At 62.8% G+C, this 87,515-nt stretch carries 71 protein-coding genes (1 of these 71 only partly in view); 15 read left to right on the top strand and 56 right to left on the bottom strand.

Translation table 11 applies throughout. The features are described 5' to 3' along the window. On the top strand, positions 1–752 hold a 752-nt coding region (locus F7D09_RS01410), incomplete at its 5' end, for a hypothetical protein (RefSeq protein ID WP_226835827.1). A gap of 30 nt (positions 753–782) precedes the next feature. On the opposite strand, the gene F7D09_RS01405 is transcribed toward F7D09_RS01410, so the two are convergent. The 10 genes from F7D09_RS01405 to F7D09_RS01355 all read right to left on the bottom strand — a co-directional run bounded on the left by F7D09_RS01405 (position 783) and on the right by F7D09_RS01355 (position 17,298). Continuing rightward, positions 783–1,340, bottom strand: coding sequence for a SixA phosphatase family protein (locus tag F7D09_RS01405; protein WP_152233656.1), 558 nt, complete (start codon positions 1,338–1,340; stop codon positions 783–785). A 178-nt stretch (positions 1,341–1,518) separates the two neighbouring features. Then, positions 1,519–2,592: a tRNA (adenine-N1)-methyltransferase gene (locus F7D09_RS01400; RefSeq protein WP_152233655.1), complete on the bottom strand. Its 1,074-nt coding sequence runs from the start codon at positions 2,590–2,592 to the stop codon at positions 1,519–1,521. 85 nt (positions 2,593–2,677) lie between these two features. Next, the gene (gene brxL / locus F7D09_RS01395; protein ID WP_226835825.1) at positions 2,678–4,975 is read right to left on the bottom strand and encodes a BREX system Lon protease-like protein BrxL; all 2,298 of its coding nucleotides are present in this window, start codon (positions 4,973–4,975) and stop codon (positions 2,678–2,680) included. 62 nt (positions 4,976–5,037) lie between these two features. After that, on the bottom strand, positions 5,038–7,674 hold the full coding sequence (gene pglZ, locus F7D09_RS01390; protein WP_152233654.1) for a BREX-1 system phosphatase PglZ type A: 2,637 nt from the start codon (positions 7,672–7,674) through the stop codon (positions 5,038–5,040). Positions 7,675–7,808: 134 nt separating this feature from the next. Beyond that, a complete protein-coding gene (locus tag F7D09_RS01385; RefSeq protein WP_152233653.1) occupies positions 7,809–9,317 on the bottom strand; it encodes an ATP-binding protein in 1,509 nt (502 codons plus the stop codon). After that, the gene (locus tag F7D09_RS01380) at positions 9,310–10,125 is read right to left on the bottom strand and encodes an RES family NAD+ phosphorylase (RefSeq protein ID WP_193312261.1); all 816 of its coding nucleotides are present in this window, start codon (positions 10,123–10,125) and stop codon (positions 9,310–9,312) included. Before F7D09_RS01380 ends, F7D09_RS01385 begins: the two co-directional genes overlap by 8 nt. Positions 10,126–10,406: 281 nt before the next feature. Next, positions 10,407–11,399: a sce7725 family protein gene (locus F7D09_RS01375; protein WP_193312260.1), complete on the bottom strand. Its 993-nt coding sequence runs from the start codon at positions 11,397–11,399 to the stop codon at positions 10,407–10,409. Then, positions 11,362–12,108, bottom strand: coding sequence for a sce7726 family protein (locus F7D09_RS01370; RefSeq protein ID WP_152233650.1), 747 nt, complete (start codon positions 12,106–12,108; stop codon positions 11,362–11,364). Before F7D09_RS01370 ends, F7D09_RS01375 begins: the two co-directional genes overlap by 38 nt. 1 nt (position 12,109) lies before the next feature. Continuing rightward, complete coding sequence (gene pglX, locus F7D09_RS01365) at positions 12,110–16,072, bottom strand: BREX-1 system adenine-specific DNA-methyltransferase PglX (protein WP_376863341.1); 3,963 nt, start codon at positions 16,070–16,072, stop codon at positions 12,110–12,112. A gap of 2 nt (positions 16,073–16,074) precedes the next feature. Continuing rightward, positions 16,075–17,298 carry an ATP-binding protein gene (locus F7D09_RS01355; RefSeq protein ID WP_152233648.1) on the bottom strand — a complete coding sequence of 408 codons (1,224 nt, stop codon included), beginning with the start codon at positions 17,296–17,298 and terminating at the stop codon, positions 16,075–16,077. A 604-nt stretch (positions 17,299–17,902) separates the two neighbouring features. Here F7D09_RS01355 and F7D09_RS01350 point away from each other — a divergent pair. Further along, positions 17,903–18,304, top strand: coding sequence for a hypothetical protein (locus F7D09_RS01350; RefSeq protein WP_152233647.1), 402 nt, complete (start codon positions 17,903–17,905; stop codon positions 18,302–18,304). Positions 18,305–18,357: 53 nt separating this feature from the next. On the opposite strand, the gene brxC is transcribed toward F7D09_RS01350, so the two are convergent. From brxC to F7D09_RS01335, 3 genes are all read right to left on the bottom strand, one after another. Further along, a complete protein-coding gene (gene brxC / locus F7D09_RS01345) occupies positions 18,358–22,065 on the bottom strand; it encodes a BREX system P-loop protein BrxC (protein WP_152233646.1) in 3,708 nt (1,235 codons plus the stop codon). Further along, a complete protein-coding gene (locus F7D09_RS01340) occupies positions 22,062–22,811 on the bottom strand; it encodes a DUF1788 domain-containing protein (RefSeq protein ID WP_152233645.1) in 750 nt (249 codons plus the stop codon). Before F7D09_RS01340 ends, brxC begins: the two co-directional genes overlap by 4 nt. Before the next feature lie 73 nt (positions 22,812–22,884). Beyond that, positions 22,885–23,529 carry a DUF1819 family protein gene (locus tag F7D09_RS01335; RefSeq protein WP_226835823.1) on the bottom strand — a complete coding sequence of 215 codons (645 nt, stop codon included), beginning with the start codon at positions 23,527–23,529 and terminating at the stop codon, positions 22,885–22,887. Positions 23,530–23,733: 204 nt separating this feature from the next. Between F7D09_RS01335 and F7D09_RS01330 the strand changes: the two genes are divergently transcribed. Continuing rightward, positions 23,734–24,585, top strand: coding sequence for an SDR family NAD(P)-dependent oxidoreductase (locus F7D09_RS01330; RefSeq protein ID WP_226835821.1), 852 nt, complete (start codon positions 23,734–23,736; stop codon positions 24,583–24,585). A gap of 331 nt (positions 24,586–24,916) precedes the next feature. On the opposite strand, the gene F7D09_RS01325 is transcribed toward F7D09_RS01330, so the two are convergent. The 18 genes from F7D09_RS01325 to F7D09_RS01240 all read right to left on the bottom strand — a co-directional run bounded on the left by F7D09_RS01325 (position 24,917) and on the right by F7D09_RS01240 (position 47,693). Continuing rightward, a complete protein-coding gene (locus tag F7D09_RS01325) occupies positions 24,917–25,120 on the bottom strand; it encodes a hypothetical protein (protein WP_152233642.1) in 204 nt (67 codons plus the stop codon). A 67-nt stretch (positions 25,121–25,187) separates the two neighbouring features. After that, positions 25,188–26,114 (bottom strand): isoaspartyl peptidase/L-asparaginase family protein, encoded by a 927-nt coding sequence (locus F7D09_RS01320; RefSeq protein WP_152233641.1) that lies wholly within the window; start codon positions 26,112–26,114, stop codon positions 25,188–25,190. Between the two features lie 96 nt (positions 26,115–26,210). Then, a complete protein-coding gene (locus F7D09_RS01315; RefSeq protein WP_152233640.1) occupies positions 26,211–27,029 on the bottom strand; it encodes a nitrilase-related carbon-nitrogen hydrolase in 819 nt (272 codons plus the stop codon). A gap of 55 nt (positions 27,030–27,084) precedes the next feature. Beyond that, a complete protein-coding gene (locus F7D09_RS01310) occupies positions 27,085–28,080 on the bottom strand; it encodes a hypothetical protein (RefSeq protein WP_152233639.1) in 996 nt (331 codons plus the stop codon). 31 nt (positions 28,081–28,111) lie between these two features. Beyond that, positions 28,112–29,014 carry a tellurite resistance TerB family protein gene (locus F7D09_RS01305; protein ID WP_152233638.1) on the bottom strand — a complete coding sequence of 301 codons (903 nt, stop codon included), beginning with the start codon at positions 29,012–29,014 and terminating at the stop codon, positions 28,112–28,114. A gap of 18 nt (positions 29,015–29,032) precedes the next feature. Continuing rightward, positions 29,033–30,613, bottom strand: a complete 1,581-nt coding sequence (locus tag F7D09_RS01300) for a hypothetical protein (RefSeq protein ID WP_152233637.1) — start codon at positions 30,611–30,613, stop codon at positions 29,033–29,035. Positions 30,614–30,655: 42 nt separating this feature from the next. Continuing rightward, positions 30,656–31,501 carry an ABC transporter ATP-binding protein gene (locus tag F7D09_RS01295; RefSeq protein WP_152233636.1) on the bottom strand — a complete coding sequence of 282 codons (846 nt, stop codon included), beginning with the start codon at positions 31,499–31,501 and terminating at the stop codon, positions 30,656–30,658. Positions 31,502–31,625: 124 nt separating this feature from the next. Further along, positions 31,626–32,873 carry a glycogen synthase gene (gene glgA / locus F7D09_RS01290; RefSeq protein ID WP_152233635.1) on the bottom strand — a complete coding sequence of 416 codons (1,248 nt, stop codon included), beginning with the start codon at positions 32,871–32,873 and terminating at the stop codon, positions 31,626–31,628. Positions 32,874–33,140: 267 nt separating this feature from the next. Next, positions 33,141–33,611, bottom strand: a complete 471-nt coding sequence (locus F7D09_RS01285; RefSeq protein ID WP_152233634.1) for a triose-phosphate transporter family protein — start codon at positions 33,609–33,611, stop codon at positions 33,141–33,143. A gap of 133 nt (positions 33,612–33,744) precedes the next feature. Continuing rightward, positions 33,745–34,401: a response regulator transcription factor gene (locus F7D09_RS01280; RefSeq protein ID WP_152233633.1), complete on the bottom strand. Its 657-nt coding sequence runs from the start codon at positions 34,399–34,401 to the stop codon at positions 33,745–33,747. Beyond that, positions 34,398–35,762 carry a sensor histidine kinase gene (locus tag F7D09_RS01275; protein WP_152233632.1) on the bottom strand — a complete coding sequence of 455 codons (1,365 nt, stop codon included), beginning with the start codon at positions 35,760–35,762 and terminating at the stop codon, positions 34,398–34,400. The genes F7D09_RS01280 and F7D09_RS01275 overlap by 4 nt, the downstream gene beginning before the upstream one ends. A gap of 112 nt (positions 35,763–35,874) precedes the next feature. Beyond that, positions 35,875–36,450: a hypothetical protein gene (locus F7D09_RS01270; RefSeq protein ID WP_152233631.1), complete on the bottom strand. Its 576-nt coding sequence runs from the start codon at positions 36,448–36,450 to the stop codon at positions 35,875–35,877. A gap of 200 nt (positions 36,451–36,650) precedes the next feature. Further along, positions 36,651–37,112 carry a hypothetical protein gene (locus tag F7D09_RS01265; RefSeq protein ID WP_152233630.1) on the bottom strand — a complete coding sequence of 154 codons (462 nt, stop codon included), beginning with the start codon at positions 37,110–37,112 and terminating at the stop codon, positions 36,651–36,653. Between the two features lie 6 nt (positions 37,113–37,118). Beyond that, the gene (locus tag F7D09_RS01260; RefSeq protein WP_152233629.1) at positions 37,119–37,364 is read right to left on the bottom strand and encodes a hypothetical protein; all 246 of its coding nucleotides are present in this window, start codon (positions 37,362–37,364) and stop codon (positions 37,119–37,121) included. A gap of 216 nt (positions 37,365–37,580) precedes the next feature. Then, complete coding sequence (locus F7D09_RS01255) at positions 37,581–39,113, bottom strand: glutamate synthase subunit beta (RefSeq protein ID WP_152233628.1); 1,533 nt, start codon at positions 39,111–39,113, stop codon at positions 37,581–37,583. A gap of 1 nt (position 39,114) precedes the next feature. After that, a complete protein-coding gene (gene gltB / locus F7D09_RS01250) occupies positions 39,115–43,686 on the bottom strand; it encodes a glutamate synthase large subunit (RefSeq protein ID WP_152233627.1) in 4,572 nt (1,523 codons plus the stop codon). 179 nt (positions 43,687–43,865) lie between these two features. Then, positions 43,866–45,944 carry an elongation factor G gene (locus F7D09_RS01245; protein WP_152233626.1) on the bottom strand — a complete coding sequence of 693 codons (2,079 nt, stop codon included), beginning with the start codon at positions 45,942–45,944 and terminating at the stop codon, positions 43,866–43,868. A gap of 90 nt (positions 45,945–46,034) precedes the next feature. Beyond that, positions 46,035–47,693, bottom strand: coding sequence for an aminotransferase class I/II-fold pyridoxal phosphate-dependent enzyme (locus F7D09_RS01240; RefSeq protein ID WP_152233625.1), 1,659 nt, complete (start codon positions 47,691–47,693; stop codon positions 46,035–46,037). Positions 47,694–47,912: 219 nt separating this feature from the next. On the opposite strand from F7D09_RS01240, the gene F7D09_RS01235 reads away from it, so the two are divergent. The 3 genes from F7D09_RS01235 to F7D09_RS01225 are packed head-to-tail and all read left to right on the top strand — an operon-like array spanning position 47,913 to position 49,813. Continuing rightward, positions 47,913–48,302: an aldo/keto reductase gene (locus F7D09_RS01235; RefSeq protein ID WP_226835820.1), complete on the top strand. Its 390-nt coding sequence runs from the start codon at positions 47,913–47,915 to the stop codon at positions 48,300–48,302. Positions 48,303–48,362: 60 nt separating this feature from the next. Beyond that, positions 48,363–48,668 (top strand): helix-turn-helix domain-containing protein, encoded by a 306-nt coding sequence (locus F7D09_RS01230; RefSeq protein WP_226835818.1) that lies wholly within the window; start codon positions 48,363–48,365, stop codon positions 48,666–48,668. Further along, complete coding sequence (locus F7D09_RS01225) at positions 48,665–49,813, top strand: type II toxin-antitoxin system HipA family toxin (RefSeq protein WP_152233624.1); 1,149 nt, start codon at positions 48,665–48,667, stop codon at positions 49,811–49,813. The genes F7D09_RS01230 and F7D09_RS01225 overlap by 4 nt, the downstream gene beginning before the upstream one ends. Before the next feature lie 6 nt (positions 49,814–49,819). Here the strand turns inward: F7D09_RS01225 and F7D09_RS01220 are convergent, their stop codons facing one another. Beyond that, complete coding sequence (locus tag F7D09_RS01220; protein WP_152233623.1) at positions 49,820–50,299, bottom strand: flavodoxin; 480 nt, start codon at positions 50,297–50,299, stop codon at positions 49,820–49,822. A 166-nt stretch (positions 50,300–50,465) separates the two neighbouring features. Between F7D09_RS01220 and F7D09_RS01215 the strand changes: the two genes are divergently transcribed. The 3 genes from F7D09_RS01215 (at position 50,466) to F7D09_RS01205 (ending at position 52,166) form a co-directional block, all read left to right on the top strand. Then, on the top strand, positions 50,466–51,122 hold the full coding sequence (locus F7D09_RS01215; protein WP_226835816.1) for a sugar O-acetyltransferase: 657 nt from the start codon (positions 50,466–50,468) through the stop codon (positions 51,120–51,122). A gap of 102 nt (positions 51,123–51,224) precedes the next feature. Further along, positions 51,225–51,446 (top strand): hypothetical protein, encoded by a 222-nt coding sequence (locus F7D09_RS01210; RefSeq protein ID WP_152233622.1) that lies wholly within the window; start codon positions 51,225–51,227, stop codon positions 51,444–51,446. 195 nt (positions 51,447–51,641) lie between these two features. Continuing rightward, positions 51,642–52,166, top strand: coding sequence for an NAD(P)H-dependent oxidoreductase (locus F7D09_RS01205; RefSeq protein ID WP_152233621.1), 525 nt, complete (start codon positions 51,642–51,644; stop codon positions 52,164–52,166). Positions 52,167–52,237: 71 nt separating this feature from the next. On the opposite strand, the gene F7D09_RS01200 is transcribed toward F7D09_RS01205, so the two are convergent. The 9 genes from F7D09_RS01200 to F7D09_RS01160 all read right to left on the bottom strand — a co-directional run bounded on the left by F7D09_RS01200 (position 52,238) and on the right by F7D09_RS01160 (position 63,103). Next, entirely contained in the window at positions 52,238–53,023 is a 786-nt protein-coding gene (locus F7D09_RS01200) for a methyltransferase domain-containing protein (RefSeq protein ID WP_152233620.1), read from the bottom strand. Positions 53,024–53,079: 56 nt separating this feature from the next. Then, positions 53,080–53,859 carry an SDR family NAD(P)-dependent oxidoreductase gene (locus F7D09_RS01195; RefSeq protein WP_152233619.1) on the bottom strand — a complete coding sequence of 260 codons (780 nt, stop codon included), beginning with the start codon at positions 53,857–53,859 and terminating at the stop codon, positions 53,080–53,082. A 57-nt stretch (positions 53,860–53,916) separates the two neighbouring features. After that, positions 53,917–55,212: an NADH:flavin oxidoreductase/NADH oxidase family protein gene (locus F7D09_RS01190; RefSeq protein WP_152233618.1), complete on the bottom strand. Its 1,296-nt coding sequence runs from the start codon at positions 55,210–55,212 to the stop codon at positions 53,917–53,919. A 150-nt stretch (positions 55,213–55,362) separates the two neighbouring features. Beyond that, positions 55,363–56,025: an NUDIX hydrolase N-terminal domain-containing protein gene (locus tag F7D09_RS01185; RefSeq protein ID WP_152233617.1), complete on the bottom strand. Its 663-nt coding sequence runs from the start codon at positions 56,023–56,025 to the stop codon at positions 55,363–55,365. A gap of 49 nt (positions 56,026–56,074) precedes the next feature. Beyond that, entirely contained in the window at positions 56,075–56,929 is an 855-nt protein-coding gene (locus F7D09_RS01180; protein WP_226835814.1) for a class I SAM-dependent methyltransferase, read from the bottom strand. Between the two features lie 36 nt (positions 56,930–56,965). Beyond that, entirely contained in the window at positions 56,966–58,378 is a 1,413-nt protein-coding gene (locus F7D09_RS01175) for a DHA2 family efflux MFS transporter permease subunit (protein WP_226835812.1), read from the bottom strand. 56 nt (positions 58,379–58,434) lie between these two features. Further along, a complete protein-coding gene (locus tag F7D09_RS01170) occupies positions 58,435–58,872 on the bottom strand; it encodes a MarR family winged helix-turn-helix transcriptional regulator (protein ID WP_152233616.1) in 438 nt (145 codons plus the stop codon). A 113-nt stretch (positions 58,873–58,985) separates the two neighbouring features. Continuing rightward, positions 58,986–62,399, bottom strand: coding sequence for an FtsX-like permease family protein (locus tag F7D09_RS01165; protein WP_226835810.1), 3,414 nt, complete (start codon positions 62,397–62,399; stop codon positions 58,986–58,988). A 2-nt stretch (positions 62,400–62,401) separates the two neighbouring features. Then, entirely contained in the window at positions 62,402–63,103 is a 702-nt protein-coding gene (locus F7D09_RS01160) for an ABC transporter ATP-binding protein (RefSeq protein WP_152233615.1), read from the bottom strand. 234 nt (positions 63,104–63,337) lie between these two features. On the opposite strand from F7D09_RS01160, the gene F7D09_RS01155 reads away from it, so the two are divergent. Together F7D09_RS01155 and F7D09_RS01150 are read left to right on the top strand one after the other, a co-directional pair. Next, complete coding sequence (locus F7D09_RS01155) at positions 63,338–64,006, top strand: TetR/AcrR family transcriptional regulator (RefSeq protein WP_152233614.1); 669 nt, start codon at positions 63,338–63,340, stop codon at positions 64,004–64,006. A gap of 34 nt (positions 64,007–64,040) precedes the next feature. After that, positions 64,041–64,703, top strand: a complete 663-nt coding sequence (locus F7D09_RS01150; protein WP_193312259.1) for a response regulator transcription factor — start codon at positions 64,041–64,043, stop codon at positions 64,701–64,703. Positions 64,704–64,832: 129 nt separating this feature from the next. Here the strand turns inward: F7D09_RS01150 and F7D09_RS01145 are convergent, their stop codons facing one another. The 4 genes from F7D09_RS01145 to lepA all read right to left on the bottom strand — a co-directional run bounded on the left by F7D09_RS01145 (position 64,833) and on the right by lepA (position 70,390). Further along, on the bottom strand, positions 64,833–66,251 hold the full coding sequence (locus F7D09_RS01145; protein ID WP_152233612.1) for a sensor histidine kinase: 1,419 nt from the start codon (positions 66,249–66,251) through the stop codon (positions 64,833–64,835). A gap of 1 nt (position 66,252) precedes the next feature. After that, complete coding sequence (locus F7D09_RS01140) at positions 66,253–66,873, bottom strand: DUF805 domain-containing protein (RefSeq protein WP_193312258.1); 621 nt, start codon at positions 66,871–66,873, stop codon at positions 66,253–66,255. Positions 66,874–67,019: 146 nt separating this feature from the next. Continuing rightward, the gene (gene hemW, locus F7D09_RS01135; protein ID WP_152233610.1) at positions 67,020–68,330 is read right to left on the bottom strand and encodes a radical SAM family heme chaperone HemW; all 1,311 of its coding nucleotides are present in this window, start codon (positions 68,328–68,330) and stop codon (positions 67,020–67,022) included. A gap of 179 nt (positions 68,331–68,509) precedes the next feature. Continuing rightward, entirely contained in the window at positions 68,510–70,390 is a 1,881-nt protein-coding gene (lepA, locus tag F7D09_RS01130) for a translation elongation factor 4 (protein WP_152233609.1), read from the bottom strand. Between the two features lie 201 nt (positions 70,391–70,591). On the opposite strand from lepA, the gene rpsT reads away from it, so the two are divergent. After that, positions 70,592–70,852, top strand: a complete 261-nt coding sequence (rpsT, locus tag F7D09_RS01125; protein ID WP_152233608.1) for a 30S ribosomal protein S20 — start codon at positions 70,592–70,594, stop codon at positions 70,850–70,852. Positions 70,853–70,940: 88 nt separating this feature from the next. Here rpsT and F7D09_RS01120 read toward each other — a convergent pair whose 3' ends face one another. The 6 genes from F7D09_RS01120 to F7D09_RS01095 all read right to left on the bottom strand — a co-directional run bounded on the left by F7D09_RS01120 (position 70,941) and on the right by F7D09_RS01095 (position 77,034). Further along, entirely contained in the window at positions 70,941–71,714 is a 774-nt protein-coding gene (locus F7D09_RS01120) for a trimeric intracellular cation channel family protein (RefSeq protein WP_193312257.1), read from the bottom strand. A 121-nt stretch (positions 71,715–71,835) separates the two neighbouring features. Then, positions 71,836–72,483, bottom strand: a complete 648-nt coding sequence (locus tag F7D09_RS01115; RefSeq protein ID WP_152233607.1) for a hypothetical protein — start codon at positions 72,481–72,483, stop codon at positions 71,836–71,838. Between the two features lie 81 nt (positions 72,484–72,564). Then, positions 72,565–73,269, bottom strand: coding sequence for a hypothetical protein (locus F7D09_RS01110; RefSeq protein ID WP_152233606.1), 705 nt, complete (start codon positions 73,267–73,269; stop codon positions 72,565–72,567). A 95-nt stretch (positions 73,270–73,364) separates the two neighbouring features. Then, positions 73,365–74,840 carry a DivIVA domain-containing protein gene (locus tag F7D09_RS01105; protein WP_193312256.1) on the bottom strand — a complete coding sequence of 492 codons (1,476 nt, stop codon included), beginning with the start codon at positions 74,838–74,840 and terminating at the stop codon, positions 73,365–73,367. Positions 74,841–75,048: 208 nt separating this feature from the next. Beyond that, positions 75,049–76,176, bottom strand: coding sequence for a branched-chain amino acid aminotransferase (locus F7D09_RS01100; RefSeq protein ID WP_152233604.1), 1,128 nt, complete (start codon positions 76,174–76,176; stop codon positions 75,049–75,051). 225 nt (positions 76,177–76,401) lie between these two features. Further along, entirely contained in the window at positions 76,402–77,034 is a 633-nt protein-coding gene (locus F7D09_RS01095; protein WP_152233603.1) for a 50S ribosomal protein L25/general stress protein Ctc, read from the bottom strand. A gap of 745 nt (positions 77,035–77,779) precedes the next feature. On the opposite strand from F7D09_RS01095, the gene F7D09_RS11285 reads away from it, so the two are divergent. Together F7D09_RS11285 and F7D09_RS01085 are read left to right on the top strand one after the other, a co-directional pair. Beyond that, entirely contained in the window at positions 77,780–78,628 is an 849-nt protein-coding gene (locus tag F7D09_RS11285; protein ID WP_226835809.1) for an integrase catalytic domain-containing protein, read from the top strand. 180 nt (positions 78,629–78,808) lie between these two features. After that, positions 78,809–79,798, top strand: a complete 990-nt coding sequence (locus F7D09_RS01085) for an alpha/beta hydrolase (RefSeq protein ID WP_152233602.1) — start codon at positions 78,809–78,811, stop codon at positions 79,796–79,798. 248 nt (positions 79,799–80,046) lie between these two features. On the opposite strand, the gene F7D09_RS01080 is transcribed toward F7D09_RS01085, so the two are convergent. From F7D09_RS01080 to F7D09_RS01070, 3 genes are read right to left on the bottom strand one after another with little or no spacing between them, the layout of a single operon-like run. After that, a complete protein-coding gene (locus tag F7D09_RS01080) occupies positions 80,047–81,492 on the bottom strand; it encodes an NAD(P)(+) transhydrogenase (Re/Si-specific) subunit beta (protein WP_152233601.1) in 1,446 nt (481 codons plus the stop codon). Then, positions 81,493–81,816, bottom strand: coding sequence for an NAD(P) transhydrogenase subunit alpha (locus tag F7D09_RS01075; RefSeq protein ID WP_152233600.1), 324 nt, complete (start codon positions 81,814–81,816; stop codon positions 81,493–81,495). A 14-nt stretch (positions 81,817–81,830) separates the two neighbouring features. After that, complete coding sequence (locus tag F7D09_RS01070) at positions 81,831–82,979, bottom strand: NAD(P) transhydrogenase subunit alpha (protein ID WP_152233599.1); 1,149 nt, start codon at positions 82,977–82,979, stop codon at positions 81,831–81,833. A gap of 264 nt (positions 82,980–83,243) precedes the next feature. Between F7D09_RS01070 and F7D09_RS01065 the strand changes: the two genes are divergently transcribed. Then, positions 83,244–85,286, top strand: coding sequence for an AMP-dependent synthetase/ligase (locus F7D09_RS01065; protein WP_152233598.1), 2,043 nt, complete (start codon positions 83,244–83,246; stop codon positions 85,284–85,286). Positions 85,287–85,750: 464 nt separating this feature from the next. Here the strand turns inward: F7D09_RS01065 and era are convergent, their stop codons facing one another. Together era and F7D09_RS01055 are read right to left on the bottom strand one after the other, a co-directional pair. Beyond that, positions 85,751–86,773, bottom strand: a complete 1,023-nt coding sequence (era, locus tag F7D09_RS01060) for a GTPase Era (protein WP_152233597.1) — start codon at positions 86,771–86,773, stop codon at positions 85,751–85,753. 61 nt (positions 86,774–86,834) lie between these two features. Next, a protein-coding gene (locus F7D09_RS01055; protein WP_152233596.1) for a hemolysin family protein crosses the window boundary here: on the bottom strand, positions 86,835–87,515 show its 3' end. Its footprint extends 771 nt past the window's final position; the window shows 681 of its 1,452 coding nt (coding positions 772–1,452); the start codon falls outside the window, past its right edge — the gene reads right to left on this strand; it ends in the stop codon at positions 86,835–86,837.

Genomic DNA, 87,515 nt, shown 5'->3' with positions numbered 1-87,515 from the left:
CCCCGGCAAAAGGCCGGACCGGGGGACGGGTGAGACGCAGGCACATGACGCATGTGTCAACCATGCCCCAGGACATACCGTCAACCATGCCCCGACACATGCGTCATTCATGCCCCGAGACATTACAATCCGGCCGCAAGACCGGCGAATCGAAATCCACGGCGGAAACGCAATCGCAGTCCTCGTCTGATGATGACAAGCCAAGCGAAACTCAATCAGGTCGCGGCTCGGATGAGAGATCATCTTCCACGCCGATGGCGACTGCGGCCGATGTTCGCGTGCGAGCCTCGCAACTGTCGCATAGTATGTCGGCGATCACCGGCACCTCCGTGGCCGGCATCGATGGCAGTGTCTATGACCTATTGACGAACGGTGGCGAATCTGATTCTCCGACATATGCGAATGCAGAAGCTTCACTGACCGATCTGCTCAAGCAGGATGTGCAATATCCGGATGGTGCTTCCTCTCAGCAGTGTGCGCAGGAACTCAATGCATTGAATATCGCGTACACGAACTGGGAGGCTGCCTTCTGGAAGGCGGCCAACGATGCGTTCAATACGACCGCAGATGCCGCCTACCAGGCTGCATTACAACTGACGACAAATCAGTCCCAGTATTGTTCTGAGCTTACCACCGTTGTCAGTCGGCGACCACAGAAGGGCAGTAGCAGACAATCGTTCGAGCAACAGACGTCATGGTATGACCGACTGATGAATCAGTGGCAGGACTGTGAGGCTCGGGCGGCACGGTAACGCCCGGTGGGAATCACCCTAGACTCACCCTCAGTCGAAGTCCTTCGCGTTGATGACGGCGAGGACCTGCGCGTTGTGCACCTGCCATTGCGAGAACGGCTTGTCGGAGCCGAGCACGACCACGGACGCGGTGGACAGGCCCAGGTTGAGCAGGTCGAGCTTCGTGGTGTCCGAATCCGAGGAGGCGAGCCACTGGCAGCTGATCGACACGGTCGGTTCGTGGCCGAGGACCATGAGCGTGCCGACCTTGTCCTTGGTGGTGGCGAGCTCGTCGAACACGGCCTGCATACCGCCGTCGTACAGGCTCTGCCGGTAGTCGACCTTCGGGTCGTCGCCGAACACCTTGAGCATCCGGTCGAGCGTCTGGCAGGCGCGTACCGCGGACGAGCAGACGATGCGGTCGGGCACGAGCTTGAGCGCGGCGAGACCCTTGGCGACGGCCTTCGCCTGCTTGGCGCCCTTGTCGGTGATCTCGCGCTTCTGGTCGCCGCCGTCGGCGAACGGCTCGGCCTTCGCATGCCGCATGACCAGCAGCACATGCTTGTAGCTCTTCGCCTTCTTGGCTACCTTGTTGAGATTGATGCCCATGGTCAACGGCCCTTTCATGCGGTTGTTTGCGCTCACGGCTTGCGGGCGCACCGACGCCCGCGTATCACCACCTATTGTGGCAGACGCAAGCGCCCGGACCGCCCGTCATCACAGAATCATCGCGCACCGTTAAGATTCGACGCGGCGAAACGCCGGTCCGGGCATGATCGCTGTATGGTCAGCGCGCGTCCGCCTCGCCTAGGTTCGCGGTCTGCCGGTCGAGGTCGCGCAGCACCTTGCGCAGCTTGTGGTCGGAGATGTCGCGCAGCTCCAGCTCGCCGAACTGCGCCTCGCGCTCCTCTGGTGTGAGCGAGTCGACGTCGGTGGTCGTGTCCTTCGTGGCGCGGTCGCGTTTCTTCAGTGCGGCGAACCCTTCGGCCATCGCGCGCGAGACCACCAGGAAACCGGTGTGGCCAATCATCGTGTGGTCGGGGCGCACGGCCAGCCCCTGCGCCTTCCACGTGCGTTCGAGCGTCTCCTGGATGTCCGGCTCGGTCCAACGGCCGGACTCGCGCAGTGCCTCGACGAGCCGTGACATCTGCGTGGTGGTGGTGATGTAGCAGATGAGCACGCCGCCGGGGGCGATCACCCGGTACGCCTGCTCGAGCCGGTTCCATGGGTCGAGCATGTCGAGCATGATGCGGTCGTACGCGTGCTCGGGCAGCGTGGCCGCAACAGAGTCGAAGTCGCCGGTCTTCAGATCCCACCATGCCGGCTTCTCGCCGTAGTACAGGGTCGCGTTCGCCTCGGCCACGCGCGCGAAGTCGGGCCGCAGCTCGATGGTGGTCAGATGGCCGCCCTCCCCCACGGCGTCCAGCAGGTTGACGCTCATCGCGCCCGAGCCGGCGCCGGATTCGAGCACGGTGAGGCCCTTGCGGATGTCGCCGAGCTGGATGACCTGTGCGATGTCCTTCGGATACATGATCTGCGCGCCGCGCGGCATCGAGAGCACGTAGTCGGCGAGCCGCGGCCGCATCACCGCGTACTGCCAGCCGCCGATTGCGCGCGCCGCCTTCCATGGCTTGTTCGCGTCGCGTTCGGGGTGCACCTGGTTGACCTGTGCCTCGCGTTTCGCGGTCACCGTGGTCACGACGATGCCTTCCGTGCGGCCGATCACGTCGTCATGCAGGATCAGGCCGTGTTCGGTCTGCGTGGAGCCGCCGGCGACGAGCTGGTCGGTGATCCTCTTGCCCTTGCGGTCGGTGAACTGCACCTTCTCCCCCGCGCGAATCGGTCCGCGTCGCTCCTGCATGGCTTGTCTCCTTCACTGTCGGCCGTGGCAAAACGGATACCAGTGTATCGGGCCGTCGGGATTGCCGCGGGCGGCCCGACGCCTGTCACTCGTCCTGATCTTTCCTCATGTAGTGCACTGTGAACTGCTTGACCCGGCGCAGCGACTGCTGACGTAGCTGCGGATTGAGCCAGCTTTCGTCGTATCGCTGGAAGATGTCCAATCCTCTGCCGAGCGAGATCTCCCAGCCGGTGTCGGTCACGATGGACCGGTCGTGGGCGGTCGCGCTGAATTCGTAGGTGAGGATGATCCCCATTCGTCCGTAGGCGTCTTGCAGCTGCTGGAGGTTGTCGAGCTGCAGGGCGGCCAGCGTGTCATCGGCTTGTCCGGTGATCAGATGCACCTGCACTTCGTCGGCTCGCTCGGTGAGGGCGTACACGGTCTCGAGGAATTCGGCGAGGTTGCGCGCCTGATAGGTCTGGCGGATGTACGGGTCTTGGATGATGATCCGCTTCGCGCCTGCCACGTATGGCCCGAACAGCTTGTTGTAGCTGATACCGATGCGGCCTTCGGCGAACTTGAGATACTTCACCTGAGCGGTGGCGGCGATCCGCTCGATGCGTGTCATGGCCGGTTTCGCTGGTGTCGTCGGTTTCGCTTCGTTGGCGGCGTCCGAAGACGCTGCACTACCGGCTACCGCCGTTGGTGCGGCGATGGCAGTGCCGTCGGTTGCCGCGGCGGACGCTGCTGCGTTGGCGACTTTGCCGCCGTCACTGTTGCCGCCGTTGCCATCGCTGGCCACGTTGCCGGCGTCTGCGCCGCCGACTTCCATGACATCGCCGACTTCGTCCGCATCCACGGCGACCGCCTTGCCCCGCCAGTACAGTTCCGGGTAATCGTCCTCTTCGAGCGTATGCACGGCGACAGGCTCAGGGGAGCCGACGCGCGTGTAGCTGAAGTCGACCTCGGCCATGGTCGGGTCGATGCGGCACAGCTGGTCCTTGACGCGCTTGCGCCCCTCGATGGCGCAGCGCAGCAGTGGTTCCATCTCGTCCGGCGTGGCCTCGCCGGACGGGTAGACGAGCTTCATCAGCCCGGAGAAGGTCTTGCGTACGCCGTCCTTGTCTCGGGTGGACAGCGTCGGCGAGAGTGTGAAGTACCGTTCGTACGCCGAACCGTAGTCCACGTTGCGCAGGTTGTGCAGGATCTCGGCCAGATAGTCGACCACGAACCCGTAGCCGCCGGTGAACATCTCCGCGCGGATCTGCTCGAACTCCCATCCGGGCACGTAGCAGTGGACGCGGTCGAGGAATGCGGGGTCATGGTACTGCGGCGGCAGCTCCTCGAACAGGTCGGTGTTCTTGAGCATGTACGGCACGTTGTGCGACGTGTTGCCCACGAACACCATGGACGCTTCCGCCTGCATGGTGTTGCGGCCGCGTGAGAACGACTTGTTCGCCATGTAGTTCTTCATGATGTCGACGAGCGCGCGGTCGGCCTTCTTCGTCTTGCCGGCGAACTCGTCGAACGCGACCGTGTCCCAATAGCCGACCAGGCCGATCTGCCCGGTGGTGTTGTTGACGAACAGTTTCGCCGCGGTCACCTCGCCGCCCGAGATGAGCATGCCGTGCGGCGAGAATTCGGAGTAGATGTGCGACTTTCCGGTGCCTTTCGGCCCGAGCTCGATCAGGTTGTAGTTGCGCTCCACGAACGGGACCATGCGCACCAGGTGCAGGAGCTTGGCGCGGCTAGAGAACATGTCCGGGTTGAACCCGACCGACTGCATGAGCAGGTCGACCCATTCGTCTGCCGTGAACCGCGCGCGCATCTCGAGGTAATGCTCCCGGTCGTCATGCGACATCTGTACGGGCCTGAGCCGCATGAGACGCCATGGCACGTCCTTGGGATCGCCCGTGTAGGCGTAGGCCAGCGTGCACATGCACCAGATGCCGGTGACCAGCAGCTTCGGATTGTCCTTGATGGTCTGCGAGCCGACGACGACCCGGCCGATGCCGAGGTTCTCGAACGTGGCCTCGTACCGGTCCTCCTTGTCGTTGAGCGCCACCTGCACCTTGTCGATGACGTTGTACTGCCCTTTTTCGCGGATCTTCGACTGGATGAGGTTGGCTTCCTCACGGTGCACGTAGTTGTCCGCGAGGATGGCGCGCACGCGCTCCACCCCGGACTGGACGCTGTCCTCGTCGGTGGTGGTCGCGTACTTGCCGAGCAGGTACTCCAGCACGTACGAGGGGACGAGCGCATTGCCCTTGACCTTGCCTACCAGATCCTTGCGTACCGTGTAGCCGGAGAACTCGGTGGTCACCTTGCGGTCCAGCTCGCTCATGGCCGGGGCGTCGGCCTGCCCCGCCGTCGCGGCGTCCGTCGCGTGTGTCTCGTCTGTCATGCCTCTCACCTTACCTGTCTGTCGCCTGCTTGTCTGCCGCCTTGCCTGCGCTGTCGGCCCGTTCAGAAGTCGAAGCCGTCGTCGATCATGAGCCCACGCTGGAGCCGATATTCGGCTTTCACGTCGACCTGTCGCATCTGGCCGGAGCCGGGGATGCGTTCGCTGATGCGCAGCTCGATGACGGTGTTGTTGAACCGGTCAGCGTCCGTGGTCAGCAGGAACGTGGCCGGCACGTGGCGTTCGGCCGGGTCCTTGGACGTGGACGCGAAGGCGAGCGGCACCTCGTTGGAGATCAGCGTGGCCTGCCTGTCATGACCGACTCCCCAGAGTCCTGCGAGCACGGTGCGTTCGGCGACCTTGCCGCCGACCGGCTCGGTCTGCAGAAAGTCGACGGTGATCTGCCCGGTGGTGATGCGGTCCGTGTTCTGCAGGATGCGGAATTCGACGGGGCGTGCGTCACCGGTCGCGGAACGGCCTTTGTTGATGTGCACGACCGGCACCACGATTTCGGGCAGTGAGGCGCCGCCGTGCACGTAGCGCGAACCGTCGCCTTGGATGCGCAGCCGGTGGTTGCCGTTGGGGATCTGGATGGTCACGTGCTCGTCGTTCGGGTCGTCCAGCCCGACCTGGTCGGCGGTGAACGTGGTGAACGCCGGCTTGGGCGTGAGCCGTGCGCCGATCACGAACCGGCGTTTTTTCTGCCAGATCGCGTCGCCGGAGGGTTGTTCGCTCAGCCGTTCGGCATCCGTCACGGTATGATCCTGATACAGGAAGCCGTGGTCGGCGGTGACGATCATGTTGGTCATGTTCGCATTGGCCAGCCGTTTGACGATGGCGTCCAGTTCGTTCAGCGTCTGTTCGCAGGCTCCGAACACGTTCGATTCGTTTGCGGCCTTGTCGCCGGTGGCGTCGATGACGTTGTGGTAGACGTAGAGCACGCTGCAGGATTTCACCAGTTCACGGTATTCGTCGCGTTTCATGGTCATCAGTGTTTCCGCGTCCACGGCGGCACCGTCCACCGCGGCGAGGATGCCGGCGCGCGCTTCCGATCCCGTGGCGGACTTGCCGTCCACGAGTACGCCGTAATGGTCGGCGGGGTTCAATGCGAGCGTCGTGTGCGGCAGCAGTGCGGCCATGCCGAGCTGCGTGTATGAGGGCAGCACGCCCAACTGCGCTTCGATGGTGGCGTTCCATCGGCTTTGCGTGGTCATCCGTTCGCTGAATTCCGCGGCCGTCTCGTAGCGTAGTGCGTCTGAGATGATGACGGCGATCTTCTTGTTGGCGTCGGTCACCTTCTTCACGTTGCGCGCGTAGAAGTCGGCTTGTGCGGGGATGTCGTCGATCGCCCAGTCGGTCATCGCGTTGACCTGCATCTGCCATCGGGCGGCGAGCTCGGTCTGGTACCGGTCGTATTCGCGTTCGAGGCTTTCGACGACCATATTGCCGCTGAACTGGCGGGAGCTTGCCTTCCATGCGGCCATGAACCGACGGTAGCAGCCGTCTACCCGGTAGAGTTCGCCGGCATAGCGGCGGAACCCGTCGCTTGCGGACGTGATGGACTCCATGACGGGCCGTGCCTTGCGCAGTTGCGCCCGCAACGCGCTTGCGGCGGCGATGACGGCGTAGTCTTTGGCGTAGTCGTCACGCCACAGCGTGTATTGGCGTGCGGCCACGATACGCTGCACATCATCATCCGTGATGGTCTCGCCGGCGAGTCCCTCGTACAGCAGCGCGACGAGCTGCTCGTCGACTTCGCGGAACACGTCATGACCGGCCAGCTCGTCAGGCGGCATGGCCGTGATGTCGTCCGCAAGCGAGAGGTCGGGGAACGTCTCTTCGGCCAGGGACCGCATAGTCGGCGCGAACCGCGGGTCGTTGCGCCACATGTCGAAGTCGCGGCGGATGTTCGCGTAATGGTCCGCGCCATGCTCGCCGTCGCCGAACCCGTTCCATGCCAGACGGAACAGCCACAGCACGAAGTCCTTCACCGTGGGGTGCGCCAGCGTGCGGGCGGTGTCGAACCGGTAGATGCCGCGGGTGCCGGTCCAATGGTAGTCAAGCAGCCCCATCATGCCGATGCGCTCGATGCCGTCCTCGTCGCCTTGCGCGTACTGTTCGAGCAGCCTGCGCCAGATCATCTGCAGGCTGTGCTCTCCTACGGGTAGTTTGAGTAGCACGGCGATCATCTTCGCCTGGAAGTCGCGTTCGTCGTCGCCGGCGTGCAGGCGTTCGGCCAGGGCTTCGACCAGGCTGTCGTCGTCGAAGAACGGCTTGGTGCGCTGCATGATGGCGAGCCAGGCCGCGCGGGTTTGCGCTGACGCGTCGCGCGGGAACTGTTCGTTGACGATCATCGACAGACGGTCGGCGGTGAACCACGGGCCGTACGCCAGCTCGAGGTCCAATAGCCAGTTGTCCTCGTCCGCGGGCAGTTTGCCGGTGACGTACACCAGGAACCGTGTGGTCGGCTGTTCGAGCAGCATACGGTATTTCAATGCGAACGGATTGCGTTCCAGACGTACGACCTCCACGTCGCGCAGCGTCTCGTCGTGCGCGTCCGGGCCTGCGATGTCGCCGAGCATGTCCGCGAACTCGCCGTGCTCGTCATGCCAGAACACGATGCGCCCGGCGCTGTACCGGGTGCCGTCGAACTGTGCGAACCGTGCCGCCAGCGTGCGTGCGATCTGCGTGCTGCTGCTCATGCGAGGCCCCTTTCTCCGTCGATGGGTGTCGAGTATGAACGACACTGTATGGTCTTTTACCCTAAAGTGTCGAGTATAGACGACACTGTGCTGTGTTTCACCGGTATGTGTCGACCATACTCGACACATACCGGTCAGTTTTCGTCGTCTCCCGCAGCCGCGTTGGCAAGGATGTACCGGGTGGACCGCGCTGAGCCTACGCGGCGCAACAATCCATGATTCACCAGTCTGGTGAGAATCTTCTGGGCTTGGCGCTCTTGAAGGTCGAGTAACTGCTTCACAGTGGCGGAAACGATTTCACCGTGTTCTTGAGCGTATTGAAAAACGCTGAGTTCATTCTCGGACAAATATTCAGTATCCCGCACTTTTTGGGTAGTATCCCGCACTCCATCAGTAGTATCCCGCACTTTTTGGGTAGTATCCCGCACTCCATCAGTAGTATCCCGCACTTTTTGGGTAGTATCCCGCACTGCCTGATCGCTTCCACGATAGATGTTGATGCGCAGGTCAGTGTCGCCGCCGAGGAATTCCGGTTCGCGCAGTCCCGCTTCGCGGACCTCCTCGATGATGCGCGGGATACCACTACCCCAGTGTTCGATAAGTCCCATGTAGGAGAACGCCGTGGCCAGTGCCTCGTTGCGGATCTTCGAATAGCCTTCCTTCATGCGTTCGATGGTCTGTCCCATTGGCAGCCGTCCGGGTGACGTGATTTCGAGACGGTTGTCGTAGATGGCTACTTGGATGCTGGAGTGGTCGATGTAGCTGCGGTGCACGACGGCGTTGACGATGAGCTCGCGGATTGCGTCCGGCGGAATCTCGTACACGTCCTGACGGTATACGCCCTCGAACCGGGCGCCCATGTGGATGTTGCGCAGCACGTACCGGTATGCCTGTTCGACGAGTTCCCATGGTGCGCCGGTGAATTCTCGACGGTCCACGAACACGGCTTTGGTGGAGCCTTTGAATACGCCGCATTGGATGACGGAACGCACCGGGCCGTTGGTTCCGGTCAGGATCGCATACGCGTTCGTCGGTTTGAGTTCGCCGTCACGTTCGGTCAGTACGCCCCATGAGAGCAGCTGCTTGGCGGTCACAGGTTTGACGCTGTCGACATCATGCTTCGCGTTGGATTTGGCTACCGCCGTCATCGCGTCGCACAGCTTGGCGATGTCATCATTAGTCGCTTCCAGTCCGAGGCATATGGTCTGGTCGAAGCTGCGGTTGCTGCCCTCGAACAGCAGCTCCTTGATGGTCGCCGCGTCCGCCTGCCGAGTGGTGCCGGCGACGCGCACGAACGTGCCCTGTTCGCGGCCCATCGACCTGATGAAATACGGGCGTTGCGCACCGGGAAGGATTTCGGCGACGATGACGGTCTTGCCGTCGATGTCGCGCATGGAGATGTCCGGGATGATGAGCGGCTCGCAACTGTCGGCGATGGCGTTGGAGATGGCGTCCATGATGGTGAACACCTGATCGTCCGGCACACCGACCACGTTCAGCGTCTGGTCCTCGATGCCGAACACGATGCGCCCGCCCTCGCCATTGGCGAACGCCACCGCCGTCTTCACATACTTGATGCTCCGATCCGGCAGTGCGACCTTGTACTCGACGTTCTTGGATTCGCCAGACCATAAGTCACCCATGAACGTGTTTTCCCCCTTCTTGGTTCACTGTGGAATACGTCACTTCGCTCACCCGTTTGGTGTATGTCTTGTGACATTCATACGCAGTGGGGTCGAACAGGCACAAGTTCATACCCCCGTTTCTCAATGTACTGGCATACTTGACCCCGTCGTATTTAAGGCTTTTAATGAATTCGGCAATGTACTGCGAAGGAACATATTCCAGGGAATCATCTCCCCTACGCATAGGCTTGGAGATTTCACGGGACATACCATTAAGTATTTCCAGATTCGCGGCCAGCAGGGGAAGATCGTCTTCATCTATGTCGAATGGGCTGATTTCCTCGAGTCTCGACAGGTCAGCAATGGTGATTGTTCGATTCAGGATGAACTTTCCGAACGTCACATAATCGTGCATGCCTGCCCGAATCTCATGCAAAGCCGTATCATCCGCTTCAGCATCATCTCCCAGAGTCGTATAGAGTTCGCTGATACCTGCCGGGTTGATACGACCGTTGCCAGCCAATCCCTGGGGAGGAGCCCCCATGTCCTTTCCCGGAGCGAATCCTTCCGCATCTTTAGCAATTCTCGCTCTCGTCAGAACCGTGCCCTGCTTGCAGATGGTTCTCGTATAGGTAATCAGTTCCCCCAAAGCCTCAAGATCGATAAACGAAACAAAGAAGCGGTTATGATACTTCAAGTGATTGGCGAACTTCTCCCAATCATGCTCCTCGCTGTCTTTTCGCATCCGTTTCAGCTGGACATAGCCGCCAAGAAACTTCTTCATCTTATACCCGTCGAAGATTCCGCCCTTTGTCTCCTCGTACATGGAACTCATCAAATGTCTTGCCTGGTCCTTCGAAAGATTCAGCAAATGCCACCTATTCGTAAGTTCATATGTCAAGGAATGCGCATGGTTCCCTGTTTTGGAGCTTGCGGTGTCATATAACCCTATGATGGGCAGCAACATATTCTGCAAATCGGCATGGTTGCGGAAGTCATAGACGAAGGCATCTCTGCTATTGCAGCAATCACAGTCTCCTCGAACACCGAGGCTTTCTATCAGATCACGAAGTACATGATCTTGGAAACAGTTCACACAACAGTTCGTCATCGGTCCGGCCTTTCCGAAAGGAACCAACCCATGAGTTCGAGATGGTGCATGATGGACAGTTTCTTGATGGTCGGCAGACCGGGGTAAGTGCCAGTCTTCGCGTGATTGATGAGTGTCTGCATGCCCAACGTCATATGTTCGTACGGCGAGTCCTCACGTGACCTATGCCAGGCTTCTAATTGATTGACCGTCTCGATGAATTTCATCGGGGTCTCATGGGCGTCATCGCTGACTTCGGAAACGAAATGGTGAATATGCAGAGTCCATTCATCGTCAAAGTAAACAATATGCAGTGCAACGGCCTTGGGCATTCCACCCCGTTCGGTGTAGTTGTCTCCGACAATGGAGTAATCGCCAAACCCTGCATATCCTTCTTCTTCGTACCACATGTAGTCATTGGAGAAGAATTCATCCGCATAGTCATCCTGAGCATATGCGGCATTGTTCTCGCGTTTGATGAATGGATCGGAGAATAGAATCCTTTCCGTATGGATGCCGTTCCGCTTCAGGTCACGCTTTAGCCGTTCGCCATCGGATAGTGCCAGAGCATGGAACTTGAATTTCTTCAAATCGCCGATTCGACCTCGATCGCTTTCGGAGACAAACACAATGCCGTCATCCTGGAGCAGAGACTCGTCAGTGCTTTGGACCCGTTCTGCGACTTCCACGGCATCCTTGTTCAGCAGAATCACGGGAAACACTGTTCCTGCCATACCTATCAACGGCTCTGACTCGCTGCGTCCGTATATGTCAAGCTTTGTATCAAGGTCGATGCCCGACGTCAAATCTCCCACGTTCGGGTTCAGCACCACTCCCAGTGCACTCCCCTCATGCTCGCGAAAGAGCCTCATGACCTGATGCAATTGCGGCATATCCCTGACCGGCTCGAGAATCGGCACCACATCGCGATACAGCAAACCCCCTGTAAGCAGCTCGCGGAGGGCAAGCAACTCATACTGTCGCGCCCTGAGATATGGATAATACGTCATCACGTATCCCCCTTGTCGCGTCATCCTCAGCCGGAAGGCCTTCCTTCCACGGCACCTGTTGCATATTATCGTAGCCGAAGTAGAGGGACATACGCTGATTTTCCGGGAAGCGTTCCAAATCCTCACGGGTCCATGAGTTTCGCTGTTTGATTGCGGCCATGACCAATGCCTGCGCCTTCAGCACCGGAATATCGAGGAACATCTCTCGGCAAGCTTGGTAGAACATTGCCGGAGGAACATCAGGCAGCATGCCGAACTCAGAACGAAGAATCATGGAATATTCGGGTTTGCGTAGCATTTTCAGCAACTCCAAACCGCTGAGATCATTGTTGTATTCATCCGGTTCCTGTACCTTCTTGAGCGCGTTACGTCGTGTCAGCACATAGACGCCTACATGTCTGCCGAATTCAGACATGGTGGCAAGTCGTTCGCGTAAACACGTGAGTTTTTCCTCGGGAATCACAACATTCACATAGGAGAACGCCCTGAAATAATCTTTCAGCTGACCTTCGAGACGTTCAAAGGTATCAAGGTCGGACTTAATCTCATATACGGTCCCATGCCCATTGATAATCACCGTGTCCGCTATGGACCTGGCAACTCTCAGCTGCCGAAACGCTTTCGAAGTCCGCAGGCTATGCGAATGCAGCAACAACCGATACGCCACCACATCCTGATAGTACGATTCATTCCTCTCCTTCGTCCGCATTCTAGACCTCCAACGGGTTGGTGGGCCAGGTCCAGGTTTGGACGGTGGTGCGTTTGGCTTCGATGGGCTTGATGGTGCGGACGGCTTTGCCCATGCGCAGGTAGTTCACGAGCACGCCGTCATCGAGGTCGATGGGCAGGTTGCGGGTGGCGAGCGGGTAGAGGACGTCGCGCTCGTAGTCGGCGCATTCCTTGATGACCGTGCGCAGCTTCTCGCCCTTGCGTACTTCGGACGGCTTGGCGGATGACATTAGCGCTTCGGACTGGGCGTTGAGCTTGCCGGCGAACTCGCGCAGGTACTTGAGCACATTGTTCGTTGTCGCCGGCGTGTACCGGTGCAGGTAGACGAGCGCCTTGAACGCTCCCTTGTTGTCGGTGCGGCTGGAGTACATCCAGTAGATCGGCCGGTTCTTGTACATCCTCACATGGTCGTCATAGAAATCATTGGCGAAGTACTTGCGCAGCGGCTTGCCGAGCACCTGCTCGATGTACGCGATGTTCGCGTTGAGATACTCCTCACCGCAGGCGACGGCGAGGAACCGACGGAAACGGGTCACGATATCGTCCTCGAACCATTCGTCGTCGGTGATGGGGATGACGTTGTCCGCGTCCGGCTCGAACGAGGGGTTCGGCACCTGCGTGTGATAGTCGTCGAGCGTTTCGCCTTGGGAGGCGAGGATGAGACCCGGCTTGTCGAGCGAATACCGCCCGAACATGCAACCGACCGCGTAGGAGATGATTTCTTTGACGATGTCCCGAGTCATCAGTTCGTCGCGTTCGGCGGGCGTGTTCTTCGGGTATGCGAACGCCGGATTGCGCTTCAACGAGACGCGTTCGATAGGCACATCGCACGGCACCTCGTCGCGCACGCCATACGCGTCCGCCACCAGCTCGTTGTTCCGAATCTCACGTTGGCGCTGCTCCTCGGCGATGCGCTTGCACCTCTCGATGTATGCCGGAACTCTCTCGGAGAGCGGGACATTTTGGCCCCCGCTGGCGGGGGCTGTCAGCGAAGCTGACTGGGGGTGGTCAGTACCGGCCCCCAGCACTTCCAACCCCGCAAAATCCCACGAGGTCTCATATGAATCCCAGTCAACCTTAGAAACTGAAACTAAATAGCGAACAACATCCTCATCCATAGTTCCAATTTGCAAGAACGGCAGACGAGCGATTTGCCCAACTTCAAAATGCAGTGTCGGAGCTATCGCATGAAGCATAGCCATGGCTGTAGAAGAGTTGCACAGAGCAATCATGTTCTGGAGTTTTTTTTCTACCGCAAAAATAGATGGTGCTGTGTCGGAGAAAAGAAACCCCTTTGGAGCCATTCTGAAGGCCGCCTGGCCAGAACTGATACGCGACCAAAAGAAAGAAGGATGAAAATAATACTGTGGATTGCGAATAACAGAGCGAGGTCTGAGATCATACAACTCTTGTCCATCATTCTCCCAATTGATAATGAGTTCCTGATTCCCATACCACTTGCGGAAATCACCACCATTGAGATGAGGAAACCAACGTCTGCCATTCGTAGCAGCTTCCTCATGTGATGCGCAATCAAACGAACTGCGCGACTGGGCGACCTCCCACCATTCGCGGATGAAGCGCTCATTACTGCCGGTTTGCAATCCCACTCGCGGCTTTGCTACTTCCTCCAACGGCTTACCCATCGTGAACGTCTTGCGCATGGCATCGGATAGCCAATACACAATCGGCGAGCCGGGAATCTGGGCGAAATCCTGCTGGTCGACGGTGAACGTCAGCTCTTTGGCTCCCGCTGGCGGGAGCTGTCGAGCGTCAGCGAGACTGAGGGTGGTCGTGTCTCCTGATTGACCACCCTCAGTCTCGCCAAGGCCGGACAGCTCCCGCCAGCGGGAGCGAAGAAGCGTGGCACACATATGGGCTTGATTATCATCGCCTTGCACATCCACCAGACGTAGATACGTGCCCTTGCCGTTGCTCCGCCCGTTGCGGATGGTGAACGCGGTGGTGGAGACGACTTCGCCGCCGATACTGTCGAAAGCGCCAGCGCCAAGATGTGCCATCGTCTCGATACTGTCCTTCGTGAGCAGGCTCTTGCGTAGGTTCTCGAACGAGGAGAGGAACATCCAGCTTTGCATCGTGATCATGCCGAGCAGGGCGTTCGGCCGGATAAGTTGCAGGTTACGCAGGATGAACGCAGCGAACAGGTCCGATTTGCCGTCCTTGTAGTGATCGGTCACGTACTTCTTGAGGTCGGCACCCATGTTCGAGGAGCCCATGTACGGCGGGTTGGCGACGACCGCGGCGTACTTGCGGGCGAGGTAGCGGGTTTGGGTGAGGACGGTGTGGGAGCGTTCCTCAAGGTCCGGGGCGAGCAGCATGGGTTGACCACCCTCAGACTCGCTGTGCTCGTCAGCTTCCGCCAGTGGGAGCAACGACGTCAATTCTTTCGGCGGCTGGATCAGGGAGCCGTAGACGTTGGCGTGCTCGTAGGTGTTCCAGGTGTCGGCGTCGAGGTTCACATGGTAGAGCTCATTGAGATTATCAATGTCGGTATCGCTGAATTGCTCCGGCGTGATGCGCTGGATGTTGGGCTGGACCTGACGTCCCTTGCGGAAGAAGCGACGGTAGCGGCCGCGCGCCTTCATCGTCAGGGCGAAGGCGGCAAGATTCGCCGCACGCTCGTCGATCTCCAAGCCGAAGAGGTTGTGCTGCAGAATCAATCCCGGAATCTCGTTGGCGGAGTAGCCGGCCTCGTCGTAGATGTCGTACAGCAGGTCGAACGCATAAGTGAGCATGTGGCCGGAGCCGCAGGCGGGATCGCAGACGGTGAGCTCTTCGGGGGTGGTGATGTTCAGCGTTCCTTCTGGCTGATCGTTGTGGCCACCCCCAGTCACACTGCGCGTGACAGCCCCCGCCAGCGGGGGCGTGACGCTCCCCCACCCGGCTTCGCCGGGAGCCCCCTCCACCGAGGGAGCCGAGGTCGTGCCGGCCGAAGGGGCGGGATTCCGCTCCGCTGAGGCCGTGTTGGCCGTTTTGACAGGATTCCCTTCCGCTGAGGCCGTGCCGGCCGAGGTGGCGGGATTCCCTTCCGCTGAGGCCGTGCCGGCCGAGGTGGCGGGAATGTAGTAGGCCCAGTTCTTCCAGAGCTGGGATTCGGGGTGGCTTTGCGTCCACAGGCGGCCCACCGTGTTCTGCACCAGGTACTGCACGATCCAGTCGGGGGTGAACAGCTGCGTGGCGGCGGGGATTTCGGCGGCGCCGGCCTTCTTCGACTTCTTGAAGCCGGCCATGACCTCGTCCTTGCGTTCGGCGATGTAGAACTGGTAGAGCCAGCCGATGATCTCCACATTGCCCCGGCCCTCGTCGCCCACGCAGTCGGCCACGGTCATCACCTCGACCGCCTTGCGCAGCATCGAATCGGAGGCGAGCAGGTCTGCGGGCATGAGGATCTCATCAGCCGCGCCGGCGTCATCGAACATGAACGGCAGATACCGGTGCCAGTAGTCGCAGTACGCACGCAGCAGCAGGCCGTACGCCTCGCCCTGCGGATCGTTGCTCTGCCTCGTGCCGTCCAACAGCGCGACGATGGTCGGCAGCACCTTTTTGGCGGCGCCGACTCCGGAGAACACGTCCTCGTCGAACTCGCCGCGCCTGGCCGCCGAGAGCACGGCCGGCAGCGCATTCGCGTTGTCCGCATCGTCGCCCGACACCACATGCAGGCTCGTGAAGTCGTTCGCATCCATGTACCGCAAGGCGACGATCCTGTTGAACCACCGGTAGGCGTGACGTTCCGCCGTCTTCGCGCGGCCCTGCTCGCCGCCGCCGTTCTTGTTGATTTCTTCCTCAAGCTTCTTGAACGCCGTCGGATTGTCCACGCGCGCCGCCGACTCCGGCTCCATCGCCGCATCCAGCCGCGCCCGCACCGCCTTCATCAGCTCCACGCGCGCCTGCGCCGCAAACGACTGCAACTTGTTCGTGTTCATGCTCACCGATCCTCTCCATCGTCAAGCAGCCAATCCAACGCATACACCTGCTTGATGCCCGCGTGGGAAACCGGACGTTCATCGTCCAGTGTAATCAGCGTCTTCGGATAATTATCGCGCACCGCGTTCAGCGACGACAACTCGCGCTCCAACGTCCACGGATCATGCACTGACTCGCTCACCTGATAGTAGCGCGGTCCGTCAGCGCCATTAGTGATGAAATCAATCTCGCCGCCCGCACCCTGGCCGATGAACACATCACCTTCCCTGCGCATCAGCTCAAGGAACACCACGTTCTCCAACAACCGACCGGTATCCCGCACCTTGTTGGAACACAACATACGCCGCAAGCCCAGATCCACTGCGTAGTATTTGCGCTCCTGCCGCAGGGCACGCTTGCCTTTGATATCAAACCGTTGCACCGGGTAGAAGATGAATGCCGCAGCCAAGCCCTCGAGATAGCTGGACACGGTGGGCGGCGATATTTTGGAGCCCATGGAGGTCATGCCATCCGCAATGGATTTAGGGTTCACGAGATTGGCAACATTGTCGAAGAGATAACGGGTCACCGTCTCCAACGCGGCGATGTTGGAGACTCCCAGCCGCGCGGCGACATCCTTAAACAACACGGTGTTGAGGATGCCCTCGAGATAATCATGCAGCATCGTCTCATCACCGGAGAACCCCACTGTTGCCGGGAGCGCTCCGTCGTGCAGATACTCCGACCACGCACGCTGCATGGTCAACCCTTCGCCGGATCGCGCACCCCAGTATTCGGCGAACGACAACGGCGTCATGGAAATCTCCACATACCTGCCGGATATCAGCGTCGCCAACGTGCCTGACAGCAGCATGGCGTTCGACCCGGTGATGTACAAGTCGACGTCTCCCCTAGCCTGCAGGTTGTCGAGCGTCTTCTGGAAGTCCGGCACGTTCTGTATCTCGTCGATCAGCACATAGCGTCGCCCTGGCGCAGTGCCACAGCGTCGGAGAATCTCCTCATGCAGGCGGTGGTATTCGAGGAACGGTTCGTTCTCCAGCAGCTCGAGGTTGATATGCACAATGGATTCAGGCGCGACCCCGTAGCGTTCGACCAGTCGACGCTTCCACAGCAGCATCAGTGTGGACTTGCCACAACGTCGTACGCCGGTGATGACCTTGACCACGTCATGGTCTTTCCACGCATCAAGTTTGCGCAGGTATTGCGGCCGGTCAATCATCAGCATCACCCCTTAATGAAAACGTGTTTTACATACTATCAGTTTTCGTGTGGATTTAAAATGCATTTTAAATCCACACGAAAACTGGCTTAAAGTAAAATGCGTTTCCCTTCCTTGAAGGCGGCGATGAGCTTGTGCCGGTACTCGCCGAGGAACTCGTCCACATCGCCCTCCGTGCGCAGCAGCGGCTTGGTGTTCATCTTCACTGCTGATCTTCGCCCTCATTTTCGATAACGTTTGTGTTGCCAACGGGACTGTCTCGGTAAGTGTGTAGCAACTGGCGTCTTCGCGTCACTCTGCTCGGGCGTGCACGGTGACGCGGATGCGAAACCCCAGTGTTTGCAAGGGGTTTCAGCGGTGCATCACTGTGCTCGGGCGAGCAGAGTGACGCGAAGACCATTTACACACTTTCCGGGACAGGTCCTATTGTCCAGGCAGGTGAACACGTCAGTGGACTGAGACGGAATCGAGGAATCCGTGATGGTGTTACCATGTGGGGCACGTGGAAAGGCGTACGTGTCGGCGTGAAAAAGACCCATGGACAAGTCGCCACCATCTTCCCCGACATTAATCAACCGAGACAAATACGACGTAAGAAAAGGAGCAAGTGATGTTCGACGCCGACAAGGTGCGGAAAATCATCGCCGAGCGGAATGAGACCGACAACGAATGGGATGACCGTCTCGAACAATGCTGGGACGACTTGGCCAATGTGCTGGCTGAGGATATCCCTGGCACCATCCATTTCTTGCTGCATGATTGCACAGATAATGAACTGTCAGTGATCAGTGAGGTCATGGATCAACTGATTGCGGCGACTCAAAGCGTTCCACTCATCAAGGCATACCGGACGGCTATTGTTCTTCACCCGAAGGAAGCCGAGCGTTTTTATCTTGACCGTAATCTCGATTCAGATATCGACATGCTGGCTGACGAATCGGAGGCCCGGCGTCTGATCCTATGGCGACCGACCGCGGAAGAAATCGAACGGCTTCGCCATCTTCAGGAGTAATGTCAGTTTTCGTGTGGATTTAAAATGCGTTTTAAATCCACACGAAAACTGGCTTAAAGTAAAATGCGTTTTCCTTCCTTGATGGCGGCGATGAGCTTGTGCCGGTACTCGCCGAGGAACTCGTCCACATCGCCCTCCGTGCGCAGCAGCGGCTTGGTGCGCGGCGGTGTGACGCGGATGGTACGTTCCACAGGCTTCGGCTGCGTCTGCTTCGCCTCTGCCTGCTCGGACTCGGTTTGCATCACGACATCGGATGCCGTTCGCTCCGCGGACGGGCTCTGCGAGTCCCGCGGCTCCGGCGACTGCTTCGATTCGTCGTGCACGCCATCCGGCGCCTGAGGTTCCGGCTGTTCTCTGGCCGCATCCAACTGGTTGAGCAAATCCGGCAGGTTGTCGCTCACGTCGTCCGCGGTCTGGCGGATGTCGGCGATGTATTTCGCGGTCGTGATCTTCGCTGCCGCATCATCCAGCGTGTGCAGGGCATGACGGCGGGCGTCCTCGCGGGCGTCGCGGTATGAGTCGAAACCGGTGAGCGATTCGCGCACGCCGTCGACGGTCGACGTCGCCCGTGCGCGTTCGGCGTCCACCAGTTCGCCGAGATGCTGCCGGAGTTCGGCCAGACGTGTTTTGAACAGGTTGACCTTGCTGTTCTGATACAGTTGCGGATCGTCAGCGATGGCGAGCACTTCGTCTCGTTCATGCTGCAGTCCGGCCGAGGCGAGCGTGAAATTCGAATCGTTGGCCTTGACCCATTCCAGACCGTCGGCCAACACGGTGCGCTGGACGCCGTTGAGCACCTTGCGGATCGGGTCGATCACCAGCTCCTTGTCGTCCAGCAGATCATCCGCATTGTCATCCGCGTCGTCGGAGGGGAACTCGTCCAGAATCCACGATGCCGATCGCGCAGCCACGGCACGCAGCCTCTCGAGCGGCCGGTCAAGCTGGCCGACGAACACGAACCGGCTGTTGGCGGCCTGAAGATTCTCGACCGCCCGGACCTCGGCGAGCAGCCCCTCCTTGATGGCCCGCGCCATGTCCTCGGCGTCGGCCGGCAGTCTGCCGCCGGCCAGTCCAAGATAGTCGTTCGCGAACTCGCGCAGCTTCCTGATCTTGACGGCGTTGTAGCGCTTCGGAATCTCCACACGCATGCCGTCGATCTTCTTCTGATTGGTCAGATACCGGACCACATCGGTGCGCGGGATCCGGTTGCCGTCGATGGTCAGACGAATACGCTCGGCGCCGTACAGGTAGCACAGGCAGGCGAGCGTGTCCGCCAGAGGCCAGCCGTACGGTTCGCTGTCGTAATGCGCGATGACGTCCTTCACCGTCGGCACGAGGTTGCGCCGGCTCTGCCCGGCAGCATAGTCGTACACGTCCTGAGCGGGAAGCTCAAGCAGGTTCCTCACGGACTCCGTGCCCTTAAGTGCGCCTTCCGGTGCGGCCGCGTCGGCGAGCACGCCGGGAAGGTCCTTTTCGGTGTACGTCAGGTCCTCCACCAGCCGGAAGTTGGTGTACAGGCGGCCGATGAGCGTCTGCATCGCCTCGGCGATGATCGCCGGCACGCTCTCGCGCGCCTTCATGTTCAACGTGGAGCCGTTGTAGACGATGGCCGCCTCGCACATCGCCTTGGCGACCGTGACCTTCAACTCGTGGTCCATGACCTCCAGGTCCCTGCGCTTCGAGTCGAGGATGTGTCGGCGCGAACCCTGATCGTTGATGTGCAGCTGCAGATACTTTTTGGTACGTTCGGCCATCGCCAGGTCACGCATGAACGTGGAGCTGTCGTTGTCGAGGATCACGCGCAGCACGCTGCGTTCGCCGGCCGAACGCAGGATCTTGTCCTCCAACGGCGCCCCGTCCATCGGGGTGACGATGTGCAGCGTCAGCGGATAGGACTTGCCCTGAGCCAGGTTGTCGATGGTCAGCCCGTACCGGAACTTCGCCTTCTGGCGTCCCCGGCCGTACTCCACGATCGGCTGGTCGAGGATGTCGCCGCTGACGATTTTGCCCAGCCGGTCGCGGATCTGCCGGTCCTCGATGTCGACGTTCTTGATCTCGTTCTCGACGATCTGCTCGTCGTTCGTCAGATATTCGTACACGTCGCCGGTGCGGTGCACGTAATCCTGCCGCTCCAGCACGTCCAGCGTCTCCTGGATGCGACGCTCAAGACCGGGCAGGTTCTCGCCGAACCCGCCGAGGACGAGAATGCGCAGGTTGCGCACGTTCGCCTTGAACTTGTCGACCTGCTTGACCAGCAGCAGCGCCTTGAGCAGCGGCAGCGCGAGCTTCTGCGTATCAGGGTCGAGCTCGCGTTCCGCTTCGAGGATGCGATGGTTCACCGAGCTTTGGATCGTGCCGGCGATGCCGTCATACAGGGCGCTGAACGGAATCAGGCTGCCCGTCGCGTCGGCCTTGTGCTCCACGAGTGCGCTGCTGATCGTGGACAGCAGCGAACGTTCGCCCACCGAACGATGCTGGCCCTCGAAGAACCGTGCGCTGCTCATGCCGCGCATCGCCTCCTGGAAGAGCGTGAACTGGTAGTTCACGAACGGGTAGGTGGCGGTGAAATCCTCGCGCGTGCCGAACTTGTTGTTGCTGTACTGCCGTCCGGTGCCGTCGCCTTGGAACGTGAACAGGGCGTCAAGCTCGTCATGGTGCGCTTGCCACAGCGCTTCGGCCGCCGCCTCGCCCTGCGTGTTCTTGGTGAGCAGACGCTTCTGGATGACCTCGATGGCGTCGGCGCTGGACAGTTTCAGGTTGATGGCGAACCGGCCTTTGATCTTCGTGAAATCAAGGCCTTGGCTGGCCGTGCGGTCGCCGATGACCGCGTCGATGTCCTCCTGCGAGGTGACGATCACCCATACGCGGCCGTTGGTGCGCGAGAACAGCTCCTCCGTCACGGTCTGCAGGTTGAGCATGAGATCCGTGCTGGAACCGATGAACTGGCCGACCTCGTCCACGAGGAAAATGAGACGACGGCCCGCCTCCTGATGCTGCAGCCAGTCGTTCACGTCGTCGGCGAAATCGGCGATGGTCGGATTGTACTGCTTCTGGTAATCCTTGAGGATGTCCTTCACCTCACCGCCGGTGGCCGCGGCGAACGCCTTGTCGATCTTGGCTCCGGAGAACGCCGCCTGCGTGCGGCCCTTTGACCACGGTTTGCCGGCGATCTGCTCGAACTGCCGCTCGAACTCGCCAAGGCAGCCGTTGGCGTCAAGGTCGCGCTCCATTTTCGCCACATACCGGTTGGCGCCGTAATAGCCGCGAGCCTCGTCGAACACGCGGATGAACGCGTCCATGAGCACGGTCTTGCTGCCCTTCTGCGCCTTGCTGTCGATGTTGAACAGCACCGACGTGGCGGGAATGCGCAGATTCGACTCCAGCAGCCCCTCAAGCTCATGGTTGCCGGCGTCGCGGGCCTTGGCCCTCATCACGTCGACGACCTGCGCACGGCTCGGCAGGTCGACGCCCGGCGAGACGAACGAGCCTGGGATGTCGCCCAGGATATGCGAAAGGATCTTGAGCAGGTGGGACTTACCCGAGCCGAAGAAGCCGGAGATCCACACGCCGTTCGTATAGTCGGCGGACGGGTCGTTGTACGTGTCCAGGAACCGTTCGAGATTCGCCTGTATCTCGTTGGTCAGCACATACTCATCCACCTCGTCGGCGAGGTTGCTGTCGTCGCTGGCCTTGATGACCCCATCGATCTTGTCGTCGATGTTCCTGACGAAGATGTCCCTGAGCTGCAGTTCCTCGCTCATTCGCTGGCCTCCTCCTCGAGCGCGGTGTTCAGACTGAACGCGCGATAATAATTGTCCGATTCAAGCCGGTCGAACAGGCGCATCACCGATACGGTGGACGCCGTCTTCTCATAGGTCCCCGGGAAGAACACGATCACGGGCGTATGCTCGTCGACGACCTCCTGCACGCAGTTGAGCAGCGCGTGCGCGCGGATGTACGGATACACCTGCCCCACGCCGGTCAGGAACACGAGATCGGCCTCGCGGTCTGCCTTCGCCTCCAGATAGCGGCTTCTGAGCGCATCCCTCAGGTCGTCGTTGTCAGGGCCGAGCATGCCGGCGAGCGCCTGGTAGAAGTCGTCCTCCTGCAGCGTGGGCCATGGGTGGTCGCCGGGGTCGCCGCTGGTGTCGGTGTCGGCTTCGCTGGCGTCGCCGTGCATGTCGGGTTCCTGTTCGATGGCGGTGTCGAAGACGTCGTTGGCTTTCATGATCGATACGGCCAGTTCGTACAGGTTGATGACCAGTATGGCGGGGGCGGAGTCGTCGGCGTCGACGGGGGTCATGCCCTGCAGGCGGTTGGCGAGGGCTGAGATGCGGCGTTCGACTTCGGGCTCCTTCTGTGGCGGGTATGCGTAGATGTAGTTCGCCGGTTCGCCGCCGGTGTCTTCGCCGTTGCGGAAGCGTCTGGACCGCATGATGCCGAACAGTCCGTCGAAGTCCTGCTCGATATTGGGCGACCGTCGACGTGCGGTGTTGCCGAATGTCATCGTCTTCGCGTCTCCTCTCGACGTGCGTGGTGCAGCGTGCTTGTTGCGGCTTGCGTGTGTCTGGTGTGCCGTGTCAGTGTTCCCGGATCGGGAAGTACCGGAACGATTCGGGTCTGTCTTCCAAGATACCAGTCACAGCCGCGCTCAGGAGGGATGGCTGCAGCATGTTGCCGTCCTTCTCGACCAGGCCGGCCTCGAACATGGCCTTGAACAGGTTCGAGCGGAGCTTTGCGGCCGTGGCCGTGCTCAGCGTCTCGAGTTCGGGATGCCACATCGCTTTTGCGAGCATGAACCGGTCGTAGTCCTCATAGGTGACGGTCGGCTGTCCCAGCAGGTAGCGGTCGCGCAGCACTTCGTCGGCGAACTCGCCCACGATGGCGTAGTAGCGGCACATCGCCACCCACATCAGCGCCTGACGGTCCGCCGCCGGGGTGTCGCGGTCGGCCAGATGACGCAGTTCCGTTCCGGTGAGCGCGCTCAGGCGTTTGAGCACTTCGCTCACCATGCGTGAGTTCGCCGCCTGCGTGCGGATGGCAAGCACGTTCTCGTCGATGGCCTGCCTGCGGACGTGTACGGCACGTTCCCCCAGTTCGGTTGCTGGCGTGATGCCCTCGGCGAGGTCCGAGTCCTGCATGATCAGCGTGGCGATGCTGTGCCCTTGGGGTGCGAGCAGTCCGCCGACCGTGAACGACAGTCGGTAGCGCTGATCGCTTTGCATCGTCTCGGTACCGTACGACCCGGCCATGGTCACTCCTCGCGCTGGCTTGCTGTGTTGGAACAGGTCACAGTATACGTCGGCAGCGGTATGCGGGCCGTATTCACCGCAACGGCATGTCCGGCGGGGATGGGCGTCGCACCTATGGTAGGCTCGGCGTAACGACGGCGGCGAGGATGCCGTCGTCCCGACCGAATGGAGGACCCTATGACCGACGCTTCAGTCTTCGACCAGTATCCGCTCGACCAGTGGAAGGACCCGTCCCATCGCATCATGGACCGTTTCTCGCTGGCCGGCAAGAAGGGCTTCGTCACCGGCGGCGCGGGCGGCTTGGGCCGCAACGTGGCGGCCGCTTGGGCGGAGGCGGGCGCCGACGTGGCGATCGTCGACCTGCCGCGCACCAAGGAGACGCTCGAGCCGCTCGCCGCCGAGCTCGCGGAACGCTACGGCGTGAAGGTCGTGCCGCTGTACTGTGACGTGTCCGACCGCGCTCAGGTCGACGCGTTGAAGACATCGCTCGTGGACTCGCTCGGCACCGTGGCCGTCGCGTTCATCAACGCCGGCGTGAACGTGCCCGGCGACGATGCGGACGAACCGTACGAGGTATGGCAGAAGACCATCGACATCAACCTGACGGGCGCGTACCTGACCGCGCGGATCGCACAGCACATCATGCGCGAGCACGGGCATGGCGGCTCGCTCGTGTTCACGTCGTCGCTGTCCGCGCACAACGCGAACTTCATCGCCGGCGGTCCCTCGCCGGTCGCCGCCTATGGTGCCTCGAAGGCCGGCATCTACGAGTATGCGCGGTATCTTGCGGCCGCGCTGGCGCCGTACGGCATCCGCTCGAACGCGATCTCGCCCGGCTACGTGTGGTCCGGGATCTTCGAGGGGCGCATCGTGCCCGAGGCGCACGACATGATGACCGCGCCCGTGCCGATGCGCCGGTTCGGCACCAACGAGGAGATCGCCTCCGCCGTGCTGTTCCTCGCCAGCGACGCCTCCTCGTACGTCACCGGTACCAATCTTCAGGTGGACGGCGGGTATTCCGTGTACTAGGCCGCGGCTTGTTTGCGGAGCGGGATGGGCAGACCGATTTCACGTCCGTTTCCGACCAGGCTGCCACCTCTCTTGGTCGGAAACGGACGCAAATCCGCTCAATAGCGTCCGTTTTCGACAAGCCCGCCACCTCTCATAGTCGGAAACGGACGCAAACCAGCCGAATTGTGTCCGTTTCCCACCAGTTCGCCATCCCTTGTAGTTGAAAACGGACGAAACCGATCCCACGAACGGGTCTGTGCCGCCAAATTCTCCGGCCCGATCGGCAGGGCCCTTACTTCGCGCGGGTATGATGACACCAATCCGACGGATAGCAGGATACTGCTGACGTTCAACTCCCCTGCCGGCTGATGCCGCCTTTGTGTCCGGTCGCCTTGAACGGCTGTGCGCGGCGCGTCGACGAACCAGCCGCCCTGCGCACATCCGAGTTGTTTCCGCCGTTCCGTTCGCGCCCCGCGTGGTCGTCTGCGCCAGCCGGCATGCCCCTGACCGTCATGTTCTTGGCCTGAAGCGCCTTCAGCCATCGTTCGTCCATATCGTTCACCTCACCGGAAAAGCCCTGGGCTCCCCCCATCAAAAACCGTGCGATCAATCCCGCCCTGTCAGTCGGCTGCGTGGACGCGGCCGCCGTCCTCGCTGCGGTATCCGAAGTTCATGGTCTCGCTGTTGTACGCCACCAGACCTCGGCCGGTCGCCGGCAGCACGATCATGCCACCGTCGCCGTGGTGGGCGGCGACCTCGTCCAGTGTAGCCACGGCGGCATCATGGACCGTCTCGCCGGCGAATCGCACCCGGTCCGAGACCTGATGTGCTGCGACCGCTTTGATGAACGCCTCGCCGATACCCGTGCACGAGACCGCCACCGTGCGCCGGTCGGCGAACGTGCCGCATCCCGGCAGCGGCGAATCGCCGACCCGCCCATGCATCTGATTGGTGATGCCACCGGTGGAGGTGCCTGCCGCGATCGCGCCGGTGATATCCCTCGCCACCGCTCCGATGGTGCCGTGCTTCTCCCAATCGTCGCCGTCGCGTTGCGCTTCGGCATGGGAGCGCCGCCGCCGTTCGGTGATGAAATACTCGTTGGGCTCCGTCGTGAGACCCCAGTCGGCAATCTCGTCCGCGGTGGGTTCCGCAAACAGCACATGCTTGGTCTTGTCCTTGACGGCGAGCGCCGCGTCGATCGGGTTCCTCACCGTGCTCAGTCCGGCGACCGCGCCGACCTCCCCGTCCCCGGTCATCAGGCAGGCGTCCATCTGCGCGATGCCGTCGCTGGTGAGCGCGGCGCCACGGCCGGCGTTGAACTCCGGCGCATCCTCCATGATGTGGATCGCGGCGATCACCGCGTCCTGCGCGTTGGCACCGGATTCGAGCAGCGCGTATCCGGCATCCAATGCACGTTGCAGGTCAGCCTGTGTCTGCTTTCGTGATTCCGGTGTGGCATGGCGGCTCCGGTTGCCGGCTCCGGCATGGATGATTAGTGTGATACCGTTTTCGCTGCCCGCGGATTCCAAGGTGACCGACGACGACATGGCTCCTCCTCAGATTCGACTTCCCGTATTCGGCGGGAACTGCAATCAATCGGCGGCAAGGACTGGCTCTTCCGCCTGCAATCGTATCGTATCGAATCAGGCCAGCTGCGGATCGGCGAAACGCCGGTTGCGCAGGACCGGCAGCACTTCGCGTGCGTGATCGAGTGACCCGCGACTCAGCTTGGCTGTAATCATCATGCTGCCGTCGTCGCCGGCTTCGGCGATCGTCTCGCCCAGCGGGTCGATGATGCGGCTGCAGCCGATGTTGCGTACGCTCACCTCGCTGCAGGCGAGCAAATAGCAGATGTTCTCCAACGCGCGGGCGGCGGTCAGCAGTTTCCAATGGTCTTCTTTGCGTGCGCCGCGCACCCATGCGGCGCTGACCGCGATCGCGTCGGCGCCGCGCACTGCCAGGGAGCGCGCCGTCTCGGGGAATCGCACGTCGTAGCAGGTCATCACGCCGATGCGCCATCCGTCGATATCCACGATGGGCGGCAGTTCGTCGCCGGGGCGGACCACGGCGGACTCGCGTGCGGCGAACGCGTCGTACAGGTGCAGCTTGCGGTAGGACGCCACGATGCCGCCGTCGCGCACGACGAGGAACATGTTGGACACGCGATGATCCGCAGCGCCTTCCTCCGGAGTGACATGCACCGTGCCCATCAAGGTGATGTGCCGGTCCGCGCTGATCCGCCGCAGCCCCGTCACGAACGAGCCGTCCAGCGGCTGCGCATGGGCGGCGGCGAACCCGTCATCATCGCCGTCCCGTGCGATCAGCCCCTCCGGCAGCACGAGCAGTTTCGCGCCGCGTGCCATCGCGTCCCGTGCGAACGAGTCGATCAGTTCCAGATTGTGTTCCGGCTGGCGCGCGACCGTGAACTGTGCGATTGAGACGGGCAGACTATCAAGGCTCATGACGGGCTCCCTTCGACTATCTGCAGCGGCAATCCCCTGCGTACTCTGTACCCCGTCATTGACCGAGATCTGACTGAACGAGTGAAACCGATTCAGCCGTCAAAGAACCATCTTCAGCCAGAAGAGGCGTATCCAATACGGCCTTGATTGAAGCTGCGGTAGAAGCCGCAGCGGCGATGGTCCGCTTGTTCTCCTGTGTGAATGCGGAGTAGTCGGTTCCCTCCTCGCTGATGATGCGTTCCATCTTGAACACCAGCGGCAAGAACCGGGCATCCAACCGTGCCAGAAGCGCATGGAACATGGAGCTGTTCCTGCGGATGGCAATGCACTGGTCGATGCCAGCCAGCATCTCTTCGCAATACTTGCTGACCTCGGCGGACTGCGTTTTCGCCTCTTCGAGATTCTTGCCGCCTTTGGCTCCGACGATGATGCCCATGACCAACAAGGCAGGCCCTGCAACAAGGCCGCCCAGCACCGCTGCGCCGCCAGCCATGCCCATGCCTCCTGCGGCCAATGAGCCTCCTCCGAAGAATGCCAACGTGGCGTTCGTTGCAGCCGCACCGCTCAATGCACTGATGGCCGTGCCAGTGGAAGCCACTGCGAACGTGGAAGCCGCACTGTACGCGCCGAAGGCTGCGAGAGCTCCGCTGGCGACACCTGTTATGCCGCCTTCCATCAGCGAGGATGCGATGCCGCTCATGGTCTTGAGCTCGTCGAACGACGCCTTATCAATGCGTAACCGTTCCAACTCATCAAGGCCTTCGGATGCGGTGAAGTCCACGTTTTTCAGCTGCTCGAACGAGTGCAGGAACCGTTGCATGCTGCCGTCAAGTATGAACAGCTTCTCCTTGCCGAGGGCATTCAGCGATTCGGAGCACTGTTCACGCATTTGTTCAAGTCGGTTGGCGGCCCATCGGATGCGTTCACTGGAATTGGTGTTCAGCTTATTCGCCTTGCTTTGGTCAAGACCACCTTTGGCGGCCATGCCTACGCCAGCGGCACCGCTCACGGCAGCCAAACCCATAAACAGGGGTACAACAAAGATTGGCATGATGATATTCCTTTACCTGAAGAAAGTCTTTCTACCGTTTCCCGCCAAATAATCCGCCGACGAATCCTTTGACCGCATTCGCCGCATTATCGGCCTGCTTTTTCGCTTCCTGCGCGACGTTGCCCGCTTGTTTGCGCAACTCATTCCCTACTGGAGCCACCGCATTGCCTACAGCGTCCGTTGCGGACTTCATGGCATTCCCGGCCTGATTCAACACAGGAGTGTTGTCAATAGCATGTTTAACCGAGTCTGTGGCACCTTGCACCACATGTTGGACTTGGTCGACCACTGGAGCCGTCACTCTGCCGACGTTGTCCTTTGCCATATCAAACACGTCTTGTTGAGGGGCGACCGCTGCGGGAATGGGCGGAACCATCTCATCGGCGACCAACTGTGTGGAGGCACGTTGAATAACCGCCAGCCGGTCTTCAAGTTGAGCCACGATGGGTTTCACTTCCGAATACGGCCGATCGGTGGATGTGATCCAGGCGAGTTCCTCCTTCACTGAATGAGCGGAACGCATGAGATGTTCCATTTCCGGATACAGAGATCGGTCCTTGATGACCGTTCTCGCGATGTGCCTGATCAGCTTTCGTTCGGAGTCATCATAGTTACCGTCTGCAAAAGCCGTCGCGAGCATGTCCCAGAGCAGCAAGCGAGAAGCGACGCCGTTCTCCGGGTTCTGCGCATGATGGGATACCGCTTCGTCGACGCCTTCGACGATTACGTCGTAACGGTCTGCCTCGTTTGGATATGATCGAAGTCGGTCTTCGCACGAATCAATCACCTGCTGCCGGTAATCGCGGAAATGCTTGCCATCCAGTTCTTCGCCGATATGGTCGAACAATTCCAGTTCGTCATCGCTGACGGTTCCATCCACGGACATCAGATAGTAGAACGCCTTCAAAGCGCCTTTGCGTTGGATGCTTGTCATTGCGTATCCTGCTCCTTTCTACAGAATGAAAGCGTCATCGGAGTCCATCAGGTCATCGAACTCCTGCTGTGTACGGAATTGTGGCCGGTATCCCATCGTTTCCTGAATCAGGGCATTGCCAGCCAGATATCCATTGACATCGTTGGCGACAATCGCCTGATCCATGGTTTCGAAACCCGCATTGAAAGCTTCGGCCTTGTCTGCGAGATACGCATCCACGGTCTTGTTCATCTCGATGCGATATTGCCGTATCAGTTCCACCGCTTCGGCGCATTCACGCTCGACGCGGATGCGCTCTTCCTTGGCCATTTCGTACTCGTTCAAGGCCGTAGACAATTCCTCATATACCGACACCGCTGCGGTATATCCGATGGTGCTGCCCACCATGCCTGCGGCAACTGCGACCAAGCCGGTAGCTCCGACGGCGGAAATGGCAGACATGGCGACAGCCGTTCCCATAAGCGCTCCGAGCTGTCCAAGACCCTGCTGACCCATCTGTTCTACACATTGCGCACCGGTGATTTCCCCTCGGCAATATCGGGTAATCGCCTTGGAAACGTCCATGGTGGTGGAAACCAGCGTCGAAGCCACATTCGTTTTGGACAGGCTGCGCATGTATCCGCTTGACGCATTCTGCATGGCGCCCTTGATCGCGGTTCCGGAGAAAGCGGTCGCATAGCTGAATGCCGCTGCCATAGCCGCATCCTTACCAACATTCTTGGCGGCTTCGGCAGGTTTGATGGTGCCTTTGATACAACCGACAAGATTGCGAACCAGTGACGTGCCGCCACCGATCAGCGCGCCGGTTTTGGCCTGTTGCACACCGGCCTTATGCGCCAGTTTTGCCACATCCTTTGCCACCATGAGTTTGGGATGCAGACGCGCTTCGATAGCTTCGTCTTTGGTCAATCCGCTTTTGCGCAGGCTCTTCTTAATGCTCCGCAACGTGTCGATCTCCTGACGAACCTTATCGGAAGATCCATCGGCAAGCAGGCCCTCATCCAGCTTATGCTGCAGCTTGTTGATCTGCGCATCGATGCTGTCGGGGCCATCGCCCATCAATACGTCGTAGTAATCATCAGGGATGTCCATGCGAACATTCCCATCACGATACTTCTTGTATGTATCGCTTTTCAACGCCGTAAGCAGTTCCTTGGCACTGTCGCCGACAAATTTCATCTGCGCCTGAGAGCCGGATATCATATCGCCGAATTCGTCGAACGAGACGACATCAACAAGCTGATCGTTGGCGACATCGAATCGTTTGAATCGTTCGCCTTTGCCGTCGATGATGTTCTTGGCATTCTTACGTGCCACCGATTCGATCTCAGCACTGAATCCGGCCTGCTGTTTGATGTTTTGCTTGACGAAGTCAGGATGCACCTGCTGTCCGGCAACGGTCTTGAGACTCCGGGCGAGTTGCTCTCCGGTTTCATTGTCGACTCCGGAATACGATACCAGATGCTCCTTCGCGGCGGCGCCGAATCGCTGCACGGTCTCAGCAGCAGCGCCTTCAAGTGCAACGCCCAAAACATGACGGCGCTGTTCCTCATACTCGTTCTGAACGTTTTCCATCCGTGTGTCCTTGCCGTCAGTCATCACATGCTTCTCCCGATACGGGCATTCCGCAGTCGCATGGTCTCACACCGCGTAGGCGGCCCAGCGGCCGTGCGTGTGCTGGACTTCGATGGGCATGCCGAACAGGTCGGAGAGGCGCTCGTCGGTCAGGCCGTCCTCGAGCGGACCCGAATACACGATGGTGCCGGCGCCGGGGTTGCCCATCGAGTCGACGCCCTCATCGGTGGCGTCCTCGGCGGGGATCGGCTTGCGGCCCATGATGGCGATGTGGTCGAATCCGGCCGGAATCTCCTCAAGACGGTGCGTGACGAGCACGACGGCACGGTTCGAATCCTCTTCGCCAATGCGGCTGAGCGTGCGCATCACCTGTTCGCGGCCGCCCAGATCAAGGCCGGTGGTCGGCTCGTCCATGATGAGCAGCTCGGGGTCGCCCATGAGCGCGCGGGCGATGAGCACGCGCGTACGTTCGCCCTCCGAGAGCCGCCACATCTGCTTGCCTTCCAGATAGCTCACCCGGAAGTCGCGCAGCAGCTGGCGGGCGCGGGCGTACTCCTCGTCCGTGTACGTGTCCTGCCAGCGGCCGGTCACCGCAGACAGTCCGGTGACCACGGCGTCGAGCGGATCCTCGAAGTCCGGGAACTGCCGGCCCAGGTCGGCGGAGGCGAGGCCGATGCGCGTGCGCAGCTTGAACACGTCGTATTTGCCAAGCTGATGGCCGAGGATGAACACGCGGCCCTCGGACGGGAACGTGCGCGTGGCGAGCATGCCCACGGCCGTCGACTTGCCGATGCCGTTCGGCCCGAACAGCACCCAGCGTTCGCCCGCGTTGATCGTCAGGTTCACGTCGGTGATGATGACGCGGCGGTTGCGGCGGAACTCGACGTTGTCGAGCTTGAGTACTTCGGTCATGTGCTGCTCCTTTGCGGTGCGGGCTGTTCGGATATCAGTATGGCACAGCGGGTGTCTTGCGCGGGCGATCCACCCACGCAAGACACCCGCTGTGCCGGAAACACCCGTGCGAGGCGGCGATGCGCTACTTGCGCTCGTCGAGCACGGACTGGTAGACCTTGACGGTCTCGTCGGCGATGGACTCCCAGCTGAACACGTCGCGGGCGCGCTCGTAGCCGGCCTGTCCCATCTTCTTGCGCAGCTCCGGGTCGGCCATGATCTTGTTGATCGCGTCGGCCATGTCGTGCACGAACTTGTCCGGGTCGGTCGGGGTGCCGGTGCCGTCGTGCAGCTGATCGATCGGGACCAGGAAGCCGGTCTCGCCGTCGACGACGACCTCGGGGATGCCGCCGGTGGCGGACGCGACGACCGGCAGGCCGCAAGCCATGGCCTCGAGGTTCACGATGCCCAGCGGCTCGTAGATGCTCGGGCAGATGAACGCGTCGCAGCCGTGTTCGAGGGCGCTCAGCTCGTTCTTCGGCAGCATCTCCTCGATCCAGATGATGTTGCCGCGCTTCTTGTCGAGTTCGGCGAACGCGTTCTTGACCTCCTCCATGATCTCCGGGGTGTCGGGCGCGCCGGCGCACAGGACGATCTGCACGCCCGGGTCCACGAAGTGCAGCGCCTTGAGCAGGTACGGCAGACCCTTCTGACGGGTGATGCGGCCCACGAACAGCAGGGTCGGCTTGCTGCGGTCGATGTGGTAGCGGTCGAACACGCCCCAGCCCGGATCGTCGTCCGCCGGGGTGGCGAACTCGGACATGGTGATGCCGTTGTACACGACTACGACCTTGTTCGGGTCGAGGTCCGGGTAGGCGGTGAGGATGTCGTTGCGCATGCCCTTGGAGACTGCGATCACGCGGTCGGCGTGCTCGTAGGCGTCCTTCTCGGCCCAGGAGCTCAGGTTGTAGCCGCCGCCCAGCTGTTCGCGCTTCCACGGGCGGAACGGCTCGAGGCTGTGCGCGGTGATGACCAGCGGCGTGCCGTGTAGCATCTTCGCGAGGTAGCCGGCGAGGCACGCGTACCAGGTGTGCGCGTGGATAATGTCCGCGTCGACGTCGTTGGCGATCTGCAGGTCGACGCCGAAGGTCTTGAGCGCCGGGTTCGCGTCCTTGAGTTCGGCGGGTGTGCCGTAGCCGACGACCTTGAGGCTGCCCTTGGCTTCGGCGGCGTTGGGGATCTCCGGCACGTCGGCCGGTTCGCGCGGTCCGTCGAACGCGCGGACGGTCACGTCGATTCTCTCGGCGAGCACCTTGGACAGCTGCTCCGCGTGGACGCCGGCACCACCGTAGACGTGCGGCGGGTACTCTCGGGTAAGGATATCGACCTTCATCGTTGAACTCCTTGAATCGTGGGATAATCCATTATCAACTGTACGACACGATGGCATGAAAAACGCACAACCGTCTTGTTTTCTTTTTGACGGTTGTGCGTGAATTCATGTGATGTTCGCCATGGGGATGGATTGCGTATGGCGGGTGGCGCTCCCCCAGTCTTCGCTACGCTCAGCCAGCCCCCTCCACCGAGGGGGCCGAGGTACGGGCCAGCCAACTACGGGCGCCAGCCTGCTTTAATGATGGGCTGAGCGAGAGAGCGATCGTCACACGGCGGTGCCGTTGGCGTCCAGGTTCGGGTTGTTCTTGTAGTTGCCGGCGGTGAAGAACAGGCTGACCACGCCGACGATGAACACGGCGGAGACGGTGATGATTACCCACATCGGCAGGTTCGGCACCCACATCACCACGAAGAAGCCGATGATCGACAGCGCGATCAGCGTCCAGCTGAACACGCGGAACCACTGGCGCACCGAGTGCGGCGCCTTGAACGCCTTCGGGTCACGGTAGTTCGGGTTCGACTCGAACACGGATGCCGGCTCGTCGGACACGGTCCGGGCGCTCGGCTTCCACTCGCCGCCATCGCCCAGTCCCTCCTGGATGCGGCGGGACTTCTCCTGCAGCGCGTACTCGTCGATGATGCCGGTTCGCGCACGGCCGTTGGTGTGGTCGTACTGCGAGGGAATCCCCCGACGCTGGTCTCTTGCTGCTTTGCGACGTTCGGCACGGTTGGGCATCGTTACTTCTCCTGCTCGTTTGCGGATAACACTGACTCAGTACTGTACTCCATGCCGTGCCATTGCGTGCCGCGCGACTCGCTTGCCGGACGGCGATCCGCCGCACCGCGCATCACATGGCGCGCGCATCGGTTCACAGGACGTGCTCCTGCATGCATATGCGGATCGCCTCCGCGCGCGTGTGCACGCCCAGCTTCTTGTACACGTTGTTCATATGCGTCTTTACGGTGCCTTCGCTCAAGTGCAGCAGGTGCGCGGTGGCCTTGGTGGTACGGCCCTTGAGGTATTCGCGCATCACCGTGATCTCCGTGTCAGTCAGCCGCATGCGTATGGGCCAGTACGAATCCTGCGTCCACGTGGCGAGCTCGTCGTCGCCGATGATGCGGCCGATCAGCTGCACGTACTCCTGTACGCTTGCCTCCTTGCGGATCGTCGCGGCGATTCCCGCCTGCCGCAGCTGTTCCTGCGTATACCGGTACTGGAATGCGGACATGGCGAGCACGCGCAGCTGTGGATACAGTGCCAGCAGCCGTTCGGCAAGCTGCTTGCCGTCCATTCCGGGCATCATCATGTCAGTGAGCACAAGTTCCGGCCGCATGGCCGGGTCGGCGCACAACCGCAGCGCCTCCTGCGCGGATCGCACGTTCCACAAGACGCTGAGCGGCGTGGGACTCGCCGTGAACATGTCTTCCAAGGCACGTCCCACCAGCGGATCGTTGTCGACGATGCCGATGACCGCATGCGGCCTGCGTGCGTCCGTTCCTGTTGTCGTGTTGCGCTGCCCGGTCATGATGCGTCACCTTCCTTTGTGCCTGTAGTTACCTGCGTATGCAGCGGCACATGGATGTACACCGTCCATTCGCCGTCCTCGGCGGAACGGTTGAACTCGCCGCCGAGGCGCAGTGTTTCCATGCGCAGGGTCTCCAATCCGCTTCGGGTCGACTTCACCGGGAAGCGTTCCGAAGACCGTTCAGGCGTCTGCGCGGATGACTGGTCGGCAGGCCGACGAAAACAGCTGACGGCATTCGAGTTGGCATCGTTCGCGGGCCCGTGTTCTTCCTCCGTTATGGAGTCCCGCATCGGATTCGACGCCATGACCGTGACGCCGGCCTCCGTGGCACCGCCGTCTGCATCAGGAGCGTTGATGACATCGGCGCATGCGGCTACATTCACCAGTAGCGTGAACGGTCCCGGCCTGCCGTATTTGAGCATGTTGCCGGCGAGCTCGCGGACGGCGTCGGCAAGGAACCGCAGCATGGGCTCGGTCAGCCCCACGATATCGCCTTCCAACTGCGGGACGCCGGTGAAGCCGTCACGGTGCAGGCGTTTGCCAGACGTCGCCATGACCTCATGCAGCTGTTCGATGGAGGACACTTCCGCCATGGTATCCCTTGGCTGCCGCGCAGCCTCCGAATCACCGCTTTCCGCGGCTTCGGGCATCAGATCATGCTTCACGGGGACGATGATTCGCTGCCGAATCTCCTGCAGGCTCTGGTCGATGATCAGTGAGATCTCCAACACCGCCGCCCTGTCTTGATCGCTGAGCGCATGCCGCGAACCATCCGAAGCCGGGTTCTCGTCCAATAGCAGCGAGCATCGCGACGCCGCATACGTGAGATTGTTCGCCACGGAGTCATGCAGCACATGCATGAGCATGAGCTGCTGCTCCCGCCGTTGCGCTCGCTCCTCTTCCGCCACCCGTTCACGTTCCATCGTATGCGCCCAACGGATGATCGCACCCACAGTCCAGGCGAGTGCGAGCGGCATCAGGTTCTCAAGTACCAACAAAACCGGGTATCCGGGGCTGAAGGTCAGGTCGAACAATATCTCGACGGCGTAAGCCAATACGCAAATGGCTGATATCGCACCCGCGATGGTGATACGACCCCAGCGGACGACGAGCACCGCGCTGGCAAGCAGCATGGGCTCCAATCCGGAAACATACCCGGCGCCGCCGAACGGGGCGACCGCCATGAGCAGGTTCACGACGAGCAAGGCGACAGCGAACGGCACCGGCCATAGCGGCAGTAGGATCGTCAGCACTGATACGATGGCGTACTGCGCTATGTCGATGCCGTACAGTCCTTCGGTGTTGAACCACTCGAGCATGAACAGCATCAGCGAGAACGCGGCGGCTCCCCATAGCATCATGGCTTCGCGACGGTCACGGACGATGTCGTCTGCATGGCCAGTTCGGCCAGCATTCGCATTCCCGGTCATAATTCGCTCCTGTCCCATAGGTCGGAAAACACCGTTTCGAACGTCACTTATCGATGCGTTCGATTCGATAGGCGATCTCATAGCTCGCGTTATGCACCGGTTCGATGCTCACCACGCTGAGCCCCGAGCCGGTCACGTCGATATCCTGCGTAGCGGTCGTGTACGGGTCACCACCACAACTTTGGAGCGTGCTCTGCGTCTTGTCGCCGATGACGAACGTATTCTTCGCCTTGCCTGAACCATGGCAATACGTGGACAGCCGGTATGTCCCCGGCTTCAACGGCACGTCGTCTTCATTGCGGATGGTCCGCCAGTTCTTACGTCCTTTCGTGTCGACGGTATAGCTTGGCGTGGCTCCCATCGAGATGATGCCCTCGTCTGTGACATCGCTGATGCCGGCGGCCTTGTCAAGCGAGTCCACGATGTCGCGGGCTGCAATATGGAACGAACCATCATCGTCCTCCTCGGCAGTTGCGACCTGTCCTTGCTTAGATTGCACGGCCGTCTGCGTATCCCGCCCGAGTACGATGCCACCGGACGAAACCCATATGAGAAGAACGGCGATGACTGCGATCACCGCGCTAATCACTGCGATGACCCGAGTGTTGAAGCGTCGCATGGCTTCCTCCTTTCGCTCACCTGAACGGCATGTACAGGACTTGTGGCTTCAGTATGCCATGCAACAAAAAGCGACTTGCCATGCAGCCTCATACGAATGGTCAGACTTTTTTCAAACGTTAATGCGCTGGGCGTGCTGGTGGTTGTCGCAATGACAACCACCAGCACGCCCAGCGCATTTGAATCAATGGTGAACGCATCTCACGACACATCGTGATGGCGTCGGCTGCCTGAGCTGGATTCTTGTCTGCCCAGTTTCTTCCAATCGGACATCAGAAATATGAATATGATGCCTTCAATGGATACGAGCATGCTATACAGTATGCTGGCCCAGGTCCATGAGTATGTCGGATTCGCTCCATCGGTTTGAAACCATACGATAGAGGTAACAGAGAACAGTACAACATCGATGATCACTGCGGGAACACGATATGGCGCGCACCATCGTATCAAGGCGTCCATGACCCGATTGCCACGTTGATACAGCGCAGGATGAAGAAGAATCAAGCCAGCGCATCCTGCAACGAAATAATGGCCGATTGCAGCAGCATCCACTTGTGTTGCGTGATCGTCCGGCCATGCCAGGGTAGCGGTAGCCAAGGCAAGTCCCAACGCAAGGCTTGTCCAGCGATGCCGATCAAGGAAATCAGAAAATGCGTGCATGGAGCATCAGTACCTTGATATATACCGGTACATAACGGGATAACCACCATTGTTTGGAATCATGGTGATTTTTACTCCGTGTATTTTCTTTCGCAGGATTAGAGATGATGATTCTCCGTCCCGCTCTATCACAATCTCCACGGTAGAGTTCACATCGTTCTCTTGGGCATACGCCGCTGACGGGGCAATCATGGCCAAAGCGGCCAAACATGCGACCAGTGTCATAAGGCGACGTTTCATTGCATGACTCATCGGTTATTCCTTTCTTCAATCGTCCGCATTCAAACGAACATGCGCAATGATGCCATCATGACACACGCGACTTGCCATGCAGCCTCATACGAATGGTCAGACTTTTACGGGAATCGTTTGAACCGCGCAATCCAATGCCGGCATGCCGAATACAGGAAAGCCCCCGTCATGAAGGCGGGGGCTTTCCTAGGCTTAAGGTTGTCCGACTCGGAACCGTCAGCGCGGCAGCATCATCGGACGCTGGGAGGCGACGATCGGCGACGGCAGTTCGGTGGAGCCGGTCAGGTACTCGTCGACGGCGGCCGCGCAGGAGCGGCCCTCCGAGATGGCCCACACGACGAGGCTCTGGCCGCGGCCGGCATCGCCGGCGACGAACACGCCGTCCTGCGAGGTGGCGAACTTGTCGTTGCGCGCCACATTGCCTCGCTTGTCGAGCTCGACGGGCAGCTGGTCCATGAGCGTCGTGGTGTCCGGGTGCAGGAAGCCGACCGAAATCAGCACCAGATCGGCGGGCAGCACGCGCTCGGTGCCGGGCTGGCGGGTGAACGGGCCGTTCTCCCCCGGTGCCACGTCGACCACGCGCAGGCCGGTCACATGGCCGGTCTCGTCGGCGATGAAGCCTTCGGTGGCGGTCGAGTTCTCGACATGCACCTTCGACTGCTCCTCTTCGGAGCCGATGAAGTTCACCGAATCGGTGCTGTACATGTAGGTGCCGCCCTCCTCCATCGAGGAGGTCTTCTGGTACAGGCGGGCGAACGTCGGCCACGGCTGGTTGTCCGGGCGCGAGCTCGGCTCCTTGGGCATGATCTGCAGCACGGTCACGTCCTTGGCGCCCTGGCGGATCGACGTGCCGAGACAGTCGGAGCCGGTGTCGCCGCCGCCGATGACGATGACGTGCTTGTCCTTGGCGGTGATGTCATGCTCGGGCTTGACGCCGTATACGCGGCGGGTGGCGTCCGGCAGGAAGTCCATCGCGAAGTGGATGCCCTTGAGCTCGCGGCCGGGCAGCTTCATGTCGCGCGGCACTCGCGAGCCGATGGCGACGACGACGGCATCGTAGCGGGAGCGCAGGTCATCCCATGTGATGTCCTTGCCGATCTCCACGCCGGTGCGGAAGCGCGTGCCCTCCGCCTCCATCTGCTTGACACGGCGGTCGAGCAGCCGCTTGTCGAGCTTGAAGTTCGGGATGCCGTAGCGCATGAGGCCGCCGATCGCGTCGTCACGCTCGTACACGACGACCGTGTGGCCGGCACGCGTCAGCTGCTGTGCGCAGGCCAGGCCCGCGGGGCCGGAGCCGACGACGGCGACCGTCTGGTCGGTGAGGCGCTGCGGCGGCAGCGGCTTGACGTAATCGAGGTCCCACGCCTGGTCGATGATCGTGCACTCGTCGTTCTTGATCATCGTCGGCGGCTGGTGGATGCCGAGCACGCACGCCTGCTCGCACAGAGCCGGGCAGATGCGGCCGGTGACCTCGGGGAAGTTGTTGGTGGTGGACAGGCGGTTGTACGCGTCCTCCCACTTCTCCTGACGGACCAGGTCGTTGAACTCGGGGATGATGTTGCCCAGCGGGCAGCCGGTCATGCAGAACGGGGTGCCGCAGTCCATGCAGCGGGCCGCCTGTTCGGTGGTCCACGGCTGCAGGCCGGACTCGGCGTGCACGTCGAGCCAGTCCTTGATTCGCTCGGCGACGGGGCGTTCGGCGAGTTCTCGGCGGGTACGGACCTTCAGGAATCCACGTGGATCTCCCATGTCAGCGCGCTCCTTCCATCACGTGCTCGTAGACCTGTTCCCAGGCGCCGGGCGCATTGAAATCGATGTTGTCCTCTGCGGCCTGCTTCATGGCCGCGGTCATGGCGAGGTAGTGTTCGGGGACGACGTGCGTGAAGCGCAGCACGGTCTCGTCCCAGTTCTCGAGCAGTCCGGCCGCGAATGCTGATCCGGTCTCCTCGGCGTGGCGCTTGACCAGATCGTGCACGAGCGCCTTGTCGGCGTCGTCGAGCGGGGCGAACAGCAGGGAGCCGTTCTTGGCGGCCTCCGGGTTGACCTGCCGCATGTCGAGGTCGAGCACGTACGTGTCGCCACCGGAGAAGCCGGCGCCGAAGTTGCGGCCGGTGGGGCCGAGCACGACGACCTTGCCGCCGGTCATGTACTCGCAGCCGTGGTCGCCCACGCCTTCGACGACGAACGTGGCGCCCGAGTTGCGCACGGCGAAGCGTTCGCCCGCGCGGCCGGCGACGAACATCTCGCCGGAGGTCGCGCCGAAGCCGGTCACGTTGCCGGCGATGACGTTCTCGTGCGGGTCGAAGCTGACGTTCTCCTCGGGGCGTACGATCAGGCGGCCGCCGGACAGGCCCTTGCCGGCGTAGTCGTTGACTTCGCCGTACACGCGGATGGTCTCGCCGCGCGGGATGAACGCGCCGATGGACTGGCCGCCGGCGCCGTGGAACGTCATGTCGATCGTGTCGTCCGGCAGGCCTTCGGCTCCGTAGCGGCGGGTGATCTCGTAGCCGACCATCGTGCCGAGCGTGCGGTTCACGTTGCGGATCGGCATCTCGATGCGCACGGGCTCCTTGTTCTCGAGCGCGTCCTGCGCCATGGCGATGAGCTTGTTGTCGAGCGCCTTGTCGAGCTCGTGGTTCTGCTTGATCGTGTTGTGCAGGATCGTGCCGGGAACCGGGCCGGGCTGCATGAGCACGTTGGTCAGGTCGATGCCGTCGGCCTTCCAACGCTTGATCGCCTCGTTCTGGTCGAGGCACTCGACGTGGCCGACCGCCTCCTCGAGCGTGCGGAAGCCGAGCTCGGCGAGGATCTCGCGCACCTCCTCGGCGATGTACATGAAGAAGTTGATGACCGACTCGGGCTTGCCACGGAACCGGGCGCGCAGCTCCGGATCCTGGGTGGCGATGCCCTGCGGGCAGGTGTTCTTCTGGCAGGCGCGCATCATGACGCAGCCCTCGACGATCAGCGCGGCGGTCGCGAAGCCGAACTCCTCGGCGCCCAGCAGCGCGGCGATGACCACGTCGCGGCCGGTCTTCAACTCGCCGTCGCACTGCACGACGATGCGCGAGCGCAGGCCGTTGAGCACGAGCGTCTGCTGCGTCTCGGACAGGCCGATCTCCCACGGGGTGCCCGCGTGGCGGATCGCGTTGAGCGGTGCCGCGCCGGTGCCGCCGTCATAACCGGAGATCAGCACCACGTCGGCATGGCACTTGGCCACGCCGGCCGCGATCGTGCCGACGCCGAACTCGGAGACCAGCTTGACGTGGATGCGCGCCTTCGGGTTCGCCATCTTCGCGTCGTTGATCAGCTGCTTGAGGTCCTCGATCGAGTAGATGTCGTGGTGCGGCGGCGGGGAGATGAGCTCCACGCCCGGGGTGGCGTGGCGGACCTTCGCGATCCACGGCGGGACCTTCGCGCCGGGCAGGTGGCCGCCCTCGCCGGGCTTGGCGCCCTGCGCGAGCTTGATCTGCAGGTCGGTGGCGTGCACCAGGTAGTCGGAGGTCACGCCGAATCGGGCGGACGCGATCTGCTTGATTCGGCTGTAGCGCAGCGGGTCGTTGATGCGGTCGTCGGACTCGCCGCCCTCGCCGGAGTTGGAGCGCGCGTCGAGCGTGTTCATGGCGATGGCGAGCGTCTCGTGCGCCTCCTGCGAGATGGAGCCGTAGCTCATCGCGCCGGTGGAGAAGCGCTTGACGATCTCGCTGGCCGGTTCGACCTCGGAGATGTCGATCGGCTTGCGGTCGTGCTTGAACTTCATCAGGCCGCGCAGGGTCATGATGCGGTTGGACGTGTCGTTGATATGGTGCGAGTACTTCTTGAACATCTGGTAGTCGCCGCGCGCGGTCGACTGCTGGAGCAGGAAGATGGCCTCCGGGTCGTTGAGGTGGTCCTCGCCGGTGCGGCGCCACTTGTATTCGCCGCCGGTCTCCAGGTTGAAGTGCGGCGCGGCGGTCCACTGGTTCGGGTAGGCGACGCGGTGGCGGATGGCCACCTCCTCGGCGATCTCGTCGAGGCCGACGCCGCCGACCTGCGAGACGGTGCCGGTGAAGTACTTGTCGACGACCTCCTTGCTCAGGCCCACGGCCTCGAACAGCTGGGCTCCGCGGTAGCTCATGATCGTGGAGACGCCCATCTTGGCCATGATCTTGAGCACGCCGACGGACAGCGCCTTGGTGAGGTTCTTCACGGCGGTGTGCGCGTCGACCTTGAGGTAGCCGGTGCGCGCCAGGTTCTCGACGGACTCGAACGCGAGGTACGGGTTCACGCAGGCGGCGCCGTAGGCGATGAGCAGCGCGACATGGTGGATCTCGCGCACGTCGCCGGCCTCGACGGCCATGGAGATCTGCGTGCGCGTGTGGCGGCGCAGCAGGTGGTGCTGCACGGCCGCGGTGAGCAGCAGCGACGGGATCGGGCCCCACGTGTGGTTGGACTCGCGGTCGGAGAGCACGATGAAGTTGCTGCCGTTCGCGATGGCCTCGTCAACTTCGGAGAAGATCTCCTCGAGACGCTCCTCGAGCGCCTTGCCGCCGCCTGCCACCTGGTAGAGGCCCTTGACGACGAACGGACGGTAGTAGCCGCCGAGCACCTTGGCGCGGTCGAGGCGCTTGAGCTGCGCCATCTCGTCGGAGTTGATGACGGGCAGCGGGATGAGGATCTTCTTCGCGTGCAGCTCGCTGTCCTCGAGCAGGTTCGGCTCGGGGCCGATCGCGGATTCGAGCGAGGTGACGACCTCCTCGCGCTCCCAGTCGAGCGGCGGGTTGGTGACCTGCGCGAACTTCTGGTGGAAGTAGTCGAACAGCATGCGGCTGCGCTTGGAGAGCACGGGCAGCGGGTTGTCGTTGCCCATGGAGCCGAGCGGCTCCTTGCCGGTGTTGGCCATCGGCGTGAGGAGGAGCTTGAGGTCCTCCTCGGTGTAGCCGAACGCGCGCTGGCGGCGCTGCACGGACTGGCCGGAGTGGCTCACGTGCTCGCGCTTGGGCAGGTCGCTCATCTCGACGGAGTTGCCTTCGACCCACTGGCGGTACGGGTGCTGGGAGGCGAGGGACTTCTTGATCTCTTCGTCGGGGATGATGCGGCCCTCGTCGGTGTCGACCAGGAACATGCGGCCGGGTTCGAGGCGGCCCTTGGACACGACGTGGCGGTCGTCGATCTCCGGCAGCACGCCAGCCTCGGAGGCGAGCACGATGTAGCCGTCGTCGGTGAGCTGCCAGCGGCCGGGGCGGAAGCCGTTGCGGTCGAGCAGCGCGCCGACCTGCGTGCCGTCGGTGAAGATGATGTCGGCCGGGCCGTCCCACGGCTCGATCAGCGTGTTGTTGTACTCGTAGAACGCGCGCACGTCGGGGTCGAGCTGGTCGTTGTTCTCCCAGGCGGGCGGCAGCATCATCGAAATCGCGTGCGGCAGCGAGCGGCCGGCGAGGTGCAGCAGCTCGAGGCATTCGTCGAACGTGCCGGAATCCGAATAGCCGGGCGTGGTGATCGGCAGCAGCGGCTTGAACTCGCCGAGCAGTTCGGAGCTGAGGCGGCCTTCGCGTGCGGACAGCCAGTTGCGGTTGCCCTGGATCGTGTTGATCTCGCCATTGTGCGCGATAAGGCGGAACGGCTGGGCGAGCGGCCAGCTGGGGAACGTGTTCGTGGAGAAGCGCGAGTGGACGATCGCGACCTTCGCCTTCATGCGCTGGTCGCTCAGGTCCGGGAAGAACGGGGTGAGCTGCATCGTGGTGAGCATGCCCTTGTACGTGATGGTCCGGGCGGACAGCGACGCGAAGTAGATGCCGACCTCATGCTCGACGCGCTTGCGGATGCGGAACGTCTTGCGGTCGAGTTCGATGCCGGCGAGCTTGCCTTCCGGGTCGGCGACGACGAGCGTCTTGAAGCTCGGCATGGAGGCGAGCGCCTGGAGTCCCAGCCCGTCGGGGTTGGTGGGCACGACGCGCCATGCGAGCACGTCGAGTCCCTCCTCGCGCACGATTCGGGCGATGGCCTGCTCCTGCTGGCCGGAGGTGGCGATGTCGCGGTCGAGGAACGCGATGCCGGCCGCGTAGTGGCCCGCCTCGGGCAGATCGACGCCGACGGTGGCGCGCATGAACTCGTCGGGCATGCTCATGAGGATGCCCGCGCCGTCGCCCGTGTTCTCCTCGGCGCCGACTGCGCCGCGGTGGTTGAGGTTGACGAGCACCTCGATGGCGTCGTCGATGATCTTGCGTTCGGGCCGCTTGTTGAGCGTGGTGACCATGCCAACGCCGCAGGCGTCGTGCTCGGAGCCGGGGTCATAAAGTCCTTGCGATTTGCGTATCGTCAAATCAAGTGGAGCGTGGAAAGTCACCGAAACCACCTTCATATCGTTTTGGCAGGGCGGATTCCCTGCGGTTCTTTTCACCAATGCGTAGACAGACTACCGCCCGGTTATGTCAAATACGTTTCGCCGTCCATATACCGGCTATCCGTTTTTGTCAATACCCAATTTCGTGGAGGTTCCGTCGGCGTTTCGCGCAGGCGCCGCACTCACTCGCCGGACTCGCCGTCGTAGGCGAACGGCAGGTGCATGAACTCGGGCACGCGGTACCAGCGGACCGGATAGCCGGCGCCGTGGGCGCAGAACACGGAGTCGGGCGTGTTCTCCATGTCGGCTTCGGCGTTGTAGCCGGCCTTGGCGACGACCGCGTCTTCGTCGTGGCAGGGCAGGTAGCCGCCGAACGTGCAGGTGAGGTGGCCGCGGCCGTGCGTGTAGGCGTTGACGTCCATCGCGTAGCCGCGCATCTCGGAGGCGGGGCACGAGCCGGTGAGCACGGCCCGCTCGCCGTCCATCGCCGGGGTGTCGAACATGCCGGACATGCGTTGCACGTCGGCCATGGCGCGGCCGAGCATGTCCTGGGGGATGTCGAGCCGGTAGCGGTACCACGGTTCGAGCACACGGCACCAGCCGCTGCCCTTGGGGCTGCGGATGTTCGGCCGTTCGTCCACGTCGCCGTCCGGCGCGTCCGCGGCCTCGGCGTCGGCGGCCGTCGAGTCCTGTCCGTCGCCGGCGTGCAGGGCTGCGGCCGCGGCGAAGTCGCGCTCGTACCATGCGCTCATCAGGCCCTGGCGTATCGCCCGGTAGGTGGCCTGGCGGAAGTCGCCGCCTTCGGTGTGCTTCTCGTGCGCGCGGCCAGTGAGCAGGGTGATGCGCACGTCGGTGAGCGGGAATCCGGCCATTGGGCCCAGATGCTCCTTTTCGGCGATGTGCGTCATGATGAGCCGCTGCCAGTTGCGCGCGAGCGTGTTTTCGCTGCAGGCGGTGGCGGCCGTGACGCCGCTGCCCGGCTCCGCCGGCTCGATCAGCACGTGCGCCTCGGCGTAGTGGCGCAGCGGCTCGAAGTGGCCGACGCCCTCTACCGCGTGGGTGACGGTCTCCTTGTAGAGGATGGAGCCGGGGCCGAACGTCACGTCGAGGCCGAACCGGTCGTGCAGGATCTGCTGGATGATCTCCAGCTGCACCTCGCCCATGAGCTGCACGTGGATCTCCTGCAGACGCTCCTGCCAGACCACGTGCAGCAGCGGGTCCTCGTCGTCCAGTTCGCGCAGCGCGGTCAGGCAGCGGTGCACGTCGTTGCCGCCGGGCAGCAAGGTGAACGTGAGCACCGGCTGCAGCATGGGTGCGGCGGCGTCACGGCACTCCCCCAGACCCTGCCCGGGGAACGAGCTGGTCAGGCCGGTGACCGCGCACACGGATCCGGCGGGCAGCGCGTCAACGGTCGTGAACTTCGCGCCCGAATACCAGCGCACCTGGTCGGCCTTCTCGTCGCCGTCGAGCACCATCTTCGCACGCAGCTCGCCGCCGGTGACCTTGAGCCAGGTCAGCCGGTTGCCCTGCACGTCGTGCGAGACCTTGAACACGCGCGCGGCGAAACGCTCCCCCGCTGCCGGCTGCCGCGCGTATCGTTCGATGCCGGCGAGCAGCGCGTCAACGCCGTCCATCTGCAGCGCGGCGCCGAAGTACACGGGGAACAGCTCGCGTTTCGCGATCATGGCCTGCATCGTGGCGGACGAGATCGAACCCGAGCCGAGCAGCTCGTCCATGGCCGTCTCGTCGAGCACGCCCACGTCCTCGCTGGCTTCTGGGGCGTCGCCGCCGTCCATGTCGATGCAGCCGTCGCCGAAACGCCGGCGCAGCGAGGCGAGCAGCGCGTTACGGTCCGCGCCGGGCGCGTCCATTTTGTTGACGAACAGGAACGCGGGCACATGGTAGCGTTCCAGCAGCCGCCACAGGGTCTCCGTATGACCCTGGATGCCGTCAGCGCCCGAGACGACGAGCACCGCGTAGTCGAGCGCGGGCAGCACGCGTTCGGTTTCCGCGCTGAAGTCCACGTGGCCGGGGGTGTCGATGAGCGTGATCGTCAGGTCGCCGGTCTCGATGACCGCGGGTTCGGCGTAGATGGTGATGCCGCGGGCGCGTTCCATGGCGTCGGTGTCGAGGAACGAGTCGCCGTGGTCGACGCGGCCGGCCTTGCGGATCTGGCCGGAACGGTACAGCAGCGCCTCGGACAGCGTGGTCTTGCCGGCGTCGACGTGCGCGAGGATTCCCATGACGATGTGCTTCTTCATGGGAACCCATTCAAAGACGTGCCCTGTACACGCTGGGCGCGGCGGCGGCAGCGCATGTACAGGGCACGGGTCAGGGCACAGGGCGCGGCGTCACTGCCGGTAGTAGCTCAGGAAGTCGGTGAGCTTGTCGACCGCGTCCTTGAGCACCTCGATGCGCGGCAGGTAGACGATGCGGAAGTGGTCCGGCTCATGCCAGTTGAAGCCGCCGCCGCGGGTGATGAGGATGCGCTTGTCGTGCAGCAGGTCGAGCGCGAACTGCTCGTCGTCGGTGATGTTGAACTTCTCCACGTCCAGCTTGGGGAAGATGTAGAACGCGGCCTTCGGCTTGACGGCGGTGACGCCGGGGATCGAGTTGAGCGCGTTGTAGATGTAGTCGCGCTGCTCGTAGATGCGGCCGCCGGGCACGATGTAGTCGTTGACGGACTGGTGGCCGCCGAGCGCGGTCTGCACGATCGACTGCGCGGGCACGTTCGAGCAGATGCGCATGTTGGTGAGCATGTTGATGCCTTCGATGTAGTCCTTGGCGATGGACTTGTTGCCGGACAGGACCATCCAGCCGATGCGATATCCGGCGATCATGTGCGACTTGGACAGGCCGGAGAACGTGACGCAGAACAGGTCCGGGGCCATCGAGGCGATCGACACGTGCTTGAGCCCGTCCATGACGAGGCGGTCGTAGATCTCGTCGGAGAAGATCATGAGCTGGTGTTCGCGGGCGAGGTCGACGATCTGCTGGAGCACTTCGGGCGGGTAGAGCGCGCCGGTCGGGTTGTTCGGGTTGATGAGCACGATCGCGACCGTGCGGTCGGTGATCTTGGCGCGCATGTCGTCGATGTCCGGGTACCATTCGGACTGTTCGTCGCACACGTAGTGCACGGCGGTGCCGCCGGCGAGGTTCACGCACGCGGTCCACAGCGGATAGTCGGGGCTGGGGATGAGCACCTCGTCGCCGTTGTCGAGCAGCGCGGACATGCACAGGTTGATGAGCTCGCTCACGCCGTTGCCGGTGTACACGTCCTCGATGCCCACGTTGGGCAGGTTCTTGAGCTGCGCGTACTGCATGATCGCTTTGCGTGCGGAGAACAGGCCTTTGGACGCCGAGTAGCCTTCGGTTTCGGTCAGCTGCTGCGACATGTCGTAGACGACCTCGTCCGGCGTGCGAAAGCCGAAGGGCGCCGGATTGCCGATGTTCAGTTTCATCACGTGCATGCCGGCCTGTTCCATGCGGGCGGCTTCGTCGACGACAGGGCCTCGCACGTCATAGAGGACGTTGTCGAGTTTGGTTGATTTGTTGAAGCGGCGCATGGTGGCTCCTTCCGGCTTTATGTTGGTTGCCGATTGGTTGGTGGATGTTGGGTTGGTGGGCGTTGTGGTGGCTGATGGGTGGTCGTGTGGGCTGTGCTGGGGCAGGTCCGGCATGGAGGATGCTGTTTCGCTGGACGTTGCTGAGGTGTGCGGTATCGTAGCGTCGCTCGTCTCCGTCGGCTGCCGGCCGTTGTCGCGGTCGCCGGCGTCATGCCGGCGTGCGTGTTCCGTATTGCCGACCAGCCAGTCGGGGTCGACGTCCAGCACTTCGGCGAGGAAGTTCAACGTTTCGGTGCGTGGTACCGTCTTGCCGGCGACGTACTGGCTGACGTGGCTTTTGCCGAGCTTGACGCCGGCCTTCTGCGCCGCACGGACGAGGTCGACCTGTTTGAGATGGCGTGCGGCCATCGTCTCGCGCAGGTGACTTGCGAACCGGTCGTTCATGATGTCTTCGTCACCGCCCTTCCCAATAGTTCAAAGTTCAAAATCGTTGGTTCAAACCATAGCACTGTCATGTGCGAGGAAACGCCGAAAAGTTCAATGAGTGGCCGATTGCCTATATCGGCATTGAACTTCCGTCCGCTGTGACATCCGCTCTTCATCTGTGCGCTTATACCCCTGAGGCATTGCGGGGCATGGCCTGCTGGCATTGGAGTCGCACCGATGACGGCCCTGCAGAACGAGTATTCGATGTGGTGGAGGAAGCCCGAGGAGGAGCTGATCCCCACGCTGGAAGAGCTGGGCATCGGACTCGTGCCGTTCAGCCCGCTCGGCAAGGCCATGCTGGCCGGCCGGTTCACCGCCGATTCCCGGCATCAAGCATGTCGACCGTCTGCGCCAGAACCTCGGCGGCACGGCCGTCACGTTCACACCGGACGAGCTCGCCGACATCAACCGGCATCTCGACTCCATCCACATCGAAGGCGCCCACTACCAGCCCACGCAGGAGGCATTGACCAACCACTGACCGACCTAACCGCCAGGCACATCGGCATGACGTTCGCCAAACCGTTCGCCATCCACGGCATGCTCACCGCCACCGACGCCGATTGAGCCTACAAAACTACTCGCATAATAGTAAAAACATGTGAAGGCTATGAATAATGCTAATATATGAGTATGTTTGATTTGCTTGATGAGCCCATGCCTGGCGATGTGATGGCAGGCGTCGCCGCCCGTATGGCCAAGCGTCGCAAGGATCATGGCATGACGCAGACCGCATTGGCCGGGAAATCCGGCGTGAGCCTAGGGTCGATCAGACGATTCGAGCAGCTTCATGAGATTTCGCTTGGAGCCTTAGTCAGTATCGCCTTTGCACTGCATTGCGAGCGGGATTTTGACGCGCTGTTCGCACAGCCGTATTACGCGACCATCGACGATGTCACCGCCGCATCACGACAGGGCAGGAGCCGCACATGACCAGCTCACTTCCATATCTTGATCGGGTTCGCGTCACATGCGCCGGAGAAACAGTCGGTACGCTCACCTTGTCGCCAAACCGCACTCTGGCGTTCGCCTACGATCGGACTTGGCTGATACATGGATTTTCCATCAGCCCGTTAAGCCTGCCGCTGCGGGAAGGCGTGTTCGTCGCCAAGCGCGATCCTCTGAACGGCATGTTCGGCGTATTCGACGACAGCATGCCTGACGGCTGGGGACGCCTGCTCACCGATCGGATGTTGCGACGGCATGGCATAGACCCGCATGCGGTTGGTCCGTTGCCGCGCCTGTCGATTGTAGGGGCAAGCGGCATGGGCGCGCTGGAATACGAACCTGCAACGACGATCGATGACGAGCACCCCGATGCGGTTGATTTCGACGCGCTCGCACGTGAATGCCTGCATCTGCTGAACACCGATTTCTCGGACGACCTCGATTATCTATTCGCGTTGGGAGGATCATCAGGCGGCGCACGGCCAAAGATCCTCACCACAATCGACGGAGAGGATTGGATCATCAAATTCCCCTCATCCGTGGATTCGCCCAATATCGGAGAGACCGAATACCGCATCTCATGTCTTGCGCGTGAATGTGGCATCATCATGCCAGAAACCCGATTGTTCCCGTCACAACATTGCGCCGGATATTTCGGAGTCAGACGGTTCGACCGCGCACGGCAAGCAGACGGCAGCAATCGCAAAGTGCATATGATATCAGCCGGCGGCCTGTTGGAGACCTCGCATCGCATCGCCAACCTCGACTACGGGCTGCTCATGCGGCTGACCATGCGCATGACCGATAGCGCAGAGGAATGCGAACGCATGTACCGACTCATGTGCTTCAACGTGTTCATCGGAAACCGCGACGATCACGCGAAGAACTTCTCCTACCTCTACGACCGGGAACACGCCGTCTGGCAACTCTCCCCTGCGTACGATCTAACGGAGAATCCAGGCATCAACGGCGAACACACCACAGCGGTCAACGGCAAGGGCCGCGGCATCACGCTCGCCGATCTGACCGGCATCGGAGTCAAAGCCGGCATCCCGCGCGCACGCTGCCTGTCCCTCGCCAAGGGCATGCAGGAACGCATTGCCGACGCCGGCTTTGCCGTGCGTGACTGATGCGATTCACAGACCCAGGCCGTCGACCCACCTGGCGAGCCTGGCCTCGCTTTCGGAGGCGGCGATGCGGCGGCCCGGAATCCAATGGGCTGCGGGCGCGGAGTCGTGCAGCTGCACGCCGTCGGCGCCGCGCGTGCTGGAACCGGACGTGGCGAACGTCACGATGGTCTTGCCCGCCCAGTCCTCGCTTTCGAGGAACGTGCGCACCACGCGCGGCGCGGTCTCCCACCACAGCGGGTAGCCGACGAACACCACGTCGTAAGGCTCCAAGCCGATTGGTTCGGCGAGCGCCGGACGCATGTCGCGGTGCGTGTGCTCCACGCTGGAGCGGCTGGCGGTGTCGCGCCAGTTGATGTCGGCGGCCGTGTACGGCTGGGCCGGCATGATCTCCTTGAGGTCCGCGCCGATCGCGTGCGCGAGGCGTTCGGCCACGGCTCGCGTGGTGCCGGTGGCGGAGAAGTAGACGACGAGCGTTCGCTTGCTCATGTCAGGCTCCTTGTCTTGGGTTTTGCTTATCAACCAACGTTGTATTGACTTCAAGCGCTTGAAGTCAATAGCCGTACATCGTCATGATATGGCGCGTGATAACGGCACCGTAAAGGCAGCTATAATTGACCCTTGCACGCCAATGCCAGCGAAGGAGCGAACAGCCATGACCGTGAACGACTACGACGTCACCGCCGATCTGACGCCCGAGGGGCGCGTCGAATGGGACCGCATGATCGCCGGCGAGGTCTATCAGGACTCGCACCCGGAGATCGAACGCAAGCGCGTGGAGGCGAAGAAGCTGTTCCGCGCCTACAACCGGCTCGACTACGATCAGGAGGCCGAACGCCGCGCGATCATGGAGCAACTGTTCGCCGCGGTCGGCGACGACGTGTTCATCGAACCGAACTTCCGTTGCGAGATGGGCCGCAACATCTCGATCGGCTCGCACGCGTACATCAATTTCGATTGCGTGATGCTCGACAACGCGCCGATCACGATCGGCGACTACGTATGGATCGCGCCGATGGTCGGCCTGTTCGCCACAAACCATGCGCTCGACTTCGAGGAGCGCAAGGCCGGCGCCTGCCAGGCCAGGCCGATCGTGCTCGAGGACGGCGTATGGCTGGGCGGCCATGTGACCGTGCTCGGCGGGGTGACCATCGGCCGCGGGTCTGTGGTCGGCGCCGGCTCGGTCGTCACCAAGGATATTCCGGCCGGCGTGGTCGCCGTGGGCAACCCGGCGCGCGTGGTGCGCCCGATCACCGAGGCGGACAGGACCGGCTTCTGCGAGCGCATCGCCGCGCGTGACGCGGCCTGCTGACCGGACTGCGTCACGCTGCCTGACGACGATCCGACCGGCGGTTCCTTCCGCTGGAGGGGACGCAGCGTCATACCGTCACAGCCGGTCTGCGATGAGCGAGCAATGTTGCCGGATCACCTCGGCGGAGGCGTGGAATCTCATCAGCTCCTCGCCGCTCAAATGCAGGTCGACGAAATCGCCCACGCCTTCACCGTCAAGCGCGACCGGCAGGGAGAGGAACACATCATGCTCGTCGTACTCGTATTCGCCACGGCCGAGCCGACGCTGCCGGTGCCGACGATGACGACCCTGCTTCTATTCGAAGTGACCATACGGCCACGCTAGCCCCGTCCGCCACCGTCGCCACGGTCATCGTCCACAATCCGGCGCCGAGGCAACGACAAGACCAATGCACGGCGGACCTGCCGCATGGCCGAAAACGACTGCCGCGCGGCGGGCATGCCCGCGCCAGGCGGTACGATGCATAGGACACAGCCTTCACATCGCCGTAAGGCGTACAAAACGTAAAGGAGACCACCGATGAAGACCCTGGTACTGGTGTTCCACCCCGATCTGAGCCGTTCTCGCGCGAACGCCGCGCTGCTGTCGGCCGCACGCGGACTGCCGGCCGACGAGGTGACCGTGCGCGACGAGTATGCGCTCTACCCGAACGGCAGAATCGACGTGGCCGCCGAACAGCGGCTCGTCGAGGAGCACGACCGCATCGTGCTGCAGTTCCCGCTCTACTGGTACTCCTCCCCAGCACTGCTCAAGGAGTGGGAGGACAAGGTGCTCGAATACGGCTGGGCGTACGGCACGGACGGCAAGGCGCTCGTCGGCAAGCAGATCATGGTCTCCACGACCGCCGGCGGACCGGAAACCGAATACCAGCCGGTCGACGAGGGCGCGACCATCGACGAGGTGCTCTCGCCGTACCGCATGATGGCCCGCTACACGCACGCGACGTGGCTGGAACCGTTCGTCGTGTTCGAATCGATGGAACTGGACGACGCGGCGCTCGCCGACGCGGGACGGCGCTATCAGAAGGCGCTGCTCGCCGAATAACCTTGGAGACCATAACGTTGGGGCCCGGTCGAAGACCATCGACCGGGCCCCAACGTTATGCCGTCCGCAAATCACCGGACAGCGGTGAAGAAGAACCGCGGGAACGGGAAGATGATGCTGCCGTCCGACTGTGTTGGATACTCCTTGCGGACCCGCTCGAACACCGCTTGCTCGAACGACGCACGTTCGCCGTCGTTCGCAAGTGCCTGCAGGTATGGGCGCAGTCCGGTGCCGCGGTACCAGTCCATGATGGCCTCGTGCGAGGGCAGCGTGTGCATGTACGTGACTTTCCAGATGCGGAACGATTCGGCGTTCGCGTGCAGCAGCTCCCAGTATTCGGGCGGCGTGAGGTTGTAGAACTCGCGGCTTTGCGGCAGCCGGTCCGCGTAATCCGGCGAGTGCACGATTTCGGCGATGATGCGGTGGATCGGCTCCTCGTAGTTCATCGGCGTCTGCACGGCCAATATGCCGCCCGGCCGCAGCAGGCCGAGCATCGCGGGGATGAGGTGCGCGTGGTCGGGTACCCATTGGATGCACGCGTTGGAGAACACGACGTCGAAGTCGTGCGGCAGCGCGGCCAGGTCGTCGGGTTTCGACACGTCGCATAGTGTGAAATCGATGTCCGGATGGGTGTCGCGCGCCGCGGCAATCATGTCCGGCGAATTGTCGACGCCGAGGATCGTCGCGTGCGGGTAGCGTTCGCGCAGTACGGCGGTGCTGTTGCCCGGCCCGCAGCCGATGTCGAGCACGCGCGCGACCGTGCCGTCGTCCGGTGGCAGTTGCGCGGCGAGATCGCGCGACGGCTGCATGCGTTCCGTCTTGAATCGCAGATACTGTTCGGAATCCCATACGACCATGCGATTCACGCTAGTCCCGACCGACCGCCATATCCATAACGCCGTCCGCATGGCGGTCACCGTCGTCCAGCGCCTCCCGATTCGAGGCTGGTGATGCGCACGGCCAATGCGGTCGGCACCAGTTTGGCGAACGCGTGATACAGCTTGTAGAACGCCAACGGCGTGTACTCGGCGCATCCGCGCTCCGCCTTCGACAGCGCCTTCGCCGTCTCCTGGTGCAGGTCGAGATACGGCAGCCGGGCGAGCTTGCCGGAAGCGGCACCACGCACGTTCATTTCGGTGTTCATGTTGCCCGGGCTGAACAGCATCACGTTCACGCCCCGCTCGCGCTCCTCCTCGTGCAATGCGCGGGCGAGCGAACGCACGTACGCCTTGCTCGCGGCATAGGCGGCCTGCCATGGGATCGGCGCGAAGGACGACACCGATCCGGTGATGATCGCGAAACTTCCGCGCTGCATGTACGGCAGACACGTGCGATTGACCATCGTCATGGCGGTCACGTTGAGGTTGATTATCGCGCGGATGTCGCCCGGGTTCATCTCTCGCAGCAATCCTTCACGCTCGTAGCCTGCGTTATTGATGAGTATGCGGATGTTCGGCTGCATTTCCTTCAGCAACTCGGTCAATTTCTCATACGATTCCGATGCGGCGAGATCCAGTGGAATGACCCGTATGCGCATGTGTGAATCATCGTACCGATCGGCGAGCGCACGTAATCGCTGTTCGCGTCGAGCGATGATCCAGATTTCATCGAGATTCCGGTAGCGTGAGACGATCGCTTCAACAAATGCCGCGCCAAGACCCGATGACGCACCGGTGACGATGGCAATATCCATTCGATAATTCCTTTGCACTCATATTTGCAGACTACTGAAGATTGATAATGTAGGTCGTCACTGCCGGCCTTTGCGCCGGCGCGGGGCGAGTGCGGCGGGGCCGTGCTGTTTGACGGCGAACAGGAGTGCGCGCATGCCGCCGATATGCGGTGCCGGGCGGCGGTCTTGCGCGATGCGATGCATCTGCAGTTCGAACCAGCTGATGACAAGGACGCCGCCGAACGTCTTGTCGAGCGATGTGATGCCGGTCGTGATGCGCGGCAGGTCGACGGAGCCTTGCCAGCCGTCGCGGATGATGCGGTTCGTCAGGTCGGGCATGAGCGCGAAGGGACGCGCGATGCCGATCATCTGCGTGATGTTGTCGTTCAAAGCTCGGTTCATGTCGGCGGCGTTGCGGAAGCCGCCGGTCAGGGCGACCGGCACGGTCAGTTCGCCTTTGATGCGGCGTGCGAAGTCGGTGAAGTAGACGCCGCGTCGGCGGTCTTCGGCGGCACCGTCGTTGGTCTGGATGACCGGTTTCGCATAGGTGCCGCCGGAGATGTCGATGAGGTCGACGCCACGCGCTTCAAGCTGCTTCATGACCCAGATGGATTCCTCCTCGTTGAAGCCACCCGGTGCATCATCGCGTTCGTTGACCTTGACGGCGATCGGCACGTCGGACGAGTTGAGCTTCACCGCGATGGGGAATTCCGGTCCGACTGCCTCGCGCACCGCTTCGAACACGTCGAACAGGAAGCGGGCACGGTTGGCGAGGCTGCCGCCGTATTCGTCGGTGCGGCGGTTGTCGAGCGGCGAGAGGAACTGGTTGATGAGGTAGCCGTGCGCCGCATGGATCTCCACGCCGGTGAACCCTGCCTTTTTGGCGATGCGCGCGGTGTTGGCGAACCGGCGGATGATGCCGCGGATCTGGTCGCGGGTCAGTTCGGTCGGCTCCGCGAAGAAGCGACCATATTCGCCGTCGATCTTGCCGGCGCTCGGTGCGAGCGGATGCGGGTTGATGGTGATGGGCGACTGACGGCCGGGGTGGTTGATCTGCATCCAGCAGTGCGCGCCGTTTTCGGTGCCGGCCGCCGCCCAGCGGCGCAGCATCGCGAGGTCGCGTTCGTCTTCGCCGGCGACGTTGCCGGGTTCCCCCAGCTGCGTGTGGTCGACCATCACGTTGCCGGTGACGAGCACGCCCGCGCCACCATGAGCCCATTCGCGGTACAGGCGCGCGTGCGCTTCGCTCGGCGCGCAGTCGCGTCCGGCGAGCGCCTCGTTCATCGCGGATTTGTAGAAGCGGTTCTTGACCGTCACGCCGCACGGCAGGGTCAGCGGTTCGGCAACGGATGCGTTCGCAGTGATTGTCGTCATGCGATTCACCTTTCATCAGTCCAGTTTTTTACAGCTGTCTAAAAAATACCACATAGATGGACATGTGTAAAATATTGGACTGTCGGCCATGATATGAAGATGAATGTCAGCGCGCAATCTCCGTGAAACGGCGTGAGGTAATGGAATCGCCTACTCGAACAGCGTCGCCCAGTCGGGATCGCGGTGGGCGGTAAAGCACATGGCGATTTGCTCTGCGGTGTTTCTTGTCGTGGAGAGTTGGGGCAGTTGGTCTTCAGCGAAGTAACGGATCTCCGTCGTCTCGATGTTTGGCTCGAACTGCCCATCAATACGGGTGCACTGTACGAAAAACTTGATCACCCCGTACGGGAAGGACAGGCCGTTATGGTTGGCGCAATCATGTACCGCGATAAGCTGGTCGGCGGTCACGTTGAGTCCGGTTTCCTCCTTGACCTCCTTGATTGTGTTGGATCGCACGGATTGGTCCTCGTCAACCCAGCCGCCAGGCAGCGACCATTCGCCGCTGTTTTCGTGCGTGAGCAGGATGCGGCCGTCCGCATCGAAGATTGCCGCCCTGGTGTCGAGTTTCGGAGTCGGGTATCCAGCGCTGATCAGCCCTCGTATGCGTTCGGCCGGCATATCGGACTGCATGGCGAGCATGTCGATCGCTATGTCGCGGATTCGTTCGTATCGTTCCCGGTCGAATGAATCATGGTTGTATACCAATCCGGTTTGGGCCAGTGCCTGCAATTCCTTGGCCCAGTCCAGCAGCATACGATTCGATGATGCCGGTGATGCAGCTGCCGATGACAGTGCTGACGTTGGTTCGTTCATAATGCGGTCTCCATTCGTTTCAGGATTGTCTGTGGCTTTGTCGTGATGCTCAGATGCGTTCCAGTTCGGCCATTGCGGCATAATGCAGCACATCGAACCGTTCCGGGGCGATGCGTTCGAGCAGCGCCATGTGCTCCCGCTCCCACGCTGCGATGTCGTGCACGGAAAGGGATGCGCCGATGCCACGGCATGCCTTTACTCGTCCGTTCCAGCTTTCGCGCGTGAACGGTACCGTGAGTTTGTATTCCTCATGATGGATGAGTGCAAAGCCGTCCGCATAGCAGGCAGGAATGTCGATCGGCCGCATGCGCTCCCCCGCGCCGCTCCAGTTCGGATTGTATTTCAGGATCAGTCGTTCGCTTGCCTCAGCGATCGGATCCTCGAACGGCAACCATGCCATGTACAGCACAAGGATGCGCCCACGCGGTTTGAGGATGCGATGCAGGATGCCGTGGATCGTCTCATGGTCGAAATACCAGAAGCATTGGCATGCGGTGATCACGTCGAACATACCATCGGGAAAATTGATATGCTCCGCCGGTATCGCCCGGTATTCGATGCCCATACCTTCGGAAAGCCGCCGTGCTTGGGCGATCTGCCGTTCGGAGATGTCAATGCCGACCCATGTCGCGCCATACCGTGCCATGGACCGCGGAATCACGCCCGTGCCGGTGCCCAGATCAAGGACATGCTGTCCGCCACGGCACAGCCCGCGCTCGAGGATTCGCTGGTAGAACCGCGCCGGATAGATATCGCGATACCGCGCGTATTCGTCCGATACACGTCCCCAATCAAAGGGGACGCCGTGATCGATGCTCTCGTCGGATATCATCCGGCCGCCTCCTAGTTGGATTCCTTGCGTCATGAGCAGATATACCAACTTAAAGCGCTCGAAGTCAATCATCACGATCCCCGGCACGTACCGTCACGGTCGATTCCCTTATCGTACGGTCCGGTCGCCACGCAGACACGCCAGAGGGATGACGACCAGCGGCACCGCGCACACGCCCATCGCCAAGAACGTCAGGTTCAGGCCATGCATATCCGCCGCGGCCAGGCCCATGCCACCGGCGTGTGCGGAGGCCGCCAGCGCGGTCATCATCCCGACGAACACGGCCTGGCCGATCGCGCCGGCGATGGTGCGCAGCGCGGTGAGCAGCGCGTTCGCATCGGCGAGACGTCCCTCCCCGGCGCATGTGGTGCCCCATGTCACCAGCGGCATCATCAGGCAGCCGATCGCGAGCGAGCGCGCCACGTTGATCGCGGCGGCCACCCAGACGGGCGCCGACAACGGCAGCACCCCCATGCACAGGTTGCTGGCGGTCAGGCAGACGCCGCCGATCAGGAACAGCCGTCGTATGCCGAACCGGTCGTACAGCCGTCCGGCCATCGGGCTGATGACCGCCATGGCGAGCGAACCCGGCAGGCTTACCAGTCCGGCCATCGACGCGGAACCGCCTTTGATGGTCTGCACGTAGAGCGGCAGCATCACCGACGAGCCCATCATCGCGAAGTACAGCAGCATGCTGCCGATCACGCTCAACGCGAAGCCGCGATCACGCAATATGCGCACGTCGAGGAACGGGCGCTCGCGGCGCAGCTGCAGCAGCACGAACCAGACGGACGCCGCGACGCCCAACGCGAGCGGCAGCAGCACTGATACGCTGACGAACGGCGTCGTGCCGATGTTGCCGACGCCGAGCGTCACGCCGCCGAACGCGACGACGCTCACTGCGAACGACAGCACGTCGAAGGACCGCCGCGACGTTTCGAGCACATCGCCGAACACGACGCACGCCGCGGCCAGTGACACGGCCATGACCGCGATCACCAGATAGAACACCGACCGCCAGCCGAACGCGTCGACCATCAGGCCGGACAGCGTCGGCGCGATCACCGGCGTGACACCGACCGCGAGGCCGTACCAGCCCATGATCGTGCCGCGGTTGTCCGGGTAGATGGTCATGAGCACGACCTGCGCCATCGACATGAGCAACCCGTTGCCGCACGCCTGGATCACGCGCCCGACCATGATGACGGCGAACGGCACCGGCGCCACGCAGACCAGCGAGCCGACGATGAACAGCGCCGCGCCCGCCAGATACAACGGTTTGGTCGGGAAGCGGGTGATGAGGAACGCGGTCAGCGGCATGACGATGCCCATGGCGAGCGAGTAGCCGCTGGTGAGCCACTGGCCGGTCTGCATGGTGACGTGGAGGTCGGCGACGATGGGCGGCAGGGCCGTGGTGAGCGCGGTCGCCATGATGGTGGTGGCGATGCACGAGAGCATGATGTTGGCGAAGACGAGCGCGCGGCGGCGGTTGCTGAGTGAGATCTGTTGCGAATTGGACATGATGGCGCTTCGTGTGGTTGGTGGTGTGTGGTGACGACGTCTGTGTGTGCTGCGGGCTAGCGTTCGCGGCTGTCGAGCTCCAGATAATGCCGCTTGATCGCGGCGAGGATCTCGCCGAACTGTTCGCGCTGGCCTTCGCTGAGCGCCGCAAGGAGTTCGCCGGAAGCGCCGTCGCCGGCCGACCGCCGTCGCATCGCCTCCGCCTTGCCTTCCTCGGTGAGCGCGACCATGTAGGTGCGCCCGTCCCCGGGGTGCGGCGTGCGGACGACCCATCCGCGCGTCTCCATCTTGCCGAGCAGCTCGCTCAGCGACGCCGACCGGATGCCCAGGATCGCGGCGAGACGGCGCTGGCTTACCGGGCCGAGGCCGCTCAGGGTGAGCAGGCAGCGCGACTGCCCGCTGCCATGCGCGAGCGCGTCGTTGTTGCGCACCTCCCGCTGGTGGCTGATGCGCGCCACGTCATGGAACAGCTCCACCAGTTCTTGATCGCTCATCGGCATGATTCGCGCGACCTCCGAAACACAAAAATTGCTAGGTACCTTGCAATAATACAAGGTACCTAGCAAAATGCAAGTCGGCCTGACGTCGTCATCCCGCCTGCAGCCGATCACTCCACCGACTTGAGCGCGGCGAGCATGTCCACGTCACGCAGCTGCCGGTAGACGACCACGCCGAGCGCGGCCAGCACCATGGCGACGAGCACGGCGGGCACCACGAACGCCGGCCAGCCGAGCGTCGGGTCGAACATGACCTCATCCGGCGGCACCTCGGTGATGATGTACCGGTGCAGCCCCGCGCCGAACCCGTAGCCGGCGAGGATGCCGAGCGCCGACAGCACGATCGTTTCGCGGTAGATGTACATGGTCGTCTCGTTCGAGTGGAAGCCGAGCACCTTGATGGTCGACAGTTCGCGGATGCGTTCGGACACGTTCAGGTTCGTCAGGTTGTACAGGATCACGATGGCGAGCATCGCCGCCACGAGCACGAGTACCTCCATGATTTGGTTGAGCGAGTCGACGATCGTGGCGACCTGGTTCTTCATCGTGGTGTTCTGCACGACGCCGCGCACGCCGTCGACGGTCATGAACCGCGCGCCCTGCTTCTCGGCGTTGGCGATGGAATTGTCCTTGAGCCGCACCAGGTACGCGTTCGACCGGTAATCCTCGCCGAACACGTGCTCGTAGCCGCCCGACGACATGACCATGAGATGGCCGATGTACATTTCGCTCACCCCGTCCACGCGCACCGAACGTTCGGTTCCGTCCTCGCCGACGACGCGGATGGTGTCACCGGCCTTGGCGCCCAGCATCGAGGCCATGCGCTCCGAAATCACCGCGCCGCGGTCGGTGAGGATCTGCGGCCTGTGACCCACGCGTGAACGCAGGGTCACATAGTCGTCGAAGTTGTACGCGTCGTCGGTGACCAGCAGCGTGATCGACTGCTTGTCGTTCGTCTTGCCGGCGGTTTTGGTCAGCTTCTCGTAGCGGATCGGCATCGCCTTGTCCACGGCCTTGCCGGTCATGGCCTTGGCGACCACCTCGCGCTGCTCGTCGTTGTTGTCGGAACGTTCCGCGACGATCATGTCGTAATGCACCACCTCGTCGAACTGGCGCTCGCTGATTTTGTTGATCGACCCCTGTACGCCGAGTCCGGCGACGAGCAGCGACACGGCGCCCATCACGCCGAAGATCGTCATGAAACCGCGCGTCTTGTAGCGGAACAGGTTCCTGGCGGTGACCTTGCGCGTGAAGCTGAGCCGGTTCCAGATGAAGCCGAGACGTTCCAGGAAGATCTTCGATCCGTTCGCCGGCGGCTTGGGCAGCAGGAGCGCGGCCGGCTTGTCGCGCAGCTCGCGTGCGGCGGCGAGCATGGCCGGCACGACGGCGCTCACCCAGGCGAGCAGGAACGCGGCCACGGTGACGGCAGGGTGGAACTTGAGTTCGATGACCGGCATCGTGAACCCGTCGCTGTACGCATGGTAGACGATGAGCGGAAGGATCGTATGGCCTGCGGCGACGCCGAGGATGGTGCCGACGGTGGAGGCGGCGAACCCGTACACCGTGAACTTCTTGAGGATGTCGGCGTTGCCGTATCCGAGCGCCTTCAGGGTGCCGGAGTTGACGCGCTCCTCGTCTACCATGCGGCCCATCGTGGAGAACGTGACGAGCGCGGCGACGAAGTACAGGAACACGGGGAAGATCATGGCGAGCTTGCCGACGATGTTCGCGATGATCTCGTACACGCGGTAGCCGTTGGAGGTCAGCCCCTCGCGGCGGCCGTCGATCGAATAGGCGGGCACCTCGAGCGTGTCGACCTTCTCGCGGGCGAGTTCGATGTCGTGTTCGGCCGTCTTGATCTTCGCTTCGGCGGCGGGTTTCGCCGCGTTGAACTCCTCCAGTTTCTCGGCGTACTGGTCCTCGGCCTTCTCGATGTCGCGCGAGCCTTGGATGAGCTGCGTGGCGCCTGCCGATGCACTGCCGGCGGATGCGCTCGCCGGCGCCTGGGAGACGGCTGCACCAAGCTCGGACTGCTTGCCGGCGAGCTGGTTGGCGGCATTGGCGAGCGCCGCGGCGTTCTGCCGGTATTCGGCACTGCCCTTGTCCAGTTGCGTGGCCGCGGTGTTCCACTGTTGCAGCGCTGCATGGTAGGCGTTGAGCTGGCTGTCGTATTGTGCCGCGGCCTCGTTGTAGGCGGCGAGCGCCTTGTCGTACTGGGTTTTGACGCTGTTGTACGCGCCGCTCGCGATGCCGCTGTCCGCCCAGTGCTGCAGTGTCGCGCCGATCTTGTCGAGCACGGTCTTGGCGGCTTCGAGCGCCGTGCGGGCCGTGTCGAGCTGCGTTTTGGCTTGGGTGAGCTGCTGCCAGGACGAACCGAGCTGTGCCTGTCCTTGTGTGAGCTGTTGGGCGCCGGCGGCGAGCTGGGTCTGGCCTGCGGTGATCTGCGAGCCGGCGGAGGCGATCTGAGCCATCGCGCCGGAGAGTTCGGACAGTGCGGAGGACGCCTGTTCCACCGTGGTGTTCACCGCGTCGATCTCGCCTTGGGTCTTCTGGTCCTTGGCGGCTTCGATCTGGGTTTTCGCGTCCGCGAGCTGCTGTTCGGCGTCCGTCAGCTGCCGTTTCGCGTCGTCGACCTTGGCCTGCGCCTTGTCGATCTGTTCGCGGCGCTGTGACCTGATTGCGGCTTCGCGCGCCTTGGGCTGGCCGGCGAGGCGCTTGGTGAGGACGTTCTTGTGCGCCTGCACGAGGTCGCGGTATTCGCTGGTCCAATAGTCGACGTGCTGCGTGTCATTGAAGGTCACGCGGCCGATCATCGTCACGTCCGAGTCGAATGTGCCCGGCACGACCACGCCGTAGCCGTCGAGTTCGCCTGTGCCTGCCGTGGACTGGCCCATGTTGAGATTGGAGACGATCTCGCTGGCGTCGACAAATCCGACGACGGTGTACGTGGTCTGCTTGAGGATGGTGTCGCCGGCGATGTCGGGCAGTTCGGTGACCTTGACCGTGCTGTCGATCGCGTACCGGTCGCGTTCGGCCGAGTCGAGCGCGATTTCGGACGTTGTTTCGGGCATCCGGCCTTCGACCACGCGGTAGCCGGAGACGGCGTCCGGCTTGGAGTAGATGCGCAGGCTGTGGTCGCTGCCTGTGATGGTCACGTCCTTGAAGTAGCCGAATTCGGCCTGCCGCACGCCAGCGGTGTCGCGGATGATCCGCTCGTCGTCACGGCTCAGGCCGTAGTCGCTGATGACGGTCACGTCGGCAAGGTTGTTCGCCGCGTAAAAGGAGCTGCCGGTCGCCTGCATGTCGGGGCCGGTGGCGAACAGGCCGACGAGCGCGAACGAGCCGAGCATCATCAGGCTGACAATCGAGAGAAAACGTCCTTTGGATTTCGCGAGGGTGACGCGGATGTCCTTCCACAGCATGCGCTTGCGCGCGTTGCCGCGGCGCCGGTGGCCGGTGGGGCGTTGCGGGGCTGCCATGGGCTGTGTCTCTTCGGAGTCGATGAAGTCTTCGAATGTGCTCATGCCTACCACTCCAGGTCCTTGATGTCCATCGGATGCTCGTTGACGTCGATTGATTTGACGCGCGCGTCGTGCATGTGGATGACGCGGTCGGCGATCGGCGCGATGGCCGAGTTGTGGGTGACGATGACCACAGTCGCGCCCTTCTTGCGGCTCTGGTCCTGCAGGATCTGCAGCACCTGCTTGCCGGTGTTGTAGTCGAGCGCGCCGGTCGGCTCGTCGCACAGCAGGATCTTCGGGTTCTTGGCGACGGCCCTCGCGATGGCGACGCGCTGCTGCTCACCGCCGGATAGCTGCGCGGAGAAGTTGTTGATGCGGTCCTTCAGCCCGACGTCGATGAGCGTCTGCACCGGGTCCTGCGCGTCCTTCACGATTTCGGAGGCGAGTTCGACGTTCTCCTTGGCGGTCAGGTTTGCGACGAGGTTGTAGAACTGGAACACGAACCCGATGTCGTAGCGGCGGTAGTCGGTGAGCTGGTGCGCGGTGTAGTTCGAGATGTCCTTGCCATCGATGAGCACCTGGCCGGCGGAGTTCGTGTCCATGCCGCCGAGGATGTTGAGCACGGTCGACTTGCCGGCGCCGGATGAGCCGAGAATGATCGCGAGCTCGCCTTTTTCGATGCCGAAGCTCACGTCGTTGTTGGCCGTGATGGTGGTGTCTCCCATGTGGTAGCGCTTGAAGCTGTGCACCATTTCGATGTATGCCATGTATTGACCTTTCGTTACAGATTGAACAACATGTTGATTTAACTGCGACGATGGTAAGGACGTGGCAAACATCAAGTCAATCAACGGTTTTCGCCGTTGTGTTCAGATTACACACAATCGAAAGAAATGTTCATTCAGTCGCTATTCAGACAACGTGTTGATAGAATATCGTCAGCGATTCATTCATCGGCGCAACAGGGCCGATGATGCGGAAGGATCATCGAGGAGGTTCATATGGCAGCCACACAGCCGGCTACACAACCGTCGGCCGCACAACAATCGGCCACCAAGCCGCCGGTCAAACGCAACACGAAGACCGAGGCCAAGATCAAGGCGGCGTTCACCACGCTCGTCAACGCGAAGGGCTTCGACGCGATGACCGTGAGCGACATCGCCCGCACGGCCGGCATCAACCGCGGCACGTTCTACATGCACTACATCGACAAGTTCGACCTGCGCCGTCAGCTCATCGACGACACGATCGACGACCTCACCGGCATCCTGCTCGAGAACACCGAACCGGATGCGCAGGTGACGACGCGCACCGGCAGGGCGATCTGCGACGCGTTCCAGACTCGGTCCATCGCAGCCGCGCTGCGGTACGTCAAGGACGATTTCGCGTTTTTCGACGCGGTGTCGCGCTCCGGAAACGACATGCAGCTCTACGACCAGCTCAAAGCCTTGCTCAAAAAGCTCATCGTCGCGCAAGCCAAGCGCTTCGGAGCCCAACCGCAGACCAGTTACAACGGAATCCCGGCCGACTACGCAATGGAGATCCTCGTCTCCGCGGTCTCCTCGATCATCTGGCTATGGATCCGCCGTGGCTGCAAGGAGTCTCCGGACGAGATCTGCATGATCATCGAAATCAACAAGACCACCGCCCCCATCGACGTGCTGTGGTGAGGCTCGCGACGTTCGGTTTTCTATAATGACAGTCATGACCGGCAACGATTCCACGGCAACGCAATCCGTCCTGCACACAACGCCGCCGAGCACGACGCCACCCACACCGACGACGCTCGTTGCGGCCGTCGACAACGACGCCATGGCCCTGATGGCGTTGCGCGGCGTGTTGCCGCGGCTGCTGCCGGAATCGCGCTGGCTGTGGGGCGTGGCGGGCGCGACCGAGGCGATCCGCATGGCGCTGGACCCGCAGACACGGCCGCGCCTGCTGCTGGTGGACATGTCGTTGGACGACGGCACCGGCGTCACCGTCTGCCGTCGTATACGCTGCCGGACGGACCGCGTGCTGTTGCTGGCCGTCACCGCGTTCTCGGTGGACGCGTACGCCGCCCGCGCCGCGCAAGCCGGCGCCCAGGGCATCGTCTCGAAAGCCGACATGCCGGCGATGGCCGCGGCGTTACGGGCAGTCGCCGCAACGGCCAACCCCTCGGACCGTTCCTCAGACGACCGCCAACCCCGGCTCGGCGACAGGGAGGAGGAGACGCTGCGTCTGCTCGCCCAAGGTCTGAGCTATGATCAGATCGCCGCGCAATGGGACGTAACGCCCGCCACGGTCCGCACGCATGCGCATCGTGCGACCGCCAAGCTCGGCGCCCGGTCGCTCGCCCACGCCATCGCCCTGTATTTGAGCCGCTAGAAGGCCGGTTGGATTGCATTTGCATCATCGGGTCTGTGCGGCCGAGGTGTTGACGCGACGGTCAGTTTGACCGGAAACCGTCTCCACGCTGCGATCGGCCAAGACCGGTCGCCCTGCCCGATCGCGCTGTCAGGCCAATGGAATGTCGGCGGCTATCGTCCACGTGCCGTCCTGGGCCGCGGCGTTGAGGGCGCCGCCGAGCGACGCGACGACTTCGCGCTGCATGCGCAGTCCATTGCCGTGCCGAGTACCGAGCACCGCCGCGCTCGCAGCATCGGCGACGGCGTTCACCTCGGCGACGTGCACGTTCGTCGCGGTCACCGTGACGAACAGGCTGTAGGCCGGGTCCGCGTCCGTCGCCGCGTCGTCGTTCCACGCCGCATGGCGCACGATGTTCGCGTAGATCTCCTCCACCAGCCCAAGCACCGCACAGCGCACGGTCTGTGTCGGAGAGGGTTCCGGATCGGCGTCGACCGTTGTGACCCGTGAGACGCCGTGCAGTCCGAGCATGGCCATGGCACGGTCCTGATCCTCCATGTACCGCTCCAGCTGCGATGTGAAATCCGAGGTTGCAGTGGAAACCGATGTCGCAGGCCGAATCGGCTTCGCGGTACCGTCGGAATCGCCGCCAGTGTCCGGGCCGTCATCGGCAGGCCCGTGTTCGAGTGCGGCGAGCGGCAGCCGGCCGTCGAGCACATCGATCACCTCATGCACGCGGTCCAGCGCGTGATGGGAGCGGGCATAGATCAGGTCGAGCGTCTCCCCCAGCCCGGCGCCGTCCGTCGATGACATCGTCCCATTGCCATCCAGTCCTGCCTTCGCACGCCAGGCGAGCATGGCGATCACGGACATGTCGTTGGCCACCGAATCGTGGATCACATGCGCCAGCTGCTGTTCGCGCGTGAGCCGGTCCACCATGTGCTGCGCCCGTGCGGCGCGGTCGCGCGCGTCGGTACCGGAACGGGCAGCCCTGCCGAAGGCGATGGCGAACCCGTTGCAGATCAGCGACAGCAACAATCCGGACAGCCACAGCATCCACGCCGGGACCGGAGCGCCAACGCTCAGCGCCCCGATGCCGCCATGCTCCATGGACCGCCGCGCCGCGTCCGTCATGCCTGCGATCACGCCGCGCAGTCCATTGACCGCGACGCTCGAAGAGCCGATCCACACCGCACACGTCACCTCGGCGACAGCGTACAAGCATCCCAGACCAACACCCGCCGCAATATCGTACAGGTATCCGACAGCGATGAACAACGTGAACGCCGTCGCGGCGGCCGTAAGCACCGTCGCACCGCCGGGAATGAAGTCCGCCGCAAGACAGCCGGCCAACGCGACCGGGACCAGCGTACGCGGCAGGCGCGGCACCACCACGATGGCAGCCAGCAACGCAAGGTCGGCGAACAGGGCCGCCGTCGAATCGGGCACGCGCGTGGCCAGCAGCGACACCACCCATAGCATCACGCCGAACACGCGAAGCCAGCCGACAAAGCCGATGCGTCGCAGCCGGTCAGCACCGCGCAGCCCACGTAGATCGAAACGGCTCATGTCAGACCTGCGAATCGGCCGTCATGCCAGCCATGTCGGCGGCAACATCAGCCGTGACGGCAGCATTATCGCCGATCTCGGCGGTCTCGTCGCCGGGCTTGTCGAACCGCGCTCCCTTGGGATTCGACGGGAACATGTACAGGCCGAACGACAGCACGACGAACAAGGCCATGAGCAGCAGTCCGATGAGCACGCCGATCGTGGCGTCATGCGAGTCGCCGGTCGCCATCGCCGCGGAGAACACTCCGAAATACGCGATCTGCAGCACTATCGGGACGAGCACCCAGCCGCCGTCGAGGTTCTCGTCGTGCAGGCGGCGCACGGACAATGCGAGTACGGGCACGATGGCGAGGTATCCCACGAACGAGACGATGGACGAGAACACGCTGTCGTCGTCATGGAACACCATGTAATCCAGCAGTGCGGCGCACGCGACGCACGCCAAGCCGATCAGCGTCACCCACCAGTATTCGGCGCGCGACGCGCGGCCGCTGAACACGAACGCCTTGCGGATGAACCGTCGTACGGCCTGCAGCGGTCCGATGCCCGGATACGGACGGTCGAGCGCCGGTTCTTCGGTTGCCGCCGTCGCCGGCCGCTGCACGCGGATGTCGTCGTTCATGATGATCTCCTTACTGGTTGAATCCTCGCTGTTGTTCCTCATTGAACGGCATGGGGGTTGCGCTGTCCAGTTTTCGCGCGTGCGGTCAACAGGCGTGTACAAGGTGCGGCCGACGTGACCGGCCGGACGTGCGTACGTATCTTCGATCAGATTCCGGCGATGTCGAAGAACCGCTCGATGACCGCGTCGTTGAGCAGCCGGCCCCTGCGGGTGGGGACGACACGATGGCCGTCCTCGATGGTGATGAGCCCGTCGTCTATCATCGGCGTGAGGGAGGCGATGTCGATCGACCGGAACGCGCCGGTCCGGTCGATGTCCTGATTGATGCGGTCCAGGTCTAGCCCGTCGCGGATGCGCAGCCCGAGCATGATGAGCTCTTCGAGGTTCTCTGCCGGGGTGATCGATTCGCTGCCGGACCACGGGACGCGGTGCTCGTTGATGGCGGTGGCCCACAGGCGCGGGTGCGCGATGTCCCAGCTGCGCAGGGCGTGCGTGGATGGGTGGACCACCCCCAGTCCGGCATTCGCCGGACAGCCCCCGCCAGCGGGGGCGACATCAACTGTCCCGCCCCCGCTGGCGGGGGCTGTCGACGCAGGCGACTGGGGGTGGTCGTCCACGCTGTTGTAGTGCGAGTGCGCGCCCGGACCGAGACCGGCCCAGTCGACGTTGCGCCAGTAGCCGAGGTTGTGCCGGCTCTCAAAGCCCTGCCGTGCCCAGTTGGAGACCTCGTACCAGTCGAGTCCGGCCGCGGCGAACAGCTCGTCGGCGATCTCGTATTTCGTGGCCTCGTCGTCATCGTCCGGCTTGGGTAGGGTTCCGGCGGCGATTCGCCGTCCCATCTTGGTCGTCGGCTCGACGGTCAGCGCATAGGCGGAGATGTGGTTCACGCCAAGGTCGATGGCCGTACGCACGGAGGTTCGCCAGTCATCGAGGCTCTCCCCCGGCGCGCCGTAGATCAGGTCCACGCTGGAACGCAACCCGGCCTTGTCGGCCGCCCGTACGCCGGACGCCACGTTCTCGGGCGTGTGCGTGCGGTCGAGGGTACGCAGCACGTGCGGCACGGCGGACTGCATGCCGAAGGAGATGCGGGTGAAGCCGCCTGCGGCAAGCTCGTTGACGTACCACTCGTTGACCGTATCGGGGTTGGCTTCCGTCGTGATCTCGGCGCCGGGCTGCAAGCCCCACAGGTCGCGTACGGCGCGAAGCATCGCGACCAGATCGCTCGCCGGCAGGATCGTCGGGGTGCCGCCGCCGAAGAACACGGTCGACACCGGCGGCTCGCTGACGCCATGGTCAGCCTGCCATTGCCTGACGAGCTGCATTTCGCGGATCACCATGTTGGCGTAGTTGCCGCGCGAGGCGCCGCCGCCGAGGTCGGTCGCGGTGTACGTGTTGAAATCGCAGTATCCACAGCGCCGCATGCAGAACGGCACGTGGATGTATACCTCGTAGGTCATCCTGCAGCATTCTCCTCAGACATCCAGATAGGTCCCCACCAAGAGAACCAACCTACTCGAAACAACCAAACACAACACGTTGAAGAGCGCGCTCAGTAGCCTCATATGTCTCGGCCCGAACGCTCCCCCAGTCAGCTCCGCTGACAGCCCCCTCACCGAGGGGGCCGAGAAGGGACATATCAGCCTTCGGTCTTCTGGGCGGCGCGGATCTTGTCCTTGGTGTCGCGGTCGTTGCCGGAGTCGCCGGTGGACAGCGCGGCGATGAACGCCTCCTGCGGCACCTCCACGTGGCCGAGCATCTTCATGCGCTTCTTGCCGGCCTTCTGCTTTTCGAGCAGCTTCCTCTTACGCGTGATGTCGCCGCCGTAGCACTTGGCGAGCACGTCCTTGCGCAGAGCCCGGATGTTCTCGCGCGCGATGATGCGCGAGCCGATGGCCGCCTGGATCGGGATCTCGAACTGCTGGCGCGGGATGAGCTCGCGCAGCTTCTTGGTCATCATCACACCGTAGCTGTAGGCCTTGTCGCGGTGCACGATCGCGCTGAACGCGTCCACCTTCTCCCCTTGGATGAGGATATCCACCTTGACCAGGTCGGCCGCCTGCTCGCCGTCCTCGTGATAGTCGAGCGACGCATAGCCCTTGGTGCGGGACTTGAGCTGGTCGAAGAAGTCGAACACGATCTCGGCGAGCGGGATGCGGTAGTGCATCTCCACACGGTCGGTGGAGATGTACTCCATGGTGCCCATGATGCCGCGGTGGTCCTGGCACAGGTCCATGACCGCGCCGATGAACTCCTTCGGCGTGATGATGTCGGCGGCGACCATCGGCTCGACGATCTTCTTGATCTTGCCATCCGGGAACTCGCTCGGGTTGGTGACGTGGTGCACGGTGTTGTCCTCCGAGGTCACGTCGTAGGGCACGTTCGGCGCGGTGGAGATGAGGTCGAGGCCGAACTCGCGGTCGAGTCGCTCGGAGACGATCTCCATGTGCAGCAGGCCGAGGAAGCCGCAGCGGAAGCCGAAGCCGAGTGCGACCGAGGTCTCCGGCTCGTAGATGAGCGCGGCGTCGTTGAGCTTGAGCTTGTCGAGCGCGTCACGCAGCTCGGGGAACTGCGCGTTGTCGATCGGGAACAGGCCGGCGTAGACCATCGGCTGCGGGTCGCGGTAGCCGGGCAGCGGCTCGGTGGCGGGGTGCACGGCGGAGGTCAGCGTGTCGCCGACCTTGGACTGGCTGACGTCCTTCGCGCCGGTGATGATGTAGCCGACCTCGCCGGCGCCGAGCGCCTTGGTGGCCATCATGTCGGGGCTGATCACGCCAATCTCGATGGGGTCGTGCGTCATGCCGATGCCCATCATGTGCACCTTCTCGCGGGCGTGCAGCTCGCCGTCCTCCATGCGGATGTAGGTGACGATGCCGCGGTACGAGTCGTACACGGAGTCGAAGATCAGCGCGCGGGCGGGGGCCTTCGGGTCGCCGTGCGGCGCGGGCACCTCCATGACGATGCGGTCGAGCAGGTCGGCGACGCCTTCGCCGGTCTTGCCGGAGACGCGCAGCACGTCGCTCGGCTCGCAGCCGATGAGGCCGGCGATCTCTTCGGCGTGCTTGTCCGGTTCGGCGCTCGGCAGGTCGATCTTGTTGAGCACGGGGATGATGGTCAGGTCATGGTCGATGGCCATGTACAGGTTCGACAGCGTCTGGGCCTCGATGCCCTGGGTGGCGTCGACGAGCAGCACCGCGCCCTCGCATGCGGCCAGCGCGCGCGACACCTCGTAGGTGAAGTCGACGTGGCCGGGGGTGTCGATCATGCCGAGCGTGTATTCGGTGCCGTCGAACGTCCACGGCACGCGCACCGCCTGCGACTTGATGGTGATGCCGCGTTCCTGCTCGATGTCCATGCGGTCGAGGAACCGGTCGCGCATCTCACGCTCCGGCACGATGCCGGACAGCTGGAGGATGCGGTCGGCGACCGTGGACTTGCCGTGGTCGATGTGCGCGATGATGCAGAAGTTGCGAATCAGCGACTGGTCGGTGTACCCCGGCTTGTTCTTCGGTTCAATCACCTGTACCGCTCCTTGCCTTTCGTGGATGTCGTCTCTCGTCGTATGCGCCGCGCTGCCATGCTTTGGCTGCAAGTCCTCTAGTCTACCGGCTCCCGTCGGCAAATTCATGGCGACACACGGGCCGCACGCTCGTTTTTATCCCATGCCCGTGTTATCATGACTCTTTGTATGTCCTTATAGCAAACGTCGTTTGGAGAAAACGTGGCAAACATTAAGTCGCAGAAGAAGCGCGTGCTCACCAATGAGAAGGCGCACAAGCGTAACGTGGCTGTCAAGTCCAGCCTGAAGACGGCTATCCGCGCTACCCGCGAGGCCATCGCCGCCGGCGATAAGGCCGCCGCCGAGGCCGCCTACCAGGTCGCCGCCCGCAAGCTCGACAAGGCCGCCAGCGCCGGCGTGATTCACAAGAACCAGGCCGCGAACCGCAAGTCCGGTATGGCTGTCGCCATCAACGCGCTGTGACCCGTCTCCCCTTTCGGGGATAGGATCTCGAAGAGGCTCCCACATCACCGATGCGGGAGCCTCTTCGCATATGCCCTGCATCAGCAGGTCAATCGTCGTCCCGTCCCTCGCCCGTCTCGTTGTCGAAGTCGTCGGCCTGAAAATCGTCGGCCTGCGGGTGGACGATCGGACGACGCAGGTACTTGGACTGGCTCGGCAGGTACGTGTTGTGCCGTTTCACGGCACCCGGCAGCATGATGTTGAATTTGACCGACAGCAGTCGCATGACGACGACCACCACGACGATCGAGCTGTCGAGCACGACCTCCGCCGTGAAGTTCAGCCAGCCGTATTGCACGCCTCGGCAGACGAACACCGTGAGCACGCAGCCGACGGCGGACGGGATCGCATACCAGTGCCGGTCGCGGATGACCATCGGCACGTCGTTGAGCAGCATGTCGCGGATCAGGCCGCCGCCGAGCGCGGTGAACATGCCCATGAACACGGCGGTCATGCCGGATGTGCCCATGATGATCGCCTTCGAGGTGCCGTTGACGGCGAACAGGCCCACGGAAAGCGCGTCGATGGTAAGCATCGACCATTTGAGCTTGTCGACCTCCGGGTGGATGAAGGCGATGGCGAAGCCGGAGCCCAGCGCGGTCATGACGAAGCCTTTGTCGGCGATGCCCACAGGCGGCAACGCTCCAAGCATCACGTCACGGATGATGCCGCCTGCCAGTGCGGTCAGCCATGCGGTGATCATCATCGTGAACAGGTCGTAGTTCTTCCTCACCGCGCACAGGCCGCCCATCAGGCCGCTGCAGAATATCGCGAAGTACTCAATCCCCATGAAGAAGCTGTTGCTCTCCAACGCGACCGTCATAAACCGTCTCCCCCAGTGTGGCACCCGCCACGCACACAGGTGCGGCGCACGTCACGCACCGCACCGAGCGATTCACCATCCGACAACCGTACACCCATCCGGTCGTGTCATCGGACGACCGTTAATCGAGCAGTTTGATGCTGTCGGCGAACCGATCATGGTCGGCGTCATCGTTCAAGGTCAGCAAGGTGATCACATCCTCCTTCTTGCTGACGAGAGACGTCGCCTCGGCGTCAAGCTCCTGATCCGGCACCTTGAGCTCGAAATCGACGGCGAGGTTGCCGCCGGCCTTGTCGAGCTCCGCATCATCCGACGTGCCGCTGAACGCATCGGCCATGGTGACGGGGAAATTCTGCAGGAACTGCTTCTGGTCGTCCGAAGAGGCCTGATTGTAGCCGGCGACCGGATTGCTCTTCATCTGCGAGGAGTGCAGCACGTAGACGACGTACACCGGCTTGTCGATCGGATAGATGACACGGGTGACCTTGATCTTCTCGCCGCTGTTCATGGTCCAGTAGTTGGTGGTGCTGTCGACGTACGGATTGCCGGGGAAGCTGATGGAGAACCCCAGATCCTTGTTGGAGAACCGCTGCCAACCGTCGCTCTTCTTGCCAGCATCCTTGCCGTCGTTCTGTGACGTGTCGTTCTGTGATTTGCTGTCGCCGGACTGCCGCCCGAGCGACACGTTGAACGACCACCCGCATGCCGATGTCCCCATGATCATCGCCGCGGTCAATGCCGTGGCGAGCAGACGCCGTATCTTCCCCATCGTAAGCCTCGTTTCTCCGAACCAGCTGTCTCGATATCCACTATATCGGTATTGTGGGCCGTCAACAACGAGGGACACGCGTCACAGGTACGCCAACACCACCGTAAGCGCCATGAGCGCCGCGCACAACAGGATGATCGACCAGCGTGAGGCATACCACGGGGTCGATTTCGGCGAGGCGTGCCGGCTTCGGCGTTTCGCCTTGCGCGGCGGTTCTGCGGCCACGCGACGATGCCGTCCCCTGCGCGGCACCTCTTCGTCGGTGACGTCGCCGCGTCCTGCCGACTGGCTTGCCGGACGGCTTTTGTGCGAGGCCGTCCGCCTGCCACGGGTGCCGGGCGAGGCATTGCCACGGCCGTTGCGCGATGCGCGGCGTGCGCGACGTGACGCACGACGCGTCGACGCCGGGCCTTCGGCATGTGTATGCCCCTCGGTCTTCGACGGATACCCCTCGCCGTCGACGGCATCGGCCGCGGACGATCCGCTGGCACGCGAATCGTCCTGGCGGGTCATGAGAGGCTCTTCGGGCAGGGATTTGGCGAGTTCCGCAAGTTCGGGGCTGACGCCTGATTCGGAGAAATCACTCGACATCCTGCGCACTTTAGCGAGCAACTGCTCGAAGGATTGTTCGTCGGCGTCGTCGCCGGCATTGGCTTTCTGACGTGCGCCGCGGTATTCCATATCAATCAGGTCGCTCAGATAGGAGTTGACGTCGATGCGCAGATCCTGATCCAAGGCAAGCGACACCGACGGGGAAAGCGAATCATAGCCAAGCGATTCGGCCATGTCCCTTTCCACGTCATGTGTCTGTCGTGCTGCCATGTCCTATGTGTCAAACCTATTCGAACGTTGTCCCGATCCTATGATGACGCCTGCCGGAATTACAGGCTGAAAAGCGAGCTGCTCTGAGTGCTGCCGCTCGACCCGACGAACGGGCTGGTGATGGGTTCGATGCTCTGCGAGTCATCGGCCTTCTGCGGGGCTGCGGACGGAGTGGCGCTGGTCGTCAGCGCCGCGCTGGCGGAGGCGGCGGTGCCGGTCTTGCCTGCGGGGACTGCCGCGACCGTGCTGCTTTCCAGTGAGTCGAAAGAGTTGAGGAGCACGGAGCGCATGTCGTTGACGCGCGTCATCAATGCGGACTCGAGTTCGCGCAGATGATCGATGTGCGCCTGCAGCCTGCCGATCTCACGGTCGGCCACCGCGCGGCGCTGTCGGGTCTCGCGTTCGGCGACATCCTTGGCCTCTTGGATGATGGAGACGCGGAACTTCTCGGCCTCGTCTTCCTTCTCGGCGGCCACCTGGTTCGCATTGTCCAGCACGGTCCTGGCCTTGGTGAGGATGGCGTCGGACTCCTGCTGTGCCTCGGCTCGGCGCTGCGCGATGTTCTTCAGCATGCTGTCGATCTGAGACGAGGCGTCGGCGCGCTGCTTGGTAATCAGGGACCTGGATGATTCGAGTTCGTCGGCGGCCTTCTTCAGGGTCTCGGCCTTGGAGATCTCCGCATCGCGCAGGATCTGCTTGGACTTGTCGTCGGCGTCGTTGAGGATCTTCGCGGCCTGCGACTTCGCGTCGTTGAGCATCGCCTCTGACTTGCTGCGCGCCTCGTCGAGCAGACGACGGGACTCGGTGATGTTCTTCTGCGCCTCCTCGTTGGCCTTCTCCTTGATGCGGACGGCGCTCTGTTCGGCCTCCTGGCTCTGCGCCGCAAGGCTCTTGGCCTGCTCGACCTTCTCGGCGGCAAGCGTGGTCTGCCAGACGGCACGCTGCTTGTCGAGATCGGCCTTGGTGGCCTCACGGAGGTTCTCGAGCTCCATGTCAAGCGAGCTGCGGCGTTCCGCGATCTCCTTGTCGGCGCGCTTCTTGTCGGCGTCGATCTTCGCGGCGGTGTCCTTCTTCAGCTGGCGGGACTCCTCGTTGGCACGCTCGAGGATGCCGACGGACTTCTTGCGGGCTTCGGCGAGGATGAGCTGGACGTCATCGTTGGCCTTCTGCACCATGTCGGCGATCTGCTGGGCGGATTCGCGCTTGTGGTCGGCCGCTTCGCGCTTGGCGCGGGCGATGAGCTCCGTGCTCGTCTTTTCGGCTGCGTTGAGCAGCTGCTGGGCGCTGGCACCAAGATACTTGACCGAGTTGTGCGTCGAGCTCTGCGCCTTCTCCTCGGCGGCCGCGACGCGCTTGCGCGCATCCTCGAGCTGCATCTGCGTCGAATGGTATTCGCTCTGCAGATTCGACACGGTGTTCTTGAGATCCTCGATCTGGTTCTTCAACTTCGAGGTTTCCGAAGCCGTTCGCGAGACGTAATCATCGACCGGTTCCTTGTCGTAACCGCGGAAAGCTATAGGAAACTCCGAATCCATCTTCCGTGCCCTTTCTCCTGTCCCAGTGTGTACATTCGCAGACCATGATAGCATGATACGAATGAGTTCGGCTGTATTGAGCCGTGTTATTTGGCGATGTCGCCGTGATTATCCGCACAAACCCCGGCTGTTCGCACACAACAAGGCGGGGCCCGCTTCGCTCGCCGCGAAGAGAACCCCGCCTACGCGTTATGCCGTTGCCTGAAAATCAGCACACCTTCCACATCCAGTTGTGCGGATCCTCGATCTCGCCCAGCTGGATGCCGAGCAGCTCGTTGCGCAGGTCCACGGTGAGCTTGCCCGACTCGCCGTCAGCCACGGTGACGTCGAACTTCTCGGACTTGAACCGGCCGATCGGCGTGATGATGGCGGCGGTGCCGCAGGCGAACACCTCGGTGACCTCGCCGGACTTGATGTCCTCGAGCAGCTGGTCGAGCGCGATCATGGTCTCCACCACGTCGATGCCACGGTCCTGCATGAGCTGAATCAGGGAGCGACGGGTCACGCCCGGCAGGATGTTGCCGGTCAGCGACGGGGTCTCCACGTGGCCGTCCTTGTGCACAACCATCATGTTCATGCCGCCGAGCTCCTCAAGGTAGGTCTTGGTGGCGGCGTCGACGAAGCAGACCTGCTGGCAGCCGTTCTCGATGCCCTTGTACTCGCCGAGCAGCGAGGCGGCGTAGTTGCCGCCGCACTTGGCGAAACCGGTGCCGCCGGGGCCGGTGCGGAACCACTTGTCCTCCACCCAGATGCTCACCGGCTTGACGCCGCCCGGGAAGTACGGGCCGGACGGGGACGCGATCACGCAATAGTCGACCTCGTGCGGGGCGCGTACGCCGAGGAACGGCTCGGAGGCGAACATGAACGGACGCATGTACAGCGTGTATTCACGACGGGAGGGCACCCAGTTGACGTCGCGCTTGACGAGCGCGGCCACGGAGCCGATGAAGTCGTCGATGGGCAGTTCGGGCAGGTACAGGCGCTTGGCGGAGTTCTGGAAGCGCTCGGCGTTCGCGTCCGGGCGGAACAGCCAGGTGGAGCCGTCGGCGTGACGGTACGCCTTGAGGCCTTCGAAGCACTCCTGCGCATAGTGCAGCACGGAAGCGCCGGGGTCCATCTTGAGCGGCGCGTACGGCTCGATGCGGCGGTCGCCCCAGCCTTCGCCCTTGGTCCACGTCATATGGGCCATGTTGTCGGAGAAGACCTGGCCGAACGCCGGCTTGTCGATGAGCTCGGCGCGCTTCGCGTCGGATGCGGGGTTCTCGTTCGGCAGCACGGTGAACGGTTCGACGAGCTTGTCGAGCCCTGCCGGGTCGTGATGATTCTGTTCAGTCATAACTTTTTACTTCTTTGATGGTCGCCGCCGGCACGCCGACGGACGCAGGTACATCGTTTATTGCGGTCAGTCCGCGCTTCTGGCGCCGACTCTGCAAGATACTTTCTCACACCGTCGATGGCGGAGCGTGATCTCGTTCACATTATGAAAAAGCCCACCGACGGGGGTGGGCTTTCCCATGTCATTCAGCCTTCATGCGGTCGTTCCGGTCTTGCCGGAAGAACCTCACTTGGCGGCCGGGGCGGCAGCGGCGTCAGCGGCCGGAGCGGCGTCAGCGTCGGCAGCCGGGGCGGCAGCGGCGGTGGACTCGGTGGCGTCCTCAGGCACCTCGACGGTGACCACGGAGGCTTCCGGCTCGTCCATGTCGAGCTCGGCGCCCTCGGGCAGCACGACGTCCTTGAGCAGGACCTTGGTGCCGTCGGTGAGGCCGTCGACGTTCACGACGATCTTCTCGGGCAGGTTGGCGACATCGGCACGGACCTTGATCTCCTGCATGTCGACGAACGCGACGGCGGCGCCCTTCGGCGTGCCCTCGACGAACACCGGCACCTCGACGTCGATCTTCTCGCCGGCCTTGACCTCATAGAAGTCGATGTGCTCGACGATGCGCTTGACGGGGTTGCGCTGCACGTCCTTGACGACGGCCATCTTGGTCTCGTCGCCGAAGGTGATGGAGAACAGGGCGTTGGTGTGACGCAGGGCCAGCGTGGTCTCCTTCATGGGGAGCTTCACGTAGGTGGGCTGCTCGCCGCCCGCGTACAGGGTGGCGGGGATGAGCTTGGCGACGCGCATACGGCGGGCAGCGCCCTTGCCGAACTCGTCGCGGACTTCGCCTTCGAGCTTGATGGTGGTAGCCATGACAAATCTCCTTGGATGATGTTGTTACTGTCGTTCTGTCTTTTGACGCCACGACGCGCCGCAGAACCCATCCTGGAACAAGATCCAAGGAACGAATCTCACGCCGAGTCGATTACGGAGACCTCTGCGGTCTCCCTCGCCAAAGCAACAGCAGTCAATGATACTCACGTCACGGACAAAATGCTTGTCAGCGACGTGCCTCACGTTTTTTGAGCGCGTAACGCATAGTGGTGCCTCATCGGGAATGAGCGCGAACGGTATCGGTCCTGTTTGGCTTGTCTTATGGAAGACAGGACCGGCATGGCGACGAAACGGCAGGTCACCCTGAGGTTCAGGGATGAGTACATGAAGGCGTCGAAGAAGGACAAGGGACGCATCCTCGACGAGATGTGCTCCGTATTGGCGATCGGCAGGAGCACCGCGCGGCGCCTGCTCGCCGATGCGGGGAGGGACAATGCGCCGCCACAGGAGCCGGCGCACCGGCCGAAGCGGTATTCCAGGCAGTCGCGGGACCTGCTGGCCCAGGTGTGGCTGATGATGGACATGCCGTGCGGAAAGTACCTCGAGGCGATGCTGCCCCTGTGGCTGCCCACGCTGCGCGTGCACGGCGAACTCGCCGAATGGGACGAGGACGCGTTCCGGCAGCTGGAGCGGACGGGCGCGGCCACGATGGACCGGTACCTCAAGGAGACGCGCGACGCGGCCAGGGGCAGGGGGATCGCGGCCACCCGGCCCGCAGGCGAGCTTGCGCGGCTCGACCGCGATCAGGAAGGCCTGCGACGAGCTCGACGGCCTTCCGGGCAACGTCGAGGCCGACACCGTCGCCCACTGCGGCCCGAGCCTGAAGGGCGAGTTCTGCCGCACCCTGACCGTGGTCGACTTCGCCACCGGCTGGACCGCGAACGCGTCGTGCCGCAACAACGCGTTCGCCAACCTCTCCAAGGCCGAGGCGGCGATCGAGGGGAGGCTGCCGTTCCGCATCCGCTCCTACGACCATGACAACGGCAGCGAGTCCGTCAACCACGACATGATCGCCTGGCTCCAGGAACGCGACATCGAACAGACCCGCTCCCGCCCCTACCGCAAGAACGACCAGGCCACCGTCGAATCCAGGAACAACCACATCGTGCGCCGCCACGCGTTCTACTACCGGTACACCATCGACGAGCTCGACCTGCCCGACGAATTGTGGGAGCTGGTGGACGTCAAAGCCAACCTGTCCGCCCCGTCCAAGAAGCCCGTCGGCCGGTCCAGCACCCGCGACGGGCGCCCCCGACGCGTCTACGACGCGCCCCGCACCCCCTGGCAGCGGCTCAGGGAGTTCGACGAAGCCGACCGGGCCGCCGGCGGGCAGGGCTTCATCCTCCCCGGTCGGAAGGAGGAGATCGAACGGACCATCGCCTCCACGAACCCCGCCGAACTCGTCCGCCGCATCCACGCCATACAGGACCGGCTCGAGGAGCTGGCCGCCCCACGCACCGCCAGACTCGCCAGACGGGTCGGGCCGGACATGGCATACTCGGACAGGACGCTCGCAAGACTCGCGGGCGCCGAACCGGAAGACGACGAGACCCCACAGGCCAACAAGGACTAGGATTTCGCGCTCACCTTCGGTGAGGCACCACTCCGGATTTCGCGCTCACTTTCAAATGAGGCACCTCGGTCAGCTCTTTCGCCCGACACCGCGAATCCGCGGCTGTCGATGCACGGTCGGCGCCGCATTCGGACTTACAATCGTATCAATGGCCAGTAGCGGTCCGGCAGGGAGGTTGCGATGGAACGCAATACGTCAAAGGTTGTTCTTGGTGGCGGCATCGCCGCATCGCTGTGCGTGGCGCTGACGTACGGCGTCGCAAAGCTGCTGTTTTCGGGCGCGTTGGATGCGCAGTGGAAGCATTCCAAGCTTCGCTCCCCCGGCGAACGCCCCGAATCAGGCCCCCGTCTTGACGCCGAGGAGGAGGCCGCGGCCGCCGACTGGTTCGACCAGTCCAAGCAGCCGGTCGTGGTGAGCGCCGAGGACGACATCCAGCTGCATGGCTGGCTGTTCGACCCGGACTGCGTGGACGCGAAGCCGCACTTGTATGCGATCTGCTGTCACGGGTATGCCGGCGAGCCTGCCGACATGGCGAAATACGCGCACCGGTTCGCCCGCATGGGATTCACCGTATTGACGCCGTCGATGCGCGCCCATGGGCTGAGCGAAGGCCGTTACGCCGGCATGGGCTGGCTTGACCGTCGTGATCTGATGCGTTGGATCTCGCTGATCGTGGACAGCGACCCTCAGGCGCGGATTCTGCTGCAGGGCCGTTCGATGGGTGCCGCCGCGGTGATGATGACCGTCGGCGAGCCAGATCTGCCACGGAATGTGAAGGCCGCGGTCGAGGATTGCGGCTATGCGAGCGTGGACCGGCAGTTCGTGGATGTGCTGCGCTCGTCTTTCCATCTCCCGCGCATTCTGGCGGTTCCGATCGTGAACACGATGAGCCTGATCTGCGAGCGGCATGCCGGGTACGGTTTTGCGCAGGCGTCGTGTCTGGAGCAGCTGCATCATGCCACGGTCCCGATGCTGTTCATCCATGGCGGCGACGATGATTTCGTGCCGCCTCGGGCCTTGGATGAGAACTTCGACGCGTGCGCCAGCATCGACCGGCAGAAGCTGCTGATCCCTTCGGCCGGTCATTCGATGTGCGCGAGCACCGCCCCGATCGTCTACTGGAAGACGATCGGCAACTTCGTCAACCGCATCTTCCACCTGAACGACTGACCGACAATCCCGCCCCGCCTCACACACAAACAAGAGGGGCCCATCCGTTATGGATGGGCCCCTCTCATGTTGTGACATCACGCAATCACTGCCTGATTTTTGGGAATTGATTGCGTGACGCGTGTGTCAGCAAGGCATACAACTCCGCATCTACGGGAATTGATTGCGTGACGCGTGTGTCAGCAAGGCGCACCGAGGGAAGGCGTGCTCAGGCACGTCGATCGAGGAGCAACGTAGCTGACACTCCGTCACGCAATCAATTCCTTGACGGCGGCGATGACGGCTTGCAGCCCCTGCTTCGCGTCGCCGAACAGCATCTGGGTGTTGGGCTCGAAGTAGAGCTCGTTTTCGATGCCGGCGTAGCCTTTGCCGCGGCCGCGTTTCATGACGACGACGTTTTGGGCTTTGTCGACGTCGAGGATGGGCATGCCGGAGACGGGGGTGCCGGGGCGGCGTGCGGCGGGGTTGGTGACGTCGTTGGCGCCGACGACGAGGGCGACGTTGGCGGAGGGGAACTGGGGGTTGATGTCGTCGAGGTCGATGAGCTCTTCGTAGGGGACGTTGGCTTCGGCGAGGAGGACGTTCATGTGGCCGGGCATGCGGCCTGCGACGGGGTGGATGGCGTAGGAGACTTCGACGCCGTGGTTCTTGAGGAGTTCGCCGAGGTCGGCGAGTTCACGCTGGGCCTGTGCTTGGGCGAGGCCGAAGCCGGGGACGAAGATGACCTTGTCGGCGTAGACGAGCTGGACGGCGACGTCGTCGGCGGTGGTCTCCTTCATGGTGCCTTCGGGGCCGTCGGAGGATCCCGCGGCGCTGGAGGCGCCGCCGAATCCGCCGGCGAGGACGGACATGAGCGGCCGGTTCATGGCCTTGGACATGGCGAGCGACAACGTGACGCCGGCGGCGCCGACGAGGGCGCCGGCGACGATGAGGGCGATGTTGTTGATGGCGAGGCCGGACATGGCGACGGCGGTGCCGGTGCAGGCGTTGAGCACGGAGATGACGACGGGCATGTCGGCTCCGCCGATGGGGATGACGAAGACGAGTCCGTAGCCGAGGGCGAACACGGTGGTGAGGACGGACCACAGGAGCCGCTGTTCGGGCTGGATGCAGAGCATGACGAAGGCGGCGACTGTGAGGATGATGAATCCGATGTTCCACACGCCCTTGGCCGGCAGGGTGAGCTTGCGCAGGAACTTGACGCCTTGGAGCTTGCCGGCGGCGACGAGGGAGCCGGTGAAGGTGACCGATCCGATCATGATGCCGAGTCCGGCGGTGATGAGGACGACGAGGCCGGGCAGCTGTTCGGAGGTGAGGATGTCGTTGAGGGCGACGAGTGCGGCCGCGCCGCCGCCGACGGTGTTGAAGACGGAGACGAGTTGCGGCATGTCGGTCATTTTGACTTTGCGGGCGCTCCAGACGCCGACGATGGTGCCGATGGCGATGCCGGCGACGAGCAGCGCGACGGCGACGCCGTGCTGGAACCCGTTGGCGATCTCGCTTTCGAGCAGCACGATGAAGGCCATGACGCAGGCCATGACCATGCCGGCGGCGGAGATGAGGTTGCCGCGGCGGGCGGTCTTGGGCGAGTTCATGAGGTGCAGGCCGACGACGAAGAGGACGGCGGCGAGCAGGTACACGAACCATTCGATGACGCCGAGCGGCGTGCTGAGGATCTCTTGCAACGTACCCATTTACTTGTCCTTTCCGTTGGTCGCGGCGTCTTTGCCGTTCGACTTGGTTTTGTCGGATTTGAACATCTCGAGCATGCGGTCGGTGACGACGTAGCCGCCGACGACGTTCATGGTGCCGAGCACGGCGGCGAGGAAGATGAACACCCATGCGAGTGGCGATGTGGCGTGTGCGGCGACGATGACGACGCCGACGATGACGATGCCGTGGATCGAGTTGGCCCCGGACATGAGCGGGGTGTGCAGGGTCGCGGGGACCTTGCCGATGACTTCGACGCCGATGAGCAGCGCCAGGATGAACAATGTGATGGCGACGATGATGTCCATGATCGTTTCTCCTCCTATGCCTTGCCGGCCTGTGCCGCGCTGTCGGGGCGTCCGGCGACGACGAGCGCGTCGTCGAGTTCCTCGCCGGGGGTGATGGTCAGGGCGCCGTCGCGCACGAAGTGGGCGAGCACGTCGGCGACGTTGCGCGCGAGCAGGTTGGAGGCGGTGTTGGCTACCTCGCTGGAGAGATACGGCGCGCCGATGATGGTCACTCCCCCGTCGGTCACCTGGGTGCCGACGGACGATCCTTCGACGTTGCCGCCGAGCTCGCTGGCGGCGCAGTCGACGATGACGGCTCCGCGTTTGAGCCCGTCGACGCCGGCCTTGGTGAGCAGCAGCGGCGGCTTGCGTCCGGGGACCTTGGCGGTGGTGATGATCACGTCGAACCCGGCGGCCTTCTCGTCGACGGCGGCCTGCTGGGCGGCCTGCTCCTCGGCGGTGAGCTGGCGGGCGTAGCCGCCTTCGCCCTGGCCGGCGGAGAAGTCAAGCCCGAGGTCGAGGAACTTGGCTCCCAATGATTCGACTTCGCCGCGTGATGCGGGGCGTACGTCGTACGCGGTGACGACGGCGCCGAGGCGCTTTGCGGTGCCGATGGCCTGCAGGCCTGCGATGCCGGCGCCGAGGATCAGCACCTTGGCTGGTCTGACGGTGCCCGCGGCCGTGGTCATCATCGGGAAGAACGATCCGTATGCGTTGGCGGCGACGAGTGCGGCCTTGTATCCCATGACCGAGTTCTGGGAGGTCATCTCGTCCATGGACTGCGCGGAGCTGAGCTGTCGCGGCAGCCGTTCCATGGCGATGCCGACGAGTCCGGTCTTGCTGAGCGCGGCCACGTACTGGTCGTCGGTGAACGAGCCGAGCATGCCGATCACCCAGGTTCCCGGCTTGATGCCGGCGAGCCGGCCCTCATCCGGGCGGCCTACGAAGCCGAGCGCGTCCGCTTCGGCGATGATCGCGTCGGCGTCGAGCACCCGCGCGCCGGCTTTCTCGTAATCGTTGTCGACATATCCGGCGGCGATGCCGGCATCGTGTTCGATCAGGCAGGACACGCCGGCCTTGCGCAGTCGTGTGACGATGTCGGGGGTCAACGCGACACGCGACTCGTCGGTCGTGGTCTCGTTCAGGACGCCGAACGTCACCGTGGGCTCTTGGATTGCTGCCATGAGTCCCCTTTCCTCGTTGAATCGGGAAGCAGCCTTTGCTTCCGTTACGTGGGACAGTGTAGCCGATACCCGCAGAGAACCGGCGTTTCGTCCCATCGTGCGGGACGGTCGTGCGAGCCTGCCGGGTCACGGTCGCGCAGCGGTGGAAGCGCCGCGCACCCTACGCGCGACTGGCTTCCCTACGCTACCGTAAGGTGAAGTTGGCGGGCGCAAGGACTATTATGCATAAGTTAGCAAGCTTTCCATAGGGTCAAGGAGCATCACGTGTCATTGTTCAGCTCGATCAGACGGCAAACCGCGAATCTTACGCGCAAGGCGCTGCGGCTCGGGGGCGATTTCGCGCATCCGGTGAGTGATGACTCCTCGAACGAGCCGGATTATCCGCAGAACGCGCAGTTCGAGACGCTCAATGACGCGGTCTCGTTGCCCCACACCGACGAGTGGGGTCCCGGCTATCCGACGACCACGTTCATCGATCCGGTGACCGGACTGCTGACGGCGCAGACGAAGGGCAACGCCCCGCTTGACATCCATACGACGATCTACAGCATCTACGCCGAGCGCGCCGAGCGTATGGGCGACAAGCCGCTGTACACGTTCAAGCGCGACGGCGAATGGGTGACCAAGACGGCCAACGAGTTCCTCGCCGAGGTGCGCCAGGTCGCCAAGGGTCTGCTGCGGTATGGTCTGAAGAAGGGCGACGCCGTGGCGTTCATGTGCCGTACGTCGTACGAGTGGGACCTTGCCGACGCGGCCATCATGGCGTGCGGCGGCGTGCTCGCCTCGATCTACGACACCGATTCCGCCGAGCAGATCCGCAACATCGTCAACAATTCCGACGCCCGCCTGCTCATCGTCCAGGACACGGCGATGCGAGACAAGGCCGACGGCGCGATCGAGGACTGCCCGTCGCTGGAGCATATCGTGTGCATCGAGACAGGTGGTCTGGACGAGATCGCCGCCTATGGTGATTCCGTGAGCGACGAGGAGCTGGACGAGCGCATCGACTCGCTGAAGAAGACCGACATGTGCTCGATCATCTACACCTCCGGCTCCACCTCCGCGCCGAAGGGCGTCGAGATGTCGCACGAGAACTACTGCACGGACGCGTTCAACCTGCGCGACTACATGCCCGACCTGCTGCAGCATGACGCGAACGGTTCGATTCTGCTGTTCCTGCCGCAGGCGCACACGTTCGCCCGTGCCATCAACTACATCTGCGTGGCCAGCAACCTGCGCATCTACATCGCTACCGGCATCAAGACGCTGCTCTCCGACCTTCAGGCGGCCCGTCCCACGGTGATGATCGTGGTGCCGCGCGTGTTGGAGAAGGTGTACAACGCGGCCTCGCAGAAGGCCGGCCACGGCGCGAAGGGCGTCGTGTTCGCCGCCGCGGTGACCGCCGCCCAGCAGTACATGAAGGAGGTCAGCGAGCACGGCAAGGCCAAGAAGCTGACCGCCATGCGCCGCGCGTCCTTCGACCCGGTGGTGTACAAGTCGCTGCGCGACGTGCTCGGCGGCCGCGTCCGCTGGATCGTCTCGGGCGGCGCCCCGCTCGACCCCGAGCTGATGAACTTCTTCCGCGGCGCCGGCGTGCCGGTGTATGAGGGCTATGGTCTGACCGAGACGACCGCGCCCTGCGCGTTCAACCCGCTGGGCGTCACGTTCCATGAGGGTTCCGTCGGCATCCCGTTCCCGAGCTTCAGCCTGCGCATCGCCGAGGACGGCGAGATCCAGGTCTCCGGACCGGTCGTGTTCCACCGCTACCACAAGAACGACGAGGCCACCGAAGGCGCGTTCACCGAGGACGGCTGGCATCGCACCGGCGATCTGGGCCGGCTTGACCATGAGGGCTTCCTGTACATCACCGGCCGCAAGAAGGACCTGATCATCACCGCAGGCGGCAAGAACGTGGCCCCCGGCCCGATCGAGGAAGTCATCCAGCGGTGCGAGATCGTCTCGCAGGCGCTGGTGCTCGGCGACAAGCGCCCGTTCATCTCGGCGCTCATCACGCTGGATGAGGAGTCGCTGCGCCCGTGGCTCGAGGCCAAGGGTCTGGACCGTGACATGAGCATGGAGGAAGCCGCCGATAACGCTGCGGTGCGCGCCGAAGTGCAGAAGTGGGTCGATCAGGCCAACGAGGGCGTCTCGCGCGCCGAATCGGTGCGCAAGTTCATCATCCTGCCTGAGGAGTTCAGCCAGGAGAACGGTCTGCTGACCGCCTCGCTCAAGGTGATTCGTCCGAAGGTCATCAAGCGCTATTCGACGTTGCTCAACACGCAGATGTACGTGAAGCGAGCCAAGTAGCTGAAGCCCGCATGTATGGTGAGGGGGCGGAATCCTGTCCGGGATTCCGCCCCCTCACCATACATGCGTCTTGAAGTAGGGATTGACTGGGACTTTCGCTCGCTTACAGTGCGCGGGTGACCACCCTCAGTCTCGCTTCGCTCGACAGCTCCCGCCAGCGGGAGCGGCGCTCCCCCAATCGGCCTCCAGCCGGCTTCGCGACAGCCCCGCCGGAGGAAGCGAATGTACTCGAATTCTCGCCCCCGCTGGCGGGGGCTGTCGGCGAAGTCGACTGGTGGTGGTCTGTCGGGCAAGCAGCCGCGATAGCGAGCTGCGAAGCTATTCCAGGCCGTTGGGAAAGCTGGAAGCCGAGCTTCTCCAACTGCTTGGCTGAGCCGTGAAGCGGACAGCCCTGTGGGCTGTCCGTAGGCGAAGTGAGCAGCCGCGATAGCGAGCTGCGAAGCGATCCCAAGCAGTTGGAGAAACTAGAATCCTAGTTTCTCCAACTGCTTGGGATCGGACTGCCAGCCTTTGGCGACTTTGACGTGCAGGTCGAGCTTCGCCTTGCCGCCGACGATGCGGTTGACGGGCGTGCGCAGGCGCTTCTTCACCTGCACGAGATGCTCGGCGCCACGGCCGATGATGATCGGCTTCTGCGAGTCGCGTTCCACGTAGATCGACACGACGACGTGGATCTTGCCGTCGTACGCCACACCGGACTCGTTGTCCTGCGGGTATTCGATGGAGTCGACGACGACGGCCAGTGAATGCGGCAGTTCGTCGTCGAGCTCCTCGAGGAACGCGCCGCGGATCATCTCGGCGATGGTCTCTTCGGGACGTTCCTCGCTGATCTGGTCGTCGGGGTACATCTTGGGCCCTTCGGGCGTGTTGGCGATGAGGACCTTCTGCACTTCGACGAGATTGTCGTGTTCGAGGGCGCTCACGGGCACGATGTCGGTGAAGTTCGCGAACTGGTCGATCTCCATGAGCTTGTCGATGAGCTGCTGGCGTCCGAGTTCGTCGATCTTGGTGACGATCGCGATGAGCGGCACCTTCCATGTGAACGTGCCGTCGTCCTGCTTGACGCCGAAGTCGGTGCGCAGACGGCTGAGGATGCGCTTGTCGCCGGGGCCGATCTCCTGGTCGGCGGGCAACAGGAACGCGATGGCGTCCACATCGGAGAGGGACTCCTCCACGACGTCGTTGAGCCGCTGGCCGAGCAGCGTGCGCGGGCGGTGGATGCCCGGCGTGTCGACCAGCACGAGCTGCGCGTTCTCGGTGGTGAGGATGCCTCGGATCGCCTTTCGCGTGGTTTCGGGGCGCGAGGATGCGATGGCGATCTGCTTGCCGATCAGCGCGTTGATGAGCGTCGACTTGCCGACGTTCGGGCGTCCCACCACGGCGACGAACCCGGACCGGTATGGCGGCCGGTCCTGTTTTGCCGTGTCCGAGGCAGTCGCCGCGGCCTTCTCGGTGATGTCGTTCGTCTTCGTTGCTGCTTCGTTCATCTTGTTCCGTTCTGCATATGGTTGTTGCGGGCCGATGCCCGGTTGCGTCACTTGACTGTGGTTACTTGGCCGTGCCGTCCGCCCCATGGTCGTCGCCGGTGCGGACGTCAGCGGATTCGCCGTGCCCGTTTTCGCGTTCGCCCTGGTCGGCAGCCGTGTCGTCGTCACGTGCGTCCGCCGGCTCGACGACGATCATGGAGACCTTCTTGCGGCGTCCTGCAGTATCGACTGCGGTCAGTCGCAGGCCTCGCGTGACCGCGGTCGCGCCGACGATCGGCACACGGCCGATGAGTTTCGTGAGCAGTCCGTAGACGGTGTCCACGTCGTCCTCGTCGATGTCGATTTCGAACAGCTCCTCGAGCGTGGCGATGGGCGTGCGCGCCGGCATCTTCCATTTGCGCTCGCCGATCTTCTCCGGCTCGCTGCGCTGGGTGCGGTCGTGTTCGTCCTCGAGTTCGCCGACGATCTGCTCGATGGCGTCCTCGATGGTGACCATGCCGGCGATGCCGCCGTATTCGTCGACGACGATGGCGACATGCTGCCTCGTCTGCTGCATGGCGTGGAAGAGGTCGTCCACCGGCTTGGACTCGGGCACGAGCATCGGCTGGCGCACGATGGTGGCGACCGCCCGGCTTTGCGCGGGCGGGTTGAACGCGATGGCACGGACCGCGTCCTTGAGGTAGGCGACGCCGATGAGGTCGTCGACGTCCTCGCCGATGACGGGCACGCGGGAGAAGCCGGA

It is taken from the genome of Bifidobacterium leontopitheci (assembly GCF_009193355.1).
Classification (GTDB): Bacteria; Actinomycetota; Actinomycetes; order Actinomycetales; family Bifidobacteriaceae; genus Bifidobacterium; species Bifidobacterium leontopitheci.
This window is presented reverse-complemented; position numbering and strand designations above follow the sequence as displayed.

Bases quoted from the DNA above. Each gene is read 5' to 3' on its own strand.
- F7D09_RS01405 (WP_152233656.1), bottom strand. From the start codon at position 1,340: ATGGGCATCAATCTCAACAAGGTAGCCAAGAAGGCGAAGAGCTACAAG.
- F7D09_RS01400 (WP_152233655.1), bottom strand. From the start codon at position 2,592: ATGCAGGAGCGACGCGGACCGATTCGCGCGGGGGAGAAGGTGCAGTTC.
- brxL (WP_226835825.1), bottom strand. From the start codon at position 4,975: ATGACAGACGAGACACACGCGACGGACGCCGCGACGGCGGGGCAGGCC.
- pglZ (WP_152233654.1), bottom strand. From the start codon at position 7,674: ATGAGCAGCAGCACGCAGATCGCACGCACGCTGGCGGCACGGTTCGCA.
- F7D09_RS01385 (WP_152233653.1), bottom strand. From the start codon at position 9,317: ATGGGTGACTTATGGTCTGGCGAATCCAAGAACGTCGAGTACAAGGTC.
- F7D09_RS01380 (WP_193312261.1), bottom strand. From the start codon at position 10,125: ATGTACGAGGAGACAAAGGGCGGAATCTTCGACGGGTATAAGATGAAG.
- F7D09_RS01375 (WP_193312260.1), bottom strand. From the start codon at position 11,399: ATGACGTATTATCCATATCTCAGGGCGCGACAGTATGAGTTGCTTGCC.
- F7D09_RS01370 (WP_152233650.1), bottom strand. From the start codon at position 12,108: ATGCGGACGAAGGAGAGGAATGAATCGTACTATCAGGATGTGGTGGCG.
- pglX (WP_376863341.1), bottom strand. From the start codon at position 16,072: ATGAACACGAACAAGTTGCAGTCGTTTGCGGCGCAGGCGCGCGTGGAG.
- F7D09_RS01355 (WP_152233648.1), bottom strand. From the start codon at position 17,298: ATGCTGATGATTGACCGGCCGCAATACCTGCGCAAACTTGATGCGTGG.
- F7D09_RS01350 (WP_152233647.1), top strand. From the start codon at position 17,903: ATGTTCGACGCCGACAAGGTGCGGAAAATCATCGCCGAGCGGAATGAG.
- brxC (WP_152233646.1), bottom strand. From the start codon at position 22,065: ATGAGCGAGGAACTGCAGCTCAGGGACATCTTCGTCAGGAACATCGAC.
- F7D09_RS01340 (WP_152233645.1), bottom strand. From the start codon at position 22,811: ATGACATTCGGCAACACCGCACGTCGACGGTCGCCCAATATCGAGCAG.
- F7D09_RS01335 (WP_226835823.1), bottom strand. From the start codon at position 23,529: ATGCAAAGCGATCAGCGCTACCGACTGTCGTTCACGGTCGGCGGACTG.
- F7D09_RS01330 (WP_226835821.1), top strand. From the start codon at position 23,734: ATGACCGACGCTTCAGTCTTCGACCAGTATCCGCTCGACCAGTGGAAG.
- F7D09_RS01325 (WP_152233642.1), bottom strand. From the start codon at position 25,120: ATGGACGAACGATGGCTGAAGGCGCTTCAGGCCAAGAACATGACGGTC.
- F7D09_RS01320 (WP_152233641.1), bottom strand. From the start codon at position 26,114: ATGTCGTCGTCGGTCACCTTGGAATCCGCGGGCAGCGAAAACGGTATC.
- F7D09_RS01315 (WP_152233640.1), bottom strand. From the start codon at position 27,029: ATGAGCCTTGATAGTCTGCCCGTCTCAATCGCACAGTTCACGGTCGCG.
- F7D09_RS01310 (WP_152233639.1), bottom strand. From the start codon at position 28,080: ATGCCAATCTTTGTTGTACCCCTGTTTATGGGTTTGGCTGCCGTGAGC.
- F7D09_RS01305 (WP_152233638.1), bottom strand. From the start codon at position 29,014: ATGACAAGCATCCAACGCAAAGGCGCTTTGAAGGCGTTCTACTATCTG.
- F7D09_RS01300 (WP_152233637.1), bottom strand. From the start codon at position 30,613: ATGACTGACGGCAAGGACACACGGATGGAAAACGTTCAGAACGAGTAT.
- F7D09_RS01295 (WP_152233636.1), bottom strand. From the start codon at position 31,501: ATGACCGAAGTACTCAAGCTCGACAACGTCGAGTTCCGCCGCAACCGC.
- glgA (WP_152233635.1), bottom strand. From the start codon at position 32,873: ATGAAGGTCGATATCCTTACCCGAGAGTACCCGCCGCACGTCTACGGT.
- F7D09_RS01285 (WP_152233634.1), bottom strand. From the start codon at position 33,611: ATGCCCAACCGTGCCGAACGTCGCAAAGCAGCAAGAGACCAGCGTCGG.
- F7D09_RS01280 (WP_152233633.1), bottom strand. From the start codon at position 34,401: ATGACCGGGCAGCGCAACACGACAACAGGAACGGACGCACGCAGGCCG.
- F7D09_RS01275 (WP_152233632.1), bottom strand. From the start codon at position 35,762: ATGATGCTATGGGGAGCCGCCGCGTTCTCGCTGATGCTGTTCATGCTC.
- F7D09_RS01270 (WP_152233631.1), bottom strand. From the start codon at position 36,450: ATGCGACGCTTCAACACTCGGGTCATCGCAGTGATTAGCGCGGTGATC.
- F7D09_RS01265 (WP_152233630.1), bottom strand. From the start codon at position 37,112: ATGCACGCATTTTCTGATTTCCTTGATCGGCATCGCTGGACAAGCCTT.
- F7D09_RS01260 (WP_152233629.1), bottom strand. From the start codon at position 37,364: ATGAGTCATGCAATGAAACGTCGCCTTATGACACTGGTCGCATGTTTG.
- F7D09_RS01255 (WP_152233628.1), bottom strand. From the start codon at position 39,113: ATGGGAGATCCACGTGGATTCCTGAAGGTCCGTACCCGCCGAGAACTC.
- F7D09_RS01245 (WP_152233626.1), bottom strand. From the start codon at position 45,944: ATGAAGAAGCACATCGTCATGGGAATCCTCGCGCACGTCGACGCCGGC.
- F7D09_RS01240 (WP_152233625.1), bottom strand. From the start codon at position 47,693: ATGAACGACCGGTTCGCAAGTCACCTGCGCGAGACGATGGCCGCACGC.
- F7D09_RS01235 (WP_226835820.1), top strand. From the start codon at position 47,913: ATGACGGCCCTGCAGAACGAGTATTCGATGTGGTGGAGGAAGCCCGAG.
- F7D09_RS01230 (WP_226835818.1), top strand. From the start codon at position 48,363: ATGAGTATGTTTGATTTGCTTGATGAGCCCATGCCTGGCGATGTGATG.
- F7D09_RS01225 (WP_152233624.1), top strand. From the start codon at position 48,665: ATGACCAGCTCACTTCCATATCTTGATCGGGTTCGCGTCACATGCGCC.
- F7D09_RS01220 (WP_152233623.1), bottom strand. From the start codon at position 50,299: ATGAGCAAGCGAACGCTCGTCGTCTACTTCTCCGCCACCGGCACCACG.
- F7D09_RS01215 (WP_226835816.1), top strand. From the start codon at position 50,466: ATGACCGTGAACGACTACGACGTCACCGCCGATCTGACGCCCGAGGGG.
- F7D09_RS01210 (WP_152233622.1), top strand. From the start codon at position 51,225: ATGTTGCCGGATCACCTCGGCGGAGGCGTGGAATCTCATCAGCTCCTC.
- F7D09_RS01205 (WP_152233621.1), top strand. From the start codon at position 51,642: ATGAAGACCCTGGTACTGGTGTTCCACCCCGATCTGAGCCGTTCTCGC.
- F7D09_RS01200 (WP_152233620.1), bottom strand. From the start codon at position 53,023: ATGGTCGTATGGGATTCCGAACAGTATCTGCGATTCAAGACGGAACGC.
- F7D09_RS01195 (WP_152233619.1), bottom strand. From the start codon at position 53,859: ATGGATATTGCCATCGTCACCGGTGCGTCATCGGGTCTTGGCGCGGCA.
- F7D09_RS01190 (WP_152233618.1), bottom strand. From the start codon at position 55,212: ATGACGACAATCACTGCGAACGCATCCGTTGCCGAACCGCTGACCCTG.
- F7D09_RS01185 (WP_152233617.1), bottom strand. From the start codon at position 56,025: ATGAACGAACCAACGTCAGCACTGTCATCGGCAGCTGCATCACCGGCA.
- F7D09_RS01180 (WP_226835814.1), bottom strand. From the start codon at position 56,929: ATGATTGACTTCGAGCGCTTTAAGTTGGTATATCTGCTCATGACGCAA.
- F7D09_RS01175 (WP_226835812.1), bottom strand. From the start codon at position 58,378: ATGTCCAATTCGCAACAGATCTCACTCAGCAACCGCCGCCGCGCGCTC.
- F7D09_RS01170 (WP_152233616.1), bottom strand. From the start codon at position 58,872: ATGAGCGATCAAGAACTGGTGGAGCTGTTCCATGACGTGGCGCGCATC.
- F7D09_RS01165 (WP_226835810.1), bottom strand. From the start codon at position 62,399: ATGAGCACATTCGAAGACTTCATCGACTCCGAAGAGACACAGCCCATG.
- F7D09_RS01160 (WP_152233615.1), bottom strand. From the start codon at position 63,103: ATGGCATACATCGAAATGGTGCACAGCTTCAAGCGCTACCACATGGGA.
- F7D09_RS01155 (WP_152233614.1), top strand. From the start codon at position 63,338: ATGGCAGCCACACAGCCGGCTACACAACCGTCGGCCGCACAACAATCG.
- F7D09_RS01150 (WP_193312259.1), top strand. From the start codon at position 64,041: ATGACCGGCAACGATTCCACGGCAACGCAATCCGTCCTGCACACAACG.
- F7D09_RS01145 (WP_152233612.1), bottom strand. From the start codon at position 66,251: ATGAGCCGTTTCGATCTACGTGGGCTGCGCGGTGCTGACCGGCTGCGA.
- F7D09_RS01140 (WP_193312258.1), bottom strand. From the start codon at position 66,873: ATGAACGACGACATCCGCGTGCAGCGGCCGGCGACGGCGGCAACCGAA.
- hemW (WP_152233610.1), bottom strand. From the start codon at position 68,330: ATGACCTACGAGGTATACATCCACGTGCCGTTCTGCATGCGGCGCTGT.
- F7D09_RS01120 (WP_193312257.1), bottom strand. From the start codon at position 71,714: ATGACGGTCGCGTTGGAGAGCAACAGCTTCTTCATGGGGATTGAGTAC.
- F7D09_RS01115 (WP_152233607.1), bottom strand. From the start codon at position 72,483: ATGGGGAAGATACGGCGTCTGCTCGCCACGGCATTGACCGCGGCGATG.
- F7D09_RS01110 (WP_152233606.1), bottom strand. From the start codon at position 73,269: ATGGCCGAATCGCTTGGCTATGATTCGCTTTCCCCGTCGGTGTCGCTT.
- F7D09_RS01105 (WP_193312256.1), bottom strand. From the start codon at position 74,840: ATGGATTCGGAGTTTCCTATAGCTTTCCGCGGTTACGACAAGGAACCG.
- F7D09_RS01100 (WP_152233604.1), bottom strand. From the start codon at position 76,176: ATGACTGAACAGAATCATCACGACCCGGCAGGGCTCGACAAGCTCGTC.
- F7D09_RS01095 (WP_152233603.1), bottom strand. From the start codon at position 77,034: ATGGCTACCACCATCAAGCTCGAAGGCGAAGTCCGCGACGAGTTCGGC.
- F7D09_RS01085 (WP_152233602.1), top strand. From the start codon at position 78,809: ATGGAACGCAATACGTCAAAGGTTGTTCTTGGTGGCGGCATCGCCGCA.
- F7D09_RS01080 (WP_152233601.1), bottom strand. From the start codon at position 81,492: ATGGGTACGTTGCAAGAGATCCTCAGCACGCCGCTCGGCGTCATCGAA.
- F7D09_RS01075 (WP_152233600.1), bottom strand. From the start codon at position 81,816: ATGGACATCATCGTCGCCATCACATTGTTCATCCTGGCGCTGCTCATC.
- F7D09_RS01070 (WP_152233599.1), bottom strand. From the start codon at position 82,979: ATGGCAGCAATCCAAGAGCCCACGGTGACGTTCGGCGTCCTGAACGAG.
- era (WP_152233597.1), bottom strand. From the start codon at position 86,773: ATGAACGAAGCAGCAACGAAGACGAACGACATCACCGAGAAGGCCGCG.